Here is a 115343-nt window from a genome sequence, read left to right on the forward strand (position 1 = left end):
GGTGAAGGACTTGACCGTCGCCTTCTACACCGGACGCGGTGGCGGGGACAGTGCCTGAGGGGGTTCGGCGGGCTCTTGCGAGGCGAACCGGAATCCAACTCCCATTGGTCTGGACATGTTCATGATCCGTCAATAATCTAGGCCTTGGTCTAGACCGCACGACACGCGCGCAGCAGTGCTCATGGAACCTCCCCCACGTATCCGAGGAGCGTCAGCAATGCGTAAGAAGACAGGTGCGGCCCTGGTGGGCCTTGCGGTAGCGGGCGTCTCGATGTTCGCGACCAGCAGTGCCAGCAGCCACGGCTACACCGACAACCCCATCAGCCGTCAGAAGCTCTGTGCCAACGGCACGGTGACCGGCTGCGGCAACATCCAGTGGGAGCCGCAGAGCGTCGAGGGCCCCAAGGGCTTCCCGGCGGCCGGTCCCGCCGACGGCGCGATCTGTTCCGGTGGCCACGGCGAGTTCGCGCAGCTCGACGACCCGCGGGGCGGCAACTGGCCCGCCACCCACGTCACCGCGGGCCAGGGCTTCAGCTTCCGCTGGCAGTTCACCGCCCGGCACGCCACGACGGACTTCCGCTACTACATCACCAAGAACGGCTGGGACCCCACCAAGCCGCTCAAGCGCTCCGACCTGGAGTCGCAGCCGTTCATGACGGTGCCGTACAACAACCAGCAGCCCCCGGCCACGCTGACCCAGCAGGGCACCATTCCCACCCAGAAGACCGGGAAGCACATCATCCTGAGCGTCTGGAACATCGCGGACACGGCCAACGCGTTCTACTCGTGCTCCGATGTTCAGTTCTGACGTATAGTCAGTTACCGTGCGGCGCCATGAGGAGCGCAGGCACCGTCGCGGAGCTCGTACAGCGCCAATGGGGCGACCACCGGCCCGGACTGAGGTATGAGGACATCGTCCTCAGTCACCACCAGGTCGCCTCGGGCGCTGCCGCACGGGCCGCGCTCCTGGCGGATCTGCTGCCGGCGGGCAGCGAACCGCACCTCGGGGTGCTGCTCGACAACACCCCGGAATTTCCGCTGTGGTTGAGCGCGGCGGCCCTGGCCGGGGCCGCCGTCGCCGGCATCAACCCCACCCGTCGCGGCGCCGAACTGGCCCGCGACATCCTGCACACCGAATGCCGGGTACTGATCACCGAGCGCGCCCATCTGCCGCTGCTCGACGGCCTGGAGCTGCCGGGTGTCCGGGTGCTGGTCACCGACTCCGAGGCGTACGCCGGACTGCTCGCCCCCTACGCCGGGGCGGAGCCGGGCGACGCGGTCCTCGGCCGCCCCGGGCCCGGAACCCGGATGCTCCTCTACTTCACCTCGGGCTCCACCGGCGCGCCCAAGGCCGCCGTCTGCACCCAGGGGCGGCTCGCCGCGGCCGGTCAGTCGCTCGTCGACCACTTCGGGGTCCGGCGCGAGGACGTCCACTACATCTGCATGCCGATGTTCCACGGCAACGCGGTGATCGCCGACTGGGCACCCGCACTGGCCGGCGGCGCCGCCGTCGCGCTGCGCCGCCGCTTCTCGGCATCCGGCTTCCTCGCCGACGTACGCGCCCACGGGGCCACGTACTTCACCTATGTCGGCCGGGCCGTGCAGTACCTGCTGGCCACACCCGAGCGCCCCGACGACCGGGAGCACCCGCTGCGCACCGGCTTCGGCACCGAGGCGGGCGCCGTGGACGCGGCCCGTTTCCGGGAGCGGTTCGGGGTGCGGCTGACCGAGGGCTACGGCTCCTCGGAGGGCGGTGCGGCGATCCAGCGGACTCCGGACACCCCGGCGGGTGCGATCGGCCGGGCCTCGGACCGCGACGACCTCGCCGTCGTCGACCCTTCGAGCGGCCGCGAGCGGGTCGCCGCGGTCTTCGGCGAGGGTGGGAAGCTGCTCAACGGCGCCGCCGCGATAGGGGAGCTGGTCAACCGCGGCCGGACCCCGTTCGAGGGCTACTGGCGCAACGAGGAGGCGGACGCCGCCCGGGTGCGCGGCGGCTGGTACTGGACCGGTGACCTCTTCTTCCGCGACGCCGACGGCTTCCTCTACTTCGCGGGCCGGACCGAGGACCGGCTGCGGGTCGACAGCGAGAACCTGGCCGCCGCGATGATCGAGAACATCCTCGCCCGCTGGACGGACGCGGCGGCCGTGGCGGTCTACGCGGTGCCCGACCCGGTCGCGGGGGACCAGGTGATGGCGGCGCTGGCGCTGCGCGACGGGGTCCGGTTCGATCCGGCCGCGTTCGCCGCGTTCCTCCGGGACCAGCCCGACCTGGGGACGAAGATGGCGCCCCGGTTCGTACGGATCGTGCGAGCGATGCCGGTGACGGCGACGAACAAGGTGCACCGGGCCGGGCTGCGGCTGGCGGGATTCTGGTCCGGGGCCGCGGTGTGGTGCCGGGACCCGGAGGGCAGGTACGTCCCGTTCGGGGAGAAACAACTCGCAGCCCTTACGACTGAGTTCCAGGAGCACGGACGCGTCGAGCTGCTGTCATCGGACGCCGGACGGGCGTGAGAGGGCCGCCCGCCGCAGCTGCGTCACGGCAAGGACGGCCCCCGCCAGCAGGATCAGTGACCCCGCCACCGACGCGAACTGCATGCTGTGCACGAAGGCCTCCCGCCCGACCGAGATCAGTGAACCGTCGCCGGTGGACAGCGCTCCGGGCAGCGTCCTGCGGGCCACGTCCGGCGCCGAGTCGGGCATCTCGGCGGTGTAGACCGCGGTCGCCACCGCGCCCAGGAGCGCCATCCCCATCGCCCCGCCGAACTCCTGCCCGGTCTCCAGCAGCGAGGCGGCCGTACTCGCCTTCTCCGGCGGGCTGGTGGACAGCGCCAGGTCCGAGACGAGCGCCATCACGGTCACGATGCCGCTGCTCATCACGGCCGAGCCGACGAGCAGCAGCCACAGCGAGTCGGTGCCGGACAGGGCGAGGATCCCGAATCCGGCCGCCGCGATGACGAACCCGGCGCAGACGACATGGCTGCGCTCGGTCCGCTGGGCGATGGCCGTGGCGGCGGGCGCGGCCGCACCGACCGCCAGTGACGGTGCCAGGCTCCACAGCGAGGCCTCCATCGTGCCCATTCCGAGGACCGACTGGAGGTACTGGGTGGTGAAGAAGGCGGAGCCCATCATCGCGAAGGAGGCCAGCGCGTTCAGGCCGATCCCGGCGGCGAAGCCGCGGGCGCGGAACAGCTCGCGGCTGATCATCGCGTCGCTGCGGCCGCGCTGCCGGCGGACGAAGACCCAGCCGATGGCCAGCCCGGCGAGGATGATCAGCCCGTTGCGCGCGTCCATGCCGTGGGCGGCGCTCTCCTTGACCCCGTAGACGACCGGCAGCACCGAACCCATCGACAGCGGCACGCTGAGGAAGTCGAACCGCCCCGGGGCCGGGTCCTTGAACTCCGGCACCAGCACCGGCACCAGGACCAGCAGCAGCACCATCGCCGGCACATTGATCAGGAAGACCGAACCCCACCAGAAGTGCTCCAGCATGACGCCACTGAGCACCGAGCCGAGCGCGATCCCGCCCGCCATGGCACCGGACCAGATACCGACGGCCCGGCTGCGCTGCCGCTCGTCGCGGAACATGTTGCGCACCAGACCCATCGTGGACGGCATCAGCGTCGCACCGCCGATCCCCAGCAGGGCGCGGGTCGCGATGAGCATCTCGGGGCCGGTGGCGTAGGCGGCGCCGACCGAGGCCGCGCTGAAGGCGAAGGCGCCGATCATCAGCAGCTTGCGGCGGCCGATCCGGTCGCCGAGCGAGCCCATCGTGATGAGCAGGCCGGACAGGGCGAAGCCGTACACGTCGAAGATCCAGAGCTGCTGGGTGGCGCTGGGCGCGAGGTCCCGGTCGATGGACGGGATCGCGAAGAAGAGGACGGACACGTCCATCGAGACCAGGAGGAGAGGGAGCAGCAGGACCACGAAGGCGGTCCACTCCCTGCGGCCGGCAAGCTCGCCGGGGGCGGTGGCGGTGCTCGTAGGTGTTGTCATGTCAGGAATATACGAGCGTGTAAAACGGTTGTCTAGTACGTATGTGTAAAACGAACGTGTAAAACCGATGTGTAAGACGCTTGTCTGGCGTCGAGGGCAGCACAAAACACACGAGGCGGTCTCCGTTGAACGGAGACCGCCTCGTGTGGTGTCTGTGCGCCGCCAGGGACTCGAACCCCGGACCCGCTGATTAAGAGTCAGCTGCTCTAACCAACTGAGCTAGCGGCGCGTGCTGACTCGAAAATAATACCTGGTCCTCAGGGGTGCCGATGACACGTGTCCCGGCCCCCCGCTTCAAGCGCCTTTGGAGCGCTACAGGGCCAGGGACAGCAGCACCGGTGCCGCGCGCCGGTTCAGCGTGTCCGCCGCCTCGCGCAGGCGATGCGCGTCCTCGATCGGCAGCGAGAGCGCCAGGCATCCCGCCGAGGCCCCCGCGGTCAGCGGCACCGCCGCGCACACCGTGCCGACCGCGTACTCCTGGAGGTCGAGCACCGGGACCGTCGCCGGCTGGCTGTCCAGTTTGGAGAAGAGGACCTGCTCGCTCGTGATGGTCCGCGACGTCAGCCGCGCGGTCTTGTGCCGCGAAATGTGGTCGCGGCGTCCGTTCTGGTCCAGCTGGGTCAGCAGGCACTTGCCGAACGCCGACGCATGGGCCGCGGACCGGAAGTCCACCCACTCGTTGACCGCCGGGGTGCGCGGACCGTCGGCGAACTGGGTGACCCGGATCTCGCCGTCCACGTACCGGCTGATGTAGATCGCGGCACCGACCGAGTCGCGCAGCTGCATCAGCGCCTGCTGGAGCCGGGCCTCCACGGCCTGTCTGCGCGCCGCACCGGAGCCGAGCAGCAACAGTGAGGCGCCGGTCACGTACGCGCCGTCGGTGATCTGCTCGACGTACCCCTCGCGGCGCAGCATGAGCAGGAGGGAGGCGAGATGCCCCACGGGCAGTCCCGTCTCCCGGGCGATCTGGGCGTCCGTCACGCCGTTGCCGTGCTTGGAGACCGTTTCGAGGACACGAAGGGCGTACTGCACCGAATGGAACGGCGCGGTCGGTTCGGGCTTCAACGCCACGGTTTCCCCCTACCAGGTTGTGACCGCAAGCTGCGCCCTCACGATAGCCGCCAAGGGCCTCTTCAGGGGCGGGTGTTGACGACTCGGCGGTGCGCCCCGGCCCTGCGAGCTGGGGCGCACTCGTCTGGCATGTGCCGGAGTCATTGGCGATCGACGGATGCCGAGGTCACAGCACCGCGTTGAGGAATTCGCGCGTACGTTCGTGCTCCGGATCGGAGAAGATTTTTTCCGGCGGTCCCGACTCCACGACCCTCCCGGCGTCGAACATCAGTACCTTCTCCGAGACGTCCCGGGCGAAGTTCATCTCGTGGGTCACGCAGAGCATGGTGATGTCGGTGTTCCTGGCGATGTCGCCCAGCAGCTCCAGTACGCCCGCCACCAGCTCCGGGTCGAGCGCGGACGTGACCTCGTCCAGGAGCAGGATCTCCGGCTCCATCGCCAGCGCCCGCGCGATCGCGACCCGCTGCTGCTGGCCGCCGGAGAGCTGGGAGGGGTGGGCGTCGGTCTTCGCGGACAGCCCGACCAGATCGAGCAGCTCCCGGGCCCGGGCCTCCGCCTTGTCGCGGTCCATGCCCAGGACGTTGACCGGTGCCTCGGTGATGTTCTGGAGCACCTTCATGTTCGGGAAGAGGTTGAACTGCTGGAAGACCATCCCGATCTTCTTCCGCGCCTCGCGCAGATGCTTCTCGGACGCCGGCTTCAGCGAGCCGTCCGCCCCCCGCATATGGGTCAGCGGGTCGCCGTTGATCCGGATCACGCCGTCGCTGACCTTCTCCAGCGTCATCAGCAGCCGCAGGATCGTGGTCTTGCCCGAGCCGCTGGGCCCGATCAGGGTGACGTGCTCGCCGCGCTCGACCGTGAAGTCCAGCTGGTCGAGGACGACGTGGTCGCCGTACTGCTTGACCACCTTGTCGAAGCGGACCAGCGGGTGCCCGCCGTCCATGGAGGCGGGGGCGGCCACGACGTCCTCGGGCGCCGTGGCCGCGGTCTTCTGCAAGGGGAGAGGTTCAGTGGCCAAGGCGCTTCTCCAGCTTTCTCATCAACAGCGAGGTCGGGTAGCTCGCGACCAGGAAGAGCACTCCGGCGAGCGTGAACACCTCGGTGTACACGAAGTGCCCGGCCCCGTACTCACGGGCTTTGAAGACCATCTCCTGCACCGTGATCACGGCGAGGAACGGGGTCTCCTTGAACATCAGGATCGCGTAGTTCCCGAGGGCGGGCAGTACGTTGCGCACCGCCTGCGGCAGGATCACCGCCTGCCAGGTCCGCCGGGGCGACATCGACAGGGCCCGGCAGGCCTCCCACTGCCCCTTCGGGACGCTGTCGATCCCGGCGCGGTACACCTCGGAGGTGTACGTGGCGTAGTGGACGCCCAGCACCACGATGCCGATGGTCAGCGGCTCCACCGAGCTGAACACGGCGGCCGCGCCGACCAGTTGGATCAGCAGCGGGGTGGAGCGGATGAACTCCATCACGATCTTCACCGGCACGGTCACCAACCGGCTCGGGGCCCGTCCGGCGACCGCGATCGCCAGCCCGAGCACGGCGGCGACCACCGTGCCCAGCAGGGTGGCCAGCAAGGTGACCTTGAACCCCTGGAGGAGCAGGGGCAGGGCCTCGCCGACGGCGTCCCATTTGAATCCCTCGTTCACCGGGCACCTCCGGCGGCCGCTGCCGTCACGGCGCTGCGGGACTTCAGCAGGCTGCGCCCGCCGGTCTCCAGGCCGAGCCGCCGTTTGGCGGACCGCTCCAGCAGGTTCATCAGCAGGGTCAGCGCGTACGCCAGCACGAAGTAGCAGGCCAGCAGGGTCACATAGGCGGTGAGGGTCTCACCCGTACGGCTGCGCAGCTTCTCGACCGCGGTCATCAGGTCGGCCGCCGAGATGAGCCACAGCAGCGGCGTGCACTTCAGCAGCTGGATCAGCAGGTTGGTGAGGGAGGGGAGCATCTGCACCCACGCCTGCGGAAGGATCACCTTGCGCATCCGGTGCAGCGGCGTCATGTTCAGCGCGATCGTCGCCTCGTACTGGGCGCGCGGCACGGAGTTGATCGCCCCGCGCACCACCTCGGCCCCGTACGCACCGTAGTTGAGGCCGAAGGCGAGGACGCCGCAGAGCAGCGGCGACAGCTCGTACCCCGTGAGCGGCGGCATCGCGTAGTAGAACCAGAACAGCTGGACGTACAGCGAGGTGCCGCGGAAGAACTCCACCACCACGCGCGAGACGCCCCGCGACAGCAGCAGCCGGCTGATCGACATCAGCCCGAGGACGAACGACAGCACCAGGGCCAGCAGTGCGCCCAGGATCGTGGCCTCCAGGGTCACCCACAGACCCGAGCGCAACTGTGGGAGATCGTCCATGAAGGCGGAGAAGAAATCACTCATGCGGTGGGTTCCGTCCCTGTCAGCCCTTGCACAGATCGGCCGTCTTCAGGGTGGCCGGCGGGAGCTCGGTGGCCCCGAAGCCGTAGTCCTGGAGCAGGCTCACATAGCGCGACCTGTCGGAGACGATCTTCTTCAGCTCGCGGTTGAAGGCGTCCCGCAGTTCCTCGTTGCCCTTGCGGAAGACGGCGCCGCCGGGGCTGTACTGCTTCTTCCCGTCGAGCTCCGGCAGGAAGGCGTCGGTGACCTCGGTGCCCGCGTTGGTCTTGGCGAGCCAGCGCAGCGAGATGCCGGTCAGCAGGAACGCGTCGATCCGGCCGCCCTTGACCGCGTCCGCGCCGTCCTGCGGCTTCTGCAGGGTCTTGATCTTGTCCTTGGATATGCCCGCGCCCTTGGCGTACGAGTCCTCGACCGCGCCCGCCATCACACCGATGGTGACCCCGGCCGCCTTCGCGGACGCCAGATCGGTGATCTTCTTCGGGTTGCCCCTCTTCACCATCATCGCGGTCGGCGAGATGAACTCCGGCTCCGAGAAAAGTGCGTTGGCGCAGCGCTCCGGGGTGATCGCCATACCGGCGCTGACCACGTCGTACTTGCTGGCCTGCAGGCCCGGGATCAGCCCGTCCCACTCGGAGAGGGTGGGCCTCAGCTCGTCGACACCCAGCGCCTTGAAGATCTCCCGGTGCAGGGTGGGCGCCTCGCCCTTGAGCTGCTTGCCCTCCATGTACCCGTACGGGGCCTCGTCGGCGTACGCGACCCGGACGAAACCCTGCTTGCGGAGCTTGGCGAGGGCTCCCTCGCCGTCCGCGGAGTCGGCGCCGGTCTTGCTGCAAGCGGTGAGCAGGCCGGGGACGACGAGCAGACCGCCCACGGCCGCCGATCGGTTGAGAAAGCCCCGGCGGGACAGGTTCGGGAAGTCAGCCATGGTTCGCAGTCTCCTGGAAGGTTCGAACAGTCCGGACAGGGTGAACGCTGCCCGATCCCGTACGTCTATGCAGGAAGAGGCCGCATGTAACCGAACGGTGGCCGGAGGGTGACCTTCCCGTGTCTGAAGGTGGGCGGAGCGCGACGGGATGGGTGCGGGGCGTATTTCCTTGCGAGATGGGACGGATGACGGGGTGTTATCAGTAGATGTCCGCAATGGGGTGCTGAAGTCGGCATCGAGCGGGCCGGGTTGGGGTCACTCGTCCAGGTCCGTCCCCGGGATGTAGCCGAGCCGCTTGTCCACCACGTTCGGCAACGGCTGCCCGGCCGCCAGCAGTTCGTACATCGCGACGAACTGCTCGCCCAGCCGGTCCCGCCAGCCCGCCGTGTCACCGCTCATGTGCGGAGAGACGATCAGGTTGGGTACGTCCCAGAGCGGGCTCTGCGGGCCGAGCGGTTCCCGCTCGAACACATCGAGTGCCGCACCCGCGATCCACCTCTTGCGCAGCGCGTCCATGAGGTCACCCTCGACGACCATCGGACCGCGCCCCACATTGATGAACCGGGCGGACGGCTGCATCAGCCCGAAGAACCGGGTGTCGAACATCCCGTACGTCTGCGGGGTCAGCGGCGCCGCGCAGATCACCCAGTCGGCCTGCGCCGCCAGCCGGTCCAGGTCCCCCGCTCCGTGGATCGTGCGCCGGGCGGTGCGCCCCACCAGCGCCACCTCGACGCCCAGCCCCATCAGCAGCCGGGTGATGGCGCGCCCGACCGGCCCGGCGCCGAGGACCACGGCGCGCGAGCCCGCTACCGGGACGCTCTCGCGGTGGCGCCACCGCCGCCGGTGCTGGAGCTCCAGCGTGCCGGGGAGGTCCTTCGCGAACGCCAGCACCAGCCCCGCCACGTACTCGGCGATCGGCTGCTCGAAGACACCCCGGGCATTGGTCACCACCGTGTCGCACTCCACCAGCTCCGGGCAGAGCAGCCGGTCCACGCCCGCGCTCGCCGTATGCACCCACGCCGGGCGCGGCCCGTCACCCGGCCAGGCCTCCCGCACCGCGTCGGAGCCGAAGTCCCAGACCAGCAGGACATCGGCATGGGGGAGCAGCGCGGCCAGACCGGCCCCGTCGACATGGCGGACCCGGACCCGTCCGGCCAGCCGGCCGAGCCGGGGTGGCGGATCGGCGTCCAGGACGAGCAGGACGGGTTCCGGCATGGGGGACGGTTCCTCCCGCGTCGGCCGAGGTGGGCTCAGGCCCCACGCTCGCAGCAGCTCCCGCCCCCGTCAACAGGTCAGGGCGATGACCGGGGCGGATGGGGGAATACTTGAACAGGGACGGGGGAGTTTCGGATCACAGCCGGAACGCGGCCGCAGGGCGGCCGGGCCGCGGCTGGACCACAGGAAGGGTGGACATGACGACCGTTGGTTTCCTCTACCCGGGCCGTTTCGCGGCGGACGACTACCCGCGGATGGAGATCCTGCTCGACAGCACCATCAGACTCGTCGTCAACCACACCGAGTGTCCCGACGACGCCTACCGTGAGGACGCCCTGCGGGCGCTGGGTGCCCCTGACCGGCTCGCGGCCGGAGCCGAGGAGCTGCAGCGCTCCGGGGTCGAGTCCGTCGTCTGGGCCTGCGACGGCGGCAGTTTCCTGTACGGCCCGCAGGGCGCCCGCGCCCAGGCCGCGGCCGTCGCCCGAGCGCTGGGCGTGCCCGTCTCCAGCACCTCCATCGGCTTCGTCCACGCGGTACGGAAGCTGGGCGCCGCCCGGGTCGCGGTGGCCGCGACGTACCCCGAGGGGATCGCCGCGCGCTTCACCGCGTTCCTGGAGGACGAGGGCATCGAGGTGCTCGCCACCCACGCGGCCGGTGCCGCCACGGCCACCGAGGCCGCGGCGTGGGGCCGGGACCGGGTGAAGGAGCTGGCCACCGCGGCCGACCGCCCGGACGCGGACGCGGTCCTGCTGCCGGACACGGCCCTGCACACGGTCAGCCACCTCACGGAACTGGAGGAGCTGCTCGGCAAACCGGTCCTCACCGCGAACCAGGTGGCCGTCCAGGAGGCGCTGCGCCTGGCCGACCGCCACGCCTGGGCCGCGAGGCTGGGCACCATCTTCGCGGCCCGCGAAGCGCCGCCCGCCCCGGCCCCGCCGCCGGCCCGGGGGATCTGGGGGAGCGGACGCAAGTACGCGCACGGCCAGAACGCCTACGGCCGGGGAAGCTCCGGGCAGTAGGCCCGGGGGCGGGGCCCCGAGCGCCGCGGGCGGGCCCCGAGCGGCCCCCGGGAATAAACGGAGTCATCCTCCTGTTTGGTCTCTCCGGACGCACGAAGGACGTACGAGCACCATCGGAGAGGTCAGGACGTGGACGAGATTCGAGGCGACGAGATCCGTGGCAAGGCGCAGGGAACGGCACCCGTTCCGCTCTCCGTGCTCGATCTGGTGACCGTGGGCCAGGGCCGCACCGCGAGCCAGGCCCTGCGCACCGGGGTCGAGATCGCGCAGCTCGCCGAGCGGCGCGGCTTCCACCGCTACTGGGTCGCCGAACACCACTCCATGCCCGGCGTCGCCTCGTCCTCGCCGGCCGTGATCCTGGCCCACACCGCCGCCCACACCGAACGCATCCGGCTCGGCTCCGGCGGCGTCATGCTGCCCAACCACGCCCCGCTCGTCATCGCCGAACAGTTCGGCACCCTGGAGGCCATGGCCCCCGGCCGCGTCGACCTCGGCCTCGGCCGCGCCCCCGGCACCGACGGCGCCACCGCCGCCGCCCTGCGCCGCACCGACCGGCTGAACGAGGGCGCGGAAGACTTCCCGCAGCAGCTCGCCGAGCTGACCCGCTTCCTGGACGACGACTTCCCCGACGGCCACCCCTACGCCCGCATCCACGCGGTGCCCGGCCCCGTCCAGGCCACCTCCGAGGGCGGCGTCCAGTCCCCGGCCCGCCCGCCCCTGTGGCTGCTCGGCTCCTCCGGTTTCAGCGCCCGGTTGGCCGGGATGCTCGGGCTGCCCTTCGCCTTCGCCCACCACTTCTCGGCCCAGAACACCGTGCCCGCCCTGGAGCTGTACCGGGAGTCCTTCAAGCCGTCCGCGGTCCTGGACGCGCCGTACGCCCTGATCGGCGTCGCGGCCCTGGCCGCCGACGACGAACGCGAGGCCCGCCGCCAGGTCCTGACCGGCGCCCTGTCGATGCTCCGCCTGCGCTCGGGCCGCCCCGGACTGGTCCCGACGCCCGAGGAGGCGGAGGCCTACGCCTTCACCCCGATGGAGCGCGAGTTCGTCGACAGCTGGCTCGTCAACATCGTCCACGGCACCCCGGACGAGGTCCGCACCGGCCTCGACGACCTGGCCAAGCGCACCGGCGCCGACGAACTGATGATCACCGCCAACGCCCACGGCGGCGATGCCCGCCTGCACAGCTACGGACTCATCGCCGACGCGTACGGGCTGCCGGGGGCCTGACCCGGCCGGGAGTGGCGTGGCCCCGCACGCCCGCCGTCCCGTCCAGGGTGCGGGACTTCGTGCGCAGCTGCCCGGAGCCGCGGCCGGACGCGGCTCCGGCTGACCGCCGGGGCTGCGGGTGGCGCCGCCTCAGGCCTCCAGCGCGCGGGCGCCGAGCAGTTCGGCGATGCGTTCCGGGGCGACCGCGCGGGAGTAGAGCCAGCCCTGCCCGGTGTCGCAGCCGATCCGGCGCAGCCGCTCCGCCTGGCCGGCCGTCTCCACGCACTCCGCGGTGACGGTCAGGCCCAGCCGGTGCGCCAGCTGGACCATGGCCTCGACGATCGTCTCGTCGGCGGGGCTGGGGTGCGTGCCGTCCTCGTAGCGGAATCCGTGCACGAAGGCGCCGTCCAGCTTCAGTACGGAGACCGGCAGGCGGCTCAGGTAGGCGAGGTTGGAGTAGCCGGTCCCGAAGTCGTCGATGGCGATCCGGACGCCCATGTCGCTGAGCGACTGGAGGGCCTGGAGCGGGCGCCCCGCCGAACCCATCACCGCGGACTCGGTCAGTTCCAGCTGCAACAGCGCCGGGTCCAGCCCGGTCTCCGCGAGGATCTCCGCCACATCGGTGACCAGGTCGGAGTCCCAGACCTGGCGGACCGCGACATTGACGCTGATGAACAGCGGCGGCTCGGCCGGGTGGTCGAGCTGCCAGCGCCGGGCCTGGCCGCACGCCGCCCGGAGCACCCAGCGGCCGAGCTGCACGATCGAGCCGTCCTCCTCGGCGATCGCGACGAACCGATTCGGCGAGAGCATGCCGAACTGCGGGTGGTTCCAGCGGACCAGCGCCTCCACCCCGCGCACGACCCCGTCGGCCATGCCGACCAGCGGCTGGTACTCGATGGTGAACTCACCGCGTTCGACGGCCGGCCGGAGGTTGGACGAGAGGGCCTGGCGGGTCATCCGGTGGGCGTTGCGCTCCGGGTCGAAGACGGTCCAGCGGCCCTTGCCGTCGGCCTTCGCCCAGTACAGCGTCGTATCGGCGGCCTGCATCAGACCCGTGGCCGAGGTGCCCGCCACGGGCCGCTCCACCACTCCGATCGACGCGGAGACGGAGACCCGCTGGCCGGCCAGGTCGAAGGGCTTCTGGAGCGCGGCGAGCACGGTGCGGGCGAGGTCGGTCAGCTGCTGCGTACCGGTGGATTCCTCGACCAGGATCGCGAACTCGTCCCCGCCGAGGCGCGCCACCAGAGGGGCGGCGGTGGGGTGGGGGCCCTCCTGCTCGGCGCAGTCGGTGAGCCTGGCGGCGACGGCGGCGAGCAGGAGGTCGCCGATCCGGTGGCCCAGGGTGTCGTTGACGGCCTTGAAGCCGTCCAGATCGAGGTAGCAGAGCCCGATCCGGCCGCGTCCGGGATGGGTGTCGTCCTGGTACCCAGTGGCCTCCAGGACGGCCGAGAGCCGCTCGAAGAACAGGGTGCGGTTGGGCAGCCGGGTCACCGGGTCGTGCATCTGGAGATGGCGCAGCCGTTTCTGCAGCTCGCGCCGGTCGCTGACGTCCGCGACGGAGAGCAGCACCTGGCCGGGCGGGCGGCTTCCGCCGGCCGCGCCCTGTGCGCCGCAGCCGCAGTCGCCGTCGCGGTCCGGCTTGGCCGAGAGTAACGGTACGACGGTGATCTCGGCCCACAGCGAGCGCCCGTCGGGGTGCTTGAGCCGGCGGGTGCAGCGGAAGCGGGAGCGCCGGCCGTGCAGCACCTCGCGGTACGCGTGCCAGGTGCGGCCGTCCGCCGCGAGGTCGACCAGATCGGAGGCGGACTGTGCGGTGAGCGCCGAGGCGGCGATGCCGACCAGGGCGGACAGGGCCTCGTTCGCGGTGACGATCAGGCCCTCGTCGTCGACGACGGCCATCGGGAGCGTGGCGGCCCGGAAGGCCGCCCGGTAGTCGTGCGGCCCGGAGGCGGCTGCTTCCGCGGCGACGTCGGAGGCGATGTCCGAGGCGGTTCTGCCGGTGACGTCCTCAGGAGCCCGCCCGATGGGCCATGACTCATGACGCTCCGTGACCGATGGTCCTGGGGAAGAGGCTGCTGTGCCTGCCGGGGGCCTCGGCCCATCGGAGGTTGCGCTCACCGTTCGCTCCCGCCATGCAGTTCTGTCCCGGACAGGTCTGGTCGGACTGGCCCGCCGCGTGGAGCGCCGTTGTCAGGGGCGGAAAGCGCGGAGGAAAGCGAGGTGAAGCATAGAGGCTGGCGGCTCGGCCGTTCCAGCGCCCCGACCGTTCCGGACCCCGTGCCCGCTGTGCATGGGCCATTCGCGCGCAGATCCGGTTTGCCCGCTACTGATCGTTTCTGTGCGGCTCTGTTCTCTCACGTTGCGTCCGTGATCGATTGTGACTGTCTGTGAAGGGGGCGCGTGGATTGGCCGCTGACCCGACTGGGGCAGCTCAACAGGACGTAACGCCTGAATCGCCACAGGGTGGTCGGGAGGGTGCTGAAGATCCCAGGCGTCCGCACCCCGCACCCGGAGGTAGATGTGCCGCGTCAGCACGGACCCGGAGGGGTGGTGAGACCGAGTCCGCGCGCCGTGACGGCCGGGCTGGTCTCTCTCCTGGCGGTCGCCGCCACCTCGCTCGTCGCGGGACCCGTCGCGGCCGCCACCGGTGCGGCCGACGCCTGTGCGCTGCCCCGGACCCAGGCCCACCACTCGCTGGGCCTGGACGAGTGGAACAGCGCCTACCCCCGCCCCGACCATCCGCTCGACGCGGTCATGGTCTTCCTCTCGTTCCCGGACGCCCGGCCCGTCACCACCCCCGCCGAGCTCACCTCCGACTACTTCCCCGCCACCACCCGGTTCTTCCAGCGCGCCTCGTACGGAAAGTTCACCCTGCGCCCGCACCCGCAGCGGCAGTGGATCCAGATGCCCAAGTCGTCGGTCTGGTACGGCATAAAGCGTGACTGGGCCAATGACCGGCGCAGCGCCTATCTGCACGACGCGATCGACGCGGCCGACCCCGAGGTGGACTTCTCGAAGTACGACATCGTCTACCTCGTCGCCGATCCGGACGCCCCGGGCGTCGACTCGGACGCCACCAAGGTCGTCAACTTCGACCAGCCGCTGCACGCCGACGGTACGGACATCAGGCGCGTCGTCACCGTTTTCGAACAGCACCCGCCGGACCACAACGTGCTGGCCCACGAGACCGGACACGTCTTCGACCTGCCCGACCTCTACCACCGGCCCGCGGACGGCAAGGGCGACTGGGACACCTACGTGGGCGACTGGGACGTGATGGGCAGCCAGTTCGGACTCGCGCCCGACCTCTTCGGCTGGCACAAGTGGAAGCTGGGCTGGCTGGACGACCGGCAGGTGACCTGCATCCAGAGCGACCGGGTCGTCACCCTGGAGTCGATGGCGGCCGTGCCGGTGCGCGGCGCGTCCATCGGGACCCGGCTCGCGGTGATCAGGACGGGCGAGGGCAGCGCCGTGGCGATCGAGGCCCGCAGCGCCACCGGCAACGACCGGTCGACCTGCAGCGAGGGCGTGCTGCTCTACCGGATCCGTAACGAGGCCCCGTCGGGCGGCGGGCCGGTCGACGTCATCGACACCCACCCCGGCACCGACGCCTGCTGGGACCGGTCGGTCTATCCGCCGCTCGCGGACGCCCCGCTGCAGGTCGGTGAGACGTTCTCCGTACCCGGCGGACACACCACGGTCGAGGTCGCCGACCGGACCCCCTCGGGTGCCTGGACGGTCCGGATCGCCACCGGGACGTAGGCCGTGTCCAGCGGTGGACGGCCACGACGAAGAAGCCCCCTCGCTCGCGCGAGGGGGCTTCTTCCGTCTGTGCGCCGCCAGGGACTCGAACCCCGGACCCGCTGATTAAGAGTCAGCTGCTCTAACCAACTGAGCTAGCGGCGCCTGCTGACGTCGTAGACCTTAGCACCCTGATCGGCGGGAGGAAAAATCGAAATACGAGGCCCCGACGAGGGCACCGACCGGGCCACCCGCACACATGCCCAGAGCAGTACGTCGGGCCCCGGCAGCCAGGGGCTGCGGGTGTCGGGGGCGACCACCCAGCGGGGTCCCGAGGCGTTCGGTCCGCAGGTCAGGGGTGGCACTGTCACTGCGTCGCCGATGCCGTGGCAGAGCAGCGGGGGCACCTTCCGGCCGCTCTCGTCCTGCTCCGGCCGGTCCTCTCCGGGCCGGGACGCGGGACCCCCGCCCCACTCCTCCCAGTCCAGCAGCGAGGGCAGTCGCTGGGCGGTCCCGGGGGAGGCGAACAGCAGCATCCGGCCGCGGTGCGTGGCGACCGGTCCGGAGCCCGGACCGTCCGCCCAGAGGTGTTCGAGCATCCGGCGTCCGAAGAGCGTGGGCACGTTCACCACGTCGAAGGACGAACCGCACGGCAGGACTCCGGGAGCGGACGGGTGCGACTCCCACTGGCTCAGGGCGCTGCGCGGATACGCCGCGGCGCCGGCCAGCCAGGCGGCGCCGGCCGCGGTCACCTGAGCCGTCTGGTGACCGGCCTGCTCGCGCAGGACGGCGAAGACGTCGGCTTCCCGGAAGGGGCCGTCGCCGTGATGCAGGGTCGTTTCGTCTGGCAGCCATGCGGTCATGCATACAGGTCTACCGGGAGTGATCGACCGGATTCCGAGAGTTGCCGGAAATCGGGACAGCTCGGGGTGACGAGGAGTATCTTGCCCCCGGGCATATGCCAGTGGTTCTACCCACGGTCAGCGCCAGTCAGCGCCGACCCGGGAGCCGGGGAGCCGGGGAGCCGGTCCGCCGTCGGGAGCCAGGGCCGGGGAGTCAGGGCCTGGGGTCGTTCAGCAGGCTTCGGCCGAACTCGACCATCTTCGTCGCGTAGTCCTCGGTCCACTCCGCCCGCTGCGCGATGTCCGCCGTCGTGAGCCGGTCGAACCGGCGCGGATCGGCCAGCTGAGCGGCCGCGACCGCCTGGAATTCGACCGCCCGGTCGGTCGCGGCACGGAACGCCAGGGCCAGCTCGGTGGAACGGCTCAGCAGCTCCATCGGATCGTCCATCGACTCCAGGTCGAAGAAGTGCTCGGGGTCGGCGACCGACGCCGACGGTTCGAAGAGCAGGGGTGCGGGGCGCAGCCGCTGCCGCTCGTTCCGCTCGGGTTGTGCCATGTGGTTGTTCCTCCTTCGGTGGGCCCGACGGCCACCCTCTATTGTCCAACCCGCCGCAAGGGCGCTTACGGGGGCGTGCGCCGATCCCCTCCCGGCAGCCGCGCCCCGACGCGCCCCCGGACTCAACGCCCCCAGCTCACGCGGTGTTCCGCCAGGTGCGCCAGCACCCGGTGGTTCGCCTCCCAGCCGTCCGGGAACTTCACCGTGACGCCCAGCTGGACCGGCTCCGTCGACGGGTGCTCGTCCAGCAGCTCCGCGACGCCCGCGCGGCAGACCACGACGCAGGCGTGGCGGTGGCGGGAGGCCAGCACGCACAGCCGGCCCGTCTCCAGGTGGAACGCGGTGGCGTCCGGCCTGCCGGACAGCGGGTGCAGGACCACCGTCACATCGAACTCGCGGCCCTGGAGCCGGTTCGCGGTGTCCACCGCCACGCCCGTCACCCCCAGCTCCGCGAGCGCCGCCCGCACCGCCGCCGCCTGGTCGCGGTGGGCCGTGCCGACCGCGACCCGGTCCGCCGTCACCGGAGCCGGGTCCGGAGAACGCTCACTGGTGGCCGCGCCGCCCCGGTCCAGGAGCCGGCGCACCACGGTGGCCACCGCCCGGACCGCCTCGGGATCCGTGCGCGGGGTGTGCCGGGCCGGAAGCTCCAGCAGGCCCCAGCCGGACTCCGCGGCCTCGTCCAGCACCCGGTCCGCCGCCGAGCCGTCCGACCCGACGCCGAACGACAGCAGCCGGTCCCCGTGGTCCGTACCGCTGCGGAACGGGGTGTACGGGTAGAACGCGTCCGAGACGAGCTGCGCGGCCGACGCGGGCAGCCGCCAGGAGACCGGCAGCCGGCGCTGCGGCAGCTGCGGGTTGTGCGCCAGCAGGGTGGAGACCGCGCTCGCCGACGGGTCGTAACTCAGCCCCGCCCACTGGTCCGCACCCACGATCGAGAACGGGTCCAGCTGGCCCGGATCGCCCACGAACAGGGCCCGTTCGAAGAGTCCGGCGACGGCCAGCAGCGCGTCCGAGCGCATCTGGTACGCCTCGTCGACGATCGCGTGCCCCCACGGCTCGACGTTCTTCACATGGGCCCACTTGGCCGCCGTCGAGATGACGATGTCCAGCCCTGCCAGATCCGCCGCCTTCGCCGACTTCCGTACGTTGGCCAGCCCGTCCAGCACCTTGTCGTACGGGTCGGAGTCACTGCTGTGCAGCCGGCCGACCGGCAGCCCCGGGTCCTTCTCGGCCAGCCGCACCACCAGGTCGTCGACCTGGGCGTTGGTCTGAGCGACGACCATCAGCGGGCGCCCGGCCGCGGCGAGTTCCAGCGCGGCGCGGACCACCAGGGTCGACTTGCCCGCGCCGGGCGGGGAGTCCACCACGATGCCGCGGGCCGTGCCGTTCAGCGTGTCGTCCAGGATCTGGGCGGTGGCCCGGCCCGCCGCCGCCCCCGGGTCGAATCCGTCGCTCACAGCAGGTCCTCCGGGGTCACGGGGTCAGGGCTCTCGACAGCCGCACCGGAGCCCGGCGGACCGCCGTGCGTCCAGGGCGTCTCCTCCGGATCCGGCAGCTTCGGGCCGCCGCGCTGGTCGTGCTCGAAGAGGGTCCAGGCGATCCGGTCACCCGGCTCCGGCACCGAACCCGGGGCCGGTTCCCTGCCCCGGCCCATCCGGTCGGTGATCCGCAGCACCAGCGCGGGCGCTGCGCCCTCCTCCTGCGGCCCGTATCCGGCGAACTCGGCGGTCTGCGGCTTGCCGTCCAGCGAGCGGTAGACCTTGACGCGGTCGGCCAGTTGCGGCTGCTCACCGGTGCGGACGGTGACCAGCGGGCGCGGCGAGGGGCGCTTGGACTCGGTGTACGTCATCTCCACCCCGGTCACCTCCCCGAGGAACGCCTCGCCCGCCAGCCGGCGGCCGGCCAGCACCAGCGGATCGTCCAGCGCCTCCTGGGCCTCCAGCTGCGCCTGGGCGGTCTCCCGCGAGGCGAGCTTGCGGGCCGCCGTCACCGCGTCGTCCCGGCGCGGCTGCGGCGGCTCGCCGGACCGCACCCGGTCCCGGTGGCCGGTGAACGACCAGCGGTCGCGGGTCCAGCGGTCCTCGGCCCTGGCTCCCTCGGGCAGCTCCCGCAGCAGGTCCAGGCCCCGCCACACGGCGTCCCAGGTGGGCCGCAGCACCCCCGCCAGCAGGGCCCTGATCTCCCGCTCTGCCGCGGTCAGTTCAGCGAGCCTGGCATCGGCCGCCAGCCCGTCCTCGGCGGCGGCGAGCGAGGTGCGCGCGCGGTCGTACTTCTCGATCGCGGGGGCCAGCAGCCGGTTGTCGAAGTCCGGGTCGGTGGCCGGTCCGGCGGGCGGGCACAGCAGCTGCCCCTCGCGGTCCCGGGCCAGCTCGGCGCGGAACGCCGCCTCGGCCCCGGACTCGCCGTCCGGCGGGTCGACCCAGGCGAGCAGGGCGCCCAGATGCTGGTCCTCCAGGGTGGACTGGCCCGTCGCCCAGTGCCGGTTGAGCAGATCGGTGCCGGCCAGCAGCAGCGAGGAGCCCGGCACCCGGGCGCGCTCGCCGTAGTGCGTGAGCCAGCGGCCCAGCAGCGGGACGCGGGCGGGCGCCGGATACGGGGTGTCGGGGTCGTCCTCGGCGGTGCGCCGGAACCGCATGGAGCGGCCGAGCAGCCGGACGAACTCGATGCCCGCCCGGCTCGGCACGATCAGCTGCGCGGCGTCCGTGCACAGCTCGGTCTCGACCTTGACCTTCTTGCCGGTCGCGGGGTCGGTCTCGCTGCGTTCGGCGGGCTCGATCACGTCCGCGTACGACTCGATGTGCGGCAGGACCGCCTCGGCCAGCTCCGCGAGGAACGCGAACCGCAGGTCCCGGTCGCGCGGCTGGGCCACGACCAGCAGCCGGGGCGCGTCCCGGTCGGTGCCGACGAGGGCGCCGAGCGGGGCGCCCGCCTCACCCGCGGTGGTGAGCGGCACCAGGACCAGCGGCCGGTCGGTGAGATGGCGGTGGCGGACCGTGGCCGTCGGCTGCGCGCGGCCGCTCTCCACGGCCTCCAGCCTGGCCAGGGTGGAGATCAGTGACATGCGGGGCCGCCTTCCAGCGCCTCGGCGCGCAGGGCCGCCGCGCGGCGCAGCGCGGCGACCGTCGGATCCGCCGGATCGCCCTCCTTGCCCGCCGCCGCGGCCAGCACCGCGCCGACCGTGGTCAGCCCGCCGAGCTCGCCCCGCACGCTGCGCCCCAGCGCCTCCACGGCGCCCGCCGTGCGGGCCTTGCCCCGGCAGTGGAAGGCGAGTTCGCAGGCGGCCAGGCACTCCGGCGCGTACGCCGCTGCGACCGACTCGACGGCGGTGCCCAGCTCCTCGGGGGAGCGCTCCGGGTCGAAGGTGGTGCCCTCGGGCAGGGCCGCCGCGATGTCCTCGATCCGGGTGAGCCTGGTCAGCTGGCGGCGGGTGACCGCACGCTGCTTGCGCACGTCGACGACGGACGCGGCCGGCAGGTTGGAGAAGTCCTTGGGGCAGACCAGCAGCACCCGGTGGCCGACCTCCGCCCCGTCGGTGACCTCGGCGATCCGCTCCAGCGCCAGTACGTAGACGGCGGACTGGCGGGCGGCCGCGCCGACCTTCGCGGCGTCGGCGGAACCGTCGATCATGGGGAAGGACTTGATCTCGACGACGGTCCAGGTGCCGTCGGGGTGCACCACCACCGCGTCCGGCTCCAGATAGGCGGGCGAGCCCGCCACCTCCAGGGCCAGCATCGGGTGGTCCAGCAGCGCCCAGCCGCCCGCCCCGGTCGCCTCCCGCAGGGCCAGTGCGGTGCGCGCGGCGCGGCCCTCGGGGCCGGCGGCCGTCAGATCGGGCACCGCGACACCGTGCGGCGGCTCCCCGGGCTCGCCGAGCCGCTCGTGCAGCAGGCGCATCAGCTCCGTACCGCCGTCGGCCTTGACCTTGGCCTCGAAGGCGTTGCCCCGCATGAAGGCGAACTGGGACTGGCCGAAAGCGGCCGGTGAACCGAGTGCGGTGGCGAGGGCGGCCTTGTCGACGCCGGCCCCGTCGAGCAGGGCGCGTCGCTTGCAGCCGGGGTTGGCGGCGAGGGCGGCCAGTGCGCGGGCGTCCAGCGGACGCGGTGCGACGGCCGGGCCCCTCAGCTCAGCGAGCCGCTGCCGCAGCGTCACCGCCCGCGGCTCTTCCCGCGGAGGCGGGGACGTCGGCCGGGGCAGGTGGACCGGCCGGTGCCGCGGCATCGGTGGGATCTGCGGAGGAGGTCCGCTGGCCGGGGATTCGCTCACCCGCGGAAGTCTTGCATCCGGCACTGACATCCGGGGACTCCGTGACCGCGCCCACCCGTGCGAATCGGGTCAGGACCGCGTCGCCGACCCGGTTGGCGAGCCGCGTCACGGGCCGGGCCACCAGGGCGCCGATCCCCATCACGGCGGCGCCGGCGACGGCGTCGAGGAAGTAGTGGTTGGCGGTACCCATCACCACGAAGACGGTGATCAGGGGGTACGCGACACCGGCCGCGCGTATGAGCGGGTGCCGCCCGTGGCGCCATATGAGAATCCCGCACCACAGCGCCCAGCCGACGTGCAGGCTCGGCATCGCCGCGTACTGGTTGGTCATGCCGCCCATGCCGCGCGGGGCGCTCGCCTCGGTGCCCCACCAGCCGTACGAGCTGTACTGCGCCATCGTGTCGACGAAGCCGTGTCCGGCGGCCAGCAGCCGCGGTGGGCAGGTCGGCATCAGCGTGAAGCCGATCAGGCCGAGCATGGTGGAGGTCATCAGCCAGGTGCGGGCCCTGCGGTAGGCCTCCGAGTGCCTTCGGAACATCCATATGAGGACGGCCGGGGTTATCAGGTAGTGCAGCGACGCGTACGCGAAGTCGGCGGGTATCCCTATCGAGGAGTGCGCGGTCAGCAGCCGGTTGAGGGGGTGCTCGAAGTTGATGCGGAGCGACTGTTCCAGGTGCAGTATGCGCAGTCCGTGGTCGACGGCCGTCGACACGTCGCCGCGTACCAGCAGTCTCCCGCCCGAGTACGCCGCGTACACCAGGGCGAGCAGCGGCAGCTCGGTCCACCAGCGGGGCCGGGGGCGCGGCGCGGGCGCGGCGGTGGCATGCGGCATCCGGAAGTTCTCCATCATGTGTTCATGCGGCCGACGGCGGACGTTCAACCGTACGGTGCGGGTCGGCCGCGATTCCCCCAGGGGTGCCCTTCGGCGCCCCTCAGCTGCTCGGATCTGTCTGCGGTGTGTGGGACGCCGGTGCGGGCCCCCAGGTTGCCTTACGCGCGGGTGCGCGATGATGGAAATCCGGACGATCCGTTCCCACCGTTCACCCGTAGCGTGCCGGACGGTTCCGTCCCCGTCGATGTCCAAGATCTCAGATCCAGGATCAGAGGTCTCAGTTTCAGGGAGAGCCGTCACATGGCACCGCGAATCCTGCTTGCCCGGCACGGCCAGACGGAATGGTCCGTCAACGGCAATCACACCGGCAGGACGGACATTCCGCTGCTCGACGCCGGGCGCGCGGGCGCCAAGCTGCTCGGCGAGCGGCTGCACCGGGGGCCATGGGCGGACCTGCCCGGTCTGGAGGTCCGCACCAGCCCGCTCGTACGAGCCGCCGAGACGTGCGAGCTCGCGGGGTTCGGCGGGCGGGCCGAGCGGTGGGACGCGCTGATGGAGTGGGACTACGGGGCGTACGAGGGGATGACCCCGGCCGGGATCAAGGCGATCCGCCCGGACTGGTTCATCTGGCGCGACGGGGTACCGGAGGGGGAGACCCTGGCCGAGCTGTCGGCCCGTGCCGACGAGATCGTCGAGTGGGCCCGCTCGGCCGACCGCGACGTGCTGGTCTTCGCCCACGGCCACATCCTGCGGGCGCTGGGGGCGCGGTGGCTGGGCGAGGACGTGTCGTTCGCGGCGCGCATCCGGCTGGATCCGACGTCGCTGTCGGTGCTGGGGTGGGCGTACGGGGCCCCGGCGCTGGAACGCTGGAACGACACGGGGCACCTGGAGCGGTAGCCCCGGGCACTTCGAGCCGGACGGGCCGGGAGCGGTTCTACGTCTTCTCGCCCGCCGCGCGGTGGCGGTCGAGGAACTCCGTGATGTCGACCGAACCCCGGCCCCGCGGCCGCAGGACCGCCACCGCTCCCGCCAGCATCGCCCTGATCCGCGAGGAGCGGACCTGGTCCAGCAGGTCCAGCACCTGGTGACCGGTGGCCGCCGCCTCCTCCGCGAGGCCCGCCCGGACCAGGTCCTGGGTCAGCTCGGCCCGGTACAGCGCCATGTTCCGGGTGAAGTGCGGATCCTGCAGCCGCGTCGCGCGCCGTGCGTGCCGTGCCGCACGCGACCAGTCGCCCAGCGCCGACCAGCACTGCGCCTCCAGGATCTCCAGCTCCGCCTCCCGGAAGAAGCTCATCCACTCCGGGTCCGCCGCTGACGGCCCCTGCCCGAACGCGGTGTGCGCCCGGCCGAGCGCCCGTTCGCAGCCGGTACGGTCCCCGAGCCCCGCCCGGCCCCCCGCCTCCCGCAGCGAGAGCAGCGCCATCAGCCGCGGTGAGCCCAGCGGTTGCGCGGCCCGCAGGCCCGCCTCCGCGGCGCGCAGGGACTCGCGCGAGCGCCCGGTGTCCCGGGCCAGGAACGACGCGTTGCAGAACGCGTGCGCCTCCAGCGCGTGGTCCCCGGCCACCCGCGCCGTGGCCAGCGCCTCCGCGTAGTGCGAGCGGGCGTCCTCGAACCGGCCCGAGTCGTGGGCCAGCCAGCCCACCGAGATGGCCAGCTCACCGGCCCCGCTGTGCAGCCGGTCCGCCGTGGAACGCCGGGTCGCGGTCCCGGAGTCGAGCAGCGCGTAGGCCGCCCGCAGCGGATGCGAGGCCCGCCGGTACAGGCCGTCACCCCCGTGCCGGTCGTCCAGCAGACGGATCTGCCGCACCGCCTTCTCGACGGCGTGCACCTCCGCCTCGCCGACCCGGCGCTGCGCGGGCAGGGACACGGAGGCGGTCATGCCACCGAGGCCCAGGCCCAGGGACGCGGCCGCCATCGTGGTGGAGCCGCTCGTCATGAATACGCGACGCAGCACGTCGCACTCCTCGTCGGTGTCGCTGCCGGGCAGCGGGGAAGTCGGGGGCGAAGGAGCGTCCGCGGGCCGGGTCCCCCGGCCGCGTACCGATTCACGCGGTGAGAAGCCCAGGTCCGCCAGGTTCGCCCCGGGGAACATGTGCAGGAAGACCCGCTCGTACGCGTAGTTCGGGCAGCGGATCTCGCCGGACTCCACGCGTCCGATGTACCGGGCGTCGCACGCGACCTGCTCGCCGATCTCGCGGGCGGACCTGCGTACCGCGGCAGCGAACTCCCCGGCGGAGCGCTGTCCGCGCAGCCGCCGGAAGGCGAGGTTGGGAACTGCCCGTGTCGACACCATGGCGGGACCCTCTCTGGTGCGAGCCGGGCGTTGTTTCCGGTGTCCCGGCGGAGCAAGAACGTACCTGTTGTGACACGTCACACACGCTGCGTTTGCTGACAAACGGGATATCTCACCCACGATCCGCCATGAACTGCCACCCTTTGCAGCGGTGTGGGGCCGTAGCCCTTGACGCGGTCGGCGCGTTGGTCCACGTGGCGACGGAGTCCGGCTCCGCCCGGCGATGAGAGGAGAGGTCCCTTGTTGCATCTCGACATGGCGACCGGCTCGCGGACGACCGCGACGACGGCCGCGACGACCGCGACGACCGGCCCCATGGCACCCGCCGAGGGGCCCGCCGCAGCGGGCCCGCCTCCCGGCGCGGAACCGTGCGACCTGGTGACCGTCCCCGCCCGTCAGGGCCTGGAGGCAGTGGACATCCTGCGCCGCGGCGCCGACCAGGAGGCCGTCGGCCCGGTCCTCCACGACGGACCGTGCGCCACCCTCGGCTTCCTGGTGCCGCCGGGCACCGCCGAGGCCTGGGACGTACCGGGCAGCGCCTGTACGCGGACCGACGGCCGCGGGCTGCGCATCCCCGCCGAGCCGCCCGTCTCCGGCAGCGGCTGGCTGCTGCCGCCCGGTGACGAGACCTCGGTCACCGATCCGGCCGCGCTGCGGGCCGCGCTCGACCAGGCCGCCCGGCTGATCGAGGCGGCCGACAACTGCCGCTGAGCCCATAATGGCCGCAGGGCGGGTGAGCGCGGCCGCCCGTCGCGGCCGGTCACGGCCGGTCCCGGACCCGATGAGCAGTGAGCAGGTACGAGCGGCAGTGGCACGTCGAGGAGCGGCCGGCGGAGCGGGCGACCGCAAGCAGCGCGCGGACCGCAGGACCGACCGCAAGGCGGCACGCGGCGCCGAACGCCCCGGCGGCAACGTCTCCGAGCCGGTGGACGGCGGCGTCGCCGAGCTGGTGCCCGACCGGGAACGCAGGCGCGCCTGGACGCTGACGATCGACGGTGCGCCGCAGTCCCACGTGGACCTCGACGACCCGACGTACCTCTCGTTCGAGTACCAGCGCCGGATCGGCCACATCGCCGATCTGGCCGCGCCCGCCGGGCAGCCGCTGCACGTCGTGCACCTGGGCGGCGGGGCGTTCACGCTCGCCCGCTACATCGCCGCGACCCGCCCCCGCTCCACCCAGCAGATCGTCGAGGTGGACGCGGCCCTCGTCCAGCTGGTCCGCCGGGAACTGCCGCTGGACCCGCAGGCCAGGATCAGGGTCCGCGCCACCGACGCCCGCGCCGGGCTCGGGAAGATCCAGGACGGCTGGGCCGACCTGGTCATCGCCGACGTCTTCAGCGGGGCCCGGACCCCCGCCCACCTGACCAGCACCGAATTCCTCGCCGAGGTGCGCCGCGTCCTGAAGCCCGGCGGGACCTACGTGGCCAACCTCGCCGACGGCCCCCCGCTGGCCCATCTGCGCGGCCAGATCGCCACCGCCGCCACCGTCTTTCCCGAGCTCGCGCTCGCCGCCGACCCGACCGTGTTCCGCGGCCGCCGCTTCGGCAACGCCGTACTGCTCGCCTCGGACGTGACGCCGAAGGTCGCGGAGCTGACCCGCCGGGTGGCGACCGATCCGCACCCGGGGCGCGTCGAACACGGGCGGGCGCTCGCCGACTTCACCGGCGGCGCGGCCGCGGTGCACGACGCCGACGCCCGGCCCTCACCGCCGCCGCCGGCCTCCGCCTTCGACTGACGCGGGCTGCCGCTCTGCGGTCACTTCACGATCTCGACCTGCGGGGGATGGCCGTTCCAGGTGCAGAACACCGAGACCGTCGTGCCGTCGTCCTGGGCGAAGTTCACCCGGATCCAGGCCGAGTTCGTCCAGACCCGCATCGACCAGTCCGGCTCCGGCGTCGCCGACACCAGCTTCGCGCTGTCCGCGCCGAGTTCGAAGACGACCCGGCCGCCGTCCGTCGAGTAACTCCTCGCCGTGCCCGCCGGGGTGGCCGCGGGGGCGGGCCGGGAAGCGCTCGCGGGGGCGTGCGGCCGCGCGGGGGAGGAGCTCGCGGGGGAGGAGCTCACCGACGGCTTCGGGGTGGTGGGGGGCGTGCTGCTGGGCGACGGGGACGGTTCCGGCCGTTGCGTCGAGGACGACAGCGCCTCCGTGGTCGCCCGGGCGCTCGCGGAGATCGGCACCGCGCGCGGCGGGTCGTACGCCGTCCCCGCCATCACGGCGTGCACGCCCCACCAGGACAGCGTGACCGCGGCGCCGGTGGCGAGCGACCACGCGAGCGCGTGTACGAGTCCTCGTTGCATCCGGCACATCCTGCACCACCGGCCGGTGCCCCGTCCCACTACCGCCACCGGCCGGACCCGGGGGCGCCGGATGGCGTACGGTGCCGCCCATGCCAAGTGTGCTCGTGGTCGAGGACGACCAGTTCGTACGTTCCGCCCTCATCCGGCACCTGACCGAGGCCTCCCACACGGTACGGAGTGTCGGCACCGCGCTCGAAGCGCTGCGCGAGGTCGCCCACTTCCGGTTCGACGTGGTCATCCTCGACCTCGGACTGCCCGATCTCGACGGGTCGGAGGCGCTGAAGATGCTGCGCGGCATCACCGACGTGCCCGTCATCATCGCGACGGCCCGCGACGACGAGAGCGAGATCGTCCGGCTGCTCAACGACGGCGCGGACGACTACCTGACCAAGCCGTTCTCCGTGGAGCACCTCTCCGCGCGGATGGCCGCCGTACTGCGCCGCTCGCGGGCCGCGGAGGGACGGGCGGCCTCCCCGCGCGTCATCCGGGTCGGGGGGCTCTCCATAGACCCGCTGCGGCGCCGGGCCGAACTCGACGGCGCGGACCTCGACCTCACCCGGCGGGAGTTCGACCTGCTGACCTTCCTGGCCGGCCGGCCAGGCGTCGTCGTCCCGCGCAAGGAACTCCTCGCCGAGGTCTGGCAGCAGTCGTACGGGGACGACCAGACCATCGACGTCCATCTCTCCTGGCTCCGCCGGAAACTGGGCGAAACGGCCGCCCGGCCCCGCTATCTGCACACCCTGCGCGGCGTCGGCGTGAAACTGCAGCCGCCCGTCACGCCCCCGGCACCGGAGCGGCCCGCATGAGATGGGCGCTGGTCAAGGTCTGCCTGGCCGTCACCGCGATGGTCGTGGTCGCCTTCGCCGTACCCCTCGGCCTCGTCATCAAGGAGATGGCCCGCGACCGCGCCTTCTCCGACGCCGAGCGGCAGGCCGCGATGATCGGCCCCACCCTCTCCATCACCACCGACCGCGCCGAACTCGAAACGGCCGTGCTCACCACCGAACCCGGGGCCGCCGGCCGGATGGCCGTCCACATACCCGCCGCGGACGAGGCCGACAGCCGGGCCGTGGAGATCGGCAGCCGGCGCGCCACCCGCAAGGACCTGGAGACCGTACGGGAGTCGGGGCGCGCCTCCATCACCGAGGTGCCCGGCGGCTCCGCGCTGCTCCAGCCCACCGCGCTCGGCTCCGGCGGCATCGCCGTCGTCGAGGTGTTCGTCCCCGAGGACGAGGTCTCCAACGGCGTCGCCACCGCCTGGCTGATGCTGGCGGGCGTCGGCACCGCGCTGATCGTCGGCTCGGTCGCCGTGGCCGACCGGCTCGGCGTACGCATGGTGGAGCCCGCCCGGCGTCTCGCGGGGGCCGCGCACGACCTGGGGGAGGGGCGGCTCGGGACCCGGGTGCCGGAGGAGGGGCCGACCGAACTGCACTCCGCCGCCGTCGCGTTCAACTCCATGGCCGACCAGGTCGTGCAGCTCCTCGCCAACGAACGGGAGCTGGCCGCCGACCTCTCGCACCGGCTGCGCACCCCGCTCACCGTCCTCCGGCTCAACGCCGCCTCGCTCGGCGAGGGCCCGGCCGCCGACCAGACCCGGGCGGCCGTCGAGCAGTTGGAGCGCGAGGTCGACACGATCATCAGGACCGCCCGGGAGCAGCGCCCGCAGACCCAGGGGCAGGGCGGTGGTCCCGGAGCCGGCTGCGACGCCTCCGAGGTGATCCGCGAACGCATGGACTTCTGGTCGGCGCTGGCCGAGGACGAGGGCCGCGAGGTGCGCCTCGCGGGAGTGGACCGTACGGTACGCATTCCGGTGGCCCGCCCCGAACTGGCCGCGGCACTGGACGCGTTGCTCGGCAACGTCTTCCGGCACACCCCCGAGGGCACCGCCTTCGCCGTGGACGTGCACCACAGCGGCGACGCGGTGATCGTGCTGGTCTCGGACGCGGGCGGCGGCATCGCGGACCCCAGGGCCGCGATGGCGCGCGGCGGCAGCGGCCGTGGCGGTACGAAGGACGCGGTGGGCTCGACCGGACTGGGCCTGGACATCGCCCGCCGGGTCGCGGAGTCCACCGGCGGCGACGTGCGGATCGGGCGCTCGGTGCTCGGCGGCACGGAGGTGCGCATCTGGATCGGGCTCGACGGGCAGCGGCCGCAGGGGCGCGGGCACCGGGTCGGGCGGCAGCGACGCGCGGTGACCCGCCGGAACGCGGGCCGCCGATTCCGCTCCGGAGCGGGCCCGAACCTTTAGGCCGGCCGATGCGCTCCTTAAGCCCACCCTAAGAACATCAACGCGGGCCCCAAGTGCGGCATTTGCCGGGTTCGGTGTCGCTAGCGTGCTCTCGCATCCCCCACTTCCGCAAGACGAGGCAGGAACGCGATGGGCACCAGCACGCACCGGCGTACGGCGAGCACCAGGACCAAGGCGATCGGCGCGGTCGTCGCCGCGGCCGTGATCGGCGCAACGGTCCTCGCCCTCACCGGTACGGCCCAGGCGTCGGCGGTCGGCGCCGCCTACACCAGGACCAGCGGCTGGACGGGCGGATACACCGGGCAGTACGTCGTCACCAACGACACCGGCACGGCGAAGTCCGGCTGGACGCTCGAATTCGACCTGCCGGACGGTACGAGACTGAGCTCCCTGTGGAACGGCGAGCACACCGTCAGCGGCCGTCACGTCACGGTCCGCCCGGCAAGCTGGGACAAGGAGCTGGCGCCCGGCAGGTCCGTCACCATCGGCTTCGTCACCAGCGCGGACGGCCGGGCGGCCGACCCCACCGGCTGTCTCATCGACGACGCCAAGTGCTCCGTCGACACCGGCGCCACCCCGGAGCCCAGCGGCCGCCCCACCGGGACCGCGACCCCCACCGCCCCGCCGGCCGGGACCGCGACCCCCACGCCGGCCCCCACCAGGACCGACGCGGGCGGCAGCGGAGGCACCGCGGGCGGGGCGGGGTTCGCCCCGTACGTCGACACCTCGCTCTACCCCGCCTTCGACCTGACCGGCACCGCCACCAGGACCGGCGTCAAGGAGTTCAACCTCGCCTTCATCACCTCCGGCGGCAGCTGCGCCCCGCTCTGGGGAGGCGTCACCGGCCTCGGTGACGACCAGGTCGCCTCCCGGATCGACGGCCTGCGCGCGGCGGGCGGCGATGTCCGGGTCTCCTTCGGCGGCGCGTCCGGCTCCGAGCTGGCGCTGAAGTGCACCTCGGCCGCCGACCTGGCCGCGGCCTACGGCAAGGTCGTGGACACGTACAAGCTGACCAAGGCCGACTTCGACATCGAGGGCGGCGCGCTGCCCGACACCGCGGCCAACACCCGCCGCTCGCAGGCCATCGCCCAGCTCCAGAAGTCCCACCCCGGACTGGACGTCTCCTTCACCCTGCCGGTGATGCCCGAGGGGCTGACCCAGCCCGGCCTGGACCTGGTCGCCGACGCGAAGAGGAACGGCGTGGACGTCGGGGCGGTCAACATCATGGCGATGGACTACGGCGCCTCCTACAGCGGCGACATGGGCACGTACGCGATCCAGGCGGCCACGGCCACCCAGGCCCAGATCAAGGGCGTGCTCGGGCTCTCCGACGCGGACGCGTGGAAGGCCGTCGCGGTCACCCCGATGATCGGTGTGAACGACGTCAGCACCGAGGTCTTCAAGGTTGAGGACGCCACGCAACTGGTCGAGTTCGCCCAGGACAAGGGCCTCGGCCGGCTCGCCATGTGGTCGGGCACCCGGGACAAGGAGTGCGCGGGCGGCGCGAAGCCGAGTGCGGATGCCTCGTGCAGTTCGATCGCGCAGGAGCCGCTGGCCTTCACGAAGGCGTTCGGCGCCTACAAGTAACCACACCCCCCCCGCGCACCCCGGCCGGCCCCACCCCCCCACCCCGGCCGGGGTGCGCCCCCTTCCCCCGGCGTCCTCAGTCGCGCGGCACAGCCGGCCCGTCCGGCGATCAGGGACAGCGGCCGCGGGGCTACTGGGCCCGGTTCACCGCGGACAGCACCGCCGCCACCGACGCCGCGAGGGCGGACGCGTCCTGGCCCGCCCCCCAGCGCACCTCACCGCCGACCCGGCACTCCGCGTACGACGTCACCGTGGACCACGCCGCATCCGCCCCGTGCTCCGAGTAGTCGAGGATCGTGACCTCCACTCCCGCGGCCGCCAGCGCTTCCGTGAACGCGGACACCGTGCCGCTGCCCGTGCCCTCGTAGTCGCCCTCGCGGCCGTCCACCCGCAGCGTGCAGACGAACCGGTGGCCACCGGCCGGATCGTGCTCCGCCGACCAGGACGTCAGGGCGATCGCCCCGTCCCGCCCGGGGACCAGGTACGTCGCCTCGAACAGCTCCCACAGATCCTTCGAGGTGGCCTCCAGACCGCTGTCGTCCGTCGCGGTCTGCACCGTACGGGAGAAGTCCGCCCGCATCCGGGCCGGCAGGTCCACACCGTGGTTGCTGCGCAGCAGATGGGCGATGCCACCCTTGCCGGACTGGCTGTTGACCCGGATGACGGCCTCGTAACTACGCCCCACATCCGCCGGATCGATCGGCAGATACGGCACCGACCACACCTCGGAGCCGCTGCTCGCCTGGTGTGCGAAGCCCTTGCTGATCGCGTCCTGATGGGTGCCGGAGAACGCGGTGTACACCAGGTCGCCGCCGTAGGGATGGCGCGGCGGCACCGGCAGCCGGTTGCAGTGCTCCACGGTGCGGCGGATCTCGTCGATGTCCGAGAAGTCGATCATCGGGTCGACGCCCTGGGCGTGCAGGTTCAGCGCCAGATTGACCAGGTCGACATTGCCGGTGCGCTCCCCGTTGCCGAACAGGCAGCCCTCCACCCGCTGCGCCCCCGCCAGCACCGCGAGCTCCGCGCACGCCACCCCCGTACCGCGGTCGTTGTGCGGGTGGACGGAGAGGATCACCGAGTCGCGCCGGTCCAGGTGGCGGTGCATGTACTCGATCTGGTCGGCGTACACGTTGGGCGTCGCGATCTCCACCGTGGCCGGCAGGTTGTGGATCACCGGCCGGTCCGGTGAGGCGTCCCAGAGCGCGGTGAGGCTGTTGCAGAGCTCCAGGACGTAGTCCGGCTCGGTGAGGATGAAGACCTCGGGCGAGAACTCGAACCGGATGTCCGCGGCGGGCCTCGCCCGCGCCAGCCGCTCCATCTGCCGCGCGGCGTCCAGGACCACACCGTGCACCTCGGCCCGGTCGCGGCCCAGGACGACGTCCCGCCAGACGGGCGCGGTCGGGATGTACAGATGGACGACCACGCGGTCCATCCCCGCGACGGACTCGAAGGTCCGCTCGATCAGATCCGCCTTGGCCGGGGTGAAGACGACCACCGTCACGTCGTCCGGCACGGCCCCGCTCCGGGCCAGGTGCCGGACGAAGTCGAAGTCGGTGCGGCTCGCGGACGGGTAGCCGACCTCGATCTCCTTGAAGCCCATCGCGACCAGCAGATCGAACATCCGGCGCTTGCGCGGGGTGTCCATCGGTTCGGCCAGCGCCTGGTTGCCGTCCCGCAGATCGACGGGCACCCAGAGCGGGGGGCGCTCGATCCGGGCCTGCGGCCAGCTGCGCCCGGTCAGCGGGATCTCGACGCGGTCGAAGGCGGAACGGTAGCGGTACGACGGCATCGAGCTGGAGCGTTGCCGGTTCCAGTGGGGCGCGGCCTCGGGTACCGGCCCGCGCGGCGTGCAGATCGTGGGGAAGCTGTGCATCGGTGACAGACGGTCGGACATGAACGCGGTCTCTTCTCGCATCGCCGGATGCGACCGGCACAGCACGGCACCCCGCGGCGGGGTGCCGATCGCTTCAGGCCCCGCCGCGGCAGCCGAGAAGAAGGAGACCGCGGTACGTCATGATCGGTACAGTAGCCAGAAACCAAGTCCTCAGACAACCTGACAGGTGAATTCGTGTCCTCGCTCGGTCCACTCCGCCCCAGCCCTCTGGTCGAACAGGCCACGAGCCATCTGCGCGCGCAGATCACCGAGGGGCACTGGCCGGTCGGTACGAAGATCCCCGGCGAGACCACCCTCGCCAAGACGCTGGGCGTGGGCCGCTCCACCGTCCGTGAGGCGGTGCGCACACTCGCCGCGCTCGGCCTGCTCCGGTCCCGCCAGGGGGCCGGCGTCTTCGTCATCGCCGACCACGCGACCGAGGACTGGCCGGTCCGGCTGCGCCGGGCCGCGGTCGCCGACGTCTACGAGGTGCGCATGCTGATCGAGGTCCAGGCCGCCCGGCTGGCCGCCCGCCGCCGCACCGACGAGGACCTGGCCGCCCTGGACACGGCGCTCACGGCACGGCGGGCAGCAGGCGCCGGCCCGGACGACGGGTTCGTGGACGCGGACATCGCCCTGCACCGGGCCGTGGTGGCGGCCGCCCACAACCCCGTACTCACCGACCTCTTCGCGGAGTTCGCCCCCGCGCTGCGGCAGGCGCTCATCGACCTGGTGGAGCTGACCGGCCTGCGCCGCGACGAACCGCACCACGGTGACGCGGCACACCGGGCGCTGGTCACGGCGGTCGTGGCGGGCGACGCGGAAGCGGCGGGCCGGGCCGCCGAGGCCGAGCTGGAACAGACCCTGGCCCGCCTGCGCGCCACCTGACCGGCCCCTAAGGGCTGTCCCGCCGGGAATTGCGGGACAGCCCTTGGACCGCCCCCGCCCCCGAGCCCCGCCACTCCTGCGCGTACTCGTCGAAGACCGCCCGCAGCTGGTGCCCGATCTTCAGATAGTCCAGGTCGTCCAGATTGGCCAGCGAGACCCGGACCGACCACTCGGGGCCGTCGAAGCCGCCCCCGTTCAGCAGCACCACGGACGTCTGCTCGGCCAGCCGGAACAGCGGGTCGACGGGCTCGTAGTTCTGCTCCAGATAGTCGGCGAACTCCTTGCCCAGGGTGCGCTCCGCCTCGGCCAGCAGGTCGAGTTCGATGTAGTACGAGGCCCGCTTGGGGTCCTCCGAGATCTTCATGTGGGCGCCCTCCAGCAGGAGTTCGAGGCGCTGCCGCACGATCGAGCGAATCCGGGCCTTGTACGCCTGGCCCTCGTCCAGCATGTCGAACAGCGAGAAGAGCGTCATCATCACCTGCTGCGGCAGCGAGAGGCCCGCTGTGTGGTTCAGCGCCACCTGCCGGGAGTCCGCGACCAGCCGGTCGATGAACCGGATCGTCTCCGGCTCCAGGGACAGCGTCCCGTAGCGGCTGTTCAGGCGCGCCTTCTCCGCGGCGCCCTGCGCCCGCAGCATGTCGTCGATGACGTTGTCGTCGTGCAGCCCGATGACGCCGAGCCGCCAGCCGGTGGCGCCGTAGTGCTTGGAGTAGGAGTACACGAGCAGGGTGTTGCGCGGCAGGTCGGCGGCGAGGGAGCGGAAGTCCTCCACGAAGGTCCCGTAGACGTCGTCCGTCACCACGATCAGGTTCGGGTTCCGGTCCGCGACGATCGACATGATCTGCTCGGTGACCTGCGGCGCGAGCGCGAGGGACGGCGGGTTGCTCGGGTTGACGCAGCAGACCAGCCTCACCGAGGGGTCGGCCAGCTTGGCGATCTCCTCCGGCGGGTAGCGCCACTGGCGCACACCGGTCTCGGTGAACAGGTTCGCCTCGACGCGGACGACGTCGAAGCCGTACGTGTCGAGCTCGGGAATCTCCAGGTACGGCGTGAACACCGGCACCATCAGCGCGATCCGGTCACCCCTGCGCAGGATTTCGTTCTTCATCAGCGAGTCGAAGATGTAGCACATCGCCGCCGTGCCGCCCTCGGTCGCGAACAGGCTCAGCCGCTGCCCCTCCGGCGGCCGGTGGTCGAACATCTCGTCGGCCACGTACCCGCGCACGACCTGCTCCACATGCGTCAGGATCCGTCCCGGCACCGGGTAGTTGTCGCCGATCGAGGAGTCCGCCAGCTCGTGGACGAACGCGTCCGGCACGAAGCCGAACCGCTTGACCGCCAGATCGACGCTCGCCTTGAGCAGCTCGATCCCGGGCAGATCCGGATGCGTGCGGACGAAGGAGGCGAAGCGCTCCGCGCAGCCGGCCTCCTCGGGCATCCCGCCCAGGTTGTCGGCCGTCCAGACCCGCCGGGACTCGGCGAGCGCGAAGTAGCCGAGCGCGTGGTACGCCTCCCGGGGGCCGGTGGCGATCCAGTTCGGGTTGCCGCGGCCCGCGTTGAGCATGGCCCGCATCGCCTTGCCCTTCTGGCCGGGTTTGCCGCTCTGCTCGGCCTGGGCGATGCTGATGAACTTGTCCTTCAGCTCGAACGGGCTGAGCCGGGCGAACGACTGGATCTCGGCGCGGCTGAGGTTGGCCTTGGGCATGTCTGCGCTCCCGTGTTCTGGTTCGGTGGTTGAGGATCACGATCACGGCGCCCCACACGGTCAGCAGCACATGGCCGACGGCGTAGGGGACAGCCCTTGGCCGAGCGTGGGGATCTGGGACCTGGAGGTCTCGTTCAGGCCCCCAGGACGCCGACCAGGACCGGTCCGGTGAGTGGGAGCAGGAAGTTCGAGAGCGCGTACGTGATCGTGTAGCCGAGCAGCGGTACGGAGCTCTGCGCCACCTGGGTGATGGAGGTGATCGCCGGGGTCGAGCACTGCTGCCCCGCGATGGCCCCGATCAGCAGCGGTTTCTCGATCCGCAGGAGCTTCACCCCGATGATCAGTGAGATGGACGCGGGGATCAGCACCATGGCGATGCCGGCGAACGGCAGCAGCGCGCCGTACTCCTTCAGCAGCGGCCAGGCCTGCGGTCCGGCGGTCAGACCGGTGCAGGCGATGAAGATGGCCAGGCCCAGGTCCTTGAGGGTGTTCGCGGCCTGTGGCGGGAAGGCCCCGAAGGTCTGCCTGCGGGAGCGGAACCAGCCGAAGAGCAGCCCGGTGACCAGGCAGCCGCCGCCGGTGCCGAGCGACAGCGGGATGTCGCCGATCCGCACGACGATCTGGCCGAGCAGTGAGCCGGCCACGATGCCGAGTCCGAGGTAGATGTAGTCGGTCGTGTCGTTCTTGACGACCGCGCCGATCTTCGCGACGAGCCGGTCGAGCCCGGCCCGGGCACCGACCAGGGTCAGTACGTCGCCGCGCTGGACCGTGGTCTCGGCCGAGGCGGGCAGGTGCTGGTCGTTGCGCAGGACGTCGGTGATGTAGACGCCGTCCTTGCGGAACTCGGGATGGGTCTGCTCCAGCTGGGCGATGGTCGACCCGGCGGTGGCCTTCTCGGTCACCGCGACCTGACGGGTGGCCAGCGGAGTGTCCAGGCCCGGTACCGCCGGTGTCTCCGGGCCGATCTCGCGGCCGGCCGTGATGATCGCGGCGCGCCGCCCGACGACCTGGACCAGGTCGCTCAGGATCAGCTCCAGCTCGGGTGCGGGGTCGAGCACCCTGCTGCCGCGCTTGACGCCCTCGACCGTGACGGCGCCGCCCCGCGAGGCCTCCAGCTCGCCGATCCGGCGGCCGTCCGCCAGCGTCACCAGGAAGGTGCGGCCCACCGTCCGCGGCAGCGCCTCCCGCTCGTCCTCCTCCAGTCCGCGGACCCCGCCGCGCGTCTTCTCCCACAGTTCGCGCGAGGCGTCCGCGAGGTTGATGCGCAGCAGCATCGGCATGATCTGGCTGGTGAACAGCACGATGGTGATCAGGCCGAAGAGGTAGCAGACGGTGTACGCCGTGGCGACATGCCCCTGGTACTGGGTGATCTGGCTCGGGCTCAGACCGTCGAGCTTGGCGATGGCCTCGGTGGCCGTACCGACGACGGCGGACTCGGTCGCCGCGCCCGCCAGGATGCCCGAAGCGGTCCCCACGTCAAGGTCGAACGCCTTGGCGAGGCCGAAGGCGATGCCGAGCACACAGACCAGTTCGACGAGGCAGAGGGCGAAGAAGCGCAGGCTCTTGCGGTTGAGGTTGGCGAAGAACTGCGGACCGGCCAGATAGCCCAGCGAGAAGATGAACAGCGCGAAGAAGACGGTCTTGACGTCGTCGTTGACGCTGACGTGCCGGGTGCCGATCAGCAGCGCGACGATCAGCGTCCCGCAGATGCCGCCGAGGGTGATCGGGCCGACGCGGATCCTGCCCACGAGGTAGCCGAGGGACAGACAGAGGAAGAGTGCGAGTTCGGGATGGTCGCGGACGACTCCCATCCGGCCTCACCCACCCAAGCGAACATAAACGGTCAATAGGTGCATAGTGGAGAATTTAACAGGCCGTGAGGCGCCTGGCATTTCCGGTCAGTTGTCCGCATTTCGGACCCCCTGTCGGTGGCCGTGCGTGCGCTTGCGCGCCTCGTCGGATTCGGGGAAAGAACGCGCGGGTGGTCCCGGCCGCCCCTGTGGCGTGGTGTCCCGTTCACCTTCCGTCGGGCTCCTGTGGCCCGGCCGCAGGTGAGGGAGGCGGTTTTCGGACCGCTCCGGAAATCCGGTCCGATGGGGGCGGCTTCCCGCCGCCGCCCCGGTGATCCACTCCCAATGCCCTTCTCACCTGCGGGAATTCGGGAGTCGTCTGCCCCGGTTTCCTCGTCCGCGCGCTTTGGCAAGCCTTTGGCCGGACACGGTCTCGTGACTTGCAGGACACGCTCACGCAACGGAAGCGTCTTCAAGTCTTGACACCCACCCCTCCCAGGCAGGAACCTTCCGACATCGACGCATGGGAGCGCTCCCACATTGCATGAGGATTTCTCGTGCGAACGGCACTGCCCGTGTCCTCCCCCCTGAACCACCTGGCACCCGCACCCACCAGCGCGTATGCCACGCAGTCAGAACGCCAGTCCCACCCTGGAACAAGGAGTAGTGGAATGCGTATCACCCGCACCGTCGCCGGCCGAAGCCGCAGAGCCGCGGTTCTGGTCACCACGGGCCTGACAGCCTCGGCCCTCCTGCTGACCGGCTGCAGCAGCGACTCGGACTCATCGGACACGAGCTCCGATGCGAACGGGAAGATCACGCTGACCGTCGCCGACTTCGGGCAGTTCGGCTACAAGGAAGCCGGCCTCTTCGCCAAGTACCACGAGCTGAACCCCAACATCACGGTCAAGGAAGACACCACCGCCGAAGAGAAGAACTACTACCCGAAGCTGCTCCAGCAGCTGAGTGCGGGCAGCGGACTGGCCGACGTCCAGGGCATCGAGGTCGGCCGGGTCAAGGAGCTCGCCGACACCAAGGCGGACCAGTTCGCCGACCTGAGCAAGGTGATCGACGTCAACGAGTGGGTGTCCTGGAAGGAGAAGCAGGCCACCACCAAGGACGGCAAGGTGATCGGCGCGGGTACCGACATCGGCCCGATGTCGCTCTGCTACAACACCGAGCTGTTCAGGAAGGCCGGCCTGCCGACCGACCGCAAGGACGTCGCCGCCAAGATCGCCGGGGGCTGGGAGGACTACCTCAAGCTCGGTGAGGAGTACAAGAAGAAGGCGCCCGCGGGCACGTACTTCATGGACTCCGCGAGCGCCATGTACAACGCCGTCGTCAGCTCGAACGCGAAGCAGTACTACGACGAGAGCGGCCAGCCGATCTACAAGGACAGCGCCAGCGTCAAGCAGGGCTGGGACCTGTCGGCCGAGGCCGCGGACAAGAAGCTGACCCAGGGCCTCGCCCAGTTCGGTGACCCCTGGAAGGCCGCGCTGCGCAAGAGCACCATGGCCACCGTGGCCTGCCCCGCCTGGATGGCCGGTCAGATCTCGATCGCGGCCGGTGACGCCAACAAGGGCAAGTGGGACATCACCACGGCGCCCGGCGACACCGCGGCCAACTGGGGCGGCTCCTTCCTCGGTGTGCCGACCGCCGGCAAGCACGTCGCCGAGGCCAGCAAGCTCGTCAAGTGGCTGACCGCCCCCGAGCAGCAGGCCGCCGTCTTCAAGGCGATCGGCAGCTTCCCGTCCAACAAGGGCGCGTACGACCTGCCCGACGTGAAGAACGCGAAGCTCCCGTACTTCAACGACGCCCCGATCGGCCAGATCTACGCCGACGAGGCCAAGTCCATCCCCGAGACGGTTCTCGGCCCGAAGGACGCCGTTATCAAGGACACCATCTCCACCCAGATCAACAACATGGAGCAGCGCGGCACGAGCCCCGACAAGGCATGGAAGGCGGCGACGGAGGCGATCGACAAGGCGATCGGCTGACGGTCGCAGCAGCGGGCGGCCCCCGGGCCGCCCGCACCTGCGTGTCCCCATCCCGCGCCGGCCCGGCCCGTCTCCCGGCGGGCTTGCACGGGGCGACCGGGTACCTCCCCGGCCGCCCCGCGGAAGCCCACCGCGTACAACGCCCCCGTACCCGGGTAACCAAGCAATCCAGGGAAGGACTCCCGCCCGTGGCCACCTCGACTCCCACCCGGGATGCACACACCCCGCCGCCCAGCGGCTCCCAGCGCAAACCGGTGAACGCCCGTCGCCAGACGTGGCGGAGCCGCCTCTGGCGCTTCGACGACAAGGCATCGCCGTACGCCTACATAGCCCCGTTCTTCCTCGTCTTCGGCGCCTTCGGGCTCTACCCGCTCATCTACACGGGCTGGATCGCCCTGCACCGGGTGGAGATGACCGGCCTGGACCGGATGGAGTGGGTCGGCTGGGCCAACTTCGACAGGATCCTGCACGACGCGGAGTTCTGGACCGCCGTCAGCAACACCTTCCTGATCGGTGTCATGTCGACGGTCCCGCAGCTGCTGGTCGCGCTCGGCCTGGCCCATCTGCTGAACTACAAGCTGCGCGCCAGCACCTTCTGGCGGACGGTCATCCTCACCCCGTACGCCACCTCGGTGGCCTCCGCGGCCCTCGTCTTCGCCCTCGTCTTCCGGGCCGACGGCGGCCTGCTGAACTGGGCACTGCACTTCGTCGGCCTCGGCCACACCAACTGGGCCAACGGGCACTGGACTTCCAAGATCGCCATCTCGGTCATCGTGATCTGGCGCTGGACCGGCTACAACACCCTGATCTACCTGGCGGCCATGCAGGCCGTGCCGACCGATCTGTACGAGGCCGCCTCGCTCGACGGCGCCTCCCGCTGGCAGCAGTTCCGCAAGGTGACCATTCCCTCGCTGCGGCCCACGATCCTCTTCACGATCGTCATCTCGACCATCGGCTCCATGCAGCTGTTCGGTGAACCCCTGCTCCTGGAGGGCGGCACGCTCGGAGCGATCGGCGGGAACGAGCATCAGTACGAGACCCTCAGCGTCTACCTCTACAACTACGGCTGGAACCTGGGGCATCTCGGTCCGGCCGCCGCAGTGGCCTGGGCGATGCTCGCGCTCCTGCTGATCATCGCCGCGGTCAACTGGCTCTTCGGCCGCTTCGTACGCACATCCGCGGTCTGACCGGGAGCGATATCCATGACCATCACCAGCCCCACCCAAGCTCCGGGGTCCGTCCTCCCGGCACCTGCCGTGCACCGCGCACCGAAGCGCGCCGGCCGCTTCAGGCCCGGCGCGGGCCAGCAGCTGAAGGGCGGCCCGTTCGCCTACATCGCACTGGCCGTCGTCGGCATCGGCTCGCTGCTCCCGCTGTACTGGACCCTGGTGGCCGCGTCCCACACCCAGGACGAAGTACTGGCCAGCACCCCGCCGTTCCTGCCCGGCGGACGGCTGATGCACAACCTCGACGCCGCCTGGAACCAGGCCCATCTGGGCAAGGCGATCGTCAACAGCTTCATCGTCTCCTCATGCATCACGGTGGCGACGCTCTTCTTCTGCACCCTGGCCGGCTACGCCTTCGCCAAGATGCGGTTCCGCGGCCGCGGCGCGCTGATGACCGGAGTCATCGCGACCCTGACCATCCCGCCGCAGCTCAGCGTCGTCCCTTTGTTCATGCTGATGTCCGACCTCGGCTGGGGCGGAAGCCTGGAGTCGGTGATCTTCCCGACCCTGGTGAGCGCGTTCGGCGTGTTCTTCATGCGGCAGTACCTGAGCGAGGCACTCCCGTACGAACTCATCGAGGCCGCCAGGATCGACGGCGCGAACAACTTCCGCGTCGTGCTGAGCATCGTGCTCCCGGTGGCCCGGCCCGCGATGATGGTGCTCGGCATGCTCACCTTCGTCCAGGCGTGGAACGACTTCTTCTGGCCCTACCTCGCACTGAACCAGCAGAACCCCACGCTCCAGGTGGCCCTCGGCCAGCTGAGTGCCTCCTACACCCCCGACCAGAGCATCGTGATGGCAGGCGCGCTGATCAGCACGCTGCCGCTGCTCGCGGTGTTCGTGCTCTTCGGCAAGCGGATCGTCGGCGGGATCATGTCCGGCGCCGTCAAGGGCTGACTCCTCGTCAATGACCGCTTCCGGAAGCCCCGTACGGCCCGTACCTGACCGCGGGCCGCGCGGGTTCCGGAGTTCCACCTTTCCCCGCCCCTGTCCGTCCACTCCTGGGAGCGCTCCCGCATGACTGCTGTACGACCTGACATCGCCCCGAAGCAGGCGCCCGAGGCAACGAGATTTCCGACAGGCTTCGTCTGGGGGGCGGCCACCGCCGCCTACCAGGTCGAGGGCGCCGCGGCCGAGGACGGCCGCACCCCCTCCATCTGGGACACCTTCAGCCGTACGCCGGGCAAGGTCCGCAACGGCGACACCGGAGACATCGCCGCCGATCACTACCACCTGTACCGCGACGACGTGGCGCTCATGAAGCGGCTGGGGCTGAAGGCGTACCGTTTCTCCATCTCCTGGTCCCGGGTGCAGCCCACCGGGCGCGGCCCCGCCGTCGAACGCGGGCTGGACTTCTACCGCAAGCTCGTCGACGAGCTGCTCGAAGCCGGCATCACCCCGGTCGCCACCCTCTACCACTGGGACCTGCCCCAGGAGCTGGAGGACGCCGGCGGCTGGCCGCAGCGGGTGACCACGGACCGGTTCGCCGACTACGCCGCGATCATGGCGGGCGCCCTCGGTGACCGCGTCGGGACGTGGACCACCTTCAACGAGCCCTGGTGCTCTGCCTTCCTCGGATACGGCTCCGGCGTGCACGCTCCCGGCCGCACCGAGCCCGCCTCCGCCCTGCGGGCGGCCCATCACCTCAACCTCGCCCATGGCCGGGCGATCGAGGTTCTGCGCGGTCAACTCCCCGCTGCCGCGCAGACCTCGGTCACCCTCAATCTCCACCAGGTCCGCCCACTCACCGCGAGCGCGGCCGACGCCGACGCCGCCCGCCGGATCGACGCGGTGGGAAACCGGATCTTCACCGGTCCGATGCTGCGCGGCGAGTACCCCGAGGACCTGATCGCCGACACCAGGCACCTGGTGGACTGGTCGACGCTGGTCCACGACGGCGACCTGGCCGCCATCTCCGGCCCGATCGACGTCCTCGGCGTCAACTACTACACGCCGACGCTGGTCTCCACCCCCGAGAAGGGCGCGGGCAGCACTCGCGACGACGGGCACGGTGCCAGCGACTACTCCCCGTGGCCCGGCTCCGAGCACGTCGCCTTCCACCTCTCGGAGGGCAAGCAGCGCACCGCGATGAACTGGGCGATCGACCCGGACGGGCTGTACAACCTGCTCATGGACACCAGCCGGGACCACCCGGAGGTGCCGCTGATGGTCACCGAGAACGGTGCGGCCTTCGACGACTACGTCTCGCCCGAGGGCCGGGTGGAGGACCCCGAGCGGATCGCGTACCTGCACGGGCACCTCGACGCGGTGCAGCGCGCGGTGGCCGACGGCGCCGACGTCCGGGGCTACTTCCTGTGGTCGCTGATGGACAACTTCGAGTGGGCGTACGGCTACTCGAAGCGCTTCGGCACCGTGTACGTCGACTACGCCTCCCAGCGCCGCATTCCCAAGGCGAGTGCCCACTGGTACGCCGACGTGATCCGCCGCCACGCCCTGCCGCAGACCGGCCCTTCCTGAGGTGAGACCGGTCAACTCCAGCTGACCTGGCCTGGGTTCACCGGAATCGTCCGAGCAGGTGCCACCCCTGAGACCCGGCCCCGCGCCGGGTCTCAGTCATGTCCGGATGCCGGCCGCGCGAGGCCGCACCCCGGCTCGCGCGCGCCGCTTGACCACGCGCGTAGAGTGGGAGCGCTCCCATGGTGGGGGCGGGGGAGCGGCCGACCGGTCCCGTCGAGTGTCAAGAGAGCCAACACCAGGACTTGGTTTGGTTATCCGACTGTGAGAAATTGACCGCGAACGGGAGGCAGCCATGACGGCAGCGCGAGTACGGAGCGGGGGCCGGCCCACGCTAGAGGAAGTCGCGGCACGGGCGGGAGTGGGCCGCGGCACGGCCTCGCGGGTCATCAACGGCTCACCGCGGGTCAGCGCGCACACCCGGGAGGCGGTGGAGGCCGCCGTCGCCGAACTGGGCTACGTACCCAACCGCGCCGCCCGCGCCCTGGCCGGGAACCGTACGGACGCCATCGCGCTCGTGGTGCCGGAGTCGGAGAGCCGCTTCTTCGCGGAGCCCTACTTCTCCGACATCGTGCGCGGGGTCGGCGCGGCCCTGGCCGACACCGAGATGCAACTGCTGCTCACCCTCGTCGGCAGTGACCGCGAACGCCGCAGGCTGGCCCAGTACCTGACCGCGCACCGTGTGGACGGCGTGCTGCTGGTCTCGGTGCACGCCGACGACCCGCTGCCCGACCTGCTGGAGCAACTGGGCATGCCTGCGGTGATGAACGGCCGCAGGTCCGCCACGGAGCCGCTGCCCTCGGTCGACTCCGACAACTTCGAGGGCGCCCGCGGCGCCGTCGAGCACCTCGCCTCCCGGGGCCGCCGCTCGATCGCCACCATCACCGGGCGACTGGACGTCTACGCCTCCCAGCGGCGCCTGGACGGGTACCGCAAGGCGGTCTCCGAGGCCGGTCTGGAGCCGGACGAGCGGCTGATCGCCCCCGCCGACTTCTCCGAGGAGGGCGGCGTGCGGGCCATGCGCGAGCTGCTCGCCCGCCGCCCGGACCTGGACGCGGTCTTCGCCGCGTCCGACCTGATGGCCGCGGGCGCCCGCCAGGTGCTGCGCGAGGCCGGCCGGCGCATCCCGGACGACGTGGCTCTCATCGGCTTCGACGACTCGGCCGTGGCCCGTCACATGGACCCCGCGCTGACGAGCGTGCGGCAGCCGATCGAGGAGATGGGGCGCACGATGACCCGGGTGCTCCTCGACATGATCGCGGGCGAGAGTGCCGAGCGGCCGCAGATCGTGCTCCCCACCGAACTGATCGTCCGCGACTCCTCGTGACGAGCATCACACCGCAGCTCTCCGGCGGGGCGCGGGAAACGGAAAGGCCCCGGTCCCGGACCGGGGCCTTTCTCATGTTTCCGTGATGTCCCCAAGGAACGGGACATGAAGAAGGGCTGACCCGTTTTCACAGGCCAGCCCTTGATCATTCAGGGTGAGTAACGGGACTCGAACCCGCGACATCCTGGACCACAACCAGGTGCTCTACCGTCTGAGCTATACCCACCACGTCCGGTCTTTTTCTGACCGGCCGAGAAAAAGTGTACAGGGTCTTGGAGGGTGCTCGCGCCTCCATTGTTCAACCGCCGGTCCCGGCCCCCGGAAGGGCCGTGACCAGCAGCTTCCCACGATGCTAGACCGAGGGCGGGGTCAGCCGCGCCGCGATCGACTTCGCGCGTTCCGAGTCCGGTCCCGGCTGCGGGACGAAGACCGCCTCGCGGTAGTAGCGCAGCTCGGTGATGGAGTCGCGGATGTCCGCGAGCGCCCGGTGGTTGCCGTTCTTTTCGGGACTGTTGAAATACGCCCTCGGGAACCAGCGGCGGGCCAGTTCCTTGACCGAGGAGACATCGACGATCCGGTAGTGGAGGTAGCCCTCCAGTGACGGCATGTCCCGCAGCAGGAATCCGCGGTCGGTGCCGACCGTGTTCCCGCAGAGCGGGGCCTTGCCGGGCTCCTTCACGTGCTCGCGCACATAGGCCAGGACCCTCTCCTCGGCGTCGGCCAGGGTGGTGCCCCCGGCCAGCTCGTCGAGCAGGCCCGAGGCGGTGTGCATCTGCCGCACCACCTCGGGCATGGTCTCCAGGGCCGCGTCCGGCGGGCGGATCACGATGTCCACCCCGTCGCCGAGCACGTTCAACTCCGAGTCGGTGACCAGTGCGGCCACCTCGATGAGTGCGTCTTCCGTCAACGAGAGCCCGGTCATCTCGCAGTCGATCCACACCATGCGGTCGTTCATGCGCCCCACCCTACGGGGCACTCCGCTGCCCCGGCAGGGCCGGGCGCCCTGCCGCGTAGGCGTCGGAGCCCGGCCTCCCGTGCTCGGCGCGGCCCGCGTCCAGCGCTGCCGGGGCAGCGGCGGACTGACCCGCGGGAGCGGCGGCACGACGGCCCGCGGGACTGCCCTGGGCGGGCACCACCTCGGCGACCTGGCCGACCGGCTCAGGACCTCCGCCCTGCGGACGACGGGCCCGGTAGGCGGCCCGGTACGCGGCGGGGGAGGAGCCCAGCTGACGCCGGAAGTGTCCGCGCAGCGCGACCGGCGAGCGGAAGCCGCAGCGGCCCGCGACCTCGTCGACCGAGTAGTCGGACGTCTCCAGCAGCCGCTGCGCCTGCAGCACCCGCTGGGTGATCAGCCACTGGAGCGGTGCGCTGCCGGTGAGCGAACGGAACCTCCGGTCAAAGGTCCGCCGGCTCATGTAGGCGCGCGCGGCGAGCGTCTCCACGTCGAACTGCTCGTGCAGATGCTCCAGCGCCCAGGCCACGACCTCGGCGAGCGGGTCGGAGCCGATCTCCTCGGGTAAAGACCTGTCGAGGTAGCGCTCCTGGCCGCCACTGCGCCGCGGCGGCACGACGAGCCGGCGGGCGAGTGCCCCGGCGGCCTCCGTGCCGTGGTCCGAGCGGACTATGTGCAGACAGAGATCGATGCCGGCCGCTGTACCCGCGGAGGTGAGCACATCGCCGTCGTCGACGAACAGTTCGCGCGGATCGACGTGGACCGACGGATAGCGCTTGGCCAGCGTCGGTGCGTACATCCAGTGTGTGGTCGCCGGGCGGCCGTCGAGCAGTCCGGCCGCGGCGAGGACGAAGGCCCCCGTGCACAGCCCGACGATTCTGGCGCCCTCCTCGTGGGCGCGGCGCAGCGCGTCCAGTGCCTCCACGGGGGGTGGCGAGGTGATCGAGCGCCAGGCGGGCACCACGACGGTGCCGGCCCTGCTGATCGCCTCCAGCCCGTAGGGCGCGGTGAGTTCGAGTCCCCCTGTGGTGCGCAGCGGTCCTTCTTCGCCGCTGCACACGAGTAGCCGGTATCGCGGAACTCCCGCGTCCTGGCGGTCGATTCCGAACACGGAGAGCGGGATGGAGCTCTCGAAGATGGGGCCGCCGCTGAACAGCAGTACGGCCACGACCTCTCGGCGCCGGCGCCCGCTCAGCTTCCGTACAGCCTCCGTTGCGGTGGCGGAGTCCTGGCTCATGACGCTAAGCCCCCCTCGGTGTTCGCGTCTTCCTGGTCCTTACGGGCCTGTCGCACCTGCACATGTCCCCTCGGTCGTGCACGAGTCCCCAGCCTTCGACACCCAAGATCGAATCTACTGCGTCCCGTGGTGCCGTCGTGACAAGTTCACCAACCGGCTTTATGTCGACAAGGCAACCTGGCGGGAAGCATTCGATCACGAAGCGTTTCACTCGTGAGTCGTGCAGGGAAGTGCGCCTCGCGTTCATGGCCCGTCCCCGTTGGGTGGAAGCGTACCGCGCGGTCTCTTCCTGCCTGCTGGCAAGGGGGTTCACCGGCCAATTCGACAAGGAATTGACTGGCGAATGAAGTTGGCTGAAAACATACGGTCGCGTGTGCGGAAATCATTCGTTCAACCGGCGCACGCCTCGGAAGAGCAGCCGCTTCCATGCGCCCCCTCGGCCGGTCCGGAGGTGGGGCGGCCGGTGCCGGTGGGTGTCCGGATGACGACCGCGGGCCGCGTCGGCGGCCGGCGGTGCGGCGGGTTCCGGACGGTTGGGCCGGTCGGGTTCGGGCGCGAGATCGCCTCCCGGAGCGGTTCGGCGGCGCCGCGATCGGTACCGAGCGGTCGGGGTGCCCGCTGACGGACCCGTGGACGGTGTGCGGCGGGGCAGCCGAGCGGCTGACGGGCCGGACCTCCCACCGGTCGCCGATCGCGGCTGTCGGGCCCCTGTGACGTCGGTGTACCGAGCAACCGGCATTGCCATACGGGGCGGTCTCGGGCATGCTCCGTGAAACGTCGCGCGCGCTTTGCGCGGGTCTGGGCTGTGGAGGAGTGGCGCCGTACCCTTGGGGGTAAGGGGTTGGGAAGATGATTCCCGGACACCGCCACACCGCCCACTGACGCAGCTCCCCAAGTCGCTCTCCTCACGAGGACTCTCTTCGCCGAGACACCGATGGCCGGTCACGAAATCCCCGAACCCGCGGACCGCAAGCAGGTAGCCGACCCAGAGTCGGGCCCGCAGGCGGCCGAAGAAACACGTCATTCCTGTGATCCCGCGTTCCGGCACGGGGTCGTCGTCGGCTTCGACGGCTCGACCTCCAGCGAACGAGCCCTCGCCTACGCGATCGGCATGGCCCGAAGATCGGGCTCCGGCCTGATCATCGTCCACGTCGCCAATCGGCTCCCGACCACCGTCTGGGCCGGCTGCGAGCCGCCCGTCTTCGTCGATGTGCCCGATCACCGCACCGAGGTCCTCGGCCTGGAGCTCGCCTGCGCGGACTACCTCACCGAGGTGCCGTGGGTGCTCGTCGAGCGCGGCGGGGACATCTGCCACGAGCTGGAGGAGGTCGGCCGGGAGTACTCGGCCGACGCGATCGTGGTGGGTTCCACGCAGGGAATCGTCGGCCGGATATTCGGCTCGGTGGCGGGCCGGCTGGCGCGGCGCGCCCAGCGCCCGGTCGTCGTCATCCCGTAGCCGTTCTTCCCTCACTCCTTCGAGGTACCTGTCCGCCCGTCGTCCGGAACTCCCGGGGCGGGCGGTCTCGTTTCCGTCCGCCGTCCCGAAGCCGAGTGGCGTCAACTCGACTACGAAAACAGCGGGATGAAAGAATCTACCGATCCGTAGACGTGGATTGTTCCCTTGTGAAGGGTGCATAAAAGTCACGGCGGAACAGCACGATTGCATGTGAGGGGTGCCCGCACGTGAGAGCGGCCCCGCACCCACGTCGTGTGGGTGCGGGGCCGCTCTCCGCCGGGTGCGGGCGGGCCGCTACTCGACGGTGACGGACTTCGCCAGGTTGCGCGGCTTGTCGATGTCCCGGCCCATGGCCAGTGCCGTGTGGTAAGCGAAGAGCTGGAGCGGGATGCCCATCAGGATCGGGTCCAGCTCGTTCTCGTTCTTCGGTACGACGATGGTGTGGTCGGCCTTCTCCTGCACCTGGTGCGCGACGGCGAGGATGCGGCCGCTGCGGGCCTTGATCTCCTCCATCGCGGCGCGGTTCTTCTCCAGCAGGTCGTCGTCCGGCACGATCGCCACGGTCGGCATCGCGGGCTCGATCAGCGCGAGCGGTCCGTGCTTCAGCTCGGAGGCCGGGTAGGCCTCGGCGTGGATGTACGAGACCTCCTTGAGCTTCAGTGAGGCCTCCCGGGCGACGGGGTAGCCGCGCACCCGGCCGATGAACATCATCGACTTGGCGTCCGCGTACTCCGCGGCCAGCTTCTTGATCTCGTCCTCGTTGTCCAGGATCTCGCTGATCTGGGCGGGCAGCCTGCGCAGCCCCTCGATGATCCGCTTGCCGTCGGCGACCGACAGGTCCCGGATGCGGCCCAGGTGCAGGGCGAGCAGGGCGAACGCGACGACGGTGTTGGTGAAGCACTTGGTGGAGACGACACACACCTCGGGGCCGGCGTGCACATACGTACCGCCGTCGGCCTCCCGGGCGATCGCGGAACCGACCACGTTGACCACACCGAGCACCCGCGCGCCCTTGCGCTTGAGCTCCTGGACGGCGGCCAGCACGTCGTACGTCTCACCGGACTGGGAGACCGCGACGTACAGCGTGTCGGGGTCCACCACCGGGTTGCGGTAGCGGAACTCGGAGGCGGGTTCGGCGTCCGCGGGGATGCGGGCGAGCTCCTCGATCAGCTGGGCGCCGATCTGGCCCGCGTGGTACGAGGTGCCGCAGCCCAGGATCTTGATCCGGCGGACCCCGCGCGCCTCACGGGCGTCCAGGTTCAGGCCGCCCAGGTGGACGGTGGCGAAGCGGTCGTCGATCCGGCCGCGCAGCACCCGGTCGACGGCTTCGGCCTGCTCCGAGATCTCCTTGTGCATGTACGTGTCGTGGCCGCCCATGTCGTACGACTCGGCCTCCCACTCCACGGTGGTCGGCGTGGCCGTCGTGGTCGAGCCCTCCGTCGTGTACGTACGGAAGTCGTCGGCCTTGAGGGTGGCCATCTCGCCGTCGTCGAGGGTGACGACCTGGCGGGTGTGGGTGACCAGGGCGGCGACGTCCGAGGCGACGAACATCTCCTTCTCGCCGATGCCGAGGACGACCGGGGAGCCGTTGCGGGCCACGACGATGCGGTCGTTGAAGTCGGCGTGCATCACGGCGATGCCGTACGTGCCCTCGACCGAGCGCAGGGCCTCGCGGACCTTCTCCTCCAGGGTGTCCGCCTCCGAGCGGGCGATCAGGTGGACCAGCACCTCGGTGTCGGTCTCGGAGAGGAAGACGACGCCCTCGGCCTCAAGGCGGACACGCAGCTCGGAGGCGTTGTCGATGATCCCGTTGTGGACGACGGCGACCTTGTTGCCGGCGTCCAGGTGCGGGTGGGCGTTCTCGTCGCTCGGGGCGCCGTGGGTGGCCCAGCGGGTATGGGCGATGCCGGTGGTGCCGGTGAACCGCTTGGGGACCCGGGCCTCCAGCTCGCGGACCCGGCCCTTGGCCTTGACCATCTTCAGCGCGGCGGGCTTCCCGGCCGCCGGCTTGCCGGTGATCACGATGCCCGCGGAGTCGTAACCCCGGTACTCCAGCCGCTGCAGCCCTTCCAGCAGCAGCGGAGCCACATCACGCTTTCCGATATAACCGACGATTCCGCACATAGAGTCTCTGCCCCTCCGTCAATCCATCGACGTACAAGTAAGTGGGTGCCCGGCCGCGGGCCGGTCTCAGCCGTAGACGATGCGGCGCAGCTGCCGGAGCGAGAGCTCCGGCGGCGCGACCGCCCGGTGCGGCAGTTCGGCCGCGATCCGCTCGAAGATCTCCGCGTTGACCAGGCCGCCGGACTGCAGTTCCCGGTGGCGGCGGCGGACGTAGTCCTCGGTCGTCTCGTCGAAGTACGCCAGCACGTCGAGGATCACCCGGGAGGCCTCACCGCGCTGGAGCGCGGTGCTGCGCACCAGGTGATCAATGAGGTCGTCGTACGACGAGCGGCGTTCGAGCACGCGTCGATACTGCGACGGAAGGGGCTCCAGCGCAACAATTCTGCCCGATATCGGGCAGGACTGGGGGCAAATGGCCCCTTCTCTGTGTTCTGCGGAGGATCGGGGGTTCCTCCGAGTGGTTTCCTGGGGCGCTCGGTGGTTCGCGGGGGCGGCGGGGCCGCAGGGATGAATTCGGCCATACGCCCCGGACCGTCGGCCACGTTCCGGCGCGGTCAACGCGGGGAAGTGGTCTACACCTTGACCATCCATTGGGTAAGCGGTACGCATGGCGACGGTTCGGTTGGTCAGGAGATCCGCAGATGTGGACCCGTAGAAAGGGACCCGGCTTGTGAGACTGCACACCGCGCGGCGCAGTGCTCTTCCCCGTGCTCTACCCCGTCTTCTCGGCTCGCTGCTCCTCGTCACGGCGGCCGGTGTCTCCACCGCGTGCGCGGCGCCCACGGCGTCCGCGGTGGGCAGCGACTCCGCCGGCCGGGCGTCCCGGCCGCTCGGCCAGGTCGTGCCCGCCCCCGCCTCGGTCAGGCCGGGCGGCTCCCCGTACTCCCTCAACGACGGCACCAGGATCCGGGTCGACGGCTCGTCCGGCGAGGCCCGCAAGATCGGCGAGTACCTGGCGGGCGTGCTGCGCCCCTCCACCGGATACGCCCTGCCGGTCACCGGCAAGGACGGCGCCGACGGCATCCGGCTCCGGCTCGGCTCCCGCGACAGCAAGCTGGGCGCGGAGGGGTACACCCTGACGTCCGGACGCGGTTCCGTCACCATCACCGCCCGCAAGCCGGCAGGGCTCTTCCACGGCGTCCAGACGCTGCGTCAGCTGTTGCCGGCCCAGGTGGAGGCGGACAGCCGCCAGAAGGGGCCGTGGAGCGTCGCGGGAGGCACTGTCACCGACACGCCGCGCTATGGCTACCGGGGCGCCATGCTCGATGTCGCGCGGCACTTCTTCTCGGTCACCGAGGTCAAGCGCTACATCGATCAGATTGCGCTGTACAAGATCAACAAGTTCCACCTGCACCTCTCCGACGACCAGGGCTGGCGGCTCGCCGTCGACTCCTGGCCGAAGCTGGCCACGTACGGCGGCTCGACGGAGGTCGGCGGCGGGACCGGCGGCTACTACACCAAGAGCCAGTACAAGGAGATCGTGAACTACGCGGCCTCCCGCTACCTGGAGGTGGTGCCGGAGATCGACATGCCCAGCCACACCAACGCCGCCCTCGCCTCGTACGCCGAGCTGAACTGCGACGGCGTCGCGCCGCCGCTCTACACCGGCATCGAGGTCGGGTTCAGCTCGCTGTGCGCGGGCAAGGACATCACGTACGACTTCATCGACGACGTCATCCGCGAACTGGCCGCGCTGACCCCCGGCGCGTACATCCACATCGGCGGTGACGAGGCGCACTCCACCAGCCACGATGACTACGCCAAGATCATGAAGCGGGCGCAGGCCATCGTCGGCACGTACGGCAAGACCGTGATGGGCTGGCACCAGCTCACCGGGGCCGAGCCGGTCAAGGGAGCCGTCGCCCAGTACTGGGGCTACGACAAGACGAGCGCCGCGAACCGGCAGCAGGTGGTGGACGCCGCGAAGAACGGCACCAAGCTGGTGCTCTCGCCGGCCGACCGGGTGTACCTGGACATGAAGTACACGGACAAGACCGAACTGGGCCTGAAGTGGGCCGGCCTGGTCGAGGTCCAGCGCTCCTACGACTGGGACCCGGCGACCTATCTCTCCGGTGCTCCGGCGGACGCGGTCCTGGGTGTCGAGGCACCGATCTGGGCGGAGACGCTGACGGACAGCGACGACATCGACGCGATGGCGTTCCCGCGGCTGCCCGGGGCGGCGGAGCTGGGCTGGTCCCCGGCGGCGACGCACGACTGGGACACGTACAAGCTGCGGCTGGCCGCGCTCGGGCCGCGGTTCACCGCGATGGGCATCGACTACTACCGGTCGCCGCAGGTGCCGTGGCCGGCGGAGCCGGCTGCGGCGGGGTGACGTGAGGTGACGGGGCCGTCCGGCGGCCGGGGGCGTTGTCCTCGATCGCCGGACGGGCTCGGTCCTGCCGGGCACGGACCGTGTACGAGCGCCTCACGGCCCGTACACCGGCCGGAAGTGCCCGCCGGGCGGCGAACCGGTTTCCCTCGTTGTCGACCGGAACGACTGATTCCGCCTGTCCGGGGTGCGGAAGGAACAGCGAAAAGGCTCTGATCGCGGCCCCCGGCGGCGAAGCCGGCGAGCCCCGGGCCGCCGAAGGTGATCCGGAGCATGGATGGCCCCGGCCGCCCGGTGCGCGGCACCGTCAGGCCGGAGAACCGGAACGGGGCGGCCGGGGGAGCGGCGGCGGCCGTTGTGGTCAGGCGGCCTTCTTGGCGTCCTCGATGGCCTTCGCGAGGCCCTCGAGGACCGGCGCGCACTTGTCGTAGCTGAAGATCGGCTCGGTGGTACGGGGGACGACCTGGCCGGCCTTGACGGCGGGCAGCTGCATCCAGGTCGGCTTGGACGTCAGGGCGTCGGGCTGGAGCGCGGAGGACCGGTTGTCCATCATGATGATGTCGGCCTGGTACTTGTCGACGTTCTCCCAGCTCAGCTCCTCGAAGAAGCCCGCCGCGTTCACCTTCGGCTCGACGAACTGCACGCCCAGCTCCTGGAAGTACAGGGTGTCGGCGGCGGTCTTCGCGAGCGTGACGTAGAAGAGGTCCTGGCTGGCCGAGCCGATCAGGACCTTGATGTTCGGCTTGGACTTCGCGGCGGCGCGCAGCCGGGCCGCGGCCTTCTCGAAGCGGGCCTTGGCGTCCGTGACCGTCTTGGCCTTCACGTCGGCGCCGAGCGACGCGGCGAGGTCCTCGTGGCGCTGGATGGCCTTGGGGATCGTGGTCCGGGCGGCCCACAGTGCGACGCTCGGGGCCAGCTTCAGGATCTTGTCCTTGGACGTGTCCGGCACGTACCAGAGGGCGTCCTTCTCCCACATCGCGGTAACCAGCAGGTCCGGGTCGAGCGCCGCGTACTTCTCTACGTTGAACTCGCCCCAGACGTTGCCGAGGATCTCGACCTTGCTGACGTCCAGGTCGCCGGCCTGCACATCGGCCTTGCCGTCCTTGGTCGTCGTCGGGCCGAAGACGGCCTTGACCTCGATGCCGTAGTCGTGGAGCGCGGCGGCGACACCGGTGAAGGCGACGACGTTCTTCGGGACCGACGCGGCCTCGGCGGTCTTCCCGCGGTCGTCCTTGAAGCTCCATGGCCCGGCGTCGGCGCCCTTGGTGCCGGTGGAACCCGAGTCCTTCGCGTCGCTGTCACCGCAGGCGGCGAGCACGGCACCGAGACCTACGGCGCCGCCCATGGCCAGCAGGCCGCGGCGGGTGGGGCGGATCGCTCGGGCAGTGCGCATGACGGAGTCCACTTTCGTACGGGCCGGAGACCGGCCTTGAGCCGGTCCGAAGGAAGGTTAGCCTAACCTTCTGTGCGACCGGCCCGGCCGGGGCCCACCCCGGTCAGCGCTCCACCGGCGGGCTCACCCGCCGAACTCCGCACGGCACTCGTCGAGCCCCTCCAGCGTGACCTCGACGGCACGGCGCTCCTCCCACCGGGCGCGCTCCAGCCGCAGCCGTTGCAGCGTGACGGGCGCGCCCCGCAGGGCGGCGACCGCCAGACCGTCCGGGAGGTAGCCGAGCCGCCGCGAGACACCGAGCGAGCGCGGGTTGTCCGTCATCGCGGACGAGACCGCCGTACGGGCCCCGAGACCGGCGAAGGCGAGATGGAGTGCGGCAGCCCGCATCTCGGTGCCGATGCCGCGGCCCTGGTACGCGAGCCCCAGCCAGGAGCCCGTCTCGACCACGCCGGTCACCGCGAAGTGCCTCGCCATCACGTCCTGCCGCCCGACCACCCGGCCCTCGTGCAGGACGGCGAGGCTCAACGCCCAGTCGTCGTCGGCCCAGTTGGCGATCGTGGACAGCACATGCCGGAACACCGCCCTCCCGCGCTCGGCGGGCGGGCCGTCGGACCAGGGGACGGTGAACGGCATGGTGTGCGGGGCGTGCACCCCGTCGGCGGCGACCGAGGCCAGCTCGTCCAGCAGCTCCAGGTCCGGGAGGCGGAGCTCCAGACGGGGAGTGCGGACGCGGAGCCCGTACAGGGGCCAGTGGTGGTGCTTCATGGACGAACACTGCCGGGGCCAGGGGGCGCTGTCGAACGAATTGCAGGAGGAGACGGCGCGGTTCACAGGCTGTCTGCCGGTTCCCGCCGCCTCCCACCGCCCTCCTGCCGCCCGGTGTCAGGCCGGCAGCCCGAGCTCCCGTGCGATCAGCATCCGCTGCACCTCGCTGGTGCCCTCGCCGATCTCCAGGATCTTGGAGTCGCGCCACATCCGGGCCACCGGGTACTCGTTCATGAAGCCGTAGCCGCCGTGGATCTGGGTCGCGTCGCGGGCGTTGTCCACCGCCACGGTCGAGGAGTACAGCTTGGCGATCGCCGCCTCCTTCTTGAACGTCTCACCCGCCAGCAGCCGCGAAGCCGCGTCCCGCCAGCCGATCCGCGCCATATGGGCCCGCATCTCCATGTCCGCGATCTTGAACTGGATCGCCTGGTTGGCGCCGATCGGCTTCCCGAAGGCGTGCCGCTCGGCGGCGTACTTCACCGACTCGTCCACGCAGCCCTGCGCGAGGCCCGTCGACAGCGCCGAGATGGCGATCCGGCCCTCGTCCAGGATCCGCAGGAACTGGGCGTAGCCGCGGCCCTCCTCGCCCAGCAGGTTCTCCAGCGGAACCCGTACGTCGGTGAAGGACAGCTCGCGGGTGTCCGAGGCGTTCCAGCCGACCTTGGAGTACGGGGCGGCGACCGTGAAGCCGGGGGTGCCGGACGGCACGATGATCGAGGAGATGCGCGGGGCGCCGTTCTCCTTGCGGCCGGTCACCGCGGTGACCGTCACCAACTCGGTGATGTCGGTGCCGGAGTTGGTGATGAAGCACTTGGAGCCGTTGATCACCCACTCGCCGCTCGCCTCGTCGCGCACGGCCGTCGTCCGGGTGCCGCCCGCGTCCGAACCGCCGTCCGGCTCGGTCAGCCCGAACGCGCCGAGCGCCTCGCCCGAACAGAGCTTCGGCAGCCACTGCTGCTTCTGCTTCTCGGTGCCGAAGCGGAACACCGGCATCGCGCCGAGCGAGACCCCGGCCTCCAGGGTGATCGCCACGGACGAGTCGACCCGGGCCAGTTCCTCCAGCGCGATGCCGAGGGCGAGGTAGTCGCCGCCCATCCCGCCGTACTCCTCCGGGAACGGCAGCCCGAACAGGCCCATCCGCCCCATCTCCCGCACGATCTCGTACGGGAACTCATGGCGCTCGTAGAAGTCGCCGATCTTCGGTGCGACCACGTCGTGCGCGAACGCCTCGACGGTGCGTCGCAGTTCCTCGTGCTCGGCGGTCAGCCGGTGGTCCAGGGACATGTGGACGGTCACTCCTTGTGGGACTGTGTTCACGGCGCCGAGAGTGCTCGGACGGTACGGGACGGGCTGGGTCGGCCCAGCTGTTCGGCGAGCCACACGCTGGTGGCGGTGAGCGCGTCGAGGTCGACCCCGGTTTCGATGCCGAGGCCGTCGAGCATCCACACGAGATCCTCGGTGGCGAGATTTCCGGTCGCGCTCTTCGCGTACGGGCAGCCGCCGAGGCCGCCCGCGGAGGCGTCCACGGTGGTGACGCCGTGCTGGAGCGCAGCCAGGGTGTTGGACAGGGCCTGTCCGTACGTGTCGTGGAAGTGCACCCCGATCGTGTCGGTGGGCACCCCCGCCTCGTTCAGTGCGGACAGCAGTGCCCGGACGTGGCCCGGTGTGGCGACGCCGATGGTGTCGCCGAGCGAGAGCTCGTCGCAGCCGAGGTCCATCAGCGCCCTGGCCACCCGGACGACCTGGCCCACCGGTACCGCCCCCTCCCACGGGTCGCCGAAGCACATCGACAGGTAGCCGCGCACATGCACCCGGTCCGCCTTGGCGCGGGCCACGACGGGCTCGAACATGGCGAGCGACTCGTCGACGGTGCGGTTGAGGTTGCGGGCGGCGAACGTTTCCGTCGCGGAGCCGAAGACGGCGATCCGGCGGGCGCCGAGCGCGAGTGCCCGGTCCAGCCCCCGTTCGTTCGGCACCAGGACCGGGAGCGCCACGTCGCCCACGTCCCCTATGTCGCCGAGCAGCGGGAACAGCTGCTCGGCGTCGGCCAGTTGGGGCACCCACTTGGGGTGGACGAAGCTCGTCGCCTCGATCGTGGAGAGCCCGGCGACCGCGAGCCGGCGGATGAACTCCGCCTTCACCCCGGTCGGCACGACCGCCTTCTCGTTCTGGAGCCCGTCGCGGGCGCCGACCTCGTGGATCCGGATCCGGGCGGGCAGGCCGGGCGCGGCCACGGTCGTCGGCAGGGTGCGGTCGGTGCTCATGCTTCCTCCCCGGCGGCGGCCACGGGGGTGACCACGGCCAGTACCTGGTCCATGGCGACCGTGGTCCCGGCGGTGACGTCGAGTTCGGTGACGGTGCCGGCGTGCGGGGCGGAGATGACGTGTTCCATCTTCATCGCCTCCACCACCAGCAGGCTCTGCCCGGCCGCGACCTCGTCGCCGACGGCCACCTTCACCACCGTGACGGTGCCCGGCATGGGCGCGGCGAGGGTGTCGGCCCCGGAGCGGGCGGCGCCGGTCAGCGACGCCTCCACCGGGTCGTGGTCCCGGACGTGCCAGGTGTCGCCGTCCCGGCCGAGCCAGCGGCCCTCCGGGGATGCGGCATGGGCGAACGAGTGCGTGACACCGGCCAGTTCGAGGGTGACGCGACGTCCGTCATCGGCGATCAGCCGGGCCGTCTCGGCGCCGCCGGGCAGCGGGCCCAGCGGCCCGCAGGTGCCCGAGTCGGGGGCCGGCGGCTGCGCGCCCTCGCCGACATGGCCGAAGGTCACCTCGGTGCCCGCGCCGCACGGACGCACGCCCACCTGGACCGGGTCGTGGCCGGGAATCCGGAAGTGCCGCACCGTCCGGGCCGGGGTGCCGCCGAGCCGCCAGCCGTCACCGGCCGAGAACGGGTCGGCCCAGGTCAGCGGGCCGGCGGGGGCGGGGGAGTGCTGCCGCAGCAGCGCGGCGGCCGCGTACACCTCCTCCGGCACCCCGTCCGGCACCAGCGCGTCCACCTCGCGCTCCACCAGACCGGTGTCGAGATCGCCCGCCACCACGGCCGGGTGGCCGAGGAGGCGGCGCAGGAAGCCCGCGTTGGTCGGGACGCCGAGGACCACCGTGTCCGCGAGCGCCGCCCGCAGCCGGCGCAGGGCCGTCGCCCGGTCGGGGCCGTACGCGATGACCTTCGACAGCATCGGGTCGTAGAGGCTGCCGACCTCGCCGCCCTCGCCGAGCCCCGAGTCCGTCCGCACCCCGCCGCCCTGCGGCTCGTGCAGCGCCAGCACGGCGCCGCCCGAGGGCAGGAAGCCGCGCGCCGGGTCCTCGGCGCAGATCCGGGCCTCGACGGCGTGCCCGGTGAGCGTGATGTCGTCCTGCCCGAACGGGAGCCGCTCACCGGCCGCGACCCGCAGCTGCCACTCCACCAGATCGAGGCCGGTGATCAGCTCGGTCACCGGGTGCTCCACCTGGAGGCGGGTGTTCATCTCCATGAAGCAGTACGCGGCGGGGTCGCTGCCCGGGACGATGAACTCCACCGTGCCCGCGCCGACATAGCCGCAGGAGCGGGCCGCCCGGACGGCGGCCTCGCCCATCGCCGCCCGGGTCTTCTCGTCGAGCAGGACGGACGGCGCCTCCTCGATGATCTTCTGGTGGCGCCGCTGCAGCGAGCACTCGCGCTCGCCGAGGTGCACCACGTTGCCGTGCCCGTCCGCCAGCACCTGGATCTCGATGTGGCGCGGCCGGTCGATCCACCGCTCCACCAGCAGGGTGTCGTCGCCGAAGGAGGCGCGCGCCTCGCGCCGGGCCGCGGCGATCTCGTCCGCGAGCAGCGCCGCGTCGCGCACCAGCCGCATGCCCTTGCCGCCGCCGCCCGCCGAGGGCTTCAGCAGCACCGGCATGCCGATCTCGTTCGCCGCGTCGGCCAGCCGGCCGTCGGTCAGGTCGCTTCCGGTGGAGCCGGGAACGACCGGGACGCCGGCCGCGGCGACCGTCTCCTTGGCCCGGATCTTGTCGCCCATCAGCGCGATGGCGGCGGCGGGCGGTCCGATGAAGACCAGACCCGCGTCAGCGCACGCCTGGGCGAAGCCCGCGTTCTCGGCGAGGAAGCCGTAGCCGGGGTGGACGGCCTGCGCGCCGCTGCGGCGGGCCGCCTCCAGCAGCCGGTCCGCCGAGAGATAGCTCTCGGATGCCGGGGCGGGGCCGATCCGTACCGCCGTATCGGCCTCCCGCACGTGCCGGGCGTCCGCGTCCGCGTCGCTGAAGACGGCGACCGAGCGCACTCCCAGTTCGCGCAGGGTCCGGATGACCCGGACCGCGATCTCGCCGCGGTTGGCGACGAGAACGGTGTCGAACATCGTCATCTGTTCCTCACATCCGGAAGACGCCGAAACCGGCATCGCCCAACGGGGCGTTGGCGCAGGCGGTCAGGGCGAGCCCCAGCACCTGCCGGGTCTCCATCGGGTCGATCACACCGTCGTCCCAGAGCCGGGCGGTGGCGTAGTACGCGTTGCCCTGGCTTTCGTACTGCTCGCGGATCGGGGCCTTGAACGACTCCTCGTCCTCGGCGCTCCAGTCGTCGCCCAGCTGGTCGCGCTTGACCGTGGCCAGGACGGACGCGGCCTGCTCGCCGCCCATGACGGAGATCTTGGCGTTGGGCCACATCCACAGGAAGCGGGGGCTGTAGGCCCGGCCGCACATCGAGTAGTTGCCCGCGCCGTAGGACCCGCCGACCACCACGGTCAGCTTCGGCACCCGGGTGCAGGCGACGGCGGTGACCATCTTGGCGCCGTGCTTGGCGATGCCGCCGGCCTCGTAGTCACGGCCCACCATGAATCCGGAGATGTTCTGGAGGAACACCAGCGGGATGCCGCGCTGGTCGCACAGCTCGATGAAGTGCGCGCCCTTCTGGGCGGACTCGGAGAACAGGATGCCGTTGTTGGCGACGATCCCGACCGGATGGCCGTGGATGTGTGCGAAGCCGGTGATCAGCGTCGTCCCGTACTCGGCCTTGAACTCCGCGAAGCGCGAGCCGTCGACCACCCGGGCGATCACCTCGCGTACGTCGTACGGGGTGCGGGAGTCGACGGGCACGGCCCCGTACAGACCGGCGGGATCGACCGCCGGCTCGTCGGCCGGCCGCACGGACCAGGGCAGTTCGCCCCGGTCCGGCAGGGTCGCCACGATGTTGCGCACGATCCGCAGCGCGTGCGCGTCGTCCTCGGCGAGGTGGTCGGTGACCCCCGACGTACGGGAGTGGACCTCGCCGCCGCCCAGCTCCTCGGCCGTCACGACCTCACCGGTCGCGGCCTTCACCAGCGGCGGCCCGCCCAGGAAGATCGTCCCCTGGTTCCGGACGATCACGGCCTCGTCGCTCATCGCGGGGACGTACGCCCCGCCGGCCGTGCAGGACCCCAGCACCGCCGCGATCTGCGGGACACCGGCCCCGGACATCCGGGCCTGGTTGTAGAAGATCCGTCCGAAGTGCTCCCGGTCCGGGAACACCTCGTCCTGCATCGGCAGGAAGGCGCCGCCCGAGTCCACCAGGTACAGGCAGGGCAGCCGGTTCTCCAGCGCCACCTCCTGGGCCCGCAGGTGCTTCTTCACGGTCATCGGGTAGTACGTGCCGCCCTTGACGGTCGCGTCATTGGCGACGATCACGCACTCCCGGCCGCTGACCCGCCCGATCCCGGCGATCACCCCGGCGGCCGGTGCGGCGCCCCCGTACAGCCCCTCGGCCGCCAGCGGGGCCAGCTCCAGGAAGGGGGAGCCCGGATCGAGCAGGGTGTCCACCCGCTCCCGGGGCAGCAGCTTGCCGCGCGCCACATGCCGGGCGCGGGCCTTCTCACCCCCGCCGAGCCTGGCCGTGGCGAGCCGCTTGCGCAGCTCGTCGGCGAGCGCGTGATGCGCCGCCTCGTTGGCCTGCCAGGCCTCGGAGGCGGGATCGGCCGCGCTCGCCAGCACCGGTGCCTGCTGCATCCTGTCGAGCCCCCTTGCCCGTACCGCAGTGGTGACGGCCTCGCCCGCGAGGCCGTTAATGAGCGTTAACGTCTCTTCAGGTTAACGACCGCTAACCCCCCTGTCTAGAATGACTGGTCATGAGCACCCATGCCGCCGCCCGCGTCGCGGCTCCCACCCGCCGTGAGCAGATCCTCAAGGAGGCCGCCCGCCTCTTCGCCGAGCGCGGCTTCCACGGCGTCGGCGTCGACGAGATAGGTGCCGCCGTCGGCATCAGCGGCCCCGGCCTCTACCGCCACTTCCCCGGCAAGGACGCGATGCTCGCCGAGCTGCTGGTGGGCATCAGCGAGCGGCTGCTGGCCGGCGGGGAGCTGCGCGCGTCCGAGGACGCCGCCTCCCCCGACGGGTCGCGGGAGGCGCTCCTGGACGCGCTCATCGAGGGCCACATCGACTTCGCCCTCGACGACCGCCCCCTGATCACCCTGCACGACCGGGAGCTGGACCGCCTGCGGGACGCCGACCGCAAGCGGGTGCGCCGGCTCCAGCGGCAGTACGTCGAGGTGTGGGTCGGCGTCGTCCGCGACCTCTACCCGGACCTCCTTGAGCACGAGGCGCGTGCCGCGGTGCACGCCGTCTTCGGCCTGCTGAACTCCACCCCGCACCTGGGCCGCCCCGGCGCCCTGCCCGACCGCACCGACACGGCGGCGCTGCTGCACCGGCTGGCCCGGGGCGCCTTCGACGCGGCGGGCGGTGGGCGGCCGTCGCGCGGCGGTGCTCCGCAATAGGCCGGCCGGAAAGCGCACCCCGGACCACCGGGTGTGAATCCGCGCCGACTTTTCCCCACCACTCCCTTTCGCCTGAGTTGTTTCGGCGGGGTGCGGACATAGGCTTCGGGACGGTCGCGTCCGCGCCTGATGGGGAATTGAATGAAAAACTGCCAGGTATCGATCGTCGTCCCTTGCTATAATGAGGATGCGGCCGTCAAGGCGTTTCACTGCGCATTGGTCGCCGCTCTCGAACCGACCGGGAAGAGCTTCGAGGTCTGCTACGTCGACGACGGCAGCGAAGATCTCACCCGTGCCGAACTGATCCACCTGGCCGCCGTCGACGAACGGGTCCGGTACACCGCCTTCAGCCGTAATTTCGGCAAGGAGGCCGCCATGCTCGCCGGGCTCCGGATGTCCTGCGGGGATTCCGTGGTGCTCATGGACGCCGACCTCCAGCATCCGCCCGGACTCCTGCCCCGCATGATGGAGTTGAGCCGGCACGGATACGACCAGGTGATCGCCCGGCGCGACCGCGAGGGCGAGGGCGCCCTGCGTTCGCTCCTCAGCCGCTCCTACTACCGCGCCATGGGGCACTTCATGGACGTGTCGGTGGTCGACGGCGAGGGGGACTTCCGGCTGCTGTCCCGCCGTGCGGTGGACAGCGTGCTCTCGCTCCCCGAGTCCAACCGGTTCTCCAAGGGGATCTTCTCCTGGATCGGTTTCGACACCACCAGCTTCACCTACCACAACGCCCAGCGGGTGGCGGGGCGCTCGAAGTGGGGCAGCAGGCGGCTGCTCAACTACGGCATCGACGGGCTGATCTCCTTCAACAACCGCCCCCTGCGGCTGGCCATCTACGGGGGCCTCCTGATGGCCCTGGCGGCGATGGGATACGCCCTGTGGATCATCGTGGAGGTGGCACGCAACGGGGTGGGGGTGCCCGGCTACACCACCCTGCTGACCGCCATCGTGGCGCTCGGCGGCATCCAGCTGGCCACGCTCGGAATCATCGGTGAATACGTCGGCCGGATCTACTGCGAGACGAAGAACCGCCCGCACTACCTGATCCGGGAAACCAGCGAGCAGCCGGCTCCCGCCGCTCCCGCCGCGATCGACCGGCCGTTACGGGTGAGAGGCGGCGGCGCGAGTGCCTTTGGATCGGGCCGTTCCCGGACCGTGCGCCAATTCCTCACGTTCGCCATGATCGGCGTCGTCAACACAGCGGTCTACCTGACCGTGTACGCGACGCTCAACCGCTGGATTCCGTATCTGACCGCCCATGTCATCGGCTATTGCGTCAGTATTATCGGCTCCTTCCTGCTCAACTCCTACATCACCTGCCGGACCACTCCGACCTGGCGGGCCTTCGTCCGCTTTCCGCTGTCGAGCCTCGTCAATCTCGTCCTGTCCGGGGCGCTGCTCTATGTCGGAGTGAGTCATCTGGGCATGGGAAAGAACATCGCCGCGCTGACCGCCGGAATTCTCGCCACCCCGTTCTCCTTCCTGCTCGCCCGGTGGGCGATCACCTCCGGCGCGGCCATGACCAGGCAGCCGGAACCGCTGGCCGGCAGCCGGACCGGCCGCTCCGGCGACTGACCTCCCACCGCACCGGCACGGCACACGTACGCAGCGGCATCGCACGAAGGGCACCGGCACATCCATGACCGCGGAAGCATCGGGAACAGCGGATACCCCGCCGACGGCGCAGGACGCGCCCCACCGGCAGGACGGCCCACGGGCCCCGCGGCCCCGCATGCCGCTCTGGGCGGCCGCTCTCACCGTGTTCCCGCTTGCCCTGCTGGCCGCGTCCTTCTGGATCGGCCGGCTGGTGCGGCCGGGCGGCGACGACTGGTGCTTCCTGCCCGTCCTGCGCGACGAAGGCGTCTTCGGCATGATCGGGAAGTTCTATCTGCACGACAACGGGCGCATCGCCAACGCACTGATGGTCGCGCTCTACGGGGCAGGGGGCGTGGCGGGCCATCAGTGGTACGCCACCGTCAGCGGGCTGCTGATCCTGGCCGCGGTGTGGGCCCTCATCCCGGCCGCGCTGCGCGTTGCCGGACGGACCGCGCCGCGCGGAGTGCCCCTGCTCGTCGCGTCGATGACCGTGGTGGTGTTCTTCTTCGCCACCCCCAACACGTACAAGACGTTCTACTGGCCGGCCTCCTCCGTCTCGCACACCGTCGCCCCGGCACTGGCCGCTGCCGCGGTGATCCCGCTGCTGCGGGCGCGGTCGCGGCGGGGAGGGATCTTCGCGCTGTGCGTCGCAGCCGTGACGGGGCTCTTCATCGGGACCCTCTCGGAAGGGACCTCGATCGTCGCGGGCGTCCTGCTCTGCACCGCTCTGCTGCTCAGCCTCCGGTCGCGGCCGGGCCCCGCCCGCAGCCGCACCCGTCTCTGGTGCGGCGTCGCGCTGGCCGCCCTCGTGGCGGGGATGATCATCCTCTACACGTCGCCGGGGTCCCGGGTCCGCCGTGACCGGTTCGGCACCGGTGCCACGTCCGTCGTCGACACCGGGTCGCTGGCCGACGCGCTGCGGACGTACGGCGACATCCTGGGGGTCGTCCTCACCACCTGGACCTACCTCGGCGCACTGGCCGTCGGCGTCCTGCTGGGCCTGCTGCTGCGCGAGAGCGGCCCGGCCGCCGACGGGCCCCCGCGCAGCGGGCCACTCCTCCCGGCCCTGGCCGGGGTGGCGGCGTTCCTGGTGTCCGGGTACCTCTGCACCCTCGTCACCCTCCCCGCCTTCGCGCACAGCATGCTGACGTATGGCACCCGCACCTGGAACGACTACCTCTTCGTCTACGTACTGCTGCTCGCCGGACTCGGCGCCCTGCTCGGCAACGCCCTGCGCGCCCACGGGCGGGGCACCGCCGCCGCGACGGGAACGGCGGCGGCGCTCTGCGCGGGGGTCTGCGTGGGGCTGGCCGTACCGCTGACCGGCCTGGCAACCGACATGGGCGTACGGGCCCGGCACTGGGACCGCCAGGACCGGCTGCTGCGCGAGGAGGCGGCCAAGGGCGCCGAGGTCCTGCCGTACGTACCGGCCTCGGTGGGGCAGATGCGCGACCCGTTCGGCAACCACGGCCGCAGCGTGTGGCCGGCCCCGTGCACGGCGCAGTACTACCACCTGAAGCGGATCACCTACGCGACCCGGCCGGCTCCCGGGCCGACACGCTGACGCAACCGGCCCGGCTCCACCGCCTCCCTCCCTCGTTTCCGGACCCGCGAACGCCAACCACCTCATACGAACGACACGCAGCGCACCCCTGACGGCACAATGGGTGCATGCCGATACCCAGCCGCGCCGCCCTCGTCGAACATCTCGTCCGCACGCGTATAGCCGGAGACGTCGCGACCCCGCGTGACAACAACCTCTCCCACTACCGCAAGCTCGCCAACGGCGACCGCCACTTCTGGCTGGGCCTGGAGCTCGGCGACCGGTGGCGCGACGAGCAGGACGTGCTGGCCGTGATGGCCGAGCGGTGCGGGGTCAGCGACGACCCGGAGCACCGGTTCGGCCAGGACACCATCGACCCCGAGCTGACCGTCGACGCCCTGGAGCGCGCGGCGGCCCGGCTGCGCAAGGCGGCCGACGGGAACGAGCGGGTGCTGTTCGCCACCGGCCACCCGGGCGGTCTGCTGGACGTCCACCGGCAGACGGCGGCCGCCCTGCGGACCGCCGGCTGCGAGATCGTCCGGATCCCGTCCGGGCTGATGGCGGACGAGGGCATGGTCTTCCAGTTCGCGGACGTCGCCGTGCAGGAGCGCGGCGCGACCCTCTGGCACACCCACTCCCCGGCCCCGATGGCGGCGATCCTGGACGGCATGGAGCGGGAGGGGCGCCCCATGCCCGACCTGGTCGTCGCCGACCACGGCTGGGCCGGGTGCGCGGCGCAGCGCGGGCTGGACGCCATCGGATACGCGGACTGCAACGACCCGGCGCTGTTCCTGGGGGAGTCCGAGGGCACCCTCCAGGTGGCCGTCCCGCTGGACGACCACGTGCTGGACCCGCGCTTCTACGACCCGATGACGGACTACCTGCTGGAGGCGGCCGGACTGCTCTGAGCGGTACGGGCCATCGGCGTCGTCGAGATCCTTGGTGCCGCCGGCCTCGTACTGCCGCCGCTCACGGGCATCGTGCCCGGCCTCGCGATCGCGGCCGCGATCGGCCTGGTGGTGCTCCAGGTGATGGCGGCGGGCCTGCACCTGTCCCGGGGCGAGGCCAGGCAGACCGGTCTGAACGCCGCGCTCGTCGTGCTGGCGGCAGCGGCCGCGGTGCTCGCCCCGGCCTGGTGACCCGACCGGTCCGGCCCCGGTTCAGCCCGCTCCTTCACCCTCACCGGGCCCGGCCATCGGGTTTCCCCCGGCGGCGCGGGCCCGGCGCCGCTGTTCGAGCCCCGGCGTCGGGTCCAGATAGACCCGCCGGATCGACGGATACCGCTCCCGCAACTGCTGCTCGGCCTCCTCGCAGGCCCACTCGACCTCCTCGGCGCTGGCCACGTCCCGGAAGTCGATCTTCGCGGCGATCAGGATCTCGGCCGGGCCCTGGATGAGCGTCGTCAGCTCCAGTACGTCGATGATGTGCGGCACCGTCAGCAGTTCCTCCCGCACCCCCGCCCGCATCGACTGCGACACCGGCCGGCCGATCAGCAACTGGGCGTTGGACCGGCCGAGCACCCAGGCCACGTACACGAGCAGCGCGCCGATCAGGATCGACGCGACACCGTCCCAGACCCCGGAGCCCGACAGCTGACCCCCGAGCAGCCCGCCCGCGGCCAGCAGCAGACCCACCAGAGCCGCCGAGTCCTCCATCACGACGGCCTTGACGGCGGTGTCCGGGGTGAGCCGGAAGTAGCGAGTGGCGGGAGTCCCCAGCCGGACGGCCTCCCCGCGCACCTGCCGCAGTCCGGTGCGCAGCGAGTAGCCCTCCAGCAGGAAGGCCACGCCCAGCACGATGTACGAGACGAGCGGATCGCCGAGGTCCTCGCCCGCGATCAGGGTGTGAACGCCGTCGTAGACCGAGAAGACCGCGCCGCCGACGAAGGTGGCGACGGAGGCGAGCATCGCCCAGATGTACCGTTCGGGGCCGTAACCCAGCGGGTGTTCCTCGTCCGCGGGCTTCTCGCTGCGCTTGAGCGCGGTGAGCAGCAGCACCTCGGTGACGGTGTCGGCGACCGAGTGGGCCGCCTCGGCGAGCATCGCGCTCGATCCGCTGATCAGCCCCGCGACGGCCTTCGCCACGGCGATGCCGAGATTGGCGGCCGCCGCGACGATGACGGTGAACGTGGACTCGCCGCCGGCTGGTTTCTCGTCACTCATGGTGGGGAGTATGTCCGCAGCCGGGCCCGGCATGTCCGACGCGCGGCCGGGGCCCGTTCAGTCCGTCCGGGGGACCCGGATCACGCCCTCCTGGATGACGGTGATCGCCAGCCGGCCGTCCTGCGTGTAGATACGGGCCTGGCCCAGCCCGCGCCCGCCGGACGCGGACGGCGACTCCTGGTCGTACAGCAGCCACTCGTCCGCCCGGAACGGCCGGTGGAACCACATCGCGTGGTCCAGGCTCGCGCCCACCACGTCGCCGACCGCCCAGCCGCCGCGCCCGTGGGCCAGGAGCACCGAGTCGAGCAGCGTCATGTCGGAGACGTACGTCGCCATGCAGACGTGCAGCAGCGGGTCGTCCGCCAGCTTGCCGTTGGTACGGAACCACACCTGCGAACGCGGCTCGCGCGGCTCCCCGACGGTGCCGAACGGCGGGGCGTCCACGTATCGCAGATCGACCGCGGCCCGTGCCTCGATCAGCCGGTCCACGACACCCGGATCGCTGAACCGGTCCGCGTAGCGCGGCAGCATCTCGGCGGCCGTGGGCAGCGTCTCCGGATCGGGTGCGGCCGGCATGTCCGCCTGGTGCTCCAGGCCCTCCTCGTACGTCTGGAAGGACGCGGAGAGGTGGAAGATCGGCTGCCCGTGCTGGACGGCGACGACCCGCCGGGTGGTGAAGGAACGCCCGTCCCGGATGCGGTCGACGCTGTAGACGATCGGCGCGCCGGGGTCGCCCGCCCGCAGGAAGTACGAATGCAGCGAGTGGGCGCTCCGGTCGGCCGGGACGGTACGGCCCGCGGCGACCAGCGCCTGGGCCGCGACCTGTCCGCCGAAGACGCGGGGCACGAGTGCCGAACGGCTCGTGCCCCGGAAGATGTCCCGCTCGATCTGTTCCAGGTCGAGCAGCTGGAGCAGATCGAGCAGGGAGTCGTGTGCTGTGCTCATGGAGAAGAACGTAGCCGCTCTACAAGCCCATGGACTTGGCGATGATCGACTTCATGACCTCGCTGGTGCCGCCGTAGATCCGGTTGACCCGGTTGTCCGCGTACAGGCGGGCGATCGGGTACTCGTTCATGAAGCCGTAGCCGCCGTGCAGTTGGAGGCAGCGGTCGATCACGCGGTGCGCGACCTCGGTGCAGAACAGCTTCGCGGAGGCGGCCTCCGCGGCGGTCAGCTCGCCCTGGTCCAGCGCCTCGAGCGCGCGGTCGGCGACGGCCTGGGCCGCGTCCACCTCGGCCTGGCAGGCGGCCAGCTCGAACTTGGTGTTCTGGAACGAGGCGACGGTCTTGCCGAACACGGTCCGGTCCAGCACGTACTCCTTGGCGAACCGGACGGCGGCCGCGGCCTGCGCGTACGCGCCGAAGGCGATGCCCCAGCGCTCGGAGGCCAGGTTGGTGCCGAGGTAGCCGAAGCCCTTGTTCTCCTCGCCGAGCAGGTCCTCGGCCGGGACCTTGACGTCGACGAACGCCAGCTCGGCGGTGTCGGAGGTGCGCAGACCGAGCTTGTCGAGCTTGCGGCCGACCGAGTAGCCCGCGGACTTGGTGTCGACGGCGAAGAGCGAGATACCGAAGCGGCGGTCGTCCTCGCGGGGGGCGGAGGTGCGGGCGCAGACGATGACCCGGTCGGCGTGCACACCACCGGTGATGAAGGTCTTGGCGCCGTTGAGGACGTAGTGCGTGCCGTCCTCGGAGAGCTTGGCGGTGGTCTTCATGCCCGCGACGTCGGAGCCGGTGCCCGGCTCGGTCATCGCGAGGGCCCACATCTCCTCGCCGGTGGTGAACTTCGGCAGCCAGCGCTTCTTCTGCTCGTCGGTGGCGAGCATCTTGATGTAGGGCAGGCCGAGCAGCGTGTGCACCCCGGAACCGCCGAAGGAGACGCCCGCGCGGGCGGTCTCCTCGTAGATGACGGCCTCGTACTTGTGCGAGTCGATGCCCGCGCCGTCGTACTCCTCGTCCACCGTGATGCCGAAGACACCGAGCTCGCCGAGCTTGCCGTAGAACTCGCGCGGCACCACACCGGCGGCGAACCACTCGTCGTACACCGGCACGACCTCGGCCGCGATGAAGGCGCGGATGGTCTCCCGGAACGCCTCGTGGTCCTCGTTGAATACCGTACGGCGCACGGGGTGCCTCCCTGGTCGGCTTCGCTCGGCTCGGCTAAGCGCTTGCTCAGCCTTGGTTAAAAGTTACCCGGCAGTCACCGGGGCTGTCCAGGGTGATGCTGAGCACGCCCTCCTGTGCACCCCTCCCGGCGGCGGTACGGGTGAGGGCTCCGGAATGATCAGCCGTTCGGCAACCCGATCAAGGCGAGAGCGGTATGTTTCGGGAGGCCGAGGCCGGTTCTCAGACGCCCGGATGCCGGTGCCGGCCATTAGTCTGACCGCGAGAACATGCGAGAGGAGGACGCCGTGCTGCTGAGATTCCGTGTTGCAAACTTCAGGTCCCTTCGTGACGAGCAGGAGCTGTCCTTCGTCGCCGCTTCGGACGAAGGTCACTCGGCAGTCCGGCAAGTGGAGTTGGCCGACGGGCACGTCTCCGTGTTTCCTCTGGTCGGCATCTTCGGCGCGAACGCCTCAGGCAAGTCGAACGTGCTCGACGCTCTTGCCTCGATGAGGACGGCCGTCCTCAACTCCTACGCACAGTGGGCTTCGTATCGGGGCATCCCCCGCGAGGTCTTCGCACTGGACGCGAAGAGCACCGCCGAGCCGACCTTCTTCGAGGTCGATGTGGCGATTGACGGTGTTCGCTGGACCTACGGATTCGAGCTCGGCGAACAGCGCGTCGAGTCCGAATGGGTGCACAGCTATCCTCTGGGCCACCAGCAGGAGTGGATGGACCGGGACGCCTCACGGTCCGACGTCTACAGATGGCCGAGCAGCCGCGTGAAGGACCGCGCCCAACTGGTCCGCCGGACTCGCCCCAACGCCCTGCTGCTCTCGACGGCGGGCACGGACAATCATCCGCAGCTGTCTCCCCTCTTCCACTGGTTCCGGAGCCTGTGGCAGATCGGCCCGGAGACGGAGCGCCCGCAACGCGAAGCCTTCACGGCGTCGAAGCTCACAGGTGAGCAGGGATACCGCATCAAGGAACTGCTGCGCGTCGCCGACCTCGGTATTACGGACGCAGTGGTCGAACCGTCCGCGAACGGGCCCGGCAAGGTACGGCTGCTGCACCGCGCAGCGTCGGGTGAGGTCGCACTCGACTGGCAGCGGGAGTCCCTCGGTACCCGGTCCTGGTTCGCTCTCTTGGGCCCCATGCTGCTGACTCTCGACGATGGAGCGGTCCTTCTGCTCGACGAACTCGACGCCAGTCTGCACCCCCGGTTCGCCGCAGAGGTCATCCGCCTCTTCAAGGACCCACTGTCCAATCCGAACGCCGCCCAGCTGGTGTTCACCTCCCACGAGGCGACGGTGCTCAGCACGCCGACCGGAGAACGGCTCCTCGATGCCGGACAGGTCTGGTTCACGGAGAAGGACAAGGACGGCGCCACCGAGCTCTATCCGCTGAGCTCCATGTCGCCGGGCGCCCACGAAGACCTGGCGAAGTCCTACCTGGAAGGTGCGTTCGGCGGCGTCCCGTCGCTCCTGGCCGGGCAGATCGTCCGTCGCCTGGGGGCAGTGCGGGACGAGGGCACCGAGAGTGCGGAGCACGTCTGATGGCGAAGAGGACCAAGGGGAACGCGTCCCTCACATCGGGTAAGGCGCACGGTCGCGGGCGCAGCCGGGTCGTGTACGTCTTCACCGAGGGCAAGGTCACCGAGCCGGAGTACATCAAAGCCGTCCGGCAGCTCGGCACGCTCAAGCAACCGGGGACCACCGTTGACGTCCAGATCGCCAATGCCTCGGACGAGGGATCGCAGCGCAAGCCGCTGATCCTCGTGGAGAAGGCGATCGCCTTGCTTCGCGAGAAGAGTAGGGAGGCCAAGCGGGCCGGCTTGGCCAAGGCGCTGTGGCCCCAGGTCTGGTGCCTGTTCGACAGGGACCAGCACGAGGGGGTGGAGACCGCGCTGTCCCGAGCCAAGAAGGCCGGCGTGGAGGTCGCTTACTCGCACCCCTGCTTCGAGATCTGGCGCGTGCTGCACCTGAAGCCCGTCACGGGGACCTTCGGCGGGGTCTGCGGTATGGCGGAACAGCGGCTTCCCTCTGACTGGCACCAGGTGCCCGGCGGCATCAAGGCCGTCATCCCGAAGCAGATCGAGAACCGCTTCGCCGATGCTAAGAAGCACGCTCTCGATATGAATGCCGAGCACCCCGACTACATCGCGAAAGCTCACCGCGACCCGTACACGGATGTCTTCGAGTTCGTCGAGAAGGGTCTCGGCATTGCGTCGTACTGACGCCCACTGCGGGGGCCTCGGCACCGGACCAGTGGATTTCTACCCCGTCCCGCGACAGCCGTAGGGTGCCCTGGGTATCTCAGTCTAGGGAGTCGGTACGTGGCCAAGCTCACGCTCGCGCGGTTGGAGCGGCATCTGTTCGCCGCTGCGGACGTCCTCCGGGGCACGATGGACGCCTCCGAGTACAAGGACTACATCTTCGGCCGCTGTTCCTGAAGCGGGCGAACGACGAGTTCGAGGCCGCCCGCGAACAGATCAGGGACCAGGCGGTCAAGGAGCTGGGCCTGTCCTCCGACGATCTTGAGGGCTACCTGGAGGAGGAGTTCACCTACAGCGACCGCGACGTGCTGTTCGTCCCGAGGAACGCGCGCTGGAAGTGGATCTCCTCCGGCACCCACAACCTCGTCGAGGGCCGGCTGCGCCCCGCCCTTCAGGCACTGGAGCTCCAGAACAGCAAGCTCAAGGGCCTCTTCGACCACCTCGACTTCAACCGCATCGGCGGATCCGGCGCGGCCAAGCTCGCCGACCAGCGGCTGAAGCTCCTCATCGCACACTTCGGGCGCATCCGACTGCGTACGGATGACTTCGAGTTCCCGGACCTCATCGGCGCCGCGTACGAGTACCTGATCAAGGAGTTCGCGGACACGGCGGGCCGTAAGGGCGGGGAGTTCTACACCCCGCGCGCGGTGGTCCGAGGTGTACCGACTCCTGGACCAGCTCCTGACGGACGACCCCGGGATCGGGTGGGCGGACGGTCAGGACGCACGTCTGCTGGTCGGCGATGTGTGCGATGTCGCGGCGAGCACCATGTCATCGGTCTCGTACCAGGGACAGCACCAGGACCTCAACACGCTCGCCCACGGAATCAATACTCAGCTCGTCCGCGGTGGGGTCCGACCCGCGGCCGGGGACTGGGCACCCCTGCGGAGCGTCGCGCAGCGGCTCGCCGCCTACGCGCAGGACAACCGGCAGCAGTTTCTGAGGCGGGCGAGGGGAGAATAGGGGGGTGACCACGCTCGCAGACCGCCCTCCCGCTCCGCCGCTCGCCGAAGGCGACCAGCTCGCCATCGACGGTCTGGTGCTGTGTGTGCGGGCGAGCAAGCGGAGGAAGCGGTTCGCGCTGACCGTGGAATCCGACGCGAGCCTCACCCTGCACGCTCCCGACGGAAGCCCTGCCGCGGAGGCGGAGGAATTTGTACGGGCGCACTGGTCCTGGCTGGTATCGAAACTCGGAATACGAGAGCGGACGCGGCCACTGAACCCTGCCAAGCGCCTGATCGAGGGAGAGGTGTTTCGCTACCTCGGGCGGACCTACCGGCTGGCGCTCTCCGACGACGTGCCGGCCGGTGGGCAGATGCGGCTGATCGCCGGTCGCCTGGTCCTGGGGGCCGCCGACGCGGAGGCCCCCGGTCGGGGCCGTGCCGCCCTCGTCGACTGGTACAGCAGGGCAGGTCAGACCTGGGCCGCGGGGCGCCTCCAGCCGTGGGCCGCCCGCATGGCTGTGCCCGAGCCCGCGATGGAGGTGCGCGACCTCGGCCAGCGTGGGGCTCGTACGCCCCCGAGGGCGGTCTTGGCCGGATGAGTCTCGGGTGGCCCCTGTTCCAGCTGCCCATGCATCTGGTGGACTACGTCATCGCCCATGAGCTGGCCCACGTCAGGGTTCCCGGGCACGGCGCTGACTTCTGGCGGCTGCTCGGCCTGGCGCTTCCCGAGTTCGAAGCGCGCCGTATGGAACTTGACGAGCTGGGGCGGCGCATGTGGATGGGCGACATCGCTTAGTACTGGCTCATCCGGGTGGTTTGAGGGTGCCTTCGGGGATACGGAGGGAGCCGGCCGCGGCCGCACCTCAGATGCCGAGCCGGGCGGCGATCCCGTCCAGTACGCAGTCCAGGCCCGTCTCGAACGCCCAGGTCGCATCGTCCTTGCGGGTCGCCCGCAGCCCGTAGCGCTGGTACGTGGGGTAGCGGCCGGTCTCCATCAGGTAGATCATCTGCGGCTCCAGGCCCAGTCGCGTCTCGTCGCCGGATGACCAGCCCGCGGACTCGGTCCACTCCCGCAGGGCCACCTCCGACTGTCCCGCGCCATGGGCGAAGGCGCTGACGGTGCGGAAGGCGACCATCATCGAGTCCTCGTCGAGGCCGAGGCCGTCGAGCGCCGCCAGCTGCCGCTCGGCGATGGCTTGATGGATACGTTGTACATATCCATTGCTTCCCGAGGGATCCCATGCCCAGCACCCGCCCGCAGCTCTGCGTCGCCGTCGTCGGCAGTACCCGTGAGGGCCGCTTCGTACCCGTCGTCACCCAGTGGCTGAAGGGGCACCTGTCCCAGCGCGACGACATGGCCACGGATGTCGTCGACCTCGCCGAGACCCGCTGCCCACGGTCCTGCCCGCGTTCGGCCGGCCTCCCGCGCCGGGCACCGAGGAGGCACTCGCCCTGGTGTCACCGCGGCTCGCGGCAGCCGACGCGTTCATCTTCGTCATGCCGGAGTACAACCACAGCTTTCCCGCCTCCCTGAAGAACGCCATCGACTGGCACAACGAGCAGTGGCACGCCAAGCCGATCGCCTTCGTCTCCTACGGCGGCCTCTCCGGCGGCCTGCGCGCCGTGGAGCAACTCCGCGTCGTGATGGCCGAGCTGAACGCCACGACCATCCGCAACACGGTGAGCTTCCACAACGCCTACGGTCTGTTCGGCACGGACGGCACCGTCGACGACCCCCAGGTCGATGCGGCCGCCAAGGCGCTGCTGGACCAGCTCGCCCGGTGGGCGCTCGCGCTGCGTGACGCCAGGACCGCTGCCCCGTAAGCGGCCTGACGATGAATCACGCATCTGGGGGCAACCATGAGCCAGGACACGAAGGACACGCACGACCGGCCGGAGCTGGAGGCCGCCCGACCACCCGCCGACGAGAGCGCAGGCCCGTCGAAACTCGTCCCGTTCGGCCTCCTCCTCGGCCTGCTTGACGGCACCATCGTCGGCACCGCCCTGCCGACGATCGTCGGCGACCTGGGAGGCCTCGACCACCTGTCCTGGGTGGTGACCGCCTATCTGCTCACCGCCTCCCTATCCACCCCATCTGGGGCCAGCTCGACGACCTGTACGGGCGCAAAGGCAGCTTCGTCTGGTCGATCACGGTGTTCCTCGCCGGATCCGTACTCTCCGGGCTCGCCCAGGACATGGGGCAGCTCATCGCCTTCCGCGCCGTTCAGGGGCTCGGCGCGGGCGGCCTCATGGTCGGCGCCATCTCTATCATCGGCGCCGTACGTCCTGGAGGAATCGGTCAGCCCGTCACCGCAGAATCCACTGCGGGGGCGGGCTCCTCCGCGTAGCGGCTCCGTCCCGGAAAGCGGAACGGAGAGCGGAACGGAAAGCGGAACGGAGAGCGGAACGGGAATGGCTCAAAGAGATCGCCTGCAGGTATGTGTACGCGGGCGAGCTGGGACCATTCCGACGCGTGCCCACCGGCTCGGCGGTCAGTTCGGTGGGAGCTCCTGAAATGAACAAGGCCGGCGTTGCGGGTCAGGAGGCGGCGGTTGGCGGTGGGGCGGCCGCAAAGCGGTCGTCGGCCCGGGCCAGTCGCAGCGTGATTCTCGTGACCTTCTGCTTGGCCGTGCTGATGTCGATCGTGGCGAGAGGATGTCCTCCCGGGGCGATCAGGTACACCGGTTCGCTGTTCACGGTGAGTCTGCATGCCGCCTGAATCCGATCACGGAATTGCACGGTCTCGGTGGCGATGTCGACAGCACCGATGACGGCGGTGCGGGCGCCGCGAGGCAGGAGTGCCGCGTCGGCGTCGCGGACGCTGTCAGAGGCGAGCAACTGGATCATCCTGCGCGTATCCCCGGTTCGGGCTGCTGTCAGGAAGGCTTCGACGATCGGCTGATCCGGTCGGCTGTGCTGTGCCGAGGCATCCTGGGCGCTGTCGAGGCGTTGCCGAGCCCGGCTGGCGTGCTTCTTGGCACTGGGCACTGTCCCGCCCAGCACGTCCGCGATCTGGTCGAACGGCACAGAGAACAGGTCGTGCAGGACGTACGCGACCCGTTGGGGCGGGGTCAACTGGTTCAACAGGACCATGAGCGCCCGGGAGACGTCCTCCGTGCGGAGGACCGCTTCGTCCGCAGCCAGTTCTGCGGCCGGGACGGCGCCCGCGAGCAGCGGCGCTTCGTTGCGACGGCGTCGGGCACGCAGCTCGTCAAGGCAGACCCTGGCGATGACAGTCGTGAGCCAGGCCGACGGGTTCTCGATCGATGGTGAGGATCGGGCAGTCATGGCCCGCAGCCATGCCGTTTGGACGGCATCCTGGGCGTCATGGGCCGAGCCGAGCATGCGGTGGGCAGCCGACAGCAGATGCGGTCGCGCGGCCTCGAATTCTTCGACCGTGATCGGCATGGGTGTCACCTTTCGGGGCCGGCGGACGTCAGGACGGTCGGTTGAACCCATTCCTGTTCGCATCCCGAGGAGATGACAACGTCATGAGCCTACAGACCGTGCGGTTCCGCACCGACAACGACACAGATGCCGAGGTCCGGTCGCAGCGCGCGAAGGTGTTCGCCGCCGTTCGGGAGGCATCACTCCAGGGCGCGGTCAGCACGGCGTACGCCAGTGAGTCGGCACCGGACTTCGACCCGGCTCGGCTGCGAGACCTGATCGGCCGATCCGCGGGAGCGCCGGTTCCACCGGAACGGTTCGTCGTCGTGGGGGCGTGCAACTCGTGAGCCTCGTACTGATCATCGCCACTGATGGGTGCGTCGTCGCGAACGTGTTCATCGCGGTCGCGGACTATGCGCGGGCACCGTTCGTGCTCGCGAACTTCGCCGAGGTCCGATTCCTGCCGCCGACTGCGTTGCCGTATCTGGCAACCCTCAAACTCGCAGGCGCTATCGGCCTTCTCGTGGGACTTCTCGGGGTCCGCTGGCTGGGCCTGGCGGCAGGAGTCGGCTTGACCGCGTTCTTCGTCGGCGCGGTCCTGACTCACGTCCGCGCCCGTGTCTTCCACAACATCGCAGTCCCGGGCGGCTACCTGCTACTCGCAGTCGCCGCGGCCAGCTTCTTCGTGAGCAAGCCATGACTCACGCCGACGCCGTTCGGAACGTGCACCGCAACCACCACCGGCCCCACAGCGCTGCCGGCGCTTCTCCGCCGGCAGCGTCGCCATGGCTCGTACTCCTAGGAGTTCCGGTCGCCCTCAACGTTGGCGACCATCCTGCGCAGCACCTTGAGCGCGGCCACGTACTCCTCGTCGCTGATGCCGTCGTGGACCACGGCGCGCAGCTCGGTCACCAGCTCGCGCAGCCGCACCCTGGCCGCCTCCCCGGCATCGGTGAGGCGCAGGAGCTTTCCGGTGTCGATCGAGAGCCAGCCACGGTGGATCAGCTGGTCGACGACCCGTGAAATCTCGTGCGGCCCGTCCGTCAGGGGAGTCAGCTGACTGACGACCTCCTCGCGACTCGGCGTTGCGGGCCCGCCGTTCACGCGGTTCAACACCCAGTACTGCGGCTGTGTGACGTCGATTGCGGCCATGGCGTCACGCAGGTGACGGGTGACGGCCGAGTGGGCGAGACCACTCCAGTAACCGATGGGCTGGGTGGCCAACATGTCGTCGGTGGCGGTCGGATCAGCCGGGGCCTGGTCGGTGGTGGTGCCGGTCAGCGGTCTCATGACGGCGACGCTACATCGGACAGGCCCCGGCGCACGTGGATCGCCGGACGGCCCTCAGCGGGCCACCGCGAAAGCGCCGACGCCCGTGAGGTCGGCCGACAACGCCCAAAGCCGAGCAGCCTGTTCGGGGTCGGCTCGGACGCCGGTTCACGAGGTCGCGAACCGGTTCCCCCGTGACGACCTTGCCGACGGTTTCATGGCGTACGTCTTCGGGGACACGCGGGACGTCGCAGCGAGCCGCCCGCCGTCCAAGGACGGCGGACTCGCCGCCATCAGCACCGCACCCCGTTACCTCCTCCCTCTCCGCCCGCGCGCCCTGGTCACGGGATACGAGGCGCAGGACCCGCCGGCCGGGCAACCCGGTGGGCTGAGTCGCGCGGAGATGATCGCTGAGCTCAGGGGCGGAGCAGGGCTGTTCGAGAGGCCCGCAGGGAGTTGAGAGCGAAGTGGGCGCGGCGGGTGCTGCTGGAGCGGCGTCGGGCGCGTGGGCGAGCGCTCACATCACTCTCAACTCCGGGTTGGGGGCGTTGGTGGCCGGCTGCTCGGTGGAGAGGACGGTTATCCCGCCGGCCGTGCCTCGACTTCAGGAGCGGAAGCCGATAACGCCGTAGCCCGGTCGTGCTTCAGCGTGCCGCATCCAGGTGAGGCACTGCATGACAGCGTCCAGGACCTCGGGCTCCAGCGGCGGGGCTTGGCCCGACTCGTCGACCGCGCGTTTGGTGGCCTCGAACTGCTGGAGCGCCTGGGCGACGTGTTCGGGAGCCCACTCGCCGCAGCCCGGTGTGTACGTGTAGGGCAGTGGAGCCGGCGGATCGCTGTGGCTGAAGGAGTCCACGGACACAGCGGTGATACCCAGGGCCTCCAGGCCCTGGTCGACGACAGACAGCCAGTCGCCTTTGTGCGGTGTGAAGCAGTCGTTGGGCAGGAAGGTGCCGGTGAGCGTGCATATTCGCTGGTAGGCGTAGCTGTACTGGAAGGCGTGGTCCCGGTTTTCGCTGAAGGGGCCGCCGTGGATGACCGCGGAGAGTGCCTCGTCTGCCGTGGGGGAGCCTTGCTCGATCGCGTGACTGTGGTAGTCGTCGTCGCGGGTCAGGTCGTCCCCGAATTCGGCGCGTATCACGTTCAGCAATTGGTCATCGCGGGATCCGACCAGGGCGCGCGTAGCGGCCACGTCCAGCAGGTAGACGCTCAAGGAAGAACTCATGAGACGAACCCTAGGCGGTGCCGCTGACACTCCTGCGAGATGTGCCGGACGGCACAGAAGGCCGCTGGCCTAGATGATGCGGTCCTTGTGCGGCGATGCGGCACTGGACGTGGTCCTCGGTCGTGGTCGTGGAGGCGAACATGGCGCAGGCGATCTGCATCGCGTTCACGCAGGCGCCCCAGGTGAGGAAGATCGCTTCCTGCGGTCCAGCAGGCAGTGACCCTTGGCCAGCAGGAGCGAGGTGTCGAATGCATCGCCCAGACCGGTGGAGTCCGCCTCCAGACTGTCGATCCACCCGTCGGCGCTCTCCTGGAGAACAGCGAGGCCGGCTTCCGCGTTCCCTGTGGGAAGGGGATGGCGGGAAACCGTGGCGACCAATGTGTCGCTCTTCAGGAGATCGATCAGGGACGTGTCAGACGGGGAACTCTCCGACCCAGCTGCGCTGGAGGAGGTGCTGGGGGAGGTATTCGGTTTCGATGTCGATGGGGAAGTCGCCGTCGTAGGCGAGGCATGCGATGGCCAGTGGCCCGATAGCCCACAGGCCCTCGATGCTCTCCTCGCGGTCTTCGTCTTTCGTCCAGTAGGTTTTGTGGAGTTCAAGTGCTTCTACGAGGGCGGTGTTGAAGCTGGCGTGGTCGTGTTTGACGAAGTGGTAGAAGAGGTTGATCGGGGGGTACGAGATGTTTTGCAGCCAGTCTCGCGGGGCGATTTCGGCCGCGTCGGGGTGGGAGGCCTGGAAGGTTGCGGTGAGGGCCTCAACCATTTCGGGCTGCTGGCGCAACCAATACGCCTGCAGGGTGGCTACCCAGTGGTAGAGATATTCGTCGTGCTGTGCACCGGAGGCGCGCAGCACGGCCATCGGTACCTCGCAGAGTTCGGTCATGCGCTCCTGGTCGCGGCAGATGACGGCGAAGAAGAAGGCATCGATCCATGCCGGTGCGTTGATGAAGGTCCGTGGGCCGGTGGCGGGCAGTGCGCGCATTTCGTGATGGATGCGGCACTCGACGGTGCCCCCGGTGGCACTTGCGGTCCGGAAGATCGCCGATCCAACTTGCATAGCGTTGACCACGGCTTCCCAGGTTTCGATACCTGAGCTTGTGGGGTCGATCGTCGAGCGGGCCTCGACGCATGTCCGCACGGAGTTCCAAAGTACGTCGAGCATGTGCGGCGACTGTTCGAGAGAGTTGATTGCCTCGATCGTCCTGCGGGATCGGTTCTGTGCATACCTCTCGTCATCGGGCCCGGGCTCGCCATGGCGTGAGATGGTCACAGTCACGAAGGCCTCCTGGGCCGTCCATCAGGGCACGCGTCACTGGGCGGATCGTCAGGTGGGGAACTCGCCAGCCCACGTTGCCCTCAAGAGGTGTCCGGGCATGTAGTCCGACTCGATCTCGATGGAAAAGTCGGCGTCGAGTGCCAAGCAGGCCATGGCTAGCGGGGCCAAGGCGACCCATCCGTAGCAGGAGTCGGCTCGCTCCTGATCAGTTGTCCAATAGGCCTTGTGTGCGCGGAGCGCCTTCTCCAGTGAGCCGAGCTGACCTGCATGGCGCTGATCCATGCTTCCCAAGTGGGTAGCAGATCTGCCTCGGTGTCCAACAGGCAGTGCGACGTCACCGGGCCACCGGGCGCTTCTCCTTCCAGCTTGCGGCTCGGTAGGTAGTCTGTGCCCGCTGAGCCGCCCGGCAGGTTGTCTGCCGTCCCGCCACGCGTCCTGTCGACACCGGTGCGTCGTGGCGAGGCGCCTCATGGGTAGGGGCCTCAAGAGGCAAGAACTCCGCGGCGTCCCGGTGTTCCTGTATGTCTCGGGAGGCAGAGCCTTGCGAGTCTTGAACACCCCTGGTGGTGCTCAAGTATCGATTTCACCAGACCAGCCGAACTGCAGCAGTTCTTTTGGTAGATACTCGGATTCGATCTCGATTGCGAAGCCGTTGTCGAAGGCCATGCATGCGATGGCGAGTGGGGCGAGAGCAACCAAACCGTCACTGCTCAAGGATCGCGCCTCGTCTGCGGTCCAATACTGCCTGTGCCAGTAGAGGAACTCGTTCAGCGATGTGTTGAACTTGTCAGCTTCCCCGCGGTTGTAAAGCTGGAATAGTTCAAGCGGTGGGTAAAGGATCTTTAGTAGCGTTTCCTTGTCGGCGATCCGGGCGGTCTCGGGGGTGGCGTGACTGATCGCGGCGACCAGATTGCTCCACATGTCGCTTGAGCGGCGGGCCCAGTAGCTCTGCAGAGCTTCGACCCATTCGTAGACGTACTCGTCGAACACTGCCCCGGATTCGCGGAGGAACGACACTGGTACCTGCATGAGACGGTCGAGGCGCTCCTCCTCGCGGCAGATCGTCGCCAGGTAGACCGAAGTGAGCCACGAGCCGGCGTGTGTGTAGGAGGTCGGTCCGGTTGCGGGGAGTTGCCGCACATCCCCGGCGATCCCGATACGGCAGGGCGGTGCCCCTTCTGTCGCAGTGGCCGAATCGAACAGTGCGGAGCCGACCTGCATGGCTGTGACCCACGCCTCCCAGGTCTCGATCTTCTCGCCCTGGGGATCGCCGGCACAGCGCGACATGGCCACGGTCAAGCAGCAGTCAAGGGCCCGGGAGCGGGACATCTCCGATACTTCAAGCCGATCGAGGACCCGATTGGTGCTCTCGGTGAGCGAAGCCATGTCCTCCTGGGTCACCCCTACTGGGAAGTCGTGGCGGGGAACGCTCGTGACCACTGGTTTCTCTCCTCTAGTAGATCTTGAAGTGCTCAAGCACGGAGCCGTCGTAGGAGCCCGCGCTCTCTTTGCCCTTTACCAGAACATACTGCAGTTTTTTGTTTTCAAGGGCGTCGAATAGCTTCTCCGCGAGCTGTCTATCCTTTCCGCCTCGCTTCCACATCTCATGGAAAATTGTTTCCAGGTATGGTCTCGTTCCTTGCTTGACCATCATGTTTGCAGCTGGACCGGCACCGAGGCGAGGCGGGTTCAGATTCGCCTTCGGCCCTTTTTGCTCAACGACGAGATAACTGCCGTCATCGCCGATCTCATATAGGTCGTCAAGCATGTTGGCGCCGTTTGGCGTCCTGGGGAGATCAACGTATTTGGCTCCCGGGAAGATCTTGGGGATGGCGTGGAGCCTGGATGCCTCCTCGCCGAGCCTCTCCGAGTGCTTGCTGTTGTTGGGAATATCGGCCAATTGATCGCGGTAGGCGCCGGTCGCCGTGTCAAGATCAGAGTGGTTCTGGGGTGATGGGTCGTCTTTGAATGCTCTTTCCGCGTTGGAGAGATCCACGCTCACTCTGCTGTTCTTCGCTGCCTCGTCAAGCTGTGGGAGGTGGCTGGGGTCGGCGGAGTCCGGTTTGAGTGGTGTTCGGCTGTGCTTGATCTCCGAAGGGCCGTGCGGCAGGTCGTACTTGGCTACCCATGTGCCGTTTGCGTTCTTCTTGAGGATGGGCAGCTCAACGCCGTCGACCTTGACGTTCTTGTCCCAGCGATGGCCGTCGCCTCGGTAGTAAGCGTCGCGCCACACGTCGTTGTTGTTGGCCAACCACACATGCCTGTCTTGCAGCTTCTTGCGCTCGGCGGCGGTCAGTTCTCGTTCAGCGGCACTCCCACCGTTACCTGCGGCGGCGCCCTCGTCTGCCCGGTGCGACGGCGAGGCCGTCGCACCGTCGGCAGCGTCAGCGCCGGCCGTAGCGGCGCCTGCGTTATCGGGCACGTCGTGGCCGCCGGAGGCCCCGAGGTCGGGATGGCCCCCGCCGGGCCTTCCACCGTCGAGGTTGTTCGTTGGGTGGTGGCCGCCCGAGGCGCCCGCCCTGCCGCCGTCCAGGCTGTTGCTCGGCAGGTAGTCGCCGGCCGAGCCCCCCGGCAGGTTGTTCGCCGACCCGCCCGGTGTCCTGCCGGCACCGCTGGCGTCGTCGCCGGCCCGCCCCACGCCCCCCAGGTCGTCGCCCATCCGAATCGCCCCGCCGGTACTGCCGCCGACGGAGTGGGCGCCGACCAATACCGGCTGCTGGGCCGGAGTCAGGGCGGCCGGGGTCTCCGCGCCTGTGGCCACGTCTTCCGGCTTCGCGGCGCTGTGGTGTTGCTTGAGGGTGCCGTCCTCCTTCAGGACGTTGCCCGGGCGGTCCAGGTAGACCGTGTTGCCGTGCTCGTCCGTGCCCTTGAGCACGTTCTCGGGCAGGGCTGTCGTGCCCTCGGGAAGTTTGAGGGCGCCTTCCGGGATGCGGAGGGAGCCGGACGGGGGTGCCATGCCCTCGGGGAGGCGGACCACGCCGTCGCCCAGGTCGATCGCCCCGGCGGGGATTTCCGCGCCGTCGGGGAGCTTGAACGAGTTGCTCGGGACCTCGAACGCGCTGTCCGGGATCGCCGAGCCCTCCGGGAGGTGCAGGGTCCCGTCAGCGAGCTTGAACCCGCCCTCCGGCAGGGTGACTACGCCTTCCGGCAGGGGAGGGATCTCGGTGGTGCCCAGGCCCTTGAAGCCGGCCATCACGTCGCCGATCTTCGTCAGGCCCATGCTCGCGCCCTTGAAGACGTACGTCATCGGGTCGACGAACCGGCCCACCTTCCCCGCGGTGGACAGGGCCTTCGCGGCGAGGGCTGCCTTGCCGGCGCCGGAGGCCGCGCCGCCGGTGCCGCCGGTGAAGACCGTCGTGATCACGTTGAACGTCACCGCGCCCGCGGCGCGGGACGGGTTCTCGCCCCACTGGTCCCAGGCCAGCAGCGCCTTGCCGGTCTCCTTCATCGCCCTGCGGGAATCACGCAGGTAGGAGGGGAGCTTGTCCTCCGGGACGGCCCAGAGCAGGTTGCCCATCGGCAGGATGCTGATCGTGAGGCCCGTGGCGAGCTTGCCCAGCCCCGACCAGGCCTGCTTGGCCGAGTCCCATCCGTCCGTGCCGACCAGGGTGCCCAGGCCCTTGATCGTGCCCCAGACACCGTCAACGGCGAAGCCCTTGATGAAGTCCCAGGCGTGTTCGTGGAGCTGGTACCACGGCTTGGACTCCTCGACCGGGTCACCCCAGGGCAGGCCCTCGGCGTGCTTGAGGGCCTCGGCCTCGTAGCCGTACGTCCCCTTCTTGCCGGAGCCGTCGTCGATCTTCAGCGAGGAGCCGCCGACCAGGGCGACGATCTTGTCGTGACAGGCCCGCTCCACGGCCTGGAACGCCGTCCAGGCCTCGATGACCTCGTCGTGGCGGTGGTTGTTCTCGTCGACCAGGTCGCCGTCCTCGCGCCACTTGTCGTCGTCCCTGATCTGAACGACGAAAGCGTCGGCTTCGCGCTTGAGTTCCTTCAGCTTCTCGACCAGCGGATAGGCGTCGTCCGAGTACGTGCTCAGCGCACCCGTGATCGTGGTCAGGTCCGACTTCAGAGAGGTCCCGCGGTCCGCGACCGGCTTCGTCGTCGCGAACAACTGGTCGGCCTCGGGCGCCTTGTAGAAGGCCTGGAGGCCGCCGAAGCTGCTGTGCACGTCACCGGCGGCCGTCGCGATCGACTCCCCGCTCTTCGCCAGCGCGCCCACGCTGCGGTCCAGCAGGGCGAGGTTGCCGGTGAAGACCGGTATGCCCGACGGGTTGACCGCCTCGTTCTTGCTCACTTGCCCGCCCCCATGTCCTTCAGCAGCTCCAGGCGGACGGACTTGGCGGCGTCCTGGGCCTGCTTGGCCGCCTCCAGGTCGCCCTCCACGTACTCGTTCGTCGCTGTCGCCGCGCCCAGCACAGCGGCCTGGATACGCTCCGCCATCGACTTCAGCTGCGGCTTCCGCGCCGTCATGTACTCGCCCAGCGCGGCCGCGACGGGTCCCAGCGTGGGATGCGACAACGGTTCCGCCCCCACCGCCACCGGCCCGGCCACCGGCAGCGACGCCGCCGTGCCCGGTACCGCCGTACCCGCATGCGTCGCCGCCTCCGACATCGCGGTGACCATCGCGTTCAGCGCCTTCTCCAGGTCATCGGCGTGCGTGCCGACCACTTTCAGCCTGCCCTGCACACCCTGCGGCTTGATGTCCCACGCCGTCACTGAAAACACGCCCCCGTACCCGTACCCGTACCCGATGCCGAACCATCGCGCCCACCGGAAGAAGAAGGAACGATTTCTCCGGTGGGCGTCACAGCGAGACCGCTCAACCGATGTTGTCGACCGCGGCCTTGGCGCGCGCCAGCGTCTGCTGTGCGGTGCCGTCGTTCTTCTCCAGCGTCGAACGCAGCAGCTGGATGATGTTCTTGACCTCCTGCGAGGTCGTGTTCCACCGCAGTTCCTTGCCGTGGTACTCGTCCGCCACGCCGTCGGCCGCGAAGTCGCTCATCGCCGCCTTCACCTGCGTGTCCCGGGCCGTGATCACCATCTCCAGCTGGGCGATCACCACCTGGATGTTGCCCTGGACCTCGGTGGAGGCGCCCGTGTCGTACGCACGCCGGTCGGTGTCGCCCGCGTTTCCTGCCATCACCCGTCACTCCCCGTCAGAAATGCGAAAACCCGTCATACGAAAGCCCGGAATACGAGAACCTGCCGCCCGGCGGTCGGGCCGGCCGGTGTCAGCGGCCCGAGAACCGGGCCGCGTCGAAGTTGGCCGACGCCATCTGCGTCTTCGCGTTCTCGCCCTGCTCCTGGTCACCCGAGCCGAACGCCGCATCCATCCCGGACTGGCCGCCCAGGATTCCGGAGAGCGAGGCGTTCAACGCCGCGGTGATCTCGTCGGATCGGTTCTTGAAGTCGTCGAACGCGACCTTGCCCGAACCGTGGAACTTGCCCTCCAGTGGCTCCGCCGCGGCGATCAACTGCCGGATCAGCGTGCCCAGATCCGTACTGGAGCCCTGCGACTTCGACATCAGGGTCGAAAGGACCGAGGCCCCCATGTTGAACTTCATCAGCTTCCCCCGCCCACTCGAACGAACGCCTTATTGATCGAATACATGTCTATCAACTCACGCATCGCTACTGCAATCAGCAATCGGACAGATTGTCGTTGTTGCCAAGCCATGACATCGGGCGCGGTCACGGCGCCCCCTTGAGATGGCGCATCAGCCGCTCGAAGTCCTGCCAGCCCGACAGGTCCGACGGGTCGCCCGGCAGCGGGTAGTACAGCGCGGGGCGCGTTTTCGGGCCGAGGGGGAGGGGTGCCTCCGGCAGGGGCGTGCGGCGGGCGCGGTCGCCCGGCAGGGTGCGGACCTCCTCCGCGCCGAGCACGAAGGCCAGCGGAACGCCCGGTCCCTCGAAGTGCGCGGGTACCGCCATGTCACGTCGCGCTTTGCGAAGTTGTACGAGCATCGACTGGAGGGGGTGCCGGGTGGCGAGGGCCTCCGCGAGGGCCGGCAGGGCGTCGGTCGGAACCTCCTCGCCGCTTCCATAGCCGAGCGCCATCGTGACGTGCTCCTCGACGCCCGCCTCCGTGCGCGTGATGCGTACGGTGGCGAGGCCCGGCCGGTCCGGGCCGCCGACCACGACGAGCCACGTCGGTTCCGGCGCCCTGCGATGAGCCACGTCGGTCAACTGGCGCAGCGACCATGGCAGGTTGGCCGGTTCTGACGTACCCCAGCCGGCCGGGGACCTCCCCGTCAGCTGCCGCCACACCGTCTCCAGGCCGCCGCCCAGCACCAGCCGGTCGTCCGCCGGGTGGACCATGCGGAAGGTCAGGCCGAGCTGGCGCTCGCCCGTGTCCGCTACCTCCTGGTAGGCGGCCGCCACCTGCGTGTGCGGGTCCTCCTCCGAAGCGTCCGGGGAGGCCGGCGGGCTGAACGCGCCGTCCTGCCACCGCAGTACGGCGCCCGTGAGGCCGTCGTAGTACCCGTCCCGCTCGTCCTGGACGATCCAGCGCGACGGCCATCCGCCGAGGCTGTCGCGTACGGCGGGGGAGAGCGTGGTCCCCGCCGGGCTGACGATCTGGAGGCCGAGCCCCGCCTCGGCGGCCGCGCGGAAGGCGTCCGAGAGCCAGGCCGTCATCGCGACAACCGGGCGGTCCTGGATGACGACGGCGACCCTCTCGGTGAGCACGTCGACGGCGGGCTGCGCGGCGGCCGGTGCCGGGGCGACGCTCACCCCGTCCGACGGCACCACGGTGAGCGAGCCCGCTGCGTCCGGCGGCCAGGCCGAGCCGCCCACCAGTGCGGTGAGCCGGGTCGCGAACGTACCCGCGAGCTGTTCCGCCTCCGCGACCCCCGTGGTGGCGCGGGCCTCCGTCCACCAGTACGGCACGGGTGGAGGTGTCGCACCGAGCAGCCGCTCCGCCTCGCCCTCCACCGCGACCAGCAGCGGTGCTTCGACCGAGACGAGCGGGCGCCCCTGCGTGTCGCAGAGCTGCGCCACGGCGCCGTCGCCCCGCGCGCCCACCAGCTTGTCCGGGCCGCCGGAGAGCAGGCCCGCGAGCACGGTCCACGGGTCGGGCATGCGGGCGGTGAGCGCGATGACGTCCTTCGTCATGGAGTCGTCCGGCCCTTCGTCGTTCGGCAGCGGTCGTTACGGTGGTTCACCGGGTCGCTCACGGCGCGTACACCGTCTGGACCAGCCGGTTCGGGCGGCCCCGCTGGATGAACGTGCCGCGGCCCGGGGCCTGTTGCGAGGCGTACACCCCGGGGAACAGCTGGCCCTCGCTCCGGTCGCCGGTCATCACCAGGGCCGAGGCCCCCGACTCCCGCAGGCCCTGCACCAGCGGCTCGTACATGCCGCGCGACGCACCGGCCACCCGTCGTGTCAGCACGAAGTGGAGACCGATGTCGACCGCCGACGGGATGTACGGGAGGAACGCGGCCAGCGGCGACTGGCCCGCGGTCGTCAGGACGTCGTAGTCGTCGACCAGGACCACGATGCGCGGGCCCTTGCCCCAGCTGCCCGGCTCCAGGTCCTCCAGGCGCGCGTTCTCGTCGGGCAGCCGCTTCTCCAGCTCGGTGGCGATCCCGGCCGAAAGCCCGGCGCACAGCTTGGAGTTGTACGCGTAGCCCCCGTTGAACTCCTCCGGGACCACCCCGCGCAGCGAGCGCCTCGGGGCCATCACCGCGAACACCAGGTCGTCCTCGCCGTAGCGGTCGACGAGGCCGTGCGCGACCGTCCGCAGCAGGTTCGTCTTGCCGCACTCGCTGTCCCCCAGCACCAGCAGGTGCTGGTCGTGGCCGAACAGGTCGAGCAGGGCGGGCGCCAGCGCCGACTGGTCGAGGCCGAGCGGGACCCGATGCGGCTCGGTGACCGGACCCGGCAGCTGCTTCGGCTCCAGGACGTGGGGCAGCACCCGGACGGGCTGGGCGACATCACCGTGCCAGGTGGCGCGGACCGTCCGCGCGGCGCGCTCCAGGACCGCGCCGAGGTCCGCCGTGTCGGCCACCCCGTCCGTACGGGGAAGGGCGACCTGGGCGAAGAGCTTCCCGTCGGTGAGGATCCGGCCGGGCTCGTCGGGCGACAGGGTCGCGGCGAGCTTGCGGTCGACACTCGACTCGCTGGGATCGTTCAGCCGCAGTTCGACGCGGGTGCCGAAGTTGGACTGGATGGCGATGCGTACGTCGTTCCAGCGCAGCATGCCCGCGACGACGTGGATGCCGTACCCGCCGCCGCGCTTGAGGATGTCCGCGACCGCGTCGTCGAGGTCGTCGAAGTCGTCGCGCAGCGCGCCGAATCCGTCGATGACGAGCACGATCTCGGCGGACGCCAGCCGCGGCAGCCGACCCGCCGCGTGCAGGGTGCGCAGCTGCTCGACCGAGTCGATGCCGTGCTCGCGGAAGAGGTCCTCGCGCACGGCGAGCATGGCGCGGACCTCCTCGACGGTGCGGGCCGCGCGCTCCCGGTCGGCGCGGCCCGCGATGCCACCCACGTGCGGCAGCTCCGCCAGCGCCTGGAGGCCGCCGCCGACCAGGTCGAGTCCGTAGACGCCGACCTCCTGCGGGGTGTGGGTCAGCGCGAGGGAGAGGACGAGCGTGCGCAGGAGCGTCGTCTTGCCGGACTGCGGGCCGCCGATCACGGCCGCGTGGCCGCCGGCCACCGTCAGGTCCAGGAACCACTGTCCCTGCCACTGCTTGGCCGGGTCGTCCAGCAGGCCGAGCGGCACCCGGAGCGGACCCTGCTGCCGCGTACCGACCCGGCCGCCGCCCGTGCGGGCCCCGGCCAGGCGCATGCCGCGCGGGCCGACGTCCAGCGGGCCGGCGACCGCGTCCAGGGCGATCGCGGAGGGCAGCGGGGGCAGCCAGATGCTGCGTACACCGGGCGCGGCACCGGTCAACTGGGCGACCATGATGCCGAGTTCGGTCGGGCCGGTCTCGCGGCGGCGGGACGTGGGTTCCCGGTCCTGCTGCGTGCTGTCCGGTCCGGCCAGGGTGTTGAACGCCTCGTACTCCAGGGCGAGCGGCCCGGTCTCCTCCTCGTCGGCGCGCCGGGCGGGCCCTCGGTATCCGCCCGAGACGTAGCCCGCCTTGAACCGGGCGTAGTGGCTGGTGTCGACCTTGAGATAGCCGAAGCCGGGCAGCGGCGGCAGGTGGAAGGCGTCCGTGGTGTCCAGGACCGTGCGCGACTCGTCGGCGGAGAAGGTCCGCAGGCCGAGCCGGTAGGAGAGGTAGGTCTCCAGGCCCTTGAGCTTGCCGCCCTCGATGCGCTGGCTGGAGAGCAGCAGATGGACGCCGATGGAGCGTCCGATCCGGCCGATGGAGAGGAACAGGTCGATGAAGTCCGGCTTGGCGGTGAGCAGTTCGCCGAACTCGTCGATCACGACGAAGAGGTGGGGCAACAGGTCGAGGTCCGGCCGCCTCGAAGCGCGCAGGGCCGCGTAGTCCCCGATGTCGGCGACGTTGCCCGCGTCCTTCAGGGCCTGCTGGCGGCGCTTGACCTCACCCGCGAGCGAGGAGTGGACCCGCTCGACGAGGCCCGCCTGGTTCTCCAGGTTGGTGATGACGCCCGCGACATGGGGCAGGTCCGCGAACGGGGCGAAGGTGGCGCCGCCCTTGTAGTCGACCAGGACGAGCGCGAGGTCCTCGGGTGGATGGGTGGCCACCAGGCCGAGGACCAGGGTCCGCAGCAGCTCCGACTTCCCGGATCCGGTGGCGCCCACGCACAGCCCGTGCGGGCCCATGCCGAGCTCGGAGGACTCCTTGAGGTCCAGCAGCACCGGCTCGTGGGAGTCGCTGATGCCGATCGGGACGCGCAGGAAGGCGCGCTCCCCGCGCGGCGCCCACAGCCGGTCCAGGTCGAGCCGGGCCACGTCGTCGATGCCGAGCATCGTGGCGAACTCGACCGGACCGGACAGCGGGGCGTCCACCAGGGACTCGGCGGAGAGCCGCATCGGGGCGAGCATCCGGGCCAGGCCCTCGGCGAACGGCACACCGACCTCGTCCACCGTGCCGTGGGCCTGGACCGGCTCGGCCTCGCGCAGGTCCTCGATGGTCACGTCGGTGCCGTCGACGGTGATGCGTACGTTGACGTGTCCGGGTTCCTGCACCCGCTGTTCGAGCAGGTGCACCACGGTGACGCCCATCTCGCGCAGTCCGACGGCGTCGTCGGGGCGCGGCAGGTCGACGGCGTCCTCGCCGTGCCCGTCGGTGACCACGAGCAGCCGGGAGTTCATGGACAGCGCGTCCCGCCCGGCCAGTCCGCGGCGGACCTCGGCGGCGTAGGAGGCCCGGCGGCGCAGTTCCGCGTCGAGCCGTCGGGCCAGCTGGGGTGCGGACGGTGCGATGCGGCGGGCGGCGACCGGGCCGTCGAACTGCTCGGGATCGAGCAGGTGGGGCAGCCACTTGGCCCACTCCCAGTCCGCTATCCGGTCGCCCGGTGCGGCGACGGCGACGGCCACGTCGTCGGGCGCGTGCAGGGCCGCCGCCTGGACGAGCAGGGCGCGCACGAGGCGCAGGCCGTCCTCGCGGGGGCCGATGACGCTGACGTTGCCGACGCGGTCGAGGGGGACGGTCAGCGGCAGTTCGGTCCCGTTGCGGAAGCGGTTCACCACGGCCGAGGCCTCGTTGAGCATGAAGAGGTCGGGCGGCGTGAGGACGGACGAGCCCTGCTCGGCGATCTGCAGGTCCCGCACCGGCATCTCGCCGGTGCCGACCCGTACCCGCAGGAAGTCGTCGTCGACCCGTCGCCGCTCCCAGAGGCGGGCCGGGTCGCGCACGATGTCGTACAGGGAGTACGGCGACGGGTTCAGCACATCCGCCCGCCCCCGCCGTTCGCGCTCCTCGGCCGACAACTCCTCGCGCAGGTCCTCCACATAGGCGAGGTAGGCCTCGCGCTGCGTACGGCGCGTGCGCTGGGCCTTGCCGCGCTGCGAGAGGAGCAGGGCCGCGGAGCCGATGACAGTGACCACGAGGATGATCGCGCCGAGTCCGGCGAACTGGCTGTTGCGGACGACCGTCATCATCACGACGGACGACATGACCCCGGCTACCGGCAGCAGCGACATCGCGATGTTGCCCGCCTTGCCCTCGGGCAGGTTGGGCGGCGCCTCGATGGTGCGGGGCGCGGTCACGGCCGGCGGGCGGGTGGTCCGGGCGGGGCGGTGGATCAGGCGGGTACTCATCGGCTCCGTCCGGAGTTCACGGCCGGTTCGTGGTGCGTGCGTGGGCTCGGGGGTGTCATCGGCCTCGGTATCGGCGGTGGTGCCGGTGTCGCTCGGGGACTCGGGGACGGCTTCATCGCGGTCACCGGCGCTTCTGGGAGAGCTCGAACACCTCGGCCGCCAGCCGGGTTGCGGCCAGCCGCGTCGGCCGGGCGAGCAGTTCGGTGCGCAGGGCCCCGCCCGCCGCCAGATGCCGGTCGTAGGGCAGGACGTGGACGCTCGCACCGGTGGACCGGAGCCGGTCCGCGGCCGCCTCCACGTCGATGCCGGGCCGTGCCACCGTGCTGGACAGGACGACCACGGTCCCGGCGATCACATGACGGGGCAGCCCCTGCAGCCACTGCAGCACCGCGTACGTGCTCGTGACGCCGTCCAGCGTGGCGGGGGCGGCCAGCACACGGGCCTGGGAGGCCGTGAGGGCGACCCGGGCGACCTCGGCGGGAAGCGTCTCGCAGTCGACCACGGTCACGCTGAAGTAGCGGCGCAGTGCCACCATGACCCGTTCGTACGTAGCGGTGTCCAGCATCGCCCCGATCCGGCCCTGGCTGCCGGGCAGCAGCCAGGCGTTTTCGGGGAGCTGGACGAGATAGCCGGTGACGTCGAGCAGCGACATCTGCGGCTCCACGATGTCCGCGAGATCGGCCGTGGTCCACCGCAGCGTCTCGGCACCGAGCCGCAACGGCAGCGAGCCGAGGGCCGGATCGGCCTCGACGAGGAGGACCGGGTCCTGGCGGTAGTGCGCGTACGCCGTGCCGAGCAGCGCGGCGACGGTCGTCTTGCCCGCGCCGCCCCGGATGGACGTGACGGCGATCTGCCGACCGGTCGTCACCGGCCGCTGAAGCACCTCGGCGGTACGGGTGATCTCGGCGACCTCGCGCGCGGCAGAGGAGGAAACGATTCGGCGCAGGGCGCGCGAGGCCCGTACGGCGAGCGACTCACCCTGCTGCGGCCGCCGCGCCGTGCCGGCCAGCTCCCGGTCCACCACCGCCCGCGAGTCCGGTGCGCCGGGGGGCCGGGCGCCCTGCGCCGCGTAGGGGGCGCTCTCCGTGTAGGCGGGGGTGCGCGGCACCTGCGCCGGCGCAGGTGCCTGGGCCTGGATCTGGGCCTGGACCGGCGCCGGTGCCGTCCGTTCGCCGGTGTCCGTCGTGCCCGGCCTGCCTGTCGTGCCCGTTGTGCCCTGCGGGGCGGCGGTGCCGCTCAGGTCGCGCAGCACATCGCTCTGCCAGTTGTCCGCGTTCGGCATGTCTGTCCTTCATCTCCGCTTCGATGCCCCGCCCGGAGCGCCCGCGCATGTGGTGTCAGTCGTCAGAACTTGTTGAGCAGCTGCCCGTACATGCCGAACACGCCGACGGTGAGCGGGAAGAGCCCCACCACGCCGATGGACTCGACGAGGTCGGCGGTGCGCCGCAGCCGGACCCGTACGTGCTCCGGCGGCTCCACCGCCAGCGCGAGCAGGGGCAGCAGCGCCGCCGCGCACAGCACGGCGATGGGCCCGGCGCCCCCGGCGTGATCCATCCAGAGCATCACCAGACGGACGACGAGGACCGCGGCGGCCGCGAAGAGCGCCACCACCTCGGCCACCAGCGGGAAAGCCCGGGCCCGGGACAGGAGCACCACCGCGACGAGCGAGGGCAGCAGCACGGTCCACACGGTCGGCCGGCCGGCCAGGGTGAGGAGCCAGCCTGCGGCGGCCGCCGACACCGAGGTGGCGAGGGTCGCGAGGGCGAGCCCGCGATGCGTGGCGGCCAGCGCGTTGCCGACATCGTGACGGCTGACGGACACCCCGCCCGAGCGCCGGTCGTCGAGCGCGGTGAGCCCCGAAGCCATCAGGGCGATCCGGGGCAGCAGGCCGAGCAGCACCACGGAGACCACGGCCATCACGGCACCGAGCCGGGCGACGTCCGACGTGACGGCGGCGACGGCCTCCCAGACCACGGTCAGGGAGGCCGTCGCCATGGCGCCGATGAGGCCGCCCCGGCCCAGCGGTGAGAAGAAGCCGAGCAGCGCCAGCGACAGGGTCACCGCGCCCGCCACGGCGGCCAGCCGGAGCGCCCCGGACCAGTTGTACGCGTCGGCGGCCGTCCAGGCCGTGAGGATCCCGAGCACGCTGGAGGCGAGCAACAGCGCGGTCGCCAGACCGCGGTTGCCCCGCCCGAGCCGGGCGACGAGCGCACCGGCCACCAGGAGGACGACGGTGACGGCCGCCAGGGCGCCCGCCAGCGCGGTGAGCGGGAACTCGCTGCGGGCGAGCAGCGCGGCGATCACCGCGAAGGCCACCGTCGTCGCCCCCGCAGCGGCCCGCCGTGCGGCCGGACGCCAGCGCCAGGCCTGCATGTCGAGGTTGTCGGCCACCTGATCCGTGACGTCGTGGACCACCGGTGCGGGCGGCGCGGCGTGGGTCCGGACGAGCCGCAGCATGGCGCCGTCGCCGATCCCGGCCGACGCCAGGGTGCTGTCGTGCGGAAGGGCCGAGCCGTCCGCGGTGAGCAACTGCCGGGTCAACGGCCGCGATGCGGCCCGGTCGTCCAGCAACTGCAGGAGGTCCGGAAGGAGTTGACCGACAGGAGTGTCGGAGGGCAGCACGATGTCGGCCCGACGCCGCTCACCCACCAGGGTCACCCGGCTCATTTCCGCCCGGGAAGTCATTGCTGTACTCACCACTTACGAAAACCTATCATCGCGATTTCCTGGAATTTCGGTCCAATTGGGCAAAGCGAACCAAGCGAATAAAGTGGTCCGCGGACCCGTGGAATCCTGTGTCGGTGAATCCCGGCGCAAGCACGAGCGCTGCCTACGGCTGCGCCGGCTTCGTCGAACCGGCCGGGGCCGAGGGCGTGGGCTGCTCGTACTGCTGCGCCTGCCGCTGCTGTTTCTCCTGCTCGGCCTTCTGCTTGTCCAGGGTGTGCTGGAGGAACGACCACCCCACGCACCCCGCGCACAGCACCGCCGTGATCGCGATCCCCGCGAACACCTTCCCGAGGCGTTCGTCCGCCGTCCGCCGCGCGCGCTGGGCGCCGAACAGGAGCGCGTCCCGCATCCGGCGTCGGCGTACCCCCACCGATTCCAGCAGTTGGCTGTCGTAATCCCGTGCCATTCGGCCCCCCTTTGCCACTGCAATATGTCATGTGCCGACGGGCGGGACACATCAGGGTGGCCGGAACGGGCCCTCCGTACGCCTGGTGCGTGCGGGATCACTCCTGGCGCAGGGCGAGCCACAACTCCGTACGTACATCCATGTCGTCGAGATCCGTTTCCAGCAACACCCCGCACCGCGCGATGCGCTGGCGGACCGTATTGCGGTGGACCTGGAGGGCGGTCGCCGTGCGGTCCCAGCTGCCGTGCAGGCTCAGCCAGCAGCGCAGCGTCTCGACGAGGGGCTCGGTAAGCGGGGCCAGCAGGGCGCGGGCGTGCGCCTCCGCGGCCTCCCTCGGGATCAGCGCGGCCAGACCGCGGCCGGTGTCCGTGCGGTGGTGGGCCAGCGGGGTGCGGGTCGCCTCCGCGCGGCCGAGGGCGCGGGAGGCCTGGGCGTCGGCCACGTCCAGTGCCGTGATCGCGGTGGGGGCCGACGCGCCGAGCGTCCACCCGGCCTGCGGGGTGATCCGCTCGCCGCCGGGCACCAGCACCCGTACCGCGTCGCGGCCCCGGCCCGCGTCGACCAGCGCCGAGCCCAGGGCCGCGCCGAGCGCCCCGGCCGTGAGCGGGTCCACCGGGTCGCCGCCGCTGCGGCGCGCGTGCACCACCGTCCACTGCTCCGCGCCGCCCAGCAGCGGGGCGACGCCCGCCGGGTCCGCGCCCAGCAGCAGCCGGACCAGCGCCGCCGAGCGGCCCGCGGCGTCGGCGCCCTGGTGCGGGGCGGCCAGCAGGGAGAGCAGGACGACCGCGACCCCGGCGATGGTGTGGTCGCCCGCCTCGCGCCGATGCGTCGCCAGCGTCAGGACGAGCCCCTGTCCGCCGCCGAGCGCGTACGCGGCGAGATGAGTGGCGCCCAGGGTGTCGGTGGCCGAGGTGGGCGCGGGGCGCACGACCGGCGAGACCACCCGGGAGAGCCGGGTGAGCGCGGCCCGCACACCGGGGGCCGGTGTCCGGCCCGCCGCGTGCAGCTCCTCGCCGTCGGCCGTGAGCAGGACCGCCCGCCCCTCCAGCTGGGCCGCCAGCTGGTGCAGCACGGCCGGCACCGGATCGGTCCTGGCCGCCGCCGTCGCCAGGGCCTGCTGGGCGCGCGTCACCCGGCGCAGCTCGCGCAGGCGGGCCTCCGCCATCAGCCGCCACACCGCACGGGCGATCGCCGTGAACGGGGTCTCGGGCGGCACCTCGATCAGCGGCAGCCCGTACCGGTCGCACGCCGCGACCAGCTCCGCGGGCACCGTCTCGTGCACCGGCCGCACCCCGAAACCGAGCGCCGCCGCCCCCGCCTCCACCAGCCGGGACACATAGGTGTCCGGGTCCGTGAGCAGCACGCCGGCGCTCAGCAGCAGCTCACCGCCGAGCAGATACGGGTACGGGTCGGCCATCTCCGAGGTGTGCACCCACAGCAGCTCCGCCTCGGCCGGCCCCGCGATGCCGCGCAGCCCGAGCTCCTCCCGGGCCAGCAGCTCGGTCAGCCGGATGGGCGGGGTCGGCGGTGCTGTCGGTCCGGCGGGGAGTTCCGGCATGGATGGTTCATCCGTTCAGTGCGGCGAGAGTGGATGAAACGTACACTTCAGCGCCGCTTCCCGGCCACCTACCGTCTTCACCACGCCCGAACACCGGACATCCGGACATCCGGGCACGCGGGTATCCGGAGACCCGGACACCCGAACCTTGTGAAGTGAGACGGAGGGAAGCCCATGGCAGTCGACTACGCCGTGATCGTCGTCTATCTGGCCGGCATGCTCGCCATGGGCTGGTGGGGCATGCGCCGCGCCAAGTCCAAGAGCGAGTTCCTGGTGGCGGGCCGTCGGCTCGGCCCCTGGATGTACTCCGGCACCATGGCCGCCATCGTCCTCGGCGGCGCCTCCACGATCGGCGGGGTCGGCCTCGGCTACCAGTACGGACTCTCCGGCGCCTGGATGGTCTTCACCATCGGTCTGGGCCTGCTCGCCCTCTCCGTGTTCTTCTCCGCCCGCATCGCGCGGCTGAAGGTCTACACCGTCTCCGAGATGCTGGACCTGCGCTACGGCGGCCGGGCCGGCCTCATCTCGGGCATCGTCATGTGGGCGTACACGCTGATGCTCGCGGTCACCTCGACCATCGCGTACGCCACCATCTTCGACGTCCTCTTCGACATGAACCGGACCGTCGCGATCATCCTCGGCGGCGCCATCGTCGTCGCGTACTCGACGCTCGGCGGCATGTGGTCGATCACGCTCACCGACATGGTGCAGTTCGTCGTGAAGACCATCGGCGTACTGCTGCTCCTGCTGCCCATCGCGGTGATCAAGGCGGGCGGCTTCAGTGAGATGAAGGCCAAGCTCCCCACCGAGTACTTCGACCCGCTCGGCATCGGCGGCGAGACGATCTTCACGTACGTCCTGATCTACACCTTCGGCATGCTGATCGGCCAGGACATCTGGCAGCGGGTGTTCACCGCCCGCAGCGACCGCACGGCCCGCCTGGGCGGGACCGTCGCCGGTACGTACTGCCTGGTGTACGCGGTCGCGGGAGCGGTCATCGGCACGGCGGCCAAGGTCATGTACCCGAAGTTGCCCACCGCGGACGCCGCCTTCGCGACCATCGTCAAGGACGAACTCCCGGTCGGTGTGCGGGGTCTGGTGCTGGCCGCCGCACTCGCCGCGGTGATGTCCACGTCCTCCGGCGCGCTGATCGCCTGCGCGACGGTGGCCAACAACGACATCTGGTCGCGGATCAGGGGCGCGGTCACGCGCGGCGGGGACGGCGCGGAACACGACGAGGTGAAGGGCAACCGCGTCTTCATCCTGATCATGGGCGTCGCCGTCATCGCCATAGCCATCGCGCTCAACAACGTGGTCGAGGCCCTGACCGTCGCCTACAACCTCCTCGTCGGCGGACTGCTGGTACCGATCCTGGGCGGCCTGCTCTGGCGCCGCGGCACGGCGGCCGGAGCGCTGGCCGCCGTGTCGGTGGGCGGCGCGGCGGTGATCGGCCTGATGGCGGGCTACGGAATCCTCGCCAACGAACCCGTCTACTACGGACTCCTGGCCTCGCTCGCCGTCTACGTCGTCGTCTCACTGGCGACGAAGCCGACGGACGCGGCGGTACTCCTCGCCTGGCGCGAGCGGCTGGCCGGACGGGGCGGGCAGACGGCTCCCCAGGAGCCGGCGGAACAACCGGTCGCGGGCTGAGCACCCTCCCGTCCCGCCCGATGCCGCACCACCGCGCTGTCAGTGCCGTGGTGCAGCATCGGGAGCGAAGACAAGGGGAACCACCATGGCGATCGCCAACGAACATGTCGCGCAGCACTCGTTTCTGCTCCCTCTCTACGAGGACGAGTACTTCCCGGACCACGTCCTGGACAAGGGCAGGGCAGTGCTGCTGCGGCTCTGCGAACGGATCGAGGCGGAGCGCCCCGCCGACGTCACGGCGCTGTACGCGCTGACCGAGGTGGCGACCGAGGAGTTCAACGCCCTGGAGGCGGAGTTCGAGGCGGCGGGCAGCGAGATCGAGACGGTCGCCCGCGAGGAGATCGCCGAGGCGTTCTGGTTCATCGCGACGGCCTACGGCTTCCCGGACCCGGACGTGGAGAAGCTGATCGCCGCGCGCGAATGGTGACGGCTCGTCCCGCTCGCTTCCCTCACCGGCCGCCATCAGCTGTTATCGCCCGATGAATGGATGATTCATCTGTTCTGGGTGATGAGAATGGATGAAACGTACACTTCAGGCCGGCTGTCGGGCCGCCTAGCGTCATCAGTGGACCCGTGCGGGTGCTTCCATGCCGTTCCGGGAGATCCGGCACACTCGAAGCAGCGCGTCATCGAAGGAAAGGCCACCCACCCCATGAGCAGCACCGAAACGCCGCGCGGCCCCGTCGACTCCTCCCGCGTCCCGCGGTACGCGGGGCCGGCGACGTTCGCCCGGCTGCCCCGGCTCGACGAGGTCGGCCGGGCCGATGTCGCCGTGGTCGGCGTGCCCTTCGACAGCGGGGTCTCCTACCGGCCCGGCGCCCGGTTCGGCGGCAACGCGATCCGGGAGGCCTCGCGGCTGCTGCGCCCGTACAACCCGGCACAGGACGCCTCTCCGTTCGCCCTCGCGCAGGTCGCCGACGCCGGTGACATCGCGGCCAACCCCTTCAACATCAACGAGGCCGTCGAGACGATCGAGGCCGCGGCCGACGATCTGCTCGGCACCGGCGCCCGTCTGATGACGCTCGGCGGCGACCACACCATCGCGCTGCCGCTGCTGCGCTCCGTCGCCAAGAAGCACGGCCCCGTCGCGCTGCTCCACTTCGACGCGCACCTCGACACCTGGGACACCTACTTCGGCGCCGAGTACACCCACGGCACCCCGTTCCGCCGGGCCGTCGAGGAGGGCATCCTCGACACCTCCGCGCTCTCCCACGTCGGCACCCGCGGCCCGCTGTACGGCAAGCAGGACCTCACCGACGACGCCAAGATGGGCTTCGGGATCGTGACCTCCGCCGACGTCATGCGGCGCGGCGTCGACGAGATCACCGACCAGCTGCGCCAGCGCATCGGCGGCCGGCCGCTCTACATCTCCATCGACATCGACGTGCTGGACCCGGCGCACGCTCCCGGCACCGGCACCCCGGAGGCCGGCGGTCTCACCTCCCGCGAGCTCCTCGAAATCGTGCGCGGGCTCTCCTCCTGCAACCTGGTCTCCGCCGACCTGGTCGAGGTCGCCCCCGCGTACGACCACGCCGAGATCACGTCCGTCGCCGCCTCGCACACCGCGTACGAGCTGACGACGATCATGACCCGCCAGATCGCGGAGGCCGGGCAGAAGTGAGTCACGACCACCACGACGAGCGCCCCGAGCTCACCCCCGGGCAGATCGCCGCCGCACTGAACCCCCCGCCCGGACGCAACGGCGGCGACCTCGTCGTCGAGACCCTCCAGGGCCTCGGCGCGACCACCGTCTTCGGGCTGCCCGGACAGCACGCGCTGGGCATGTTCGACGCGCTCCGCCGCTCGTCTCTCGGCTACATCGGCCTGCGCGTCGAGAACAACGCGGGCTTCGCCGCCGACGCCTACGGGCGCATCACCGGCGAGGTCGCCCCGCTCCTGTTGTCCACCGGGCCCGGCGCGCTCACCTCGCTCGCCGCGCTCCAGGAGGCGGCCAGCGCGTCCGCCCCCGTACTGGCCATCTCCAGCCAGATCCCGACCGCGGGGCTCGGCGGCGGACGCCACGGCTACCTGCACGAACTGCGCGACCAGAAGGCGTCGTTCCGCGACATCGTGAAGTCCGTCCACCCGGTGCGTACCGCCTCGCAGATCCCGTCCGCGATCGCCGCCGCCTGGGAGTCCGCGCTGACGGCCCCGCACGGCCCGGTCTGGATCGAGATCCCGCAGGACGTGCTCCTGGCCGAGACGACGCTGCCCGTCGTCACCGCGATGGACGCCACCCCGCGCGAACTGCACGCACGCCCCGAACTCATCGCGGTGGCAGCCCACTTGCTGTCGAACGCCGAGCGTCCCGCGATCATCGCGGGCGGCGGGGTCGTACGCTCCGACGCGGCCGGCAAGCTCCGGGCGCTCGCGGAGCGGGTCAGCGCCCCGGTCGTCACCACCTTCGGGGGCAAGGGCGCCTTTCCCTGGGAGCACCCGCTCTCGCTCCAGTCCTGGCTGGAGGACCGCCACACGACGGACTTCCTGGAGGACGCCGACGTACTGCTGGTCGTCGGCTCCGGACTCGGTGAACTCTCCTCGAACTACCACACGTTCGCCCCGCGCGGCCGGGTCGTCCAGATCGAGGCCGACGCCGGGAAGCTGGAGTCCAACCACCCGGCGCTCGGCATCCACGCGGATGCCCGGGACGCCCTGGCCGACCTCCTCGAAGCGGTCACCCCCCGCGCGGACCCGGCCGCCGCCGAGCGCGTCGCAGCGGTACTCGGCCGGGTGCGGGACAGGATCGCCGCCCAGGGACTCACCCTGGAACAGCACCTCGTCGCCGAGGTCCGGGCGGCCCTGCCCGACACGTCACCCAGCTTCTGGGACATGACGATCCTCGCCTACTGGGCCTGGTCCGCCTTCGACGCCCGCCACCCCAACACCATGCACTCGGCCCAGGGCGCCGGCGGCCTCGGCTACGGATTCCCGGCGGCCATCGGCGCCGCGGCCGCCGACCGTACGAAGCCGGTCCTGGCGGTCTCCGGCGACGGCGGCGCGATGTACTCCATCGCGGAACTCGCCACCGCCCGCCAGTACGACCTCCCGGTCACCTGGCTGATCGTGGACGACGGCGGCTACGGCATCCTGCGCGAGTACATGACCGGCGCCTTCGGTGAGGCCACCGGGACGGAACTGTCCCGCCCGGACTTCGTCGCACTCGCCGAGTCCTTCGGCGTCCCGGCGGTCCGTACGAGCCCCGAGACGCTCGCCGACGACCTGGCCAAGTCCTTCGCGCAGCCCGGCCCCTCGGTCGTCGTGCTCCCGGCGCTGCTCAGGATGTTCGAGCCGACGCACCTGTAAAGGGCCGGTCGTTTCGCACCCGGAGCCGTTACGGCTCCGGGTGCGTCGCGTTGATCCCGTCGTGCGGCGGTCATGGCGGTCGCGGCAGAACAGAACGGCTTGTGGCGAACCGGACTTCCCTCGCATACAACTTTCCGGCTGTCCGCGAGTCATCTCTGACGGGCGTGCCGGGGGGCGCGCCCGCAGGAATCACTCAGGGGACGGGAACGCATCATGAACACCCACATATCCCGCCGCGCCCGCGGCGCGCTCTGCGCCGCGCTGGCCGCCGGTGTGCTCGTACCCGTGGCGCTCGGCGCGGCGCCCGCCGCCGCCGCGACGCCGACGGTGAGCTGCACGTCCGGCAGGGCCGGACTCGCCGCCAAGCTGTCGAAGGACATCACCGCAGCGCTCAAGGGGCGCAAGTCGACCACCGCGGTGGCGCTCTACGACCGGACCACCAGGACGACGTGCACGCTGCGCTCCACGTCGAAGTACGACTCCGCCAGCGTCGTGAAGGCGACCGTGCTGGCCACGCTGCTCTGGGACAACGCCAAGCACAACCGCCACCTCACACAGCGCGAGATCGACCTCAGCACCGCCATGATCACCAAGTCCGACAACAACGCCACCACCAGCCTGTGGAAGCAGCTCGGCGCCACCAAGGTCCAGGCGTTCCTCAAGGCGGCCGGCATGACGCACACCACACCCGGGTCCGGCGGCTACTGGGGGCTGACGCAGATCACCGCGCAGGACGAGCAGCGGCTGCTGACGCTGCTCACCGCGAAGAACTCCGTGCTCAGCGACAGCGCACGCTCCTACGAGCTCGGGCTGATGCGCAAGGTCGTCTCCGCGCAGCGCTGGGGAACGCCCGCCGGAGCCCCGGCCGGGGCCACCGTGCAGCTCAAGAACGGCTGGCTGCAGCGGTCCACCCACGGCTGGCGGGTGCACAGCATCGGCGCCTTCACGGGCAACGGCCACGACTACGCGCTCACGGTGCTCACCCAGGACAACAAGACGATGAGTGACGGCGTCAACACCATCCAGGCCGTGGCGCGGGCCGTGCACAAGGACCTGAACCCGCGCATCCTCAGGGCGAGGCCCGCCACCGTGCCCGCCGCCCCGCAGGAGGCGATCCCGCCGGTCCCCGAGGCCCCGGCCGGCCGGATGCTCACCGCGAAGCCGTAGCCCCGGACCGGCAGCCCCGAAAGATACGGGACCGGCCCGCGAAGGAGGTCCCGTATCCCGGGGAGTCCTACGCCGATGGTCCCGTATCCGGGGGGCGGTCTACACCGATGGTCCCGTAATTTGTTGCGGAGGGATGAAATCCGCAAGCGGCCGCGTTGGTGCCATGCGGCAGAGCAGGTCGAACGGGAGGCATCGGGTGTCGGACGCAGAGGAGACAGGGGACGGGCGACAGCCTCGTGGCTGGGCGCGCCGGCTGAGCGGATACGCCTGGCGCTACCGGCGCAATGTGCTGCTGGCGCTCGGCTCGTCGCTCGCCGGAATGGCGGTGATGGCCCTCGTCCCGCTGATCACCAAGGTGATCATCGACGATGTGGTCGGCGACCACACCCGCTCCCTCGCCGTCTGGACCGGGCTGCTGATAGGCGCCGCCGCGCTCGTGTACGTCTCGACGTACATCCGCCGCTACTACGGCGGCAGGCTCGCCCTGGACGTCCAGCACGATCTGCGGACCGAGATCTACGGGACGATCACCCGCCTCGACGGGAAGCGCCAGGACGAGCTGTCCACCGGACAGGTCGTCGGCCGTGCCACCAGCGACCTCCAGCTGATCCAGGGGCTGCTGTTCATGCTCCCGATGACCATCGGGAACGTCCTGCTCTTCCTGCTCTCCCTGGTGATCATGGCGTGGCTCTCGCCGCTGCTGACCCTCGTCGCCGTCGCCGTCGCCCCCGCCCTCTGGTTCATCGCCCGCCGCTCCCGCACCCGGCTCTTCCCCGCCACCTGGTACGCCCAGTCGCAGGCCGCAGCCGTCGCCGGAGTCGTCGACGGAGCCGTCTCCGGCGTCCGTGTCGTCAAGGGGTTCGGGCAGGAGGACCAGGAGACCGGCAAGCTGCGCGAGGTCGGGCGCAGGCTCTTCGCCGGCCGGCTGCGCACCATCCGGCTGAACTCCCGCTACACCCCGGCCCTGCAGGCCGTCCCCGCGCTCGGCCAGGTGGCCATGCTGGCCCTCGGTGGCTGGCTCGCCACCCGCGGTGAGATCACCCTCGGAACGTTCGTCGCGTTCTCCACCTACCTCGCCCAGCTCGTCGGCCCCGTCCGGATGCTCGCCATGGTCCTCACCGTGGGACAGCAGGCCCGCGCCGGTGTGGAGCGCGTACTGGAACTGATCGACACCGAGCCGACGATGCAGGACGGCACCAAGGACCTCCCCGCCGACGCCCCGGCCCGCGTCGAGTTCGAGGACGTGCGCTTCGGGTACGACGACGACCGCCCCGTCCTCGACGGTTTCTCGCTGACCATCGAGCCCGGCGAGACGGTCGCCGTCGTCGGCGCGTCCGGCAGCGGCAAGTCGACCGTCTCGATGCTGCTCCCGCGCTTCTACGACGTGACGCACGGCGCCGTCCTGGTCGGCGGCCACGACGTCCGCGAACTGACCCTCGACTCGCTGCGGGCCGCCATCGGCCTGGTGCCGGAGGACAGCTTCCTGTTCTCCGACTCCATCCGCGCCAACATCGCCTACGGGCTCCCCGACGCCACCGACGAACAGATCGAGCAGGCCTCCCGCGCCGCCCAGGCCCACCGGTTCATCGCCGAGCTGCCCAAGGGGTACGACACCGAGGTCGGCGAGCACGGGCTCACCCTCTCCGGCGGCCAGCGCCAGCGCGTCGCCCTCGCCCGCGCCATCCTCACCGACCCCCGGCTGCTCCTCCTCGACGACGCCACCTCCGCCGTCGACGCCCGCGTCGAGCACGAGATCCACGAGGCGCTGCGGCAGGTGATGGCGGGCCGGACGACGCTGCTGATCGCCCACCGCCGCTCCACCCTCAACCTCGCCGACCGGATCGCCGTCCTGGAGAACGGCCGGCTCGCCGACGTCGGTACGCACGAGGAACTGGAGCGCCGCTGCGCGCTCTACCGGCGCCTGCTCACCGACCCGGACGAGCTCGGCGGCACCTCGCCCGGCCACCGGCCGGCCGGTCCCGCCGCCGACCCCGCGCACGACCGTGCGCTCCAGGAGGAGCTGGACGCCGAGTTCGACGCCGAGCGCGGCATCACCCCCGAGCTGTGGGTCCGCAAGGAGGAGGCCCGTGAGGCCGACGCGGCCGGCACCCCCGCCACCCCGGAGCTCCTCGCCCAGGTCGACGCCCTGCCCCCGGCGACCGACACCCCGGACATCGACGAGGCCCGCGCCGTGCACGCCGAGGAGTCCTACGGACTGCGCCGGCTGCTGCGCGGCTTCGGGCTCCCGCTGCTGGTGAGCCTCGCGCTGGTGGCCGTGGACGCCGGAGCGGGACTGCTCCTTCCGGTGCTGATCAGGAACGGCATCGACGAGGGCGTCACCCAGCTGGCGCTCGGCGCGGTCTGGACGGCCTCCGTCCTCGGGCTCGTCGTCGTCCTCGTGCAGTGGGTGGCCCAGGTCGGCGAGACCCGGATGACGGGCCGCACCGGTGAGCGGGTGCTTTACTCGCTGCGGCTGAAGATCTTCGCGCAGCTCCAGCGCCTCGGGCTGGACTACTACGAGCGTGAGCTGACCGGCCGGATCATGACCAGGATGACGACGGACGTGGACGCGCTGTCCACGTTCCTGCAGACCGGTCTCGTCACGGCCTTCGTCTCCGTCGTCACCTTCTTCGGGATCATGGTCGCGCTGCTGGTCCTGGACGTCGAGCTGGCGCTGGTGGTCTTCGCGACCCTGCCGGTGCTGGTCATCGGCACGTTCTTCTTCCGCCGCAAGAGCGTCCAGGCGTACGAGCTGGCCCGTGAGCGCATCAGCGCCGTCAACGCCGACCTTCAGGAGTCCGTCTCCGGGCTCCGGATCGTGCAGGCCTTCCGCCGCGAGCGGGACGGCGGCGACCGGTTCGCCGGGCGCAGCGACTACTACCGCGAGGCCCGGGTCCGCGGCCAGTGGCTGATCTCGGTCTACTTCCCGTTCGTCCAGCTGCTGTCGTCGGTGGCCGCGGCCGCCGTGCTGATCGTCGGTGCCGGCCGGGTCGACAACCACACGCTCACCACCGGCGCGCTCGTCGCCTACCTGCTCTACATCGACCTCTTCTTCGCGCCCGTGCAGCAGCTCTCCCAGGTCTTCGACGGCTACCAGCAGGCCACCGTCTCGCTCGGCCGGATCCAGGAACTCCTCCAGGAGCCGGCGTCCACCGCCGACCAGGACGAACCGCTGGACGTGCTGTCGCTGCGCGGCGAGATCGCGTTCGAGGACGTGTCCTTCGCGTACGGCGGCGAGGAGGCCGCGCTCACCGGTGTCGACCTGCGTATCCCGGCCGGGCAGACGGTCGCGTTCGTCGGCGAGACCGGTGCGGGCAAGTCCACCCTCGTCAAGCTCGTCGCCCGGTTCTACGATCCGACGGGCGGCCGGGTCACGGCGGACGGCACCGATCTGCGCAGCCTCGGTCTCACCGCGTACCGGCACCGGCTCGGAGTCGTACCGCAGGAGGCGTACCTCTTCGCCGGTACGGTGCGTGACGCCATCGCGTACGGGCGGCCGGAGGCCACCGACGCGGAGGTGGAGGCGGCGTCCAGGGCCGTCGGCGCGCACGACATGATCGCCACCCTGGACGGCGGCTATCTGCACGAGGTCGCCGAGCGGGGCCGCAATCTCTCCGCCGGACAGCGGCAGTTGATCGCCCTGGCCCGCGCCGAACTCGTCGACCCGGACATCCTGCTGCTCGACGAGGCCACCGCGTCCCTGGACCTCGCCAGCGAGGCGCTGGTCAACCAGGCGACCGACCGCCTCGCGGGCCGGCGCACCACTCTGGTCGTCGCCCACCGGCTGACCACCGCCGCCCGCGCCGACCGGGTCGTGGTGATGGACCACGGTCGGGTCGTCGAGGACGGCACGCACGACGAACTCCTCGCCCTGGACGGGAAGTACGCCGTGCTGTGGCGCACCTTCATCGGGGAGGACGAGCCGGCCGCGGTGTGAACGACGGGCGCGTCCCGGCCGGTCAGCCCCGGATGGCGGAGATCTTCCCGGTGCCCAGGTCCTGCCGCACGGTCAGGTAGGTGTACGTCCGGTGAGCGGTCGTGCCCCAGGTGAGGCGGACCGTCGACCAGGTGTGGCCGGCGCCGCTGTCACTCGGGGTGACCCGGAAGCCGGCCGGCACGTCCTGGGCGCGCAGCACCCCGTCGGCGTGGTTCTTCGCCTCCCAGCGCTTCAGCTCCGAGCGCAGTGCGGGCGTCAGATAGAAGCTCCGGAGCGTGGTGGCGAGCTTGCCGCCGCCCTCGGCGGCGATGGCGTCGAGGTAGGAGCCGTAGAAGTGGGCGACCAGCTGGTCCCCCGGGGCGTCGCGCTCGCTGTGCGCCGGTGCGGCGGGTGCGGCCTGCGGTGCGACAGCCGCGGTGGCCGGGACGGCGGCGACCGCGGTCAGGAGAGCGGCCGCGAGCAGTGTGCGACCGATGAGGCGGCGGTCGCGGGGACGCCGGGCGGCGCGGAGTCGGGTCATGGCAGTGACTTCCTTTCGTGTGGCTTGTCCTGTTGGAGCCATCGTGTGGCGGTTTGGTTGCCCGTTATGCCGAGCGCGCCCGGTGCAACCTCCGGATGGCCTCCCGCGTCGTACGCAGGTACGCGTATGTGCGTCCATGTGTCGGGTAGCGGTGCAAATGTTCGATGAGGCGATGGGGCTGCTGGTGAACAGAGCGACGATCAGAGGGACCGCGGGGTCCGGCGGACGCACGGGGCGCGGGCGTGCCGTCCGGCCGCTCGTCCTGGCCCTGACCACCGCCCTCGCACTGCTCCTCGGCGGGGTCGGAGCGACCGGCGCGGGCGCCGCGTCGGTCTGTGCCGGACGGCCGGCGAAGACGCTGACGTTCGGTACGGGCGAACTGCGCGTCTACAAGACCCGTTCCTACGCCTGCGCCCTCGCGGTCGCCGCCAAGCCCGGTGCGCGCCGCCGGATGTCCGTACAGATCCAGCCGCGCGGCGGGCGCCCGGTCATCGACAGCGGCTTCTTCACCCGGCAGGCCGGACCGGTCACGGTCCACGCGCTGAACCGGTGCGTCCGGGTCTCCGGCACCATCTCGGGACGGACCGGCTCCACGGGCTGGATCCTGTGCTGACCGGGTGATTCGTCCGGGCCGGGTGGCAATGAGGTCTGGCGGCACCGGTGTTGCCCCGCTAGGTTCACGTCGTCTGTTGTGAATCAAGGGGAGGGTGTATGCGCAAGGCGCTCAGAGGTTTCCTGTCGCTCGCGATGCTCATCGGCACAGTGAGTGCGACGGGTGCCTCCGCCGGGGCGGCCACCGCCGCCGAACCGGCCGTGCTCCGTTCCGCCGTCAGCGACAGCGGTACGAGCACGGACATCAAGGACCGCATCCTGGCCATCCCGGGAATGAGCCTCATCGAGGAGAAGCCCTATCCGGGCTACCGCTACTTCGTCCTCAACTACACCCAGCCGGTCGACCACCGGCACCCGTCCAAGGGGACGTTCCAGCAGCGGATCACCCTGCTGCACAAGGACACGTCCCGTCCGACGGTGTTCTTCACCAGCGGATACAACGTGTCCACCAATCCCAGCCGCTCCGAGCCGACCCGGATCGTGGACGGCAACCAGGTCTCGCTGGAGTACCGGTTCTTCACCCCGTCCCGCCCGTCGCCCGCCGACTGGTCCAAGCTCGACATCTGGCAGGCCGCCAGTGACCAGCACCGCGTCTTCACCGCGCTGAAGGGGATCTACTCGAAGAACTGGCTGACCACCGGCGGTTCCAAGGGCGGCATGACGGCCACGTACTACGAGCGCTACTACCCGAAGGACATGGACGGCGTCGTCGCGTATGTCGCGCCCAACGACGTGGTCGACAAGGAGGACTCGGCGTACGACCGGTTCCTGGCAGGCGTCGGCACCAAGGAGTGCCGCGACAAGCTGAACGGCGTGCAGCGCGAGGCGCTGATCCGCCGGGAGCCGCTGGAGGAGAAGTACCGGCAGTACGCCGCCGACAAGGGCTACACCTTCACCACCGTCGGCACCCTCGACAAGGCGTACGAGGCCACCGTCATGGACTACGTCTGGGCGTTCTGGCAGTACAGCCTGCCGGCCGACTGCGCATCCGTCCCGGCCGACGCCAGGACCGCCACCGACCAGGCGATCTGGGACTCGGTCGACTCGATCTCCGGCTTCTCCGCCTACGCCGACCAGGGCCTGGAGAGGTACACGCCGTACTACTACCAGGCGGGCACCCAGCTCGGTTCGCCCGATATCAAGCAGCCCTGGCTCGGCAAGCTCAGCCGGTACGGCTACCAGCCGCCGCGCACGTTCGTGCCGCGCTCCATCCCGATGAAGGCCCAGCCCTCGGTGATGCGGGACATCGACAACTGGGTGCAGCACCACGCCAGCCACATGCTGTACGTGTACGGGCAGAACGACCCGTACGGCGCGGAGCGCTTCCGGCTCGGCGCCGGAGCCCGTGACAGCTACGTCTTCACCGTGCCTGGCGGCAACCACGGGGCGACCGTCGCCGGTCTGGACCCGGCCGAGAACGCCACGGCCACCGCGGCCGTCCTGCGCTGGGCGGGCGTCGCCCCGGCCGCCGTCCAGGCGGACCCGGCGAAGGCCAAGCCGCTCGCGAAGTTCGACGCGGTGCTCGACAAGCGGGACCTGACGACCGAGCACCGGCTCGGCACCCGGCGCCCGTAGCACGGAGCCCGTGGCGCAAGCCCGGAGCTGAGCCCCGCGGCGGCGGCCGTAAGAGCGGTCAGGCCGCCGCCGCGGGGTTTTGCCGGTCCGGCTAGTACGAGAGGCCGTAGCCCACCGGGTACAGCACCTGCGCCGGGTCGTCCGCGCGCTGGACCGGCACCGGCAGGGTGCCCTCCGGTTCGGCGCGGCCCGCGATCACCCGGGCCGCCGCCCGCAGTTCGACATCCGTCCAGGAGTACGCGGCCAGGCTCGCCGCGTACCCCGTCCCGGCCAGCTGGGCGATGTCGTACGGATTGCGGATCGCGACCGTGATCACCGGGACGCCGGTCGCGGCCAGCGCACGCACCAGGGTCCGCTGCGAACTGGTCGCCGTGACGTTGTAGGTGCCCACGACCACCGCGTCCTTGCCCTGCGCGGCCGCCACCGCCGCGTCGATGTTCGCCTGGGCCGGCGCGGTGCCGGTGGACAGGGCGGTGGCCGAGTACCCCAGCTCCTTGAACTCCGCGGCCAGGGTGGCCGTCGGCGGTCCCGTCGTGCCGGACGGGGAGGCCGGATCGGCTCCCACCACCAGCAGGTTGCGGTGGGAGCGGCGCGACAGCGGCAGCAGCGAGCCCTCGTTGGCCAGCAGGGTGGTCGTGTGCTCCGCGATCCGGTCGGCGGCGGCCAGGTGCGACCGGGTGCCGACGGTACGGTCCACGCCCCGGTGGCTGACGAACGGGTCCTCGAACAACCCCAGCTTCGTCTTCAGCCGCAGGATGCGCAGGATCGATTCCTCGATCCGGGCCTCACTGATCTCGCCGCTCTTGACGGCCGCCAGCAGGGCGTTCCAGGAGACGTCGAGGCTGGGCGGGTTGAGCAGCTGGTCGACGCCCGCCTGCACGGCGAGCACCGGCACCCGCTTGTCGCCGTACTTCGTCCGCACGCCCTCCATGCCGAGCGAGTCGGTGACCACGACGCCGTCGTAACCCAGCTCCTCACGCAGGATTCCGGTGAGGATGGGCCGGGACAGGGTCGCCGGGTCCTCGGCGGGGTCGAGCGCGGGCACCACGATGTGCGCCGTCATGATCGAGTCGATGCCTGCGGCGATCGCGGCCCGGAACGGCGGCTCGTCCAGCTCGGCCCACTGCTCGCGGGTGTGGCCGATGACCGGAAGGCCGGTGTGGCTGTCGGTGCTGGTGTCGCCGTGGCCGGGGAAGTGCTTGGCCGTGGAGGCGATTCCGGCGCTCTGGTACCCCTTCACCTGGGCGGCGACCATCCCGGCCACCGACTGCGGGTCGGAGCCGAAGGAGCGCACCCCGATCACCGGATTGGCCGGGTTGACGTTGACGTCCGCGTCCGGGGCGTAGTTCTGGCAGATCCCGATCGCGGCCAGCTCGGCGCCCGCGATCTGCCCCGCCTCGCGGGCGTCGGAGCGCGAACGGCCCGCGCCCAGCGCCATCGCGCCCGGCATCAGCGTGGCGGGCTCGCCGACCCGGCAGACGATGCCGTGCTCCTGGTCCGTCGAGACGAGGAGCGGCAGGGGGGTGGGACCCGCCAGGCCGGCCCGCTGGATGCCGTTGGAGAGATCGGCGATCTGGTGCGGGTCACGGGTGTTGTGCGCCCAGGTGAAGTAGATGATGCCGCCGACGTGGTACTTGGCGATCATCTCCGCCGCGGTGCGCACGCCGATCTCGGCGAGGTTGGCGTCGATGTCGGCCTGGTCGGGGTCGGTGGCGGAATGCCCGTAGACCCGCATGACGAACAGCTGGCCGACCTTCTCCTCCAGGCTCATCCGGGAGATGAGCCGCTTCAGCCGCCGGGTGGTGGCTGCGGAGTTGTGACTGCCGCCCGCGGACTTCTGGGCGGCGACGGCGCCTGGGGCGACTGCCGCACCCGTCGCCGCCACGACTGCGGTGGCGGCGGTGGCGGTGAGGAGGGTGCGTCTGGAGGTGCGGTGGTGCACGTGAGCTCCTTCGGCCGTACTCGGTGACGAGGGGGTGGTGAAAGAAACTTCCAAGGATCACGGATATCCAGAAAATAACTTCCGGTCAAGGGCTCCGACCGTTTGAGCGCGTCCCGCACGGGTGGGGGAGGGGGACGAATACCCCACCTCACCTCACGTCATCCCACCCCGCCCGGCCGGCGCAGCCCCGCGCCCGCTCCGTGCCCCTGGAGCGCCGCGACCGCCGCCGTGATCGCGGGCCGGCGGGCCGCCTCCGTGCGCCACAGCGCGTACAGCCGGCGCACGGGGACGGGCTCGATCCGCACTTCCACCACCCCGTCCGGCAGCGGCCCGCGGCCCAGCCGCGGCATCATCGCGACGCCGAGACCGGCGGCGAGCAGCGCCAGCTGGGTGTGGTTCTCCTCGGCCTGGTGGCGGATGTCCGGCTCATAGCCCGCCGTGCGCAGCGTCCGTACGAGCCAGTCGTGGCAGACCGTCCCCGGCGGCTGGCAGATCCACCGCTCCTTCGCCAGCTCCTCGCGGCGCACCCCGTCCCGGCCCGCCAGCCGGTGGTCCGCGGGCACCAGCAGATCGCAGCGGTCCTCCCCGATCACCGCCTGCGCCACGCCGTCCGGGGCGGGCAGCGGGGCGATGTCCCAGTCGTGCGCGACGGCCAGATCGATCACGCCCTTGGCCACCAGGTCGACCGAGAGGTGCGGATCGACCTCGGTCATCCGGACGTCCAGGGCCGGGTGTTCGCGGTCCAGCTCCGCCAGCACCCCGGGCAGCAGCCCGCGCGCCGCCGAGGCGAACGCGCCGATCGACAGCCGCCCCGTCGGCAGCCCCCTGCGCTCCTCGAGCGTCGTCTCGGCGCGCTCCACGATGGCCAGCAACTGCTGGGCGGTGGCGGCCAGATGGACCGCCTCCTCGGTGAGGGCCACGCCCCGGCCGCGACGCTCCAGCAGCGTCGTGCGGGTCTCCCGCTCCAGCTTGGTGATCTGCTGCGAGACCGCCGACGGGGTGTAGCCCAGCGCGGCGGCCGCGCCCGCGACGGAGCCGTGGACGGAGATGGCGTGCAGCGCGCGCAACCGGGAGAGATCGAGCACCGGAGCCTCCGGGACCTGGGCGAATGATTAGCAACGCTCAATTTCACCATGAAGGAATCCGCGCTGGTGCTACATGGTCGGTGCGGGTGATCCTCGGTGCATGCGTCCCCTTCACATCGCCCTGGCCGCCCTGGTGGCCGCCGTCTGGGGCGTCAACTTCGTCGTCATCGAACTCGGCCTCGACCACTTCCCGCCGCTGCTCTTCTCCGCCCTGCGCTTCCTGGTCGCGGCGCTGCCCGCGGTGTTCTTCGTCGGCCGGCCGAAGGTCGCCACGAAGTGGATCGTGGGGGTGGGGCTCGTCCTGGGGATGGCCAAGTTCGGCCTGCTGTTCATCGGCATGGACCGGGGGATGGGGGCCGGACTCTCCTCCCTGGTCCTCCAGGTGCAGGCGGTCTTCACCGCGCTCTTCGCGGCCCTCGCACTCGGTGAACGGCCGGGAGGGGTTCGGGTGTTGGGGATGGCGGTGGCCCTGGCCGGGATCGGTGTCGCCGCCGTGGACGAGGGGGCGAGCGGGCCCGTGCTCGCCTTCGTCCTGGTGATCGCGGCGGCGGCCTGCTGGGGCGTGTCCAACGTGCTGACCCGCAAGGCCGCCCCGCCCGACGCCCTCAACTTCATGGTCTGGGTCTCCACCGTCCCGGTGCTGCCGCTGCTCGGGCTCTCGCTCCTCTTCGAGGGCTGGGACCGCGACACGGAGGCGCTTGCCGCGCTCGACTGGAGCGGCGCCGGAATCATCGTCTACGTCGCCTGGATCACCACGGTGTTCGGCTTCGGGGCCTGGGGCTTCCTGCTGAGCCGGTACCCGGCCTCGTCCGTCGCCCCGTTCACCCTGCTCGTCCCGGTCTTCGGGATGTCGTCGGCGGCCCTGCTGCTCGACGAGTCGGTGAGCCCGCTGCGGTGGTGCGCGGCGGCGCTGCTGGTCGGCGGGGTGGCGCTGACCTCGCTCGCCGGGGTGCGGCGCCCCCGCCCCGCCACCCCGGAGTGTGCGGAGTCGCAGGTCGCGGGGGCCGCCTGAGCGTCCTACTGCTTCGGCGCGCCCAGCCGCAGCAGGTGCTCGCGCCCCGCGCTCAGCAGTCCGGGCAGCTCCGCCGCCTCCGGGTGCCAGCGCTTCTCGTACTCCCAGCAGACCCAGCTGTCCGCGTCCAGGGTGTCCAGGCAGGCCCGCAGCGGCAGCACCCCGGCGCCCAGGGCGAGGGGTTCGGTGTCCTCGGCCGACGCGATGTCCTTCACCTGGACGTAGCCCAGGTGCGGGGCCAGCACCGCATGGCTCGCGGCCGGGTCCTCACCGGCCAGCCAGGTGTGCATGATGTCCCACAGCGCACCGACGCTCCCGTGCCCCACCGTGCCCACCACACGGGCCACGGCCGCCCCCGCGCGGTGCGAGTCGTGGGTCTCCAGCAGGATGCGCACGCCCATGTCCGCGGCGTACGGAGCGGCGGCGGCCAGCCTGCGGGCGGCGGCCGCGTCGGCCGTGGCGGGGTCCTGGTCGCCGCCGCCGGGGAAGACCCGGACGTTCCGCGCCCCCAGGTCCCGGGCCAGGTCCACCAGAGCGGCGAGCTCGTCCAGCACCGGCTGGTCGTCCCCCTCGGACGCCGCCCGGACGTAGCCGGCCACGGTCAGGATCTCGATCCCGCCCCGCTTGAACTCCTCGACCACATCGGCCCGTTCGAGCATCGAGAGCCCCGGGTGCACCGGCTCCTCCGGGTGGGCGCGCAGCTCCACCCCCTGGTAGCCGTGCTCGGCGGCCAGCCGGACGACCTCGGATATCGGCAGCCCCGGCACCCCGAGGGTGGAGAAAGCGAGCTTCACGTGCATGTCCTTCCATCGGTACCTGCCGTGCCCCTGCACCGTACGGCCCAGCAGTGGGCGGCACATCATCGGCTCATGGCTTGACTGACGGATGCCCCGGTCACGGGGAAGCAAGTCATCCCCCTGCGGACCCGGTCACGGGGAACCAAGTCATCCCCCTGCGGACCCGGTCGCGGGGAGCCGGGTCACCCCCGCGGCACCGCCGTCGACCCCCGCACCATCAGCTCCGCCGGAATCGTCGCGATGCCGCCCGGCGGCGGGGTCTCCTTGCCCATCGCCAGCCGGCCCGCCCGCGCCCCCGCCTCGAAGAGCGGCAGCCGTACGGTCGTCAGTGCCGGGACCACGTCCACCGAGAACGGCAGGTCGTCGAAGCCCGCCACCGAGATGTCCTCGGGGATGCGCAGACCGCGGTCGCGGATCGCGGCGGCGGCGCCGAGGGCCACCGTGTCGTTCGCGGCGACGACGGCCGTGATCCCCGGTTCGCGGCGCAGGAGTTCGACGGTGGCGTCGTAGCCGGAGCTGCGGTCGTAGGAGCCGTGCACGGTGAGCCGTTCCTCGTCACCGGCGTGCGCGGGGCGCCCGTCCCCGGCCGCGCCCCCGTCCCCGTACAGTCCCGCTGCCCTCATCGCGTCGCGGTGGCCCTCCAGCCGGTGGCGGGTCGTGGTGCGCTCCAGCGGTCCCGCGGCGTAGCCGATCCTGCGGTGGCCCAGCGAGATCAGGTGCTCGGTCAGGCGCCGGCCGCCGCCCCGGTTGTCGAAGGCGAGCGCGGCCAGCACCGATTCGCTGTCCGGCAGCGGGGGCCGCCCGCACAGCACCACCCTGGTTCCCGCGTCCGCGAGCTTCGCCAGCTTCGCGGACATCGCGGCCCGGTGTGCCGGGTCCTCGACCGCGCCGCCGGTGAGGACGACGGCGGCGGCGCGCTGGCGCTGGAGCAGGGTGAGGTAGGTGAGCTCGCGGGCCGGGGAGCCGCCGGTGTTGCAGACGACGGCGAGTTTCTCGCCGCCCGCCCGGCCGGAACCGTCGCCCGGACCGCCGATCTCCGTCTGCGCCGCGCCCGCCATGATCCCGAAGAACGGGTCGGCGATGTCGTTGACCAGGATGCCGATCAGATCGGAGGTGGCGGCCGCGAGCGAGCTGGCGGGCCCGTTGAGCACGTAGTCCAGATCGTCCACCGCACGCAGTACCCGCTCCCGAGTGGACGTGGCCACCGGGTAGTTGCCGTTCAGTACACGGGAGACGGTGGCCGGGGACACCCGGGCGCGAGCCGCCACGTCCGCCAGGGTGACTGTCATCGCATTCCTCCGAGGAGTGGTGAGGGGACGAGGAGCCAATCAGCGGGCCCCCTCTTGTCCAGGCCGCTGTCGGCAGGCTAGCGTCATCCCAGATAGAAAGCGCTTGCTACGGCTGTATGGAGGAACTTTCGTGACACGCAGGACAGTGCGCATCGCCATGAACGGCGTCACGGGTCGCATGGGATACCGGCAGCACCTGGTGCGCTCGGTCCTCGCGATCCGGGAACAGGGCGGCCTCGACCTCGGCAACGGCGACGTGCTCTGGCCCGAGCCGGTCCTCGTCGGCCGCCGGGCCCACGCGCTGGAGGCGCTTGCCGAGCAGCACGGCCTGACCGAGTGGTCGACCGACCTCGACGCGGTCCTCGCCGACGAGACCATCGACATCTACTTCGACGCCCAGGTCACCTCGGCCCGGGTCGAGGCGATCAAGAAGGCCATCGCCGCGGGCAAGCACATCTACACCGAGAAGCCCACCGCCACCGACGTCGAGGGCGCCCTGGAGCTGGCCCGGCTCGCCCGGAGCGCCGGGATCAAGCACGGCGTCGTCCAGGACAAGATCTTCCTGCCGGGCCTGCTGAAGCTGAAGCGCCTCATCGACGGCGGTTTCTTCGGCGAGATCCTCTCCGTGCGCGGCGAGTTCGGCTACTGGGTCTTCGAGGGCGACTGGCAGGAGGCCCAGCGCCCCTCCTGGAACTACCGCTCCGAGGACGGCGGCGGCATCGTCGTCGACATGTTCCCGCACTGGGAGTACGTGCTCCACGAGCTGTTCGGCCGCGTCACCACCGTCCAGGCGCACGTCCAGACGCACATCCCGCAGCGCTGGGACGAGCACGGCAAGCCGTACGCCGCGACCGCCGACGACTCCGCGTACGGCATCTTCCAGCTGGAGAGCGGCGCCGTCGCGCAGATCAACTCCTCCTGGACGGTCCGCGTCAACCGCGACGAGCTCGTCGAGTTCCAGGTCGACGGCACCCACGGCTCCGCCGTCGCAGGGCTCCGCAACTGCCGCGTCCAGCACCGCTCGGCCACCCCCAAGCCGGTCTGGAACCCCGACCTCCCGGTCACCGAGTCCTTCCGCGACCAGTGGCAGGAAGTCCCCGACAACGCCGTCTTCGACAACGGCTTCAAGGCCCAGTGGGAGCTGTTCCTGCGCCACATCGTCCTCGACGAGCCCTACGCCTGGGACCTGATGGCCGGCGCCCGCGGCGTCCAGCTCGCCGAGCTTGGCCTCAAGTCCTCCGCCGAGGGCCGCCGCTTCGACGTCCCGGAGCTGACCCTGTGACGCCGCGCCCCACCCCCGCCCCCGTCGCCGCCGACGCCCCGGAGCGGACACCATGACCATCCACCTCCCGCAGGGGCCGTACGAGCCCCGCGCCACCCCGCTCGACCTCGCCCCCGGCGGGGCGGCCCTGGCCTCCCGCACGGTCTTCTCCGCCGCCCATGTCGTCGCCGACCCGTACGCGGACGTCAGCCCCGACTCCCCGGCCGCCGTCGACTGGGACGCCACCCTCGCCTTCCGCCGCCACCTCTGGTCGCACGGCCTCGGTGTCGCCGAGGCCATGGACACCGCCCAGCGCGGCATGGGCCTGGACTGGGCGGGTGCGGCCGAGCTGATCCGCCGCTCGGCCGCCGAGGCCAAGTCCGTCGGCGGCGCGATCGCCTGCGGCGTCGGCACCGACCAGCTCCCGCCCGGCCCCGCCTCGCTGGCCGAGGTGCGGTCCGCGTACGAGGAGCAGCTCGCCCTCGTCGAGGGGAGCGGCGCCCAGGCCATCCTGATGGCCTCCCGCGCGCTCGCCGCCGCGGCGAACGGGCCGCAGGACTACCTGGAGACCTACGCCCACCTGCTGCGCCAGGCCACCGAGCCGGTCGTGCTGCACTGGCTGGGCCCGATGTTCGACCCGGCGCTGGACGGCTACTGGGGCTCCGCCGACCTCGACGCGGCCACCGACACCTTCCTCCAGGTCATCGCCGAACACCCCGACAAGGTCGACGGCATCAAGATCTCCCTCCTCGACGCGGAGCGCGAGATCGACGTCCGGCGCCGCCTCCCCAGCGGGGTGCGCTGCTACACG

At 70.9% G+C, this 115343-nt stretch carries 95 protein-coding genes, 3 tRNA genes and 6 pseudogenes (2 of these 104 cut by a window edge); 46 read left to right on the forward strand and 58 right to left on the reverse strand.

Annotated elements, in window-relative coordinates:
- The 3 genes from OG322_RS24115 to OG322_RS24125 form a co-directional block, all read left to right on the forward strand.
- Positions 1–58 carry the 3' portion of an SPFH domain-containing protein gene (locus OG322_RS24115; RefSeq protein ID WP_329306905.1) on the forward strand. 1691 nt of this gene lie to the left of the window's left edge, so only the last 58 of its 1749 coding nucleotides appear in the window; its start codon lies off the left edge, out of view; its stop codon occupies positions 56–58.
- A gap of 159 nt (positions 59–217) precedes the next feature.
- On the forward strand, positions 218–808 hold the full coding sequence (locus OG322_RS24120) for a lytic polysaccharide monooxygenase auxiliary activity family 9 protein (protein WP_123471291.1): 591 nt from the start codon (positions 218–220) through the stop codon (positions 806–808).
- A gap of 26 nt (positions 809–834) precedes the next feature.
- On the forward strand, positions 835–2511 hold the full coding sequence (locus OG322_RS24125; protein WP_329306906.1) for an AMP-binding protein: 1677 nt from the start codon (positions 835–837) through the stop codon (positions 2509–2511).
- On the opposite strand, the gene OG322_RS24130 is transcribed toward OG322_RS24125, so the two are convergent.
- From OG322_RS24130 to OG322_RS24165, 8 genes are all read right to left on the reverse strand, one after another.
- A complete protein-coding gene (locus OG322_RS24130; RefSeq protein WP_123471289.1) occupies positions 2488–3993 on the reverse strand; it encodes an MFS transporter in 1506 nt (501 codons plus the stop codon). The two genes, OG322_RS24125 and OG322_RS24130, sit on opposite strands and share 24 nt — an antisense overlap.
- 155 nt (positions 3994–4148) lie before the next feature.
- Positions 4149–4222: transfer RNA gene (locus tag OG322_RS24135), tRNA-Lys, on the reverse strand.
- Between the two features lie 83 nt (positions 4223–4305).
- Complete coding sequence (locus OG322_RS24140; protein ID WP_123471288.1) at positions 4306–5064, reverse strand: IclR family transcriptional regulator; 759 nt, start codon at positions 5062–5064, stop codon at positions 4306–4308.
- A gap of 166 nt (positions 5065–5230) precedes the next feature.
- On the reverse strand, positions 5231–6082 hold the full coding sequence (gene ehuA, locus OG322_RS24145; RefSeq protein WP_124284094.1) for an ectoine/hydroxyectoine ABC transporter ATP-binding protein EhuA: 852 nt from the start codon (positions 6080–6082) through the stop codon (positions 5231–5233).
- The gene (gene ehuD, locus OG322_RS24150; protein ID WP_123471286.1) at positions 6072–6716 is read right to left on the reverse strand and encodes an ectoine/hydroxyectoine ABC transporter permease subunit EhuD; all 645 of its coding nucleotides are present in this window, start codon (positions 6714–6716) and stop codon (positions 6072–6074) included. Before ehuD ends, ehuA begins: the two co-directional genes overlap by 11 nt.
- Complete coding sequence (ehuC, locus tag OG322_RS24155) at positions 6713–7447, reverse strand: ectoine/hydroxyectoine ABC transporter permease subunit EhuC (RefSeq protein WP_123471285.1); 735 nt, start codon at positions 7445–7447, stop codon at positions 6713–6715. The genes ehuD and ehuC overlap by 4 nt, the downstream gene beginning before the upstream one ends.
- Before the next feature lie 19 nt (positions 7448–7466).
- On the reverse strand, positions 7467–8369 hold the full coding sequence (gene ehuB / locus OG322_RS24160) for an ectoine/hydroxyectoine ABC transporter substrate-binding protein EhuB (protein WP_123471284.1): 903 nt from the start codon (positions 8367–8369) through the stop codon (positions 7467–7469).
- A 255-nt stretch (positions 8370–8624) separates the two neighbouring features.
- Positions 8625–9584 (reverse strand): D-2-hydroxyacid dehydrogenase, encoded by a 960-nt coding sequence (locus OG322_RS24165; RefSeq protein WP_123471283.1) that lies wholly within the window; start codon positions 9582–9584, stop codon positions 8625–8627.
- A gap of 197 nt (positions 9585–9781) precedes the next feature.
- Here OG322_RS24165 and OG322_RS24170 point away from each other — a divergent pair, with 197 nt between their 5' ends.
- Positions 9782–10603 (forward strand): maleate cis-trans isomerase family protein, encoded by an 822-nt coding sequence (locus OG322_RS24170; protein WP_123471282.1) that lies wholly within the window; start codon positions 9782–9784, stop codon positions 10601–10603.
- 129 nt (positions 10604–10732) lie between these two features.
- On the forward strand, positions 10733–11830 hold the full coding sequence (locus tag OG322_RS24175) for an LLM class flavin-dependent oxidoreductase (protein WP_123471281.1): 1098 nt from the start codon (positions 10733–10735) through the stop codon (positions 11828–11830).
- 129 nt (positions 11831–11959) lie between these two features.
- Here OG322_RS24175 and OG322_RS24180 read toward each other — a convergent pair whose 3' ends face one another.
- Positions 11960–13708: a putative bifunctional diguanylate cyclase/phosphodiesterase gene (locus tag OG322_RS24180; protein WP_443066598.1), complete on the reverse strand. Its 1749-nt coding sequence runs from the start codon at positions 13706–13708 to the stop codon at positions 11960–11962.
- Between the two features lie 621 nt (positions 13709–14329).
- Between OG322_RS24180 and OG322_RS24185 the strand changes: the two genes are divergently transcribed.
- Positions 14330–15571: a M6 family metalloprotease domain-containing protein gene (locus tag OG322_RS24185; RefSeq protein WP_164494420.1), complete on the forward strand. Its 1242-nt coding sequence runs from the start codon at positions 14330–14332 to the stop codon at positions 15569–15571.
- 70 nt (positions 15572–15641) lie between these two features.
- On the opposite strand, the gene OG322_RS24190 is transcribed toward OG322_RS24185, so the two are convergent.
- The 7 genes from OG322_RS24190 to OG322_RS24220 form a co-directional block, all read right to left on the reverse strand.
- A tRNA-Lys gene (locus OG322_RS24190) sits at positions 15642–15715 on the reverse strand.
- Positions 15706–16413 (reverse strand): bifunctional DNA primase/polymerase, encoded by a 708-nt coding sequence (locus tag OG322_RS24195; protein WP_123471278.1) that lies wholly within the window; start codon positions 16411–16413, stop codon positions 15706–15708. Before OG322_RS24195 ends, OG322_RS24190 begins: the two co-directional genes overlap by 10 nt.
- A 193-nt stretch (positions 16414–16606) precedes the next feature.
- Positions 16607–16948, reverse strand: coding sequence for a hypothetical protein (locus OG322_RS24200; RefSeq protein WP_123471277.1), 342 nt, complete (start codon positions 16946–16948; stop codon positions 16607–16609).
- A gap of 122 nt (positions 16949–17070) precedes the next feature.
- The gene (locus OG322_RS24205; protein ID WP_123471276.1) at positions 17071–18405 is read right to left on the reverse strand and encodes an AAA domain-containing protein; all 1335 of its coding nucleotides are present in this window, start codon (positions 18403–18405) and stop codon (positions 17071–17073) included.
- Positions 18402–20009, reverse strand: a complete 1608-nt coding sequence (locus OG322_RS24210; RefSeq protein ID WP_123471275.1) for a hypothetical protein — start codon at positions 20007–20009, stop codon at positions 18402–18404. Before OG322_RS24210 ends, OG322_RS24205 begins: the two co-directional genes overlap by 4 nt.
- The gene (locus OG322_RS24215) at positions 20000–21166 is read right to left on the reverse strand and encodes a hypothetical protein (protein WP_329306908.1); all 1167 of its coding nucleotides are present in this window, start codon (positions 21164–21166) and stop codon (positions 20000–20002) included. The genes OG322_RS24210 and OG322_RS24215 overlap by 10 nt, the downstream gene beginning before the upstream one ends.
- On the reverse strand, positions 21072–22043 hold the full coding sequence (locus OG322_RS24220; RefSeq protein WP_164494419.1) for a phosphatase PAP2 family protein: 972 nt from the start codon (positions 22041–22043) through the stop codon (positions 21072–21074). The genes OG322_RS24215 and OG322_RS24220 overlap by 95 nt, the downstream gene beginning before the upstream one ends.
- 300 nt (positions 22044–22343) lie before the next feature.
- On the opposite strand from OG322_RS24220, the gene OG322_RS24225 reads away from it, so the two are divergent.
- Positions 22344–22940: a histidine phosphatase family protein gene (locus OG322_RS24225; RefSeq protein ID WP_123471273.1), complete on the forward strand. Its 597-nt coding sequence runs from the start codon at positions 22344–22346 to the stop codon at positions 22938–22940.
- A gap of 37 nt (positions 22941–22977) precedes the next feature.
- Here OG322_RS24225 and OG322_RS24230 read toward each other — a convergent pair whose 3' ends face one another.
- Positions 22978–24336, reverse strand: a complete 1359-nt coding sequence (locus tag OG322_RS24230; RefSeq protein ID WP_123471272.1) for a tetratricopeptide repeat protein — start codon at positions 24334–24336, stop codon at positions 22978–22980.
- 240 nt (positions 24337–24576) lie between these two features.
- Between OG322_RS24230 and OG322_RS24235 the strand changes: the two genes are divergently transcribed.
- Positions 24577–25047 (forward strand): hypothetical protein, encoded by a 471-nt coding sequence (locus tag OG322_RS24235; protein WP_206432314.1) that lies wholly within the window; start codon positions 24577–24579, stop codon positions 25045–25047.
- Between the two features lie 97 nt (positions 25048–25144).
- Entirely contained in the window at positions 25145–26071 is a 927-nt protein-coding gene (locus OG322_RS24240) for a spermidine synthase (protein ID WP_241199979.1), read from the forward strand.
- A gap of 20 nt (positions 26072–26091) precedes the next feature.
- Here OG322_RS24240 and OG322_RS24245 read toward each other — a convergent pair whose 3' ends face one another.
- Positions 26092–26634: a hypothetical protein gene (locus OG322_RS24245; RefSeq protein WP_329306909.1), complete on the reverse strand. Its 543-nt coding sequence runs from the start codon at positions 26632–26634 to the stop codon at positions 26092–26094.
- Positions 26635–26723: 89 nt separating this feature from the next.
- Here OG322_RS24245 and OG322_RS24250 point away from each other — a divergent pair, with 89 nt between their 5' ends.
- From OG322_RS24250 to OG322_RS24260, 3 genes are all read left to right on the forward strand, one after another.
- Positions 26724–27440: a response regulator transcription factor gene (locus OG322_RS24250; protein WP_123471270.1), complete on the forward strand. Its 717-nt coding sequence runs from the start codon at positions 26724–26726 to the stop codon at positions 27438–27440.
- Complete coding sequence (locus OG322_RS24255; RefSeq protein ID WP_124284090.1) at positions 27437–28882, forward strand: HAMP domain-containing sensor histidine kinase; 1446 nt, start codon at positions 27437–27439, stop codon at positions 28880–28882. The genes OG322_RS24250 and OG322_RS24255 overlap by 4 nt, the downstream gene beginning before the upstream one ends.
- A 129-nt stretch (positions 28883–29011) precedes the next feature.
- A complete protein-coding gene (locus tag OG322_RS24260) occupies positions 29012–30469 on the forward strand; it encodes a glycoside hydrolase family 18 protein (protein WP_329306910.1) in 1458 nt (485 codons plus the stop codon).
- Positions 30470–30599: 130 nt separating this feature from the next.
- Here OG322_RS24260 and OG322_RS24265 read toward each other — a convergent pair whose 3' ends face one another.
- A complete protein-coding gene (locus tag OG322_RS24265) occupies positions 30600–32363 on the reverse strand; it encodes a 2-isopropylmalate synthase (protein WP_329306911.1) in 1764 nt (587 codons plus the stop codon).
- A gap of 174 nt (positions 32364–32537) precedes the next feature.
- Between OG322_RS24265 and OG322_RS24270 the strand changes: the two genes are divergently transcribed.
- A complete protein-coding gene (locus tag OG322_RS24270; RefSeq protein WP_329306912.1) occupies positions 32538–33230 on the forward strand; it encodes a FadR/GntR family transcriptional regulator in 693 nt (230 codons plus the stop codon).
- Between the two features lie 7 nt (positions 33231–33237).
- Here OG322_RS24270 and OG322_RS24275 read toward each other — a convergent pair whose 3' ends face one another.
- Together OG322_RS24275 and aspT are read right to left on the reverse strand one after the other, a co-directional pair.
- Complete coding sequence (locus OG322_RS24275) at positions 33238–34935, reverse strand: bifunctional aspartate transaminase/aspartate 4-decarboxylase (RefSeq protein ID WP_123471266.1); 1698 nt, start codon at positions 34933–34935, stop codon at positions 33238–33240.
- 134 nt (positions 34936–35069) lie between these two features.
- The gene (gene aspT / locus OG322_RS24280) at positions 35070–36746 is read right to left on the reverse strand and encodes an aspartate-alanine antiporter (protein ID WP_123471265.1); all 1677 of its coding nucleotides are present in this window, start codon (positions 36744–36746) and stop codon (positions 35070–35072) included.
- Positions 36747–37396: 650 nt separating this feature from the next.
- On the opposite strand from aspT, the gene OG322_RS24285 reads away from it, so the two are divergent.
- The 5 genes from OG322_RS24285 (at position 37397) to OG322_RS24305 (ending at position 43750) form a co-directional block, all read left to right on the forward strand.
- A complete protein-coding gene (locus OG322_RS24285) occupies positions 37397–38722 on the forward strand; it encodes an ABC transporter substrate-binding protein (protein ID WP_123471264.1) in 1326 nt (441 codons plus the stop codon).
- Between the two features lie 188 nt (positions 38723–38910).
- The gene (locus tag OG322_RS24290) at positions 38911–39909 is read left to right on the forward strand and encodes a carbohydrate ABC transporter permease (RefSeq protein WP_329306913.1); all 999 of its coding nucleotides are present in this window, start codon (positions 38911–38913) and stop codon (positions 39907–39909) included.
- A 15-nt stretch (positions 39910–39924) separates the two neighbouring features.
- Positions 39925–40845: a carbohydrate ABC transporter permease gene (locus OG322_RS24295; protein WP_123471262.1), complete on the forward strand. Its 921-nt coding sequence runs from the start codon at positions 39925–39927 to the stop codon at positions 40843–40845.
- Positions 40846–40965: 120 nt separating this feature from the next.
- The gene (locus OG322_RS24300) at positions 40966–42426 is read left to right on the forward strand and encodes a GH1 family beta-glucosidase (RefSeq protein WP_329306914.1); all 1461 of its coding nucleotides are present in this window, start codon (positions 40966–40968) and stop codon (positions 42424–42426) included.
- A gap of 292 nt (positions 42427–42718) precedes the next feature.
- Positions 42719–43750, forward strand: coding sequence for a LacI family DNA-binding transcriptional regulator (locus OG322_RS24305; RefSeq protein WP_124284083.1), 1032 nt, complete (start codon positions 42719–42721; stop codon positions 43748–43750).
- Positions 43751–43903: 153 nt separating this feature from the next.
- On the opposite strand, the gene OG322_RS24310 is transcribed toward OG322_RS24305, so the two are convergent.
- The 3 genes from OG322_RS24310 to OG322_RS24320 form a co-directional block, all read right to left on the reverse strand.
- Positions 43904–43976: transfer RNA gene (locus OG322_RS24310), tRNA-His, on the reverse strand.
- A gap of 126 nt (positions 43977–44102) precedes the next feature.
- Positions 44103–44705: an oligoribonuclease gene (gene orn / locus OG322_RS24315; RefSeq protein WP_123471525.1), complete on the reverse strand. Its 603-nt coding sequence runs from the start codon at positions 44703–44705 to the stop codon at positions 44103–44105.
- A 10-nt stretch (positions 44706–44715) separates the two neighbouring features.
- Positions 44716–45939, reverse strand: coding sequence for a helix-turn-helix domain-containing protein (locus OG322_RS24320; RefSeq protein ID WP_123471259.1), 1224 nt, complete (start codon positions 45937–45939; stop codon positions 44716–44718).
- 934 nt (positions 45940–46873) lie between these two features.
- Between OG322_RS24320 and OG322_RS24325 the strand changes: the two genes are divergently transcribed.
- Positions 46874–47395 carry a universal stress protein gene (locus OG322_RS24325; RefSeq protein WP_123471258.1) on the forward strand — a complete coding sequence of 174 codons (522 nt, stop codon included), beginning with the start codon at positions 46874–46876 and terminating at the stop codon, positions 47393–47395.
- A 294-nt stretch (positions 47396–47689) separates the two neighbouring features.
- On the opposite strand, the gene glmS is transcribed toward OG322_RS24325, so the two are convergent.
- Positions 47690–49519 (reverse strand): glutamine--fructose-6-phosphate transaminase (isomerizing), encoded by a 1830-nt coding sequence (gene glmS, locus OG322_RS24330; RefSeq protein ID WP_123471257.1) that lies wholly within the window; start codon positions 49517–49519, stop codon positions 47690–47692.
- Between the two features lie 66 nt (positions 49520–49585).
- Positions 49586–49861, reverse strand: a complete 276-nt coding sequence (locus OG322_RS24335) for a hypothetical protein (RefSeq protein WP_123471256.1) — start codon at positions 49859–49861, stop codon at positions 49586–49588.
- Positions 49862–50189: 328 nt separating this feature from the next.
- On the opposite strand from OG322_RS24335, the gene OG322_RS24340 reads away from it, so the two are divergent.
- Positions 50190–51851, forward strand: a complete 1662-nt coding sequence (locus OG322_RS24340; RefSeq protein ID WP_123471255.1) for a beta-N-acetylhexosaminidase — start codon at positions 50190–50192, stop codon at positions 51849–51851.
- A gap of 55 nt (positions 51852–51906) precedes the next feature.
- Here the strand turns inward: OG322_RS24340 and OG322_RS24345 are convergent.
- From OG322_RS24345 to OG322_RS24375, 7 genes and pseudogenes are all read right to left on the reverse strand, one after another.
- Positions 51907–52213, reverse strand: a pseudogene (locus OG322_RS24345) (siderophore-interacting protein); the annotation flags it as partial.
- Positions 52210–53241 (reverse strand): ABC transporter substrate-binding protein, encoded by a 1032-nt coding sequence (locus OG322_RS24350; protein ID WP_329306915.1) that lies wholly within the window; start codon positions 53239–53241, stop codon positions 52210–52212. The gene OG322_RS24350 and the pseudogene OG322_RS24345, both read right to left, overlap by 4 nt.
- Positions 53242–53364: 123 nt before the next feature.
- Positions 53365–54006, reverse strand: a complete 642-nt coding sequence (locus OG322_RS24355; protein ID WP_329306916.1) for a GNAT family N-acetyltransferase — start codon at positions 54004–54006, stop codon at positions 53365–53367.
- A gap of 117 nt (positions 54007–54123) precedes the next feature.
- On the reverse strand, positions 54124–55290 hold the full coding sequence (locus OG322_RS24360) for an acyl-CoA dehydrogenase family protein (protein WP_123471254.1): 1167 nt from the start codon (positions 55288–55290) through the stop codon (positions 54124–54126).
- Between the two features lie 29 nt (positions 55291–55319).
- The gene (locus OG322_RS24365) at positions 55320–56270 is read right to left on the reverse strand and encodes a hydroxymethylglutaryl-CoA lyase (RefSeq protein WP_124284080.1); all 951 of its coding nucleotides are present in this window, start codon (positions 56268–56270) and stop codon (positions 55320–55322) included.
- A complete protein-coding gene (locus OG322_RS24370; protein ID WP_123471520.1) occupies positions 56267–58345 on the reverse strand; it encodes an ATP-binding protein in 2079 nt (692 codons plus the stop codon). The genes OG322_RS24365 and OG322_RS24370 overlap by 4 nt, the downstream gene beginning before the upstream one ends.
- 13 nt (positions 58346–58358) lie before the next feature.
- Positions 58359–59966: a carboxyl transferase domain-containing protein gene (locus OG322_RS24375; RefSeq protein ID WP_123471252.1), complete on the reverse strand. Its 1608-nt coding sequence runs from the start codon at positions 59964–59966 to the stop codon at positions 58359–58361.
- A 119-nt stretch (positions 59967–60085) separates the two neighbouring features.
- Between OG322_RS24375 and OG322_RS24380 the strand changes: the two genes are divergently transcribed.
- The 5 genes and pseudogenes from OG322_RS24380 to OG322_RS24400 all read left to right on the forward strand — a co-directional run.
- A complete protein-coding gene (locus OG322_RS24380; RefSeq protein ID WP_329306917.1) occupies positions 60086–60730 on the forward strand; it encodes an SACE_7040 family transcriptional regulator in 645 nt (214 codons plus the stop codon).
- Between the two features lie 141 nt (positions 60731–60871).
- Complete coding sequence (locus OG322_RS24385; RefSeq protein ID WP_329306918.1) at positions 60872–62308, forward strand: glycosyltransferase; 1437 nt, start codon at positions 60872–60874, stop codon at positions 62306–62308.
- A 184-nt stretch (positions 62309–62492) separates the two neighbouring features.
- Positions 62493–63893, forward strand: coding sequence for a DUF6056 family protein (locus OG322_RS24390; RefSeq protein ID WP_241199977.1), 1401 nt, complete (start codon positions 62493–62495; stop codon positions 63891–63893).
- 107 nt (positions 63894–64000) lie between these two features.
- Complete coding sequence (locus tag OG322_RS24395) at positions 64001–64780, forward strand: phosphatase (RefSeq protein WP_123471248.1); 780 nt, start codon at positions 64001–64003, stop codon at positions 64778–64780.
- A pseudogene (locus OG322_RS24400) lies at positions 64781–65011 on the forward strand (DoxX family protein); the annotation flags it as partial.
- A 21-nt stretch (positions 65012–65032) separates the two neighbouring features.
- Here OG322_RS24400 and OG322_RS24405 read toward each other — a convergent pair.
- From OG322_RS24405 to OG322_RS24415, 3 genes are read right to left on the reverse strand one after another with little or no spacing between them, the layout of a single operon-like run.
- Entirely contained in the window at positions 65033–66034 is a 1002-nt protein-coding gene (locus OG322_RS24405; RefSeq protein ID WP_123471519.1) for a cation diffusion facilitator family transporter, read from the reverse strand.
- A 57-nt stretch (positions 66035–66091) separates the two neighbouring features.
- A complete protein-coding gene (tesB, locus tag OG322_RS24410; RefSeq protein WP_329306919.1) occupies positions 66092–66979 on the reverse strand; it encodes an acyl-CoA thioesterase II in 888 nt (295 codons plus the stop codon).
- A 19-nt stretch (positions 66980–66998) separates the two neighbouring features.
- Positions 66999–68156, reverse strand: coding sequence for an acyl-CoA dehydrogenase family protein (locus OG322_RS24415; protein ID WP_123471245.1), 1158 nt, complete (start codon positions 68154–68156; stop codon positions 66999–67001).
- A gap of 285 nt (positions 68157–68441) precedes the next feature.
- Here OG322_RS24415 and OG322_RS24420 point away from each other — a divergent pair, with 285 nt between their 5' ends.
- The 6 genes and pseudogenes from OG322_RS24420 (at position 68442) to OG322_RS24445 (ending at position 72148) form a co-directional block, all read left to right on the forward strand.
- Positions 68442–69689, forward strand: a complete 1248-nt coding sequence (locus OG322_RS24420) for an AAA family ATPase (RefSeq protein WP_329306920.1) — start codon at positions 68442–68444, stop codon at positions 69687–69689.
- Positions 69689–70369 (forward strand): RloB family protein, encoded by a 681-nt coding sequence (locus OG322_RS24425; protein ID WP_124284075.1) that lies wholly within the window; start codon positions 69689–69691, stop codon positions 70367–70369. The genes OG322_RS24420 and OG322_RS24425 overlap by 1 nt, the downstream gene beginning before the upstream one ends.
- Before the next feature lie 99 nt (positions 70370–70468).
- Positions 70469–70585, forward strand: coding sequence for a type I restriction-modification system subunit M N-terminal domain-containing protein (locus OG322_RS24430; protein WP_329306921.1), 117 nt, complete (start codon positions 70469–70471; stop codon positions 70583–70585).
- 38 nt (positions 70586–70623) lie between these two features.
- Positions 70624–71019 (forward strand): annotated as a pseudogene (locus OG322_RS24435) (type I restriction-modification system subunit M N-terminal domain-containing protein); the annotation flags it as partial.
- 46 nt (positions 71020–71065) lie between these two features.
- Positions 71066–71371 carry a hypothetical protein gene (locus OG322_RS24440; RefSeq protein WP_164494299.1) on the forward strand — a complete coding sequence of 102 codons (306 nt, stop codon included), beginning with the start codon at positions 71066–71068 and terminating at the stop codon, positions 71369–71371.
- Between the two features lie 124 nt (positions 71372–71495).
- Positions 71496–72148, forward strand: a pseudogene (locus OG322_RS24445) (M48 family metallopeptidase).
- A gap of 67 nt (positions 72149–72215) precedes the next feature.
- Here the strand turns inward: OG322_RS24445 and OG322_RS24450 are convergent.
- The gene (locus OG322_RS24450) at positions 72216–72557 is read right to left on the reverse strand and encodes a TetR/AcrR family transcriptional regulator C-terminal domain-containing protein (protein ID WP_124284074.1); all 342 of its coding nucleotides are present in this window, start codon (positions 72555–72557) and stop codon (positions 72216–72218) included.
- Between the two features lie 35 nt (positions 72558–72592).
- Between OG322_RS24450 and OG322_RS24455 the strand changes: the two are divergent.
- Positions 72593–73176 (forward strand): annotated as a pseudogene (locus OG322_RS24455) (NADPH-dependent FMN reductase).
- 36 nt (positions 73177–73212) lie between these two features.
- Positions 73213–73640 (forward strand): annotated as a pseudogene (locus tag OG322_RS24460) (MFS transporter); the annotation flags it as partial.
- Between the two features lie 250 nt (positions 73641–73890).
- Here OG322_RS24460 and OG322_RS24465 read toward each other — a convergent pair.
- Positions 73891–74760 (reverse strand): sigma-70 family RNA polymerase sigma factor, encoded by an 870-nt coding sequence (locus OG322_RS24465; RefSeq protein ID WP_329306922.1) that lies wholly within the window; start codon positions 74758–74760, stop codon positions 73891–73893.
- Positions 74761–74843: 83 nt separating this feature from the next.
- On the opposite strand from OG322_RS24465, the gene OG322_RS24470 reads away from it, so the two are divergent.
- Both OG322_RS24470 and OG322_RS24475 read left to right on the forward strand, forming a co-directional pair.
- Positions 74844–75086: a hypothetical protein gene (locus OG322_RS24470; protein ID WP_124284073.1), complete on the forward strand. Its 243-nt coding sequence runs from the start codon at positions 74844–74846 to the stop codon at positions 75084–75086.
- Positions 75083–75439: a DoxX family protein gene (locus OG322_RS24475; RefSeq protein WP_123471238.1), complete on the forward strand. Its 357-nt coding sequence runs from the start codon at positions 75083–75085 to the stop codon at positions 75437–75439. The genes OG322_RS24470 and OG322_RS24475 overlap by 4 nt, the downstream gene beginning before the upstream one ends.
- 98 nt (positions 75440–75537) lie before the next feature.
- On the opposite strand, the gene OG322_RS24480 is transcribed toward OG322_RS24475, so the two are convergent.
- From OG322_RS24480 to OG322_RS24550, 15 genes are all read right to left on the reverse strand, one after another.
- Positions 75538–76029 carry a MarR family winged helix-turn-helix transcriptional regulator gene (locus OG322_RS24480; protein WP_329306923.1) on the reverse strand — a complete coding sequence of 164 codons (492 nt, stop codon included), beginning with the start codon at positions 76027–76029 and terminating at the stop codon, positions 75538–75540.
- A 583-nt stretch (positions 76030–76612) separates the two neighbouring features.
- On the reverse strand, positions 76613–77233 hold the full coding sequence (locus OG322_RS24485; RefSeq protein ID WP_123471235.1) for a DUF7691 family protein: 621 nt from the start codon (positions 77231–77233) through the stop codon (positions 76613–76615).
- 412 nt (positions 77234–77645) lie between these two features.
- On the reverse strand, positions 77646–78509 hold the full coding sequence (locus tag OG322_RS24490; protein WP_329306924.1) for an immunity 49 family protein: 864 nt from the start codon (positions 78507–78509) through the stop codon (positions 77646–77648).
- Between the two features lie 48 nt (positions 78510–78557).
- Positions 78558–78980, reverse strand: a complete 423-nt coding sequence (locus OG322_RS24495) for an Imm49 family immunity protein (protein WP_123471232.1) — start codon at positions 78978–78980, stop codon at positions 78558–78560.
- Between the two features lie 99 nt (positions 78981–79079).
- A complete protein-coding gene (locus OG322_RS24500; RefSeq protein ID WP_123471517.1) occupies positions 79080–79895 on the reverse strand; it encodes an immunity 49 family protein in 816 nt (271 codons plus the stop codon).
- 67 nt (positions 79896–79962) lie between these two features.
- A complete protein-coding gene (locus OG322_RS24505; protein ID WP_329306925.1) occupies positions 79963–82806 on the reverse strand; it encodes a hypothetical protein in 2844 nt (947 codons plus the stop codon).
- On the reverse strand, positions 82803–83228 hold the full coding sequence (locus tag OG322_RS24510) for a DUF6507 family protein (protein WP_123471230.1): 426 nt from the start codon (positions 83226–83228) through the stop codon (positions 82803–82805). Before OG322_RS24510 ends, OG322_RS24505 begins: the two co-directional genes overlap by 4 nt.
- Positions 83229–83331: 103 nt before the next feature.
- Positions 83332–83652 (reverse strand): pore-forming ESAT-6 family protein, encoded by a 321-nt coding sequence (locus OG322_RS24515; RefSeq protein ID WP_123471229.1) that lies wholly within the window; start codon positions 83650–83652, stop codon positions 83332–83334.
- A gap of 91 nt (positions 83653–83743) precedes the next feature.
- Positions 83744–84076, reverse strand: coding sequence for a hypothetical protein (locus tag OG322_RS24520; RefSeq protein WP_123471228.1), 333 nt, complete (start codon positions 84074–84076; stop codon positions 83744–83746).
- Between the two features lie 127 nt (positions 84077–84203).
- On the reverse strand, positions 84204–85625 hold the full coding sequence (locus tag OG322_RS24525) for a DUF6177 family protein (RefSeq protein WP_329306926.1): 1422 nt from the start codon (positions 85623–85625) through the stop codon (positions 84204–84206).
- 58 nt (positions 85626–85683) lie between these two features.
- Positions 85684–89691, reverse strand: a complete 4008-nt coding sequence (gene eccCa / locus OG322_RS24530) for a type VII secretion protein EccCa (RefSeq protein ID WP_329306927.1) — start codon at positions 89689–89691, stop codon at positions 85684–85686.
- A 121-nt stretch (positions 89692–89812) separates the two neighbouring features.
- Positions 89813–90973 carry a MinD/ParA family ATP-binding protein gene (locus tag OG322_RS24535; RefSeq protein ID WP_329306928.1) on the reverse strand — a complete coding sequence of 387 codons (1161 nt, stop codon included), beginning with the start codon at positions 90971–90973 and terminating at the stop codon, positions 89813–89815.
- 62 nt (positions 90974–91035) lie between these two features.
- Complete coding sequence (eccD, locus tag OG322_RS24540; protein WP_329306929.1) at positions 91036–92376, reverse strand: type VII secretion integral membrane protein EccD; 1341 nt, start codon at positions 92374–92376, stop codon at positions 91036–91038.
- Between the two features lie 145 nt (positions 92377–92521).
- Entirely contained in the window at positions 92522–92824 is a 303-nt protein-coding gene (locus tag OG322_RS24545; protein WP_123471223.1) for a hypothetical protein, read from the reverse strand.
- A gap of 97 nt (positions 92825–92921) precedes the next feature.
- The gene (locus tag OG322_RS24550) at positions 92922–94382 is read right to left on the reverse strand and encodes a PucR family transcriptional regulator (protein ID WP_329306930.1); all 1461 of its coding nucleotides are present in this window, start codon (positions 94380–94382) and stop codon (positions 92922–92924) included.
- A gap of 174 nt (positions 94383–94556) precedes the next feature.
- On the opposite strand from OG322_RS24550, the gene OG322_RS24555 reads away from it, so the two are divergent.
- The 6 genes from OG322_RS24555 (at position 94557) to OG322_RS24580 (ending at position 104439) form a co-directional block, all read left to right on the forward strand.
- Positions 94557–96032, forward strand: coding sequence for a sodium:solute symporter (locus OG322_RS24555; RefSeq protein ID WP_123471221.1), 1476 nt, complete (start codon positions 94557–94559; stop codon positions 96030–96032).
- 85 nt (positions 96033–96117) lie between these two features.
- On the forward strand, positions 96118–96459 hold the full coding sequence (locus OG322_RS24560; protein ID WP_124284065.1) for a DUF5713 family protein: 342 nt from the start codon (positions 96118–96120) through the stop codon (positions 96457–96459).
- A gap of 225 nt (positions 96460–96684) precedes the next feature.
- Positions 96685–97653, forward strand: a complete 969-nt coding sequence (speB, locus tag OG322_RS24565) for an agmatinase (protein WP_123471219.1) — start codon at positions 96685–96687, stop codon at positions 97651–97653.
- Positions 97650–99335, forward strand: a complete 1686-nt coding sequence (locus tag OG322_RS24570; protein WP_329306931.1) for a thiamine pyrophosphate-binding protein — start codon at positions 97650–97652, stop codon at positions 99333–99335. Before speB ends, OG322_RS24570 begins: the two co-directional genes overlap by 4 nt.
- A gap of 213 nt (positions 99336–99548) precedes the next feature.
- The gene (locus OG322_RS24575; RefSeq protein WP_123471217.1) at positions 99549–100502 is read left to right on the forward strand and encodes a serine hydrolase; all 954 of its coding nucleotides are present in this window, start codon (positions 99549–99551) and stop codon (positions 100500–100502) included.
- A 196-nt stretch (positions 100503–100698) separates the two neighbouring features.
- Positions 100699–104439, forward strand: a complete 3741-nt coding sequence (locus OG322_RS24580) for an ABC transporter ATP-binding protein (protein WP_329306932.1) — start codon at positions 100699–100701, stop codon at positions 104437–104439.
- Positions 104440–104461: 22 nt separating this feature from the next.
- On the opposite strand, the gene OG322_RS24585 is transcribed toward OG322_RS24580, so the two are convergent.
- The gene (locus OG322_RS24585) at positions 104462–104959 is read right to left on the reverse strand and encodes a hypothetical protein (RefSeq protein ID WP_123471215.1); all 498 of its coding nucleotides are present in this window, start codon (positions 104957–104959) and stop codon (positions 104462–104464) included.
- A 157-nt stretch (positions 104960–105116) separates the two neighbouring features.
- Here OG322_RS24585 and OG322_RS24590 point away from each other — a divergent pair, with 157 nt between their 5' ends.
- Positions 105117–105572 (forward strand): hypothetical protein, encoded by a 456-nt coding sequence (locus tag OG322_RS24590; RefSeq protein ID WP_241199975.1) that lies wholly within the window; start codon positions 105117–105119, stop codon positions 105570–105572.
- 98 nt (positions 105573–105670) lie between these two features.
- Positions 105671–107146: a S28 family serine protease gene (locus tag OG322_RS24595; protein WP_329306933.1), complete on the forward strand. Its 1476-nt coding sequence runs from the start codon at positions 105671–105673 to the stop codon at positions 107144–107146.
- Positions 107147–107237: 91 nt separating this feature from the next.
- Here the strand turns inward: OG322_RS24595 and OG322_RS24600 are convergent, their stop codons facing one another.
- On the reverse strand, positions 107238–109088 hold the full coding sequence (locus tag OG322_RS24600; RefSeq protein ID WP_123471213.1) for a glycoside hydrolase family 3 protein: 1851 nt from the start codon (positions 109086–109088) through the stop codon (positions 107238–107240).
- A 158-nt stretch (positions 109089–109246) separates the two neighbouring features.
- Complete coding sequence (locus OG322_RS24605) at positions 109247–110173, reverse strand: LysR family transcriptional regulator (RefSeq protein WP_124284062.1); 927 nt, start codon at positions 110171–110173, stop codon at positions 109247–109249.
- 100 nt (positions 110174–110273) lie between these two features.
- Between OG322_RS24605 and OG322_RS24610 the strand changes: the two genes are divergently transcribed.
- Complete coding sequence (locus tag OG322_RS24610; protein WP_123471513.1) at positions 110274–111185, forward strand: EamA family transporter; 912 nt, start codon at positions 110274–110276, stop codon at positions 111183–111185.
- Positions 111186–111190: 5 nt separating this feature from the next.
- Here OG322_RS24610 and OG322_RS24615 read toward each other — a convergent pair whose 3' ends face one another.
- Together OG322_RS24615 and OG322_RS24620 are read right to left on the reverse strand one after the other, a co-directional pair.
- Entirely contained in the window at positions 111191–111979 is a 789-nt protein-coding gene (locus OG322_RS24615) for a sugar phosphate isomerase/epimerase family protein (protein WP_123471511.1), read from the reverse strand.
- Positions 111980–112164: 185 nt separating this feature from the next.
- Complete coding sequence (locus tag OG322_RS24620; RefSeq protein ID WP_123471211.1) at positions 112165–113271, reverse strand: LacI family DNA-binding transcriptional regulator; 1107 nt, start codon at positions 113269–113271, stop codon at positions 112165–112167.
- Between the two features lie 130 nt (positions 113272–113401).
- Here OG322_RS24620 and OG322_RS24625 point away from each other — a divergent pair, with 130 nt between their 5' ends.
- Positions 113402–114553 (forward strand): Gfo/Idh/MocA family protein, encoded by a 1152-nt coding sequence (locus OG322_RS24625; protein ID WP_123471210.1) that lies wholly within the window; start codon positions 113402–113404, stop codon positions 114551–114553.
- A gap of 52 nt (positions 114554–114605) precedes the next feature.
- Positions 114606–115343, forward strand: partial view of a dihydrodipicolinate synthase family protein gene (locus OG322_RS24630; protein WP_123471209.1) — the 5' portion only. The gene runs 408 nt beyond the window's last position; 738 of the gene's 1146 nt are visible here — the first part of the coding sequence; the start codon lies at positions 114606–114608; the stop codon falls past the right edge of the window.

Origin of the sequence: Streptomyces sp. NBC_01260 (genome assembly GCF_036226405.1) — a bacterium.
Lineage (GTDB): Bacteria > Actinomycetota > Actinomycetes > Streptomycetales > Streptomycetaceae > Streptomyces > Streptomyces laculatispora.

Coding starts and splice junctions, on each gene's coding strand:
- OG322_RS24350 (WP_329306915.1), bottom strand. CDS start 53,241: ATGCGCACTGCCCGAGCGATCCGCCCCACCCGCCGCGGCCTGCTGGCC.
- OG322_RS24245 (WP_329306909.1), bottom strand. CDS start 26,634: ATGCAACGAGGACTCGTACACGCGCTCGCGTGGTCGCTCGCCACCGGC.
- OG322_RS24515 (WP_123471229.1), bottom strand. CDS start 83,652: ATGGCAGGAAACGCGGGCGACACCGACCGGCGTGCGTACGACACGGGC.
- OG322_RS24165 (WP_123471283.1), bottom strand. CDS start 9,584: ATGCCGGAACCCGTCCTGCTCGTCCTGGACGCCGATCCGCCACCCCGG.
- OG322_RS24555 (WP_123471221.1), top strand. CDS start 94,557: ATGGCAGTCGACTACGCCGTGATCGTCGTCTATCTGGCCGGCATGCTC.
- OG322_RS24195 (WP_123471278.1), bottom strand. CDS start 16,413: ATGACCGCATGGCTGCCAGACGAAACGACCCTGCATCACGGCGACGGC.
- OG322_RS24320 (WP_123471259.1), bottom strand. CDS start 45,939: ATGAGCCAGGACTCCGCCACCGCAACGGAGGCTGTACGGAAGCTGAGC.
- OG322_RS24260 (WP_329306910.1), top strand. CDS start 29,012: ATGGGCACCAGCACGCACCGGCGTACGGCGAGCACCAGGACCAAGGCG.
- OG322_RS24545 (WP_123471223.1), bottom strand. CDS start 92,824: ATGGCACGGGATTACGACAGCCAACTGCTGGAATCGGTGGGGGTACGC.
- OG322_RS24210 (WP_123471275.1), bottom strand. CDS start 20,009: ATGTCACTGATCTCCACCCTGGCCAGGCTGGAGGCCGTGGAGAGCGGC.
- OG322_RS24520 (WP_123471228.1), bottom strand. CDS start 84,076: ATGAAGTTCAACATGGGGGCCTCGGTCCTTTCGACCCTGATGTCGAAG.
- OG322_RS24355 (WP_329306916.1), bottom strand. CDS start 54,006: ATGAAGCACCACCACTGGCCCCTGTACGGGCTCCGCGTCCGCACTCCC.
- OG322_RS24225 (WP_123471273.1), top strand. CDS start 22,344: ATGGCACCGCGAATCCTGCTTGCCCGGCACGGCCAGACGGAATGGTCC.
- OG322_RS24395 (WP_123471248.1), top strand. CDS start 64,001: ATGCCGATACCCAGCCGCGCCGCCCTCGTCGAACATCTCGTCCGCACG.
- OG322_RS24495 (WP_123471232.1), bottom strand. CDS start 78,980: ATGAGGCGCCTCGCCACGACGCACCGGTGTCGACAGGACGCGTGGCGG.
- OG322_RS24230 (WP_123471272.1), bottom strand. CDS start 24,336: ATGGTGTCGACACGGGCAGTTCCCAACCTCGCCTTCCGGCGGCTGCGC.
- speB (WP_123471219.1), top strand. CDS start 96,685: ATGAGCAGCACCGAAACGCCGCGCGGCCCCGTCGACTCCTCCCGCGTC.
- OG322_RS24560 (WP_124284065.1), top strand. CDS start 96,118: ATGGCGATCGCCAACGAACATGTCGCGCAGCACTCGTTTCTGCTCCCT.
- ehuB (WP_123471284.1), bottom strand. CDS start 8,369: ATGGCTGACTTCCCGAACCTGTCCCGCCGGGGCTTTCTCAACCGATCG.
- OG322_RS24405 (WP_123471519.1), bottom strand. CDS start 66,034: ATGAGTGACGAGAAACCAGCCGGCGGCGAGTCCACGTTCACCGTCATC.
- OG322_RS24200 (WP_123471277.1), bottom strand. CDS start 16,948: ATGGCACAACCCGAGCGGAACGAGCGGCAGCGGCTGCGCCCCGCACCC.
- OG322_RS24215 (WP_329306908.1), bottom strand. CDS start 21,166: ATGCCGCGGCACCGGCCGGTCCACCTGCCCCGGCCGACGTCCCCGCCT.
- OG322_RS24575 (WP_123471217.1), top strand. CDS start 99,549: ATGAACACCCACATATCCCGCCGCGCCCGCGGCGCGCTCTGCGCCGCG.
- ehuC (WP_123471285.1), bottom strand. CDS start 7,447: ATGAGTGATTTCTTCTCCGCCTTCATGGACGATCTCCCACAGTTGCGC.
- OG322_RS24180 (WP_443066598.1), bottom strand. CDS start 13,708: ATGGCCGTCGTCGACGACGAGGGCCTGATCGTCACCGCGAACGAGGCC.
- OG322_RS24525 (WP_329306926.1), bottom strand. CDS start 85,625: ATGACGAAGGACGTCATCGCGCTCACCGCCCGCATGCCCGACCCGTGG.
- OG322_RS24620 (WP_123471211.1), bottom strand. CDS start 113,271: ATGACAGTCACCCTGGCGGACGTGGCGGCTCGCGCCCGGGTGTCCCCG.
- OG322_RS24125 (WP_329306906.1), top strand. CDS start 835: ATGAGGAGCGCAGGCACCGTCGCGGAGCTCGTACAGCGCCAATGGGGC.
- OG322_RS24385 (WP_329306918.1), top strand. CDS start 60,872: ATGAAAAACTGCCAGGTATCGATCGTCGTCCCTTGCTATAATGAGGAT.
- OG322_RS24380 (WP_329306917.1), top strand. CDS start 60,086: ATGAGCACCCATGCCGCCGCCCGCGTCGCGGCTCCCACCCGCCGTGAG.
- OG322_RS24425 (WP_124284075.1), top strand. CDS start 69,689: ATGGCGAAGAGGACCAAGGGGAACGCGTCCCTCACATCGGGTAAGGCG.
- aspT (WP_123471265.1), bottom strand. CDS start 36,746: ATGGGAGTCGTCCGCGACCATCCCGAACTCGCACTCTTCCTCTGTCTG.
- OG322_RS24255 (WP_124284090.1), top strand. CDS start 27,437: ATGAGATGGGCGCTGGTCAAGGTCTGCCTGGCCGTCACCGCGATGGTC.
- OG322_RS24220 (WP_164494419.1), bottom strand. CDS start 22,043: ATGCCGCATGCCACCGCCGCGCCCGCGCCGCGCCCCCGGCCCCGCTGG.
- OG322_RS24610 (WP_123471513.1), top strand. CDS start 110,274: ATGCGTCCCCTTCACATCGCCCTGGCCGCCCTGGTGGCCGCCGTCTGG.
- orn (WP_123471525.1), bottom strand. CDS start 44,705: ATGAACGACCGCATGGTGTGGATCGACTGCGAGATGACCGGGCTCTCG.
- OG322_RS24375 (WP_123471252.1), bottom strand. CDS start 59,966: ATGCAGCAGGCACCGGTGCTGGCGAGCGCGGCCGATCCCGCCTCCGAG.
- OG322_RS24120 (WP_123471291.1), top strand. CDS start 218: ATGCGTAAGAAGACAGGTGCGGCCCTGGTGGGCCTTGCGGTAGCGGGC.
- eccD (WP_329306929.1), bottom strand. CDS start 92,376: ATGACTTCCCGGGCGGAAATGAGCCGGGTGACCCTGGTGGGTGAGCGG.
- glmS (WP_123471257.1), bottom strand. CDS start 49,519: ATGTGCGGAATCGTCGGTTATATCGGAAAGCGTGATGTGGCTCCGCTG.
- OG322_RS24360 (WP_123471254.1), bottom strand. CDS start 55,290: ATGTCCCTGGACCACCGGCTGACCGCCGAGCACGAGGAACTGCGACGC.
- OG322_RS24285 (WP_123471264.1), top strand. CDS start 37,397: ATGCGTATCACCCGCACCGTCGCCGGCCGAAGCCGCAGAGCCGCGGTT.
- OG322_RS24275 (WP_123471266.1), bottom strand. CDS start 34,935: ATGCCCAAGGCCAACCTCAGCCGCGCCGAGATCCAGTCGTTCGCCCGG.
- OG322_RS24325 (WP_123471258.1), top strand. CDS start 46,874: ATGGCCGGTCACGAAATCCCCGAACCCGCGGACCGCAAGCAGGTAGCC.
- OG322_RS24170 (WP_123471282.1), top strand. CDS start 9,782: ATGACGACCGTTGGTTTCCTCTACCCGGGCCGTTTCGCGGCGGACGAC.
- OG322_RS24265 (WP_329306911.1), bottom strand. CDS start 32,363: ATGTCCGACCGTCTGTCACCGATGCACAGCTTCCCCACGATCTGCACG.
- OG322_RS24595 (WP_329306933.1), top strand. CDS start 105,671: ATGCGCAAGGCGCTCAGAGGTTTCCTGTCGCTCGCGATGCTCATCGGC.
- OG322_RS24370 (WP_123471520.1), bottom strand. CDS start 58,345: ATGTTCGACACCGTTCTCGTCGCCAACCGCGGCGAGATCGCGGTCCGG.
- OG322_RS24500 (WP_123471517.1), bottom strand. CDS start 79,895: ATGGCTTCGCTCACCGAGAGCACCAATCGGGTCCTCGATCGGCTTGAA.
- OG322_RS24305 (WP_124284083.1), top strand. CDS start 42,719: ATGACGGCAGCGCGAGTACGGAGCGGGGGCCGGCCCACGCTAGAGGAA.
- OG322_RS24480 (WP_329306923.1), bottom strand. CDS start 76,029: ATGAGACCGCTGACCGGCACCACCACCGACCAGGCCCCGGCTGATCCG.
- OG322_RS24590 (WP_241199975.1), top strand. CDS start 105,117: ATGTTCGATGAGGCGATGGGGCTGCTGGTGAACAGAGCGACGATCAGA.
- tesB (WP_329306919.1), bottom strand. CDS start 66,979: ATGAGCACAGCACACGACTCCCTGCTCGATCTGCTCCAGCTGCTCGAC.
- OG322_RS24250 (WP_123471270.1), top strand. CDS start 26,724: ATGCCAAGTGTGCTCGTGGTCGAGGACGACCAGTTCGTACGTTCCGCC.
- OG322_RS24535 (WP_329306928.1), bottom strand. CDS start 90,973: ATGCCGAACGCGGACAACTGGCAGAGCGATGTGCTGCGCGACCTGAGC.
- OG322_RS24300 (WP_329306914.1), top strand. CDS start 40,966: ATGACTGCTGTACGACCTGACATCGCCCCGAAGCAGGCGCCCGAGGCA.
- OG322_RS24365 (WP_124284080.1), bottom strand. CDS start 56,270: ATGAGCACCGACCGCACCCTGCCGACGACCGTGGCCGCGCCCGGCCTG.
- OG322_RS24485 (WP_123471235.1), bottom strand. CDS start 77,233: ATGAGTTCTTCCTTGAGCGTCTACCTGCTGGACGTGGCCGCTACGCGC.
- OG322_RS24550 (WP_329306930.1), bottom strand. CDS start 94,382: ATGCCGGAACTCCCCGCCGGACCGACAGCACCGCCGACCCCGCCCATC.
- eccCa (WP_329306927.1), bottom strand. CDS start 89,691: ATGAGTACCCGCCTGATCCACCGCCCCGCCCGGACCACCCGCCCGCCG.
- OG322_RS24585 (WP_123471215.1), bottom strand. CDS start 104,959: ATGACCCGACTCCGCGCCGCCCGGCGTCCCCGCGACCGCCGCCTCATC.
- OG322_RS24295 (WP_123471262.1), top strand. CDS start 39,925: ATGACCATCACCAGCCCCACCCAAGCTCCGGGGTCCGTCCTCCCGGCA.
- OG322_RS24470 (WP_124284073.1), top strand. CDS start 74,844: ATGAGCCTACAGACCGTGCGGTTCCGCACCGACAACGACACAGATGCC.
- OG322_RS24130 (WP_123471289.1), bottom strand. CDS start 3,993: ATGACAACACCTACGAGCACCGCCACCGCCCCCGGCGAGCTTGCCGGC.
- OG322_RS24465 (WP_329306922.1), bottom strand. CDS start 74,760: ATGCCGATCACGGTCGAAGAATTCGAGGCCGCGCGACCGCATCTGCTG.